The sequence below is a fragment of the Streptomyces carminius genome, from assembly GCF_002794255.1.
Taxonomy (GTDB): Bacteria; Actinomycetota; Actinomycetes; order Streptomycetales; family Streptomycetaceae; genus Streptomyces; species Streptomyces carminius.
The window spans coordinates 168,800-279,392 of the sequence record NZ_PGGW01000008.1; the positions used below are offsets into that span (position 1 = coordinate 168,800).

The 110,593-nt window shown below is 74.2% G+C and carries 112 protein-coding genes and 1 riboswitch (2 of these 113 cut by a window edge); of the genes, 59 read left to right on the plus strand and 53 right to left on the minus strand.

All coding sequences use genetic code 11. The features are described 5' to 3' along the window. A protein-coding gene (locus CUT44_RS01600; RefSeq protein WP_100200264.1) for a MurT ligase domain-containing protein crosses the window boundary here: on the minus strand, window positions 1-989 show its 5' portion. The gene continues 250 nt to the left of window position 1, outside the view; 989 of the gene's 1,239 nt are visible here — the first part of the coding sequence; the start codon lies at window positions 987-989; the stop codon falls past the left edge of the window. A 197-nt stretch (window positions 990-1,186) separates the two neighbouring features. Continuing rightward, window positions 1,187-1,828 (minus strand): TetR family transcriptional regulator, encoded by a 642-nt coding sequence (locus CUT44_RS01605; protein ID WP_100200265.1) that lies wholly within the window; start codon window positions 1,826-1,828, stop codon window positions 1,187-1,189. 153 nt (window positions 1,829-1,981) lie between these two features. On the opposite strand from CUT44_RS01605, the gene CUT44_RS01610 reads away from it, so the two are divergent. From CUT44_RS01610 to CUT44_RS01630, 5 genes are all read left to right on the plus strand, one after another. Next, window positions 1,982-3,241, plus strand: a complete 1,260-nt coding sequence (locus CUT44_RS01610) for an acyl-CoA dehydrogenase family protein (RefSeq protein ID WP_100200266.1) — start codon at window positions 1,982-1,984, stop codon at window positions 3,239-3,241. 510 nt (window positions 3,242-3,751) lie between these two features. Further along, a riboswitch (cyclic di-AMP (ydaO/yuaA leader) is annotated at window positions 3,752-3,904 on the plus strand. Window positions 3,905-3,908: 4 nt separating this feature from the next. Then, window positions 3,909-4,382, plus strand: coding sequence for a C40 family peptidase (locus CUT44_RS01615; RefSeq protein WP_100200384.1), 474 nt, complete (start codon window positions 3,909-3,911; stop codon window positions 4,380-4,382). Window positions 4,383-4,586: 204 nt separating this feature from the next. Next, window positions 4,587-4,970: a hypothetical protein gene (locus CUT44_RS01620; protein ID WP_146252156.1), complete on the plus strand. Its 384-nt coding sequence runs from the start codon at window positions 4,587-4,589 to the stop codon at window positions 4,968-4,970. Window positions 4,971-5,436: 466 nt separating this feature from the next. Then, window positions 5,437-6,870: a S1 family peptidase gene (locus tag CUT44_RS01625; protein WP_100200385.1), complete on the plus strand. Its 1,434-nt coding sequence runs from the start codon at window positions 5,437-5,439 to the stop codon at window positions 6,868-6,870. A 222-nt stretch (window positions 6,871-7,092) separates the two neighbouring features. After that, window positions 7,093-8,508, plus strand: a complete 1,416-nt coding sequence (locus CUT44_RS01630) for an NADP-dependent succinic semialdehyde dehydrogenase (RefSeq protein WP_100200268.1) — start codon at window positions 7,093-7,095, stop codon at window positions 8,506-8,508. 65 nt (window positions 8,509-8,573) lie between these two features. Here the strand turns inward: CUT44_RS01630 and CUT44_RS01635 are convergent, their stop codons facing one another. Continuing rightward, on the minus strand, window positions 8,574-9,059 hold the full coding sequence (locus CUT44_RS01635; RefSeq protein WP_233221086.1) for an ATP-binding protein: 486 nt from the start codon (window positions 9,057-9,059) through the stop codon (window positions 8,574-8,576). Window positions 9,060-9,365: 306 nt separating this feature from the next. Between CUT44_RS01635 and CUT44_RS01640 the strand changes: the two genes are divergently transcribed. Beyond that, window positions 9,366-10,223, plus strand: coding sequence for a helix-turn-helix domain-containing protein (locus tag CUT44_RS01640; RefSeq protein ID WP_100200269.1), 858 nt, complete (start codon window positions 9,366-9,368; stop codon window positions 10,221-10,223). 66 nt (window positions 10,224-10,289) lie between these two features. Here the strand turns inward: CUT44_RS01640 and CUT44_RS01645 are convergent, their stop codons facing one another. After that, the gene (locus tag CUT44_RS01645) at window positions 10,290-11,321 is read right to left on the minus strand and encodes a DNA topoisomerase IB (protein ID WP_100200270.1); all 1,032 of its coding nucleotides are present in this window, start codon (window positions 11,319-11,321) and stop codon (window positions 10,290-10,292) included. 194 nt (window positions 11,322-11,515) lie between these two features. On the opposite strand from CUT44_RS01645, the gene CUT44_RS01650 reads away from it, so the two are divergent. Beyond that, window positions 11,516-12,592 (plus strand): glutamate--cysteine ligase 2, encoded by a 1,077-nt coding sequence (locus tag CUT44_RS01650; RefSeq protein ID WP_100200271.1) that lies wholly within the window; start codon window positions 11,516-11,518, stop codon window positions 12,590-12,592. 40 nt (window positions 12,593-12,632) lie between these two features. On the opposite strand, the gene CUT44_RS33725 is transcribed toward CUT44_RS01650, so the two are convergent. Further along, a complete protein-coding gene (locus tag CUT44_RS33725; protein ID WP_233221087.1) occupies window positions 12,633-13,046 on the minus strand; it encodes a hypothetical protein in 414 nt (137 codons plus the stop codon). Between the two features lie 273 nt (window positions 13,047-13,319). Here CUT44_RS33725 and CUT44_RS01660 point away from each other — a divergent pair, with 273 nt between their 5' ends. The 3 genes from CUT44_RS01660 (at window position 13,320) to CUT44_RS01670 (ending at window position 16,312) form a co-directional block, all read left to right on the plus strand. Beyond that, a complete protein-coding gene (locus CUT44_RS01660; RefSeq protein ID WP_233221091.1) occupies window positions 13,320-13,952 on the plus strand; it encodes a hypothetical protein in 633 nt (210 codons plus the stop codon). Window positions 13,953-14,229: 277 nt separating this feature from the next. Further along, window positions 14,230-15,885, plus strand: a complete 1,656-nt coding sequence (locus CUT44_RS01665; protein WP_100200272.1) for a catalase — start codon at window positions 14,230-14,232, stop codon at window positions 15,883-15,885. 175 nt (window positions 15,886-16,060) lie between these two features. Next, entirely contained in the window at window positions 16,061-16,312 is a 252-nt protein-coding gene (locus CUT44_RS01670; RefSeq protein WP_233221092.1) for a DUF4235 domain-containing protein, read from the plus strand. Window positions 16,313-16,380: 68 nt separating this feature from the next. Here CUT44_RS01670 and CUT44_RS01675 read toward each other — a convergent pair whose 3' ends face one another. Then, a complete protein-coding gene (locus tag CUT44_RS01675; RefSeq protein WP_100200274.1) occupies window positions 16,381-17,052 on the minus strand; it encodes a hypothetical protein in 672 nt (223 codons plus the stop codon). Further along, window positions 17,045-17,680, minus strand: a complete 636-nt coding sequence (locus tag CUT44_RS01680; protein WP_100200275.1) for a TetR/AcrR family transcriptional regulator — start codon at window positions 17,678-17,680, stop codon at window positions 17,045-17,047. The genes CUT44_RS01675 and CUT44_RS01680 overlap by 8 nt, the downstream gene beginning before the upstream one ends. Window positions 17,681-17,909: 229 nt before the next feature. Here CUT44_RS01680 and CUT44_RS01685 point away from each other — a divergent pair, with 229 nt between their 5' ends. Together CUT44_RS01685 and CUT44_RS01690 are read left to right on the plus strand one after the other, a co-directional pair. After that, window positions 17,910-19,025, plus strand: coding sequence for a MalY/PatB family protein (locus tag CUT44_RS01685; protein WP_100200389.1), 1,116 nt, complete (start codon window positions 17,910-17,912; stop codon window positions 19,023-19,025). Between the two features lie 238 nt (window positions 19,026-19,263). Beyond that, a complete protein-coding gene (locus CUT44_RS01690; RefSeq protein ID WP_100200276.1) occupies window positions 19,264-22,485 on the plus strand; it encodes a glycosyl hydrolase 115 family protein in 3,222 nt (1,073 codons plus the stop codon). Window positions 22,486-22,645: 160 nt separating this feature from the next. Here the strand turns inward: CUT44_RS01690 and CUT44_RS01695 are convergent, their stop codons facing one another. Continuing rightward, entirely contained in the window at window positions 22,646-23,575 is a 930-nt protein-coding gene (locus CUT44_RS01695; RefSeq protein ID WP_233221094.1) for a DUF2637 domain-containing protein, read from the minus strand. A 401-nt stretch (window positions 23,576-23,976) separates the two neighbouring features. Between CUT44_RS01695 and CUT44_RS01700 the strand changes: the two genes are divergently transcribed. The 3 genes from CUT44_RS01700 to CUT44_RS01710 all read left to right on the plus strand — a co-directional run bounded on the left by CUT44_RS01700 (window position 23,977) and on the right by CUT44_RS01710 (window position 25,972). Then, complete coding sequence (locus tag CUT44_RS01700) at window positions 23,977-24,858, plus strand: glycoside hydrolase family 19 protein (protein WP_100200277.1); 882 nt, start codon at window positions 23,977-23,979, stop codon at window positions 24,856-24,858. Between the two features lie 137 nt (window positions 24,859-24,995). Beyond that, window positions 24,996-25,388: a site-specific integrase gene (locus CUT44_RS01705; RefSeq protein ID WP_100200278.1), complete on the plus strand. Its 393-nt coding sequence runs from the start codon at window positions 24,996-24,998 to the stop codon at window positions 25,386-25,388. Between the two features lie 83 nt (window positions 25,389-25,471). Further along, a complete protein-coding gene (locus CUT44_RS01710) occupies window positions 25,472-25,972 on the plus strand; it encodes a hypothetical protein (RefSeq protein ID WP_100200279.1) in 501 nt (166 codons plus the stop codon). A 165-nt stretch (window positions 25,973-26,137) separates the two neighbouring features. Here the strand turns inward: CUT44_RS01710 and CUT44_RS01715 are convergent, their stop codons facing one another. Continuing rightward, on the minus strand, window positions 26,138-27,649 hold the full coding sequence (locus CUT44_RS01715) for a DUF1996 domain-containing protein (RefSeq protein ID WP_100200280.1): 1,512 nt from the start codon (window positions 27,647-27,649) through the stop codon (window positions 26,138-26,140). 215 nt (window positions 27,650-27,864) lie between these two features. Between CUT44_RS01715 and CUT44_RS01720 the strand changes: the two genes are divergently transcribed. From CUT44_RS01720 to CUT44_RS01730, 3 genes are all read left to right on the plus strand, one after another. After that, a complete protein-coding gene (locus CUT44_RS01720; protein WP_100200281.1) occupies window positions 27,865-28,170 on the plus strand; it encodes a hypothetical protein in 306 nt (101 codons plus the stop codon). A 105-nt stretch (window positions 28,171-28,275) separates the two neighbouring features. After that, the gene (locus CUT44_RS01725) at window positions 28,276-28,806 is read left to right on the plus strand and encodes a DUF1360 domain-containing protein (protein WP_233221096.1); all 531 of its coding nucleotides are present in this window, start codon (window positions 28,276-28,278) and stop codon (window positions 28,804-28,806) included. 68 nt (window positions 28,807-28,874) lie between these two features. Further along, window positions 28,875-29,357 (plus strand): ATP-binding protein, encoded by a 483-nt coding sequence (locus CUT44_RS01730; RefSeq protein WP_233221098.1) that lies wholly within the window; start codon window positions 28,875-28,877, stop codon window positions 29,355-29,357. Window positions 29,358-29,372: 15 nt separating this feature from the next. On the opposite strand, the gene CUT44_RS01735 is transcribed toward CUT44_RS01730, so the two are convergent. After that, a complete protein-coding gene (locus tag CUT44_RS01735; protein WP_100200282.1) occupies window positions 29,373-30,665 on the minus strand; it encodes a cytochrome P450 in 1,293 nt (430 codons plus the stop codon). Between the two features lie 72 nt (window positions 30,666-30,737). Then, a complete protein-coding gene (locus CUT44_RS01740; RefSeq protein ID WP_100200283.1) occupies window positions 30,738-31,106 on the minus strand; it encodes a hypothetical protein in 369 nt (122 codons plus the stop codon). Window positions 31,107-31,224: 118 nt separating this feature from the next. On the opposite strand from CUT44_RS01740, the gene CUT44_RS01745 reads away from it, so the two are divergent. Both CUT44_RS01745 and CUT44_RS01750 read left to right on the plus strand, forming a co-directional pair. Continuing rightward, window positions 31,225-31,965: an alpha/beta hydrolase gene (locus CUT44_RS01745; RefSeq protein ID WP_107488041.1), complete on the plus strand. Its 741-nt coding sequence runs from the start codon at window positions 31,225-31,227 to the stop codon at window positions 31,963-31,965. A gap of 86 nt (window positions 31,966-32,051) precedes the next feature. Then, window positions 32,052-32,534, plus strand: a complete 483-nt coding sequence (locus CUT44_RS01750; RefSeq protein WP_100200284.1) for a phosphatase domain-containing protein — start codon at window positions 32,052-32,054, stop codon at window positions 32,532-32,534. Window positions 32,535-32,658: 124 nt separating this feature from the next. On the opposite strand, the gene CUT44_RS01755 is transcribed toward CUT44_RS01750, so the two are convergent. Continuing rightward, complete coding sequence (locus tag CUT44_RS01755) at window positions 32,659-33,381, minus strand: DedA family protein (RefSeq protein WP_100200285.1); 723 nt, start codon at window positions 33,379-33,381, stop codon at window positions 32,659-32,661. Window positions 33,382-33,614: 233 nt separating this feature from the next. Here CUT44_RS01755 and CUT44_RS01760 point away from each other — a divergent pair, with 233 nt between their 5' ends. Then, complete coding sequence (locus tag CUT44_RS01760) at window positions 33,615-35,276, plus strand: glycoside hydrolase family 13 protein (RefSeq protein WP_100200286.1); 1,662 nt, start codon at window positions 33,615-33,617, stop codon at window positions 35,274-35,276. A gap of 78 nt (window positions 35,277-35,354) precedes the next feature. Here the strand turns inward: CUT44_RS01760 and CUT44_RS01765 are convergent, their stop codons facing one another. Further along, entirely contained in the window at window positions 35,355-36,158 is an 804-nt protein-coding gene (locus CUT44_RS01765; RefSeq protein ID WP_199185557.1) for a TetR/AcrR family transcriptional regulator, read from the minus strand. An 88-nt stretch (window positions 36,159-36,246) separates the two neighbouring features. Here CUT44_RS01765 and CUT44_RS01770 point away from each other — a divergent pair, with 88 nt between their 5' ends. Both CUT44_RS01770 and CUT44_RS01775 read left to right on the plus strand, forming a co-directional pair. Further along, a complete protein-coding gene (locus CUT44_RS01770; protein ID WP_100200287.1) occupies window positions 36,247-37,233 on the plus strand; it encodes an ATP-binding cassette domain-containing protein in 987 nt (328 codons plus the stop codon). A 61-nt stretch (window positions 37,234-37,294) separates the two neighbouring features. Further along, window positions 37,295-38,020, plus strand: coding sequence for an ABC transporter permease (locus CUT44_RS01775; protein WP_100200395.1), 726 nt, complete (start codon window positions 37,295-37,297; stop codon window positions 38,018-38,020). Window positions 38,021-38,068: 48 nt separating this feature from the next. Here CUT44_RS01775 and CUT44_RS01780 read toward each other — a convergent pair whose 3' ends face one another. Next, the gene (locus CUT44_RS01780) at window positions 38,069-39,448 is read right to left on the minus strand and encodes a hypothetical protein (RefSeq protein ID WP_100200288.1); all 1,380 of its coding nucleotides are present in this window, start codon (window positions 39,446-39,448) and stop codon (window positions 38,069-38,071) included. A gap of 249 nt (window positions 39,449-39,697) precedes the next feature. Here CUT44_RS01780 and CUT44_RS01785 point away from each other — a divergent pair, with 249 nt between their 5' ends. Continuing rightward, window positions 39,698-40,057: a hypothetical protein gene (locus tag CUT44_RS01785; RefSeq protein ID WP_100200289.1), complete on the plus strand. Its 360-nt coding sequence runs from the start codon at window positions 39,698-39,700 to the stop codon at window positions 40,055-40,057. A gap of 21 nt (window positions 40,058-40,078) precedes the next feature. On the opposite strand, the gene CUT44_RS33395 is transcribed toward CUT44_RS01785, so the two are convergent. Beyond that, window positions 40,079-40,249, minus strand: coding sequence for a hypothetical protein (locus CUT44_RS33395; protein WP_199185559.1), 171 nt, complete (start codon window positions 40,247-40,249; stop codon window positions 40,079-40,081). Window positions 40,250-40,575: 326 nt separating this feature from the next. On the opposite strand from CUT44_RS33395, the gene CUT44_RS01790 reads away from it, so the two are divergent. The 3 genes from CUT44_RS01790 (at window position 40,576) to CUT44_RS01800 (ending at window position 42,572) form a co-directional block, all read left to right on the plus strand. Next, on the plus strand, window positions 40,576-41,199 hold the full coding sequence (locus tag CUT44_RS01790; protein WP_100200290.1) for a TIGR03086 family metal-binding protein: 624 nt from the start codon (window positions 40,576-40,578) through the stop codon (window positions 41,197-41,199). Window positions 41,200-41,309: 110 nt separating this feature from the next. Further along, entirely contained in the window at window positions 41,310-41,684 is a 375-nt protein-coding gene (locus tag CUT44_RS01795; protein WP_233221102.1) for a DUF6412 domain-containing protein, read from the plus strand. A gap of 126 nt (window positions 41,685-41,810) precedes the next feature. Next, a complete protein-coding gene (locus CUT44_RS01800; protein WP_100200291.1) occupies window positions 41,811-42,572 on the plus strand; it encodes a YidC/Oxa1 family membrane protein insertase in 762 nt (253 codons plus the stop codon). 147 nt (window positions 42,573-42,719) lie between these two features. Here CUT44_RS01800 and CUT44_RS01805 read toward each other — a convergent pair whose 3' ends face one another. Next, a complete protein-coding gene (locus tag CUT44_RS01805) occupies window positions 42,720-43,550 on the minus strand; it encodes a hydrolase (RefSeq protein ID WP_100200292.1) in 831 nt (276 codons plus the stop codon). Window positions 43,551-43,950: 400 nt separating this feature from the next. On the opposite strand from CUT44_RS01805, the gene CUT44_RS32950 reads away from it, so the two are divergent. After that, complete coding sequence (locus CUT44_RS32950) at window positions 43,951-44,508, plus strand: hypothetical protein (protein ID WP_158239553.1); 558 nt, start codon at window positions 43,951-43,953, stop codon at window positions 44,506-44,508. 113 nt (window positions 44,509-44,621) lie between these two features. Here CUT44_RS32950 and CUT44_RS01815 read toward each other — a convergent pair whose 3' ends face one another. From CUT44_RS01815 to CUT44_RS01840, 6 genes are all read right to left on the minus strand, one after another. Then, complete coding sequence (locus tag CUT44_RS01815) at window positions 44,622-45,113, minus strand: general stress protein (RefSeq protein WP_100200293.1); 492 nt, start codon at window positions 45,111-45,113, stop codon at window positions 44,622-44,624. 169 nt (window positions 45,114-45,282) lie between these two features. Continuing rightward, window positions 45,283-45,897, minus strand: coding sequence for a GTP-binding protein (locus tag CUT44_RS01820; protein WP_100200294.1), 615 nt, complete (start codon window positions 45,895-45,897; stop codon window positions 45,283-45,285). Beyond that, the gene (locus CUT44_RS01825) at window positions 45,878-46,273 is read right to left on the minus strand and encodes a DUF742 domain-containing protein (RefSeq protein WP_100200295.1); all 396 of its coding nucleotides are present in this window, start codon (window positions 46,271-46,273) and stop codon (window positions 45,878-45,880) included. The genes CUT44_RS01820 and CUT44_RS01825 overlap by 20 nt, the downstream gene beginning before the upstream one ends. 1 nt (window position 46,274) lies before the next feature. Beyond that, the gene (locus CUT44_RS01830) at window positions 46,275-46,700 is read right to left on the minus strand and encodes a roadblock/LC7 domain-containing protein (RefSeq protein WP_100200296.1); all 426 of its coding nucleotides are present in this window, start codon (window positions 46,698-46,700) and stop codon (window positions 46,275-46,277) included. After that, window positions 46,697-49,099, minus strand: coding sequence for a sensor histidine kinase (locus tag CUT44_RS01835; protein ID WP_100200297.1), 2,403 nt, complete (start codon window positions 49,097-49,099; stop codon window positions 46,697-46,699). The genes CUT44_RS01830 and CUT44_RS01835 overlap by 4 nt, the downstream gene beginning before the upstream one ends. A gap of 336 nt (window positions 49,100-49,435) precedes the next feature. Next, a complete protein-coding gene (locus tag CUT44_RS01840) occupies window positions 49,436-49,828 on the minus strand; it encodes an RNA-binding S4 domain-containing protein (RefSeq protein ID WP_100200298.1) in 393 nt (130 codons plus the stop codon). A 277-nt stretch (window positions 49,829-50,105) separates the two neighbouring features. On the opposite strand from CUT44_RS01840, the gene CUT44_RS01845 reads away from it, so the two are divergent. After that, window positions 50,106-51,326, plus strand: a complete 1,221-nt coding sequence (locus CUT44_RS01845; protein WP_233221103.1) for a glycoside hydrolase family 6 protein — start codon at window positions 50,106-50,108, stop codon at window positions 51,324-51,326. Window positions 51,327-51,735: 409 nt separating this feature from the next. After that, on the plus strand, window positions 51,736-53,703 hold the full coding sequence (locus CUT44_RS01850; protein WP_100200398.1) for a glycoside hydrolase family 3 protein: 1,968 nt from the start codon (window positions 51,736-51,738) through the stop codon (window positions 53,701-53,703). Window positions 53,704-54,196: 493 nt separating this feature from the next. Here the strand turns inward: CUT44_RS01850 and CUT44_RS01855 are convergent, their stop codons facing one another. Next, entirely contained in the window at window positions 54,197-54,724 is a 528-nt protein-coding gene (locus CUT44_RS01855; protein ID WP_100200299.1) for a hypothetical protein, read from the minus strand. 99 nt (window positions 54,725-54,823) lie between these two features. On the opposite strand from CUT44_RS01855, the gene CUT44_RS01860 reads away from it, so the two are divergent. The 7 genes from CUT44_RS01860 (at window position 54,824) to CUT44_RS01890 (ending at window position 62,269) form a co-directional block, all read left to right on the plus strand. Then, window positions 54,824-55,753, plus strand: a complete 930-nt coding sequence (locus CUT44_RS01860; protein WP_100200300.1) for a pseudouridine synthase — start codon at window positions 54,824-54,826, stop codon at window positions 55,751-55,753. A 99-nt stretch (window positions 55,754-55,852) separates the two neighbouring features. Continuing rightward, window positions 55,853-56,542: an HAD family hydrolase gene (locus CUT44_RS01865; protein ID WP_100200301.1), complete on the plus strand. Its 690-nt coding sequence runs from the start codon at window positions 55,853-55,855 to the stop codon at window positions 56,540-56,542. A 358-nt stretch (window positions 56,543-56,900) separates the two neighbouring features. Beyond that, window positions 56,901-58,163, plus strand: a complete 1,263-nt coding sequence (locus CUT44_RS01870; protein ID WP_233221111.1) for a polyprenyl synthetase family protein — start codon at window positions 56,901-56,903, stop codon at window positions 58,161-58,163. Beyond that, window positions 58,160-59,716 carry a phytoene desaturase family protein gene (gene crtI / locus CUT44_RS01875; protein WP_100200303.1) on the plus strand — a complete coding sequence of 519 codons (1,557 nt, stop codon included), beginning with the start codon at window positions 58,160-58,162 and terminating at the stop codon, window positions 59,714-59,716. The genes CUT44_RS01870 and crtI overlap by 4 nt, the downstream gene beginning before the upstream one ends. After that, window positions 59,713-60,729 carry a phytoene/squalene synthase family protein gene (locus CUT44_RS01880; protein ID WP_100200304.1) on the plus strand — a complete coding sequence of 339 codons (1,017 nt, stop codon included), beginning with the start codon at window positions 59,713-59,715 and terminating at the stop codon, window positions 60,727-60,729. Before crtI ends, CUT44_RS01880 begins: the two co-directional genes overlap by 4 nt. Beyond that, window positions 60,726-61,814: a DUF5914 domain-containing protein gene (locus CUT44_RS01885; protein WP_100200305.1), complete on the plus strand. Its 1,089-nt coding sequence runs from the start codon at window positions 60,726-60,728 to the stop codon at window positions 61,812-61,814. Before CUT44_RS01880 ends, CUT44_RS01885 begins: the two co-directional genes overlap by 4 nt. 179 nt (window positions 61,815-61,993) lie before the next feature. Next, window positions 61,994-62,269 (plus strand): hypothetical protein, encoded by a 276-nt coding sequence (locus CUT44_RS01890; RefSeq protein WP_100200306.1) that lies wholly within the window; start codon window positions 61,994-61,996, stop codon window positions 62,267-62,269. A 284-nt stretch (window positions 62,270-62,553) separates the two neighbouring features. Here the strand turns inward: CUT44_RS01890 and CUT44_RS01895 are convergent, their stop codons facing one another. From CUT44_RS01895 to CUT44_RS01905, 3 genes are all read right to left on the minus strand, one after another. Then, the gene (locus tag CUT44_RS01895) at window positions 62,554-64,158 is read right to left on the minus strand and encodes an NAD(P)/FAD-dependent oxidoreductase (RefSeq protein WP_100200307.1); all 1,605 of its coding nucleotides are present in this window, start codon (window positions 64,156-64,158) and stop codon (window positions 62,554-62,556) included. Window positions 64,159-64,268: 110 nt separating this feature from the next. Further along, on the minus strand, window positions 64,269-65,504 hold the full coding sequence (locus CUT44_RS01900; RefSeq protein WP_233221113.1) for a lycopene cyclase family protein: 1,236 nt from the start codon (window positions 65,502-65,504) through the stop codon (window positions 64,269-64,271). Window positions 65,505-65,578: 74 nt separating this feature from the next. Further along, window positions 65,579-66,238, minus strand: coding sequence for a DUF4232 domain-containing protein (locus tag CUT44_RS01905; protein WP_100200308.1), 660 nt, complete (start codon window positions 66,236-66,238; stop codon window positions 65,579-65,581). A 78-nt stretch (window positions 66,239-66,316) separates the two neighbouring features. On the opposite strand from CUT44_RS01905, the gene CUT44_RS01910 reads away from it, so the two are divergent. Continuing rightward, window positions 66,317-66,955, plus strand: coding sequence for a helix-turn-helix domain-containing protein (locus CUT44_RS01910; protein ID WP_100200309.1), 639 nt, complete (start codon window positions 66,317-66,319; stop codon window positions 66,953-66,955). 68 nt (window positions 66,956-67,023) lie between these two features. Next, window positions 67,024-67,176: a DUF6126 family protein gene (locus tag CUT44_RS32955; protein WP_158239554.1), complete on the plus strand. Its 153-nt coding sequence runs from the start codon at window positions 67,024-67,026 to the stop codon at window positions 67,174-67,176. Between the two features lie 33 nt (window positions 67,177-67,209). On the opposite strand, the gene CUT44_RS01915 is transcribed toward CUT44_RS32955, so the two are convergent. From CUT44_RS01915 to CUT44_RS01935, 5 genes are all read right to left on the minus strand, one after another. Beyond that, window positions 67,210-67,866 carry an acetoacetate decarboxylase family protein gene (locus tag CUT44_RS01915; RefSeq protein ID WP_100200310.1) on the minus strand — a complete coding sequence of 219 codons (657 nt, stop codon included), beginning with the start codon at window positions 67,864-67,866 and terminating at the stop codon, window positions 67,210-67,212. Between the two features lie 291 nt (window positions 67,867-68,157). Then, a complete protein-coding gene (locus CUT44_RS01920; protein WP_100200311.1) occupies window positions 68,158-69,165 on the minus strand; it encodes a cytochrome c oxidase assembly protein in 1,008 nt (335 codons plus the stop codon). Between the two features lie 5 nt (window positions 69,166-69,170). After that, window positions 69,171-69,662 carry a DUF2243 domain-containing protein gene (locus CUT44_RS01925; protein WP_100200312.1) on the minus strand — a complete coding sequence of 164 codons (492 nt, stop codon included), beginning with the start codon at window positions 69,660-69,662 and terminating at the stop codon, window positions 69,171-69,173. Window positions 69,663-69,778: 116 nt separating this feature from the next. Next, window positions 69,779-71,005, minus strand: a complete 1,227-nt coding sequence (locus tag CUT44_RS01930; protein WP_100200313.1) for a PP2C family protein-serine/threonine phosphatase — start codon at window positions 71,003-71,005, stop codon at window positions 69,779-69,781. Between the two features lie 469 nt (window positions 71,006-71,474). Continuing rightward, a complete protein-coding gene (locus tag CUT44_RS01935; protein ID WP_100200314.1) occupies window positions 71,475-72,092 on the minus strand; it encodes a hypothetical protein in 618 nt (205 codons plus the stop codon). A 147-nt stretch (window positions 72,093-72,239) separates the two neighbouring features. Between CUT44_RS01935 and CUT44_RS01940 the strand changes: the two genes are divergently transcribed. After that, complete coding sequence (locus CUT44_RS01940; RefSeq protein WP_100200315.1) at window positions 72,240-72,776, plus strand: GNAT family N-acetyltransferase; 537 nt, start codon at window positions 72,240-72,242, stop codon at window positions 72,774-72,776. Between the two features lie 67 nt (window positions 72,777-72,843). Here the strand turns inward: CUT44_RS01940 and CUT44_RS34445 are convergent, their stop codons facing one another. The 9 genes from CUT44_RS34445 to CUT44_RS01980 all read right to left on the minus strand — a co-directional run bounded on the left by CUT44_RS34445 (window position 72,844) and on the right by CUT44_RS01980 (window position 80,429). Next, entirely contained in the window at window positions 72,844-72,975 is a 132-nt protein-coding gene (locus CUT44_RS34445) for a DUF6893 family small protein (RefSeq protein ID WP_269846158.1), read from the minus strand. Further along, window positions 72,972-73,862, minus strand: coding sequence for a hydrogenase maturation protease (locus CUT44_RS01945; protein ID WP_100200316.1), 891 nt, complete (start codon window positions 73,860-73,862; stop codon window positions 72,972-72,974). The genes CUT44_RS34445 and CUT44_RS01945 overlap by 4 nt, the downstream gene beginning before the upstream one ends. Continuing rightward, window positions 73,859-75,076 (minus strand): hypothetical protein, encoded by a 1,218-nt coding sequence (locus CUT44_RS01950; RefSeq protein ID WP_100200317.1) that lies wholly within the window; start codon window positions 75,074-75,076, stop codon window positions 73,859-73,861. The genes CUT44_RS01945 and CUT44_RS01950 overlap by 4 nt, the downstream gene beginning before the upstream one ends. A gap of 15 nt (window positions 75,077-75,091) precedes the next feature. Beyond that, on the minus strand, window positions 75,092-75,802 hold the full coding sequence (locus tag CUT44_RS01955) for a DUF6084 family protein (RefSeq protein ID WP_199185560.1): 711 nt from the start codon (window positions 75,800-75,802) through the stop codon (window positions 75,092-75,094). A gap of 38 nt (window positions 75,803-75,840) precedes the next feature. After that, the gene (locus CUT44_RS01960; protein ID WP_100200319.1) at window positions 75,841-76,050 is read right to left on the minus strand and encodes a hypothetical protein; all 210 of its coding nucleotides are present in this window, start codon (window positions 76,048-76,050) and stop codon (window positions 75,841-75,843) included. Continuing rightward, the gene (locus CUT44_RS01965) at window positions 76,047-76,823 is read right to left on the minus strand and encodes a DUF5947 family protein (protein ID WP_146252157.1); all 777 of its coding nucleotides are present in this window, start codon (window positions 76,821-76,823) and stop codon (window positions 76,047-76,049) included. The genes CUT44_RS01960 and CUT44_RS01965 overlap by 4 nt, the downstream gene beginning before the upstream one ends. Before the next feature lie 54 nt (window positions 76,824-76,877). Beyond that, window positions 76,878-77,498: a NifU family protein gene (locus tag CUT44_RS01970; RefSeq protein ID WP_100200321.1), complete on the minus strand. Its 621-nt coding sequence runs from the start codon at window positions 77,496-77,498 to the stop codon at window positions 76,878-76,880. Window positions 77,499-77,509: 11 nt separating this feature from the next. Next, window positions 77,510-79,300: a nickel-dependent hydrogenase large subunit gene (locus tag CUT44_RS01975; RefSeq protein ID WP_100200322.1), complete on the minus strand. Its 1,791-nt coding sequence runs from the start codon at window positions 79,298-79,300 to the stop codon at window positions 77,510-77,512. A 76-nt stretch (window positions 79,301-79,376) separates the two neighbouring features. Next, window positions 79,377-80,429, minus strand: coding sequence for an NADH-quinone oxidoreductase subunit B family protein (locus tag CUT44_RS01980; protein WP_100200323.1), 1,053 nt, complete (start codon window positions 80,427-80,429; stop codon window positions 79,377-79,379). Between the two features lie 408 nt (window positions 80,430-80,837). Here CUT44_RS01980 and hypA point away from each other — a divergent pair, with 408 nt between their 5' ends. The 7 genes from hypA to CUT44_RS02015 all read left to right on the plus strand — a co-directional run bounded on the left by hypA (window position 80,838) and on the right by CUT44_RS02015 (window position 88,381). Continuing rightward, window positions 80,838-81,245, plus strand: a complete 408-nt coding sequence (gene hypA / locus CUT44_RS01985; RefSeq protein ID WP_100200324.1) for a hydrogenase maturation nickel metallochaperone HypA — start codon at window positions 80,838-80,840, stop codon at window positions 81,243-81,245. Beyond that, a complete protein-coding gene (hypB, locus tag CUT44_RS01990) occupies window positions 81,245-82,111 on the plus strand; it encodes a hydrogenase nickel incorporation protein HypB (protein ID WP_100200325.1) in 867 nt (288 codons plus the stop codon). Before hypA ends, hypB begins: the two co-directional genes overlap by 1 nt. 101 nt (window positions 82,112-82,212) lie before the next feature. Then, window positions 82,213-84,561, plus strand: coding sequence for a carbamoyltransferase HypF (gene hypF, locus CUT44_RS01995; protein ID WP_233221125.1), 2,349 nt, complete (start codon window positions 82,213-82,215; stop codon window positions 84,559-84,561). A gap of 79 nt (window positions 84,562-84,640) precedes the next feature. Next, window positions 84,641-84,970: a HypC/HybG/HupF family hydrogenase formation chaperone gene (locus CUT44_RS02000; RefSeq protein ID WP_100200327.1), complete on the plus strand. Its 330-nt coding sequence runs from the start codon at window positions 84,641-84,643 to the stop codon at window positions 84,968-84,970. Next, window positions 84,967-86,121, plus strand: coding sequence for a hydrogenase formation protein HypD (gene hypD, locus CUT44_RS02005; protein WP_100200328.1), 1,155 nt, complete (start codon window positions 84,967-84,969; stop codon window positions 86,119-86,121). Before CUT44_RS02000 ends, hypD begins: the two co-directional genes overlap by 4 nt. A 127-nt stretch (window positions 86,122-86,248) precedes the next feature. Further along, window positions 86,249-87,238 (plus strand): hydrogenase expression/formation protein HypE, encoded by a 990-nt coding sequence (gene hypE / locus CUT44_RS02010; protein ID WP_100200400.1) that lies wholly within the window; start codon window positions 86,249-86,251, stop codon window positions 87,236-87,238. Between the two features lie 306 nt (window positions 87,239-87,544). Further along, entirely contained in the window at window positions 87,545-88,381 is an 837-nt protein-coding gene (locus tag CUT44_RS02015; RefSeq protein WP_158239555.1) for an AfsR/SARP family transcriptional regulator, read from the plus strand. A gap of 116 nt (window positions 88,382-88,497) precedes the next feature. Here CUT44_RS02015 and CUT44_RS02020 read toward each other — a convergent pair whose 3' ends face one another. After that, entirely contained in the window at window positions 88,498-89,808 is a 1,311-nt protein-coding gene (locus CUT44_RS02020) for an MFS transporter (RefSeq protein WP_100200330.1), read from the minus strand. 70 nt (window positions 89,809-89,878) lie between these two features. Here CUT44_RS02020 and CUT44_RS02025 point away from each other — a divergent pair, with 70 nt between their 5' ends. Further along, window positions 89,879-90,889, plus strand: coding sequence for a GlxA family transcriptional regulator (locus CUT44_RS02025; protein ID WP_100200331.1), 1,011 nt, complete (start codon window positions 89,879-89,881; stop codon window positions 90,887-90,889). 449 nt (window positions 90,890-91,338) lie between these two features. Further along, entirely contained in the window at window positions 91,339-92,100 is a 762-nt protein-coding gene (locus tag CUT44_RS02030; protein ID WP_100200401.1) for a sigma 54 modulation/S30EA ribosomal C-terminal domain-containing protein, read from the plus strand. A 117-nt stretch (window positions 92,101-92,217) separates the two neighbouring features. Here CUT44_RS02030 and CUT44_RS02035 read toward each other — a convergent pair whose 3' ends face one another. Then, the gene (locus CUT44_RS02035; protein WP_100200332.1) at window positions 92,218-92,850 is read right to left on the minus strand and encodes a DUF4360 domain-containing protein; all 633 of its coding nucleotides are present in this window, start codon (window positions 92,848-92,850) and stop codon (window positions 92,218-92,220) included. Window positions 92,851-93,593: 743 nt separating this feature from the next. Between CUT44_RS02035 and CUT44_RS02040 the strand changes: the two genes are divergently transcribed. Next, the gene (locus tag CUT44_RS02040; RefSeq protein ID WP_100200333.1) at window positions 93,594-94,079 is read left to right on the plus strand and encodes a GNAT family N-acetyltransferase; all 486 of its coding nucleotides are present in this window, start codon (window positions 93,594-93,596) and stop codon (window positions 94,077-94,079) included. Here CUT44_RS02040 and CUT44_RS34795 read toward each other — a convergent pair. Continuing rightward, window positions 94,027-94,545: an RICIN domain-containing protein gene (locus tag CUT44_RS34795; protein WP_408646697.1), complete on the minus strand. Its 519-nt coding sequence runs from the start codon at window positions 94,543-94,545 to the stop codon at window positions 94,027-94,029. The genes CUT44_RS02040 and CUT44_RS34795 overlap by 53 nt on opposite strands. 207 nt (window positions 94,546-94,752) lie before the next feature. Continuing rightward, complete coding sequence (locus tag CUT44_RS02050) at window positions 94,753-97,713, minus strand: AfsR/SARP family transcriptional regulator (protein WP_233221114.1); 2,961 nt, start codon at window positions 97,711-97,713, stop codon at window positions 94,753-94,755. A 182-nt stretch (window positions 97,714-97,895) separates the two neighbouring features. Between CUT44_RS02050 and CUT44_RS02055 the strand changes: the two genes are divergently transcribed. Continuing rightward, a complete protein-coding gene (locus tag CUT44_RS02055; RefSeq protein WP_100200335.1) occupies window positions 97,896-98,465 on the plus strand; it encodes an AMIN-like domain-containing (lipo)protein in 570 nt (189 codons plus the stop codon). A gap of 129 nt (window positions 98,466-98,594) precedes the next feature. Here CUT44_RS02055 and CUT44_RS02060 read toward each other — a convergent pair whose 3' ends face one another. Beyond that, window positions 98,595-99,071 (minus strand): DUF2000 domain-containing protein, encoded by a 477-nt coding sequence (locus tag CUT44_RS02060; RefSeq protein WP_100200336.1) that lies wholly within the window; start codon window positions 99,069-99,071, stop codon window positions 98,595-98,597. Window positions 99,072-99,121: 50 nt separating this feature from the next. Between CUT44_RS02060 and CUT44_RS02065 the strand changes: the two genes are divergently transcribed. Continuing rightward, window positions 99,122-99,967, plus strand: a complete 846-nt coding sequence (locus CUT44_RS02065; protein ID WP_100200337.1) for an AraC family transcriptional regulator — start codon at window positions 99,122-99,124, stop codon at window positions 99,965-99,967. Here the strand turns inward: CUT44_RS02065 and CUT44_RS02070 are convergent. Beyond that, on the minus strand, window positions 99,931-101,376 hold the full coding sequence (locus CUT44_RS02070; RefSeq protein WP_100200338.1) for a WGR domain-containing protein: 1,446 nt from the start codon (window positions 101,374-101,376) through the stop codon (window positions 99,931-99,933). The two genes, CUT44_RS02065 and CUT44_RS02070, sit on opposite strands and share 37 nt — an antisense overlap. Before the next feature lie 197 nt (window positions 101,377-101,573). Between CUT44_RS02070 and CUT44_RS02075 the strand changes: the two genes are divergently transcribed. The 5 genes from CUT44_RS02075 to CUT44_RS02095 all read left to right on the plus strand — a co-directional run bounded on the left by CUT44_RS02075 (window position 101,574) and on the right by CUT44_RS02095 (window position 103,551). Continuing rightward, window positions 101,574-102,005 carry a DUF1622 domain-containing protein gene (locus CUT44_RS02075; RefSeq protein WP_100200339.1) on the plus strand — a complete coding sequence of 144 codons (432 nt, stop codon included), beginning with the start codon at window positions 101,574-101,576 and terminating at the stop codon, window positions 102,003-102,005. Beyond that, window positions 102,002-102,247 carry a DUF1622 domain-containing protein gene (locus CUT44_RS02080; protein WP_100200340.1) on the plus strand — a complete coding sequence of 82 codons (246 nt, stop codon included), beginning with the start codon at window positions 102,002-102,004 and terminating at the stop codon, window positions 102,245-102,247. Before CUT44_RS02075 ends, CUT44_RS02080 begins: the two co-directional genes overlap by 4 nt. A 100-nt stretch (window positions 102,248-102,347) precedes the next feature. Further along, window positions 102,348-102,926 (plus strand): CAP domain-containing protein, encoded by a 579-nt coding sequence (locus CUT44_RS02085; RefSeq protein WP_100200341.1) that lies wholly within the window; start codon window positions 102,348-102,350, stop codon window positions 102,924-102,926. 125 nt (window positions 102,927-103,051) lie between these two features. Beyond that, entirely contained in the window at window positions 103,052-103,228 is a 177-nt protein-coding gene (locus CUT44_RS02090; RefSeq protein WP_100200342.1) for a hypothetical protein, read from the plus strand. A gap of 101 nt (window positions 103,229-103,329) precedes the next feature. Beyond that, complete coding sequence (locus CUT44_RS02095; RefSeq protein WP_100200343.1) at window positions 103,330-103,551, plus strand: DUF3072 domain-containing protein; 222 nt, start codon at window positions 103,330-103,332, stop codon at window positions 103,549-103,551. Between the two features lie 10 nt (window positions 103,552-103,561). Here CUT44_RS02095 and CUT44_RS02100 read toward each other — a convergent pair whose 3' ends face one another. From CUT44_RS02100 to CUT44_RS02120, 5 genes are all read right to left on the minus strand, one after another. Then, window positions 103,562-104,488: an oxygenase MpaB family protein gene (locus CUT44_RS02100; RefSeq protein WP_100200344.1), complete on the minus strand. Its 927-nt coding sequence runs from the start codon at window positions 104,486-104,488 to the stop codon at window positions 103,562-103,564. A gap of 38 nt (window positions 104,489-104,526) precedes the next feature. Then, window positions 104,527-104,979, minus strand: a complete 453-nt coding sequence (locus tag CUT44_RS33400) for an NUDIX domain-containing protein (RefSeq protein WP_233221115.1) — start codon at window positions 104,977-104,979, stop codon at window positions 104,527-104,529. 704 nt (window positions 104,980-105,683) lie between these two features. Next, the gene (locus CUT44_RS02110) at window positions 105,684-106,364 is read right to left on the minus strand and encodes an Lsr2 family DNA-binding protein (RefSeq protein WP_100200345.1); all 681 of its coding nucleotides are present in this window, start codon (window positions 106,362-106,364) and stop codon (window positions 105,684-105,686) included. Between the two features lie 227 nt (window positions 106,365-106,591). Beyond that, on the minus strand, window positions 106,592-107,194 hold the full coding sequence (locus CUT44_RS02115; protein ID WP_100200346.1) for a hypothetical protein: 603 nt from the start codon (window positions 107,192-107,194) through the stop codon (window positions 106,592-106,594). A 455-nt stretch (window positions 107,195-107,649) separates the two neighbouring features. Beyond that, the gene (locus CUT44_RS02120; RefSeq protein ID WP_100200347.1) at window positions 107,650-108,255 is read right to left on the minus strand and encodes a dihydrofolate reductase family protein; all 606 of its coding nucleotides are present in this window, start codon (window positions 108,253-108,255) and stop codon (window positions 107,650-107,652) included. Window positions 108,256-108,683: 428 nt separating this feature from the next. On the opposite strand from CUT44_RS02120, the gene CUT44_RS02125 reads away from it, so the two are divergent. Continuing rightward, window positions 108,684-109,268, plus strand: a complete 585-nt coding sequence (locus tag CUT44_RS02125; protein WP_100200348.1) for a YrhB family protein — start codon at window positions 108,684-108,686, stop codon at window positions 109,266-109,268. Here the strand turns inward: CUT44_RS02125 and CUT44_RS35020 are convergent. Next, window positions 109,250-109,372, minus strand: coding sequence for a DUF3885 domain-containing protein (locus tag CUT44_RS35020; protein ID WP_456300515.1), 123 nt, complete (start codon window positions 109,370-109,372; stop codon window positions 109,250-109,252). The genes CUT44_RS02125 and CUT44_RS35020 overlap by 19 nt on opposite strands. A gap of 226 nt (window positions 109,373-109,598) precedes the next feature. Continuing rightward, entirely contained in the window at window positions 109,599-109,835 is a 237-nt protein-coding gene (locus CUT44_RS33735; protein WP_233221126.1) for a hypothetical protein, read from the minus strand. 310 nt (window positions 109,836-110,145) lie between these two features. On the opposite strand from CUT44_RS33735, the gene CUT44_RS02135 reads away from it, so the two are divergent. Further along, window positions 110,146-110,593 carry the 5' portion of a tetratricopeptide repeat protein gene (locus CUT44_RS02135; RefSeq protein ID WP_199185564.1) on the plus strand. The gene runs 65 nt beyond the window's last position, so 448 of the gene's 513 nt are visible here — the first part of the coding sequence; it begins with the start codon at window positions 110,146-110,148; its stop codon lies beyond the right edge, outside the window.

A 110,593-nucleotide genomic window follows, 5' to 3' on the forward strand; every position in this document is an offset into this window, starting at 1 on the left:
TTGACCGCCAGGATGACGGGCGAGGGCGGGGCGTCGATCAGCGAGAAGGTCTCCAGCCAGCCGGCCGGGTTCTTGGCCAGCAGCAGCCTGATCTGGCGGCCCTGGTAGGAGACCACGTCGTAGCGGCCCGCCACCGCGGTGACCGAGTACATCCGCTCCAGTGCCACCTGGGGCGGTACGCCGAAGGCGGCGGCGACGGCCGCGGAGGTGGTGGCGTTGGCCTTGTTCGCGCGGCCGGGGAGCTGGAGGTGGATCGGCCAGGCCGAGCCGTGCGGATCCAGCACGTGGTCGCCCGACAGCGCCCAGGTCGGGGTGGGACGGCGGAAACCGCACTCCCCGCAGAACCAGTCGTCGCCCGGCCGCTGCATCACACCGCCGCAGGCCGGGCAGGACCAGGCGTCGTCCTTCCACTCCTGGCCGGCGGCCACCCACACCACGTTGGGGGAGGAGGACGCGGCCCACACCACCAGCGGGTCGTCGGCGTTCGCGATGATCACGGCCTTGGACCCGGACAGGCCCTCACGCCACCGTTCGGCCAGCATCCGGGTCTCGGCGGCGCGGTCGAGCTGGTCCCGGGAGAGGTTGAGCAGGGCGATGGCCTTGGGGGTCACGTCGCGGGCGACCGTCGCCAGGTACTTCTCGTCGACCTCGATGACGCCGTAGCGCGCGTCACCGCTGCCGGCGAGCGCCGCTGTGATGCCCGCGGGCATGTTGGCGCCCAGCGCGTTGGAGACGACCGGGCCCGCGGCCCGCAGGGCCTCGGCGATCAGCCGGGTCGTGGTGGTCTTGCCGTTGGTCGCCGACACCAGGACGACGTCCAGGTTCTGTGCCAGTCGGGCCAGCAGGTCGGGATCGAGTCTGAGCGCCACCTTTCCGCCGATCACCGATCCGCTGCCCCGGCCCGCGGCTCGCGACACCGCCGCAGCGGCCTTGCCGGCCGTCACGGCCAACTTGGACCGTGGCGGCAGCGGTTCCGTGTTCCCTGCCATCGTCCTTGTCCCTCCTTGCCCCTGGATCGGGCCTCAGCCTACCGAGGTCCGCTCCCGTCCCCGAATCGTGCCACCCGGGATGATCACCGCAGTGCGGGACATGACGACCGTGCGGCGCGGCGCAGCCGCGGAGGTTCCGCTTCCGCCCGTCCCGTGCGGCGGTTGCCGGGAGGGGCCGGGGAGGCCCGGCCGGAGGGTCAGAAACCGGGGCCGCCCGCCCGGTCGTCCGCCGTGGCCAGGCCGCCCCACAGCAGGTCCGCCAACTGCCGTACCAGCAGGTCGCGGGGGTAGGGCCGCTCGCGCAGCCACCAGTCCCCGGCCGCGTACATCATGCCGACGATGCCGTGGCCCCAGATCCGGGCCCGCTCTCCGTCCCCGGGGCCCAGGTCGACGCGTTCGGCGATCACCGTGGCCAGTTCCTCGCCGAGCCGCCGCAGCAGCGGGGCCGAGTGCCGGCCGACGTCGAAGCCGCGGTCCCCGCCGGGATGCTCGGCGGGGTGCATCAGGAAGCGGTAGACCTGCGGGCGGGCCTCGATGGCGGACAGATACGTGTCCAGGGCGGCCGCCACCCGCTCGCGCCGGTCACGGGGCGCGTCCAGCGCGGCCCGCAGCGCGTCCACCAGGGCGTCGGTGTGCCGGACGGCCAGGGCCCGGTACAGCCCGCCCTTGTCGCCGAAGTGCCGGTACAGGATGGGCTTGGTGATCCCGGCCTCGGCGGCGATGGCGTTCATCGAGGCGCCGGGTCCGTCCCGGAGCACCACGCGCTCGGCGGCCTCCAGCAGTTCCCTGCGGCGGCGTTCCGTGGCGGTGCGCCGGCCCTCCCGCTGTGTGGTCCCCATGCCCTGGTCTCCCCGTCCGCGGCCGCTCACCGTCACCTGAGCGCAACGTAACACCCCTGGAGCGCGGTGGAGCTGTCCGGAACAGGAGCTTGACAGCGGACCAGTGGGTAACATATCTCTGTTACCGCCAGTAACAACGGATGGAGGGCCTCCATGGGGGAGTTCGCGCTCGACCTCGGCGACGACCAGAAGGCGGTACGGGACTGGGTCCACGGCTTCGCGGCCGATGTCATACGCCCCGCCGCCGCGGAGTGGGACGAGCGCGAGGAGACCCCGTGGCCCGTCATCCAGGAGGCGGCCAAGATCGGCCTGTACTCGCTGGACTTCTACGCACAGCAGTACTTCGACCCCACCGGCCTGGGCATCCCGGTGGTCATGGAGGAACTGTTCTGGGGCGACGCGGGCATCGGTCTGTCGATCGTCGGCACCGCGCTGGCCGCCGTCGGCGTCCTCGCCAACGGCACCGAGGAGCAGATCGGCACCTGGATCCCGCAGATGTACGGCGACGAGAACGACGTGAAGGTCGCCGCCTTCTGCTCCTCCGAGCCGGACGCCGGCTCGGACGTCTCCGCGATGCGCACCCGCGCGGTCTACGACGAGGCCGCGGACGAGTGGGTGCTCAACGGCACCAAGACCTGGGTGACCAACGGCGGCATCGCGGGCGTCCATGTCGTCGTCGCCGTCGTCGATCCCGGACTCGGCGCCAAGGGGCACGCCTCCTTCGTCGTGCCGCCGGGCACCCCCGGCCTGTCCCAGGGGCAGAAGTTCAAGAAGCACGGCATCCGCGCCTCCCACACGGCCGAGGTCGTCCTGGACGGCGTCCGCGTCCCGGGCCACTGCCTGCTGGGCGGCAAGGAGAAGCTCGACGAGCGCCTCGCCCGCGCCCGCGAGCGCGCGAAGCGGGGGAAGGCCGGGGTGGGGGCACCCCCGGCCGAAGGCCGGGGGAGCGTGCGGAACGCCGCGATGGCCACCTTCGAGGCCTCCCGCCCGGCCGTGGGCGCCCAGGCCGTCGGCATCGCCCGCGCCGCGTACGAGGTCGCGCTGGATTACGCCAGGACCCGGGTCCAGTTCGGCCGCCCGATCATCGACAACCAGGGCATCGCCTTCCAGCTCGCCGACATGCGCACCCGCATCGACGCCGCCCGGCTGCTCGTGTGGCGGGCCTCGTGGATGGCGGCGGCGGGCAAGCCCTTCGAGGCCGCCGAGGGCTCGATGTCCAAGCTGTTCGCCGGGGAGACGGCCAAGGCCGTCACCGCCCAGGCGATCCAGATCCTCGGCGGCAACGGCTTCACCCGGGAGTACCCGGTGGAGCGGATGCACCGGGACGCCGCCATCTACTCGATCTTCGAGGGCACCAGCGAGATCCAGCGGCTGGTCGTCGCCCGCACCATCTCGGGCGTGCACATCCGCTGAACTCCGCCGGGCCACCACCGCGGGGCGGCCGCGGCGCGCCGTTCCGGGAGCGGGGCCGGGCCGCATGCGGCCCGGCCCCGTCCGCGTGCGCGCCCGGCGGGCGTGGTGCCCCGGAGCCGGGGCATCCGGGTGGCTCCGTCCGACGGGGTGTCATGCCGCCGCCGGGTGACGGTTCCCGCGCGGAACGGTGCCGGATTCACCCGACACGCGGGCAGCCATTCGGGGTGACGGGGCTCACCCGCGCCGGGCCCGCGCGGGATTCCGCGCACCCTTTCCACGCCTCCGGACAAGGTGTCAAAAGCCCCTGATCAAAGGTCGTTTCATGCGGTAACCAACCGGCCGGTGAAGCGGTTCCGCGGCCGGATTGCGCAGGAGTGAAGAAGTTCACAGAAAGCCTTCAGTCTTCGAAATCGCGCCGTTCTTGACGCAGTATCCGTAAGCGTTGCCAAGTCCCCGTCACACGGCGGGGCGGTCCGGGCGGACGCCGAGTCCTGCCGCCACCCGGGCGAGAGACGAACCACAACGGATCGGCAGGAGCGGGAGACCCGAGCAAGGCGGGCCGTGTCCCACGCGGCCCTTGGGGTGAAGCCACTTCGGTGGCCGGGCAACTTCGCCGGCCCGAACCCGACAGGTCATCTTTCGCAGGCGGATGACGAAGGGTCAGTTCATGTCCGCGTACGCACGTATACCGGGACTCGCCTCCCGGGCCGCCGTCACCTCCGCCGTCACCGTGGCGACGCTGGCGGGGGCGGCACTGGTGCCGAACGCCACTCCCGAGGCCGAGGCCGCCACCCCGGCAGGCAAGGCCCTCAAGGTCGCGGCCGCCAAGAAGGGCGCGCCGTACAAGTACGGCGCCGCGGGGCCGAGGCGCTTCGACTGCTCGGGACTCACCCAGTACTCGTACAAGAAGGCGGGCAAGAAACTGCCGCGCACCGCGGCTGCCCAGTACAACCGCAGCAAGAAGGTCTCCGTCAAGTCGCGCAAGAAGGGCGACCTGGTGTTCTTCCACTCCGGCGGCCGTGTCTACCACGTCGGCATCTATGCCGGCAGCGGAAAGATCTGGCATTCCCCGAAGCCGGGGAAGACCGTCCGGAAGGAAAAGATCTGGACCAAGAGCGTGCGGTACGGGCGGGTGAGGTAAACCGGGCCGGCCCCGGTCCGGCCCGCGAGGCCCGGGTGCCTCCGGGAGCCGGGAACGACGGCGCGCCACGGGAGAACCCCGTGGCGCGCCGTCCGGCTTTCCGGCCCGGCCGCGCCCGCGGTGGTGCCGGGTGCGGGGAGGGAGGCCGCGGACGGACGCATCCCGACTGTGACCATCGCCCGCAGCGGGGTACAGGTAGGGACCATGAGCACTGTGCAGAACGAAGAGAGCGCCAGCCTTGTCGAGATCGAGCTGCCCGACTGCACCGCCTCGGACGCCGCGGCGGTCTTCGCCGTGCTGAGGTCGGCGTTCCCGCGGTCGCCCCAGTTGGGGGACGGCCGGGAGCAGGACGGCGGGGGCGGCGGGGAGAAGCGGAAGTTCTGGGTGGGGACGGTCGACGTCAGCACACACGGGGAGGTCGACTGCGCCCTGGAGCTGAAGGAGTCCACCGAGGCGGACATCAGCGGCAGTCCCGACTCGGTCCGGCAGGTCCAGGAGACGTTGTCCGGCTACTACGACGTCACCGCCGAGCCCCGCGTCTCCGGTGATCAGGAGGTGGAGGTAAGGCTGCGGCTCACCCAGCGGTGACCGGGCCCGGGAACGGCGACACCAGGGTGCCCTCCGGCCGCTGACCCGGCCGGAGGGCACCCTGTCCCGTTCCGCCGCCACCCGGCCGTCGCACCGGACGACGGCGGAACAGGGCGGACGACGGCGCCCTGGTGACGCCGGGGCACTGGCCCGGCGTCACCAGGGGTACCCGGCAGCGAACCTCCCAGCGTATCCCTCCCCCCGGCGCCGGATGCCGGAAGTTGTCCGGTCACGAGTGCCCCTGAGCACCGGGACGGACCGGCCCCGTACCTCCTGGCGGCCGGAGCGTGCGGTGTGGGAGCGGCTCCCGCACCGCACCGCCCCGCTCCGGCACGGACACCAGCACGGCGGCCCGGGCGGCCGTGGGTCCGTACGGCATCCCGGGCCGGTGGCTTCCCGCCGGTCCGCCCGCGCAGTGGAGGTCAGTGAGTTGAGTCACCGACGTGTGAAGAAGCGGACCGGCGCGATGGCAGGGGCGGGGGCGGTGGTCGTCGCGGTCGCGGCGATCGTGCTGCCGAACGCCAGCGCGAGCTGGAACGAGCCCGCCGGGGCCGGGCCGCGGACGCTCACCTTCGCGTCGGCCGCGCAGCTCGGTTCGACTCTCGCGGCGGACCTCGGAACGGACGCCGCGGGCTGGTACTTCGACGACGGCGACGACCGGCTGGTGATGAACGTCCTGGACGAGGAGGCGGCCCGGGCGGCCGAGTCACGGGGCGCCCGGGCGGTGATCGTCGAGAACAGCATGGCGGAGCTGAGGGCCGCCACCCGCACCCTGGGCGACACCGCGTCGATCCCCGGCACCGCCTGGTCGATCGACCCCAGGACCAACAAGGTCGTCGTCCTCGCCGACAGAACGGTCACCGGCGAGCGGATGGCGGAGCTGCGACAGGCCACCGGCGCGCTGGACGGCGTGGTGACCGTCAAACGGTCCGCGGGCGAGTTCCGGCCCTTCACCGGGGACCGCGACGGCCTGGGCCGCGACGGCGACGGTGACGGCTTCGGGGACGACGGGTCCCGGGAGAACGGCACCGACGGCGGCGCTGCCGGAAGCGTGACCGGTGGAGACGAGACGGGCGGTGCCACCGGTGGGGGCGGAGGGACCGAGGCGGCCGGCGGAGTGGACGGCGGCGACGCCATCTTCGGCGGTGGATCACGCTGTTCCCTCGGTTTCAACGTCACTCTCGACGGTGCCCCGGCCTTCCTCACCGCGGGCCACTGCGGCAACGCCTCGCGGGCCTGGACCGCCGACGCCCAGGGCGGAGCGCCGCTGGGCACCGTCGTGGCGTCGCGGTTCCCGGTGAGCGACTTCGCACTCGTCGTCTACGACGACCCCGCCGCCCAGGCCTCCGGCACGGTCGACCTCAAGGACGGCACCGTCCAGGAGATCACCCGGGTCGCCGAGGCGAGCGTCGGCATGCGGGTGCGGCGCAGCGGCAGTACGACCGGCCTCAGCGCGGGCACGGTCACCGGTCTGAACGCCACCGTCAACTACGGCAACGGCGACATCGTCAACGGCCTGATCCAGACCGACGTGTGCGCCGAGCCCGGTGACAGCGGCGGCGCGATGTTCTCCGGCGACGCCGCGGTGGGGCTGACCTCCGGCGGCAGCGGTGACTGCACCCGGGGCGGCGAGACCTTCTTCCAGCCGGTCACCACCGCGCTGGAGGCCACCGGAGCCCAGCTCGGTGGCGGTGGCGGTGGCGGTGGCGGTGGCGGTGGCGGTGGCGGCGGTGGCGACGGCGCCGGCGGTGCGGACGGCGGCATCGACGACGGTGCCGGTGGTGCCGACGGTGGTGCCGGTGGTGCCGGTGGTGCCGGTGGTGCCGACGGTGGTGTCGGCGGCGCGGAGGACGGCGGCGCGACCGCCGGAAACGGTTTCCGCGACCCGCGCCGGAACTGACCGCCCGCACCACCGCCACCTCCCCCTCGCGGACCGGCGGAGCCCGGCCGCCCCCTCAGCACGGCACGCCCCGGGAGCACCCGTCCCGTCTCCCACCCCCGGGGCGTGCCGTACGGCGTGCGGACGCCGACTGAGACCGCCGCGGACGGGTACCCGGCCCCGCGTACGTGACCAGCCGGCCGCGGGCCGCGCCGCCTCCGCCGCCCTTCGAGGAGGGACCTCATGCCCATCGCGACGACCAACCCGGCCACCGGGGAGACCCTGCAGACCTTCGACGCCCTGGGACCCGAGGAGATCGAGACGCGACTGGAGCGGGCCGCCGGGGCCTTCGAGGAGTACCGCACCACCGGCTTCGCCGAGCGCGCCGGACTGCTGCGCCGGGCGGCCGACCTGCTGGAGAAGGACCGGGACGACATCGCCCGCACCATGACCACCGAGATGGGCAAGCCGGTCACCGCGGCCCGGGCCGAGGCCGCCAAGTGCGTGAAGGCGATGCGCTGGTACGCCGAGCACGCCGCGGACCTGCTCGCCGACGAGCACCCCTCGCCCGCCGACGTCGAGGACAGCGGCGGCAGTACCGCGTACGTGCGGTACCGCCCGCTGGGCCCGGTCCTGGCGGTGATGCCGTGGAACTTCCCGCTCTGGCAGGTGGTCCGCTTCGCCGCGCCCGCGCTGATGGCGGGCAACACCGGTCTGCTCAAGCACGCCTCCAACGTGCCGCGGACCGCGCTGTACCTGGAGGACCTGTTCCGCCGCGCCGGTTATCCGCAGGGCTGCTTCCAGACCCTGCTGATCGGCTCCGGCGCGGTCGAGGGCGTCCTGCGGGACCCGCGGGTGGCCGCCGCGACGCTCACCGGCAGTGAGCCCGCCGGACGCTCGGTGGCCTCGGTCGCCGGGGACGAGATCAAGAAGACCGTCCTGGAGCTCGGCGGCAGCGACCCGTTCCTCGTCCTGCCCTCGGCGGACGTGGTGGCGGCGGCCGAGACGGCGGTCACCGCGCGGACCCAGAACAACGGCCAGTCCTGCATCGCGGCCAAGCGGTTCATCGTCCACGAGGAGGTGTACGAGGAGTTCACCCGGCTCTTCACGGACGGTATGCGGGCGCTGCGGGTCGGCGACCCGCTGGACGAGTCCACCGACGTCGGACCGCTGGCCAGTGAGCGGGGCAGGGCGGATCTGGAAGAGCTGGTCGAGGACGCCCGCGAGCGCGGCGCGACCGTGCTGTGCGGCGGACGGCGGCCCGCGAAGCACCCGGCCGGCTGGTTCTACGAGCCGACCGTCCTGGCGGACGTCACATCGGAGATGCGCGTGCACCACGAGGAGACCTTCGGGCCGGTGGCGACCCTGTACCGGGTCGCGGACCTGGAGGGGGCGATCGAGGTCGCCAACGACACCTCCTTCGGCCTGAGCTCCAACGTCTGGACCCGCGACGCGGCGGAGCAGGAGCGCTGTGTGCGCGATCTGCGGGCGGGCGGCGTCTACCTCAACGGCATGACCGCCTCGCACCCGGCGATGCCCTTCGGCGGGGTGAAGCGCTCCGGTTACGGCCGGGAGCTGGCGGGCCACGGCATCCGCGAGTTCTGCAACGCCACCACGGTCTGGTACGGCACGCCCCCGGACATGCCCGCCGCCGAGTAGCGCCGCCGGGGCGGCCGCCCGCCCCGGGACGCGGCGTCACCGGCCGGGGCGTACGGCCCCCGCCGTCAGGCCTCGTCCAGCCTCAGCTCCGCCCACACGACGCGTCCCCGGGAACGGACCGCGGGGATGTCGCCCCAGGCGTCGGCGAGGGTGTCGACCAGTTGGAGTCCGCGTCCGTTGGTCGAGTCCGGACCGGCCTGGCGCGGCGCGAGGCCGACCGGGCCGGTGCCCTGGTCGCACACCTCTATGCGCAGCCGCCGCTCGCCCTGCAGGACACGGCAGACGATCCGGTCGCTGGCGGTGTGCAGGACGGCGTTGGCGGCGAACTCGGATATCACCAGCTGTGCCGTGTCGATGACCCCCCGGGGGCAGTGCCAGCGGCCCAGCCACTCCGTGAGCAGGTGCCGTGCCGTCCCCACGGAGGAACGCTGGGCCGGTACCTCGAACTGCGCCTGTTTCCGGGGGCGGGGGCGGGGGACGTGTACGGCCGCCGGGAACATGGGGACCATGGGCGAGGAGTGGGTGTGCGCGGAGTAGGGGAGAGGAGCCATCACGGGCTCGCCTTTCGCGTGCCGGGGGACGCTCGCCGGCCGGCTGCTGCGTCCAGTGCGCCACGGCAGGGGAGGGTGGTGGGTGTGCGGACCGGGCGGGTGGTGGAGGATGGTCCGCGGACCGGGACGGTTCGACGCCGGCGCGACCGCGTCGTGAACTGGATCACCCGGCTACTATGCTCACTGCTGCACGCAAAAGGCAAGAAGAGTTCTGCAAATTGCAAGATTTAACTTGCACCCTGGCCGCGTCGCCGGTGCCATGGCACACTGCTCTGCCGGCAAGGCGTGGGTGGGGAAGGAGAGGCCATGGGCGAGTCCCGGTCGGCGCCGACAGTGGGACAGATCGTCCTTGGTCTGCGACTGCGCGATCTTCGGGAACGGGCCGGCAAGTCGTTCGACGAGGCCGCCGCGGTGCTGAGCGTGACCACGTCCACGGTCCGCCGCATGGAGAAGGCCGAGGTCGGGCTGCGCCCGCTGTACGTCAAGGCACTGCTGGAGAGCTACGGCGTCGGGAAGGAGGAGGCCGACTCCTTCCTCGCGCTGGTGGAGAAGGCCAACCGGCCCGGCTGGTGGCACCGCTTCCGCAGCGTCCTGCCGGACTGGTTCAGCCTCTACGTCAGCCTGGAGAGCGAGGCGAGCCTCATCCGCTCCTACGAGCCCCACTGCGTTCCCGGTCTGCTCCAGACCGAGGACTACGCCCGGGCCCTGCTGCGGACCGGCTTCCCCGCGGCGGACGAGGAGGAGCTCGACCGCCGGGTCGCGCTGCGCATGGGACGGCAGCAGCTCCTGGCCAAGCCCGGCGCGCCGCGGCTGTGGATGGTCCTGGACGAGCAGGTGCTGCGGCGGCCGGTCGGGAACGCCGCGGTCATGCGGGCCCAGATCGACCGGCTGATCGAGGAGAGCGCCAAGCCGAACGTCAGCCTGCAGGTCATGCCCTTCGAGGCCGGCCCGCACCCCGGCATGTTCGGCCCCTTCCAGCTCTTCCGGTTCAGCTACCCGGAGCTGCCGGACGTCGTCTACAGCGAGAGCCTGACCGGCGCCGTCTACATCGACGAGCGCCCCGAGGTCACCACCTATCTGGAGGCCCTCGACCGCATGGTCACCCAGGCCGTTCCGGTGCAGGAGACCGAGCGGGTGCTGCGCGGGCTGCGCGAGAACTTCTGACGAGAGCTTCCGACGAGAGCTTCTGAGGCGCCCGGACCGCCGGGGCCGGTCCGGCCCGGTACCGCCTCAGCCGCGCGGCGGGCGGCCGGTGCGGAGCATCCGCAGCACGGCCTCCTCGACGGCGCCCCGGGTGGCGGGCGCTCCGAAGGCCGCCCGGTCCCCGAGCCGGTCGAGGACGGGGGCGATGGTCACGCCCTCCTCGTACAGCTCGATGACCCGCGGATTGATGTACGAGGCACGGCACACCGCCGGGGTGTTGCCCAGGTACTCGGCCACCTCCCGCACGGCGCGGGTGACCGCGCGGCGGCGCGCGGTCACGTTCCGGTCGGCGTACCGCGAGACGGCCAGGGCGACGGAGGCCAGCACGGTGGCGTGCCAGGTGCGGAAGTCCTTGGCGGTGATGTCCACTCCGCCCTGCTCCTTCAGATAGGCATTGAGCTCCTCGCCCGTCAGCTCGTGCCAGCCGGGCCGCTCCCGGTAGACGAACAGCCGGTCGCCGCCCGCACGGCGGCGCTTCAGGGCGCGTACGGCACGGCAGACCGCCGGGTCGGCCACGGCGCGGACCTGCTCCCTGCCGTGCTTGGCCGGGTAGCTGAAGGTCACCGCGCCGCTGCCGCAACTGGTGTGCTCGCGCAGCAGGGTGGTCAGGCCGTAGGAGTTGTTCAGCTCCGCGTAGCGCTCCCCGCCGATCCGGAAGAAACCCAGGTCCAGCAGGCGCGCGGCGGTGGCGAGCACCCGCTGCCGGGTCAGCCCGCGCTGCTGCAGGTGCTCCTCGACCGCCGCCCGGATACGGGGCAGCGCCTCGGCCACCTCCAGCACGTGGTCGTGCTTGGCCCGCTCCTGCTCGGCCCGGAACCGCGGGTGGTACAGGTACTGGCGGCGGCCCGCGGCGTCGGTGCCCACGGCCTGGAGGTGGCCGTTGGACCTCGGGCAGATCCACACGTCCCGCCAGGCCGGCGGGATGGCCAGGGCCCGGATCCGGGCCAGCTCCGCCGGATCGCGCAGCGGGTTCCCCGCGGCGTCGAGGTAGCGGAAGCCGCGGCCGTGGCGCCTGCGGGTGTGGCCGGGGTCGTCGGGACGGGTGTGGCGCAGACGCAAGTGATCCTCCAGCCTCACCGGTGCGGCGCAGCTCGTGCGGACGCCGCCGGTACGGCGGGCGCCCGCTCCCGTCCCTTCCGCTTCCCCCTTTCGGTACAACCATGACAGTGCTCGGCCGTACCGCGCGGCGGGCGGCGTACTCCGGCCGGGCCGGGGAAACCGCTGGACGGAACACCCCTTGAGGAGGCTGTGGGATGCGAAGTGTGGGGATCGAGGAAGAACTGCTCCTGGTGGACGCGGACAGCGGTGAGCCGCGGGCCGTCTCGGGGGCGGTGCTGGCCTCCGCGGGGGAGGACGAGGAACTGGAGAAGGAACTGCAGCGGGAGCAGGTGGAGACCGGCACCCGTCCCCGTACCCAGATGGTGGACCTCGCGGTCGAGGTGCGCCGGTGGCGCGGGGCGGCGTCCCAGCGGGCCCGGGCGGCCGGTGCCGAGGTCGCGGCGCTGGCCACCTCGCCGGTGGAGGCCCATCCCTCGCTCAGCCCCGACGAGCGCTACCGGCGGATGGCACGGGAGTACGGCCTGACCGTGCAGGAGCAGCTCACCTGCGGCTGCCATGTCCATGTGGGCGTGGAGTCCGACGAGGAGGGGGTGGCGGTCCTGGACCGGATCCGGCCGTGGCTGTACCCGCTGCTGGCGATGAGTGCCAACTCGCCGTTCTGGCAGGGCACCGACAGCGGCTACGCCAGCTACCGCGGCCGGGTGTGGGGCAGGTGGCCGTCGGCGGGACCGGTGGAGGCCTTCGGCTCGGCCGAGCGCTACCACGAGCAGGTGGGCTCGATGATCGGGACCGGGGCGCTGCTGGACGAGGGGATGATCTACTTCGACGCGCGGCTGTCGCGCAACTACCCCACGGTCGAGGTACGGGTCGCCGACGTGTGCCTGGACGTCCACGACACGGTGGTGATCGCCGCGCTCGTGCGCGGCCTGGTGGAGACCGCGGCACGCGCCTGGCGGGCGGGTGAGCCGCCGTCGCCGGTCGGTGTCGGCCTGCTGCGGCTGGCCGCGTGGCGGGCGAGCCGCTCCGGGCTGATCGGCGATCTGGTGCACCCGGTGACCTTCAAGCCCGCGCCCGCCGAGACCGTCGTGGGAGCCCTGGTGGACCATGTCGCCCCGGCCCTGTCGGACAGCGGGGACCTGACCCTGGTCAGGGAGGGAGTGGAGGAGCTGTTCCGCCGGGGCAACGGCGCCGACGTCCAGCGTGCCGTCATGGAGGAGACGGGCGACCTGGGGGCCGTGGTGCAGGAGGCGGTCCGCAGGACCCTGGCCTGAGTGGCCGGGGCGCTCAGTGTCGAGGACGCGGCCGGGGCGCTCAGCGTTCCGCCGCATCCTTGCCCAGCGCCAGCGCCAGCACCCGCTGCTTGAGCCGGCCGATGCACTCGTCGCAGGCGTGGAAGACGGCCGTCCCGTCCTGGTGCTCCACCTCCGCCAGCAGCGTCACCGGTACGCCCTCGCGCCCGCACCACAGCCAGCAGGCGGCGGTGCGGTGGGCGGGAGGAGTCCGGACCTGCTCCTCCAGGCGGCGTATGCAGTCCTCGCAGGCGTACAGCGGGGCGTGGGTGCCCCAGGAGATCACCGGTCCCAGCCAGGTCACCGCCGTGCCGGTGCGCCCGCACCACAGCCAGCAGTCACCGGTGACCCATGCGCACCAGCCGGCCCCGCCGGCCCCCTCCGGCCGCGGGACGCCGTCCCCTTCCGCGTCTTCCGCGTCCGCGTCGGTGAGCACGGGAGCGGCCCTCCTCTCCTGGCCCCGGGGGCGGCGCCCCCCGGTACGGCCCCGCCGGACCGGTCGGGCCCGCGCTGTCCGGCGCGCTGTCCGGCGCGCCCTGTCATGCGTACCCCGGATCGGTCGGCGGGGACAGCGGAACTCCGGTCAGCTTCCCGGGCTGTCGACGCTCTTTACAACAGACCCCGGGAAACGGGAACCGGCCCGGCTCACCTGCGCGTCCACTGGTCGCGGTCGTCAGGGGGACGGCCTTGGACAGGGGGGTACACCACTGTGTTTCGGACATCCAGCGGAGTTCTGCGCCAGACGGCCGTCGTCGCGGTCCTGGCGGTGGCGGCGCTGACCGGTTGCCAGCCGGAGGACGTGCCGGCCGCGCCGGGCTCCTCCGGGCCCGCCGTGCCGGACGCCTCGCGGTCCGCCACGCCGGGCACCCCGGCGCCGGACGGCGAGCGGGCTCTGGTGGACGCCGAGGAGGCGGGCGGACTGCGCAGGCACATGGGAGACGGAGCGGTCACGGACGTGCCGGTCGACCCGGGGGAGATGCGGGACGGCATGCGGCTGGTCGTCAGCCACTTCGCCGACCCGGACGGCGGCGACCCGATCCTCTTCGAGGGGGTCGACAACGTTCCGGAGGACCCCAACAAGCGTCGTGAGCACCTCTTCCGCGGCATGCTGGAGCACATCCAGTGGGACCCCGAGCTGGGGCAGCCCACGGCCGAGCCGGTGGCCGACCCGGGGCCGCTGGGCGGTTCGGTGGAGTGCCTGCTGGCCTCCCTGGCCGAGAGCGGCAACGTGATCTGCGGCTGGGCGGACGAGAGCACCGCCGCGGTCGCGCTGTTCCCGGACAGCGACCTGGCGGAGGCCGGGAAGCTGTTCGTGGCCATGCGCGGCGACCTGGAACGCTGACCCCGCACACCGGGCCCGCGGCACCCCGTCCGGGGTGCCGCGGGCCCGGCGCGTACCCCGGCGTCTCGTCCCGTCCACGGGACCGCACGGTCCCGCTTCCGGTGTGCGTCGCCTCACACGCCCCACCCCGCGCACCGGTCACTCACCCCGTTCCGCAAAAGACCCAAAGACCCTATGGGTCATCCGATGGTACGAATGGGGCGGATCGGGGTAGAGGCAGTCGGGTGCGGCGGACTCGGAACCACATCCGCACCCGATGTTCGAAGGAGACCAGGACGTGACCGAGACAGCGAAGCGGGGAGCCACCACGGGCGACGACCGGCCGGTACTCACCAACCGGCAGGGGCACCCGATCCACGACAACCAGAACCAGCGCACGGTCGGGGCCCGGGGCCCGGCCACGCTGGAGAACTACCACTTCCTGGAGAAGATCAGCCACTTCGACCGGGAGCGCATCCCCGAGCGCGTGGTGCACGCGCGCGGTGTGACGGCCTTCGGCTTCTTCGAGGCGTACGGCTCCTGGGGCGACGAGCCCATCAGCCGCTACACCCGAGCCAAGCTGTTCCAGGAGCAGGGGAAGCGCACCGACGTGGCCGTCCGCTTCTCCACCGTCATCGGCGGCCGGGACTCCTCGGAGGCCGCCCGCGACCCCCGGGGCTTCGCGGTGAAGTTCTACACCGAGGAGGGCAACTGGGACCTGGTCGGCAACAACCTGGGCGTCTTCTTCATCCGGGACGCGATCAAGTTCCCCGACGTCATCCACGCCCTCAAGCCCGATCCGGTGACGTTCGAGCAGCGGCCCGAGCGGATCTTCGACTTCATGTCGCAGACCCCGGAGTCGATGCACATGCTGGTGAACCTCTTCAGCCCGCGCGGCATCCCCGCCGACTACCGGCACATGCAGGGCTTCGGGGTCAACACCTACAAGTGGGAGAACGCCGACGGCCGCACCATGCTGGTCAAGTACCACTGGATGCCCAGGCAGGGCGTGCGCTCCATGACCGAGGAGGACGCCGCCAACGTCCAGGCCGACAGCCTCGGCCACGCCACCAAGGACCTGTACGAGGCCGTGGGCCGGGGCGAGTACCCGGAGTGGGAGCTCCTGGTGCAGATGATGGACGACCACGAGCACCCGGAGCTGGACTTCGATCCGCTGGACGACACCAAGACCTGGCCGGAGCAGGAGTTCCCGCCCAAGCCGGTGGGCCGGATGGTGCTCGACCGGATGCCGGACGACTTCTTCACCGAGAACGAGCAGATCGCCTTCGGTACCGGCGTGCTGGTCGACGGCCTGGACTTTTCCGACGACAAGATGCTGGTCGGCCGCACCTTCTCCTACAGCGACACCCAGCGCTACCGGGTCGGCCCCAACTACCTCCAGCTGCCGGTGAACCAGGCCAAGGCCCCGGTACACACCAACCAGAACGGCGGCCCGATGGCGTACGCGACCGACCCCCGGGGCGAGAACCGGCACGTCAACTACGAGCCGTCCACCCTCGGCGGACTGCGCGAGGCCGAGGGGCCGGGCTACGGCGAGCAGGGACCGGAACTCCGCGGCCGGCTGACCCGCAGCCGCATCCCCCGGACCAACGACTACCTGCAGGCCGGGCAGCGCTACATGCTGATGGAGGACTGGGAGCGCGACGACCTGGTCAGGAACTTCGTCGACCAGTTCGGGCAGTGCCCCGGGCACATCCAGGAGCGGATGGTGTGGCACTGCCTGCTCGCCGAGAACGAGCTGGGGCTGCGGGTCGGCGACGGCCTCGGCATCTCCCCGCAGGACGTGGCGCACCTGGAGCCCCTGCCGGACCAGCGGCTCACCGACGAGGACCGGGAGCGGCTGGCGAACCTGGGCAAGAACCCGCCGCGTGACGTGGCCGGCCTGACGATGACGCACTGCGTCCCCGACGAGCGGCACGTGGTGACCCGCTGAGCCGGCGGCCCCGGCCGCCGGCCCCGCCGGACCCGGCCCGCCACACGGGCGTACCCGCCCGTGTGGCGGGCCGTTCACGGGGAATCCGGCCAGGGGACCGGGGAGGCGGCCCCCCGGACCGTGACAGGAACACCCGGCAGGAGAGGTCCGGTCGATGAAGAGAAAAAAGCAGAAGATGCTGTACAGGCCGGTGGGCCTCGGGCTCGGCATGCTGAGCGGTGCCATCGCGACCACGGCCTTCAAGCAGGCGTGGAAGTTCGTCAGCGACGAGGACGACGCCCCCGACCCCGGTGACGAGGACCGGAAGCTGAGCGAGATCCTGCTGGCCGCCGCGATCCAGGGAGTGATCTTCTCGGTGGTCAGGGCGGCGGTGGACCGCGGCGGTGCCGTGGTGGTCCGCAGGATGACGGGAAGCTGGCCGGGCTGAGCGTCCCGGACCGGCACCACGGGCCGGCGGGCCGGTGGCGGGAGCCCCCGCCACCGGCCCGCCGGCCCTCATTTCTCCCGCCGGCCGGTGCCGGCCAGGGGGGCCTCCGGCACCAGGAGGCAGACGACCAGCTTGAGGAAGAACAGGGGAGTGAACCAGAGCAGCTCCCGCGGTACCGGGAACCACACCAGGTTCACCAGGACGGCCACCAGGTAGCAGGCCATCGCCACCGGCCTGACCAGGGGGAGGGGCGCGGACTCCACGACCACGGCGGCCGCCGCCAGCAGTGCGGTGTTCACCAGTAGCCACTGCCAGTTCCGTCCCGCGCCGCCGGGCAGCAGCAGGAACGCCACGGCGGCCAGATGCACCAGATGGACGGAGAGCAGGATCCGCCGCCGGCGCGGCGCGCCCGCCGACCGGAGGTGGTACCAGCGCTTGGTGGTGTTGCCGGCGAGGGTCAGCACCCCGCCGACCATGTCGAGCGCGACCACGGCCGCCACCGCCGCCTGGAGGAGGGACCAGCGGCCGTACGCGCCGGTGCGCACCGCGAGGACGGCCAGCAGCGCGCAGCACAGCGCCCCGCCGAGCAGTTCCACGAGACGCTCGCCGCGGCTCATGCCCGGGCCCATGAGGCGGTCCACGTGTCCCGCCCAACCCGCCCGTACGGGCGGAACGGCCCAGTCGATCCGCGCGTCGGCGCACTCCGGGGGACCGTCGGCGGCCCCGTCGCCGTCAGCCATCCCGTTCGCTCCCTCCGGCCGTACGTCCGGCCGTACGCGGCCCCCACAGGCCGGCGAGCAGACTCCAGACCTGTTCGGTGTCGTCGGCGTCATCCGCGCGGAAGCCGCCGACCGGGTCCGTGACCCGCCGCAGGGCCCACCGGTCGGCGGTGTGCATGACCGCCATGGTGGCGGACAGCATCAGCCGCCGGTCGACGTCGTCGCGGACGACCCCGAGGGCCCGCCCGTTGTCGAGCACGGTGGCGAACCAGCCCGTCCACTCCTGTCCGGCGGCCCGGGTGACGGCCGCGTCGGCCAGGGCCAGGTCGTCGGGGTGGGCGGCGAGATGGCGCACCAGCCTGCGCGAGCCCGCGCGCAGGCCGGCCCAGAACTCCTCGGCCGTCCCGGCGTCCCGCCACGGGCCCAGGGCGGTGGTCAGCCGGTCCCGCACCCCGTCGAGCACCGCCGCGAGCAGGTCCTGTCTGCCGTCGAAGTACTGGTAGGCAGCGCTCTTGGAGAGTCCGGCGGCGGCGGTGATCGCGTTGTACGAGGCGTTGTCGGGACCGTCCCGGGCGAAGTGGGACCGGGCCGTCTCCAGGATCTCCCGGCGGCGCTCCGGGGGCAGTCGGTGGAAGCGGGGAAGTGGCATGGACCGATGGTACGCACTGCCGGTCGGAAGGGTGGTCCGGACCGGTGGTCCGCACCGGTGCCACCGGCCCGGTGGCAGATACCGGGTTCCGCTTCCCGCCGCGGCGGGAAGCGGTCTCCCAAGGTGATTTCACGGCCGATCCCGGAGGTGTCCCTTGGCGCTCCCGCACTCCCCGTACCCCCCGCGGTCCGGCGCGGCGCCGGGCCCCGACCCGCTGCGCCGGCTGACCATGGCGGAGCTCAGGCGGCGCACCAGCGCGAAGTGGCGTGCCCACCCCGAGGACGTGCTGCCGCTGTGGGTCGCGGAGATGGACGTTCCCCTCGCCGAGCCCGTCGCCCGGGCGCTCACCGAGACCGTCGCCCTCGGTGACACCGGTTATCCGGCGGGCACGGGATACGCCGAGGCGCTGGCCTCCTTCGCGGAGGAGCGCTGGGACTGGCGGATCGGGACGGAGCGCACCGCGCTCGTGCCCGATGTGATGGTGGGGATCGTGGAGGTGCTCAAGCTGGTCACCGGCCCCGGGGACGCGGTGGTCGTCAACCCGCCGGTGTACCCGCCCTTCTACGCGTTCGTCGAGCACCTGGGCCGCCGGATCGTCGAGGCCCCGCTCGGCGCGGACCACCGGCTGGACCTCCGGACGCTCCGCGGCGCCTTCGGGTCGGCCACCGCGGGCGGGCGGCGCGCCGCCTACCTGCTGTGCAGCCCCCACAACCCGACGGGCACCGTCCACACCCGGGCCGAACTGGAGCGGGTGGCCGCCCTGGCGGGGGAGTACCGGATCCGGGTCGTCTCCGACGAGATCCACGCCCCCCTGGTGCTGCCCGGGGCGGAACACACCCCCTATCCGAGTGTGCGCGGCGCCTCGGACTCCTTCGCCGTGCTGTCGGCCTCCAAGGCGTGGAACCTCGCGGGGCTGAAAGCCGCTCTCGTGGTGGCGGGCCCCGGCGCCGCGGAGGACCTGGCCCGGATGCCCGAGGAGGTCTGGCACGGGGCGAGCCATCTGGGCGTCATCGCCCACAGCGCGGCACTGCGCCACGGCGGCGACTGGCTCGACGCGCTGCTGGCCGGGCTGGACGGCAACCGGCGGCTGCTGGCCGGTCTGCTGGCGGAGCACCTGCCCGCGGTGCGGTACCGCCCGGCCCAGGGCACGTATCTCGCCTGGCTGGACTGCCGGGCCCTCGGGCTGGGCGACGATCCGGCGGCGGTGTTCCTGGAGCGCGGCCGGGTGGCCCTCAACTCCGGACCCGACTTCGGTACGGGGGGTGCCGGGCATGTCCGGCTGAACACGGCCACCTCGCCGGAGGTGCTCACCGAGGCCGTACGGCGGATGGCCGCCGCGCTCTGAGGGGCCCGGTGCCGAGGGGACAAGACGGTATCCGGCCGTACCGGCGTACCGGCGAAAACTTTCGGAGCTCCCGACCGCGAGCTCTTCATTCAGCGGGCTGAACTCCTTTCACATACAAGCAACTTACCGGATACAGACTCTTGACCCGAGCATGCCCCGGTGATTCTCTTTCCGGAACCATTCCGGAAAGATCAGTGCGCCATTCCCTCTCCCGTCCATCACTCGCGGAGACTGAGCAATGAGAAGGCCCAACACCGGCTCGCAGGTTCCCCAGGACGCCAGCAGAAGAACGTTCCTGAGTCTGGTCCCGCTGACCGCCGCCGCCACCACCGTGCCCGCCGTCACCGCCTCCACCGCCTCCACCGCCTCCACCGCCCAGGCCGCGACGGCCAGGGGCGGCAGGCACGGCCGGGGCTCCGAGACCTACATCTCCTTCTCCCGCCGGGGCGGGAGCTTCCCCCTCGTCGCGGGAGGCAGGGCCGCGCCGCTGGTGGTCAGCGGCGCCGACCATCCGGGGGTGATCCGGGCGGTCGGCGACCTGCGCAAGGACACCGGACGGGTCACCGGGGTCGAACCCGCCGTCATGACGGACTGGGTGCCGCGGCGGTCCGAGGTCGTGATCATCGGGACCATCGGCCGGAGCCCGCTGATCGACGGGCTGATCGGCAGCGGCAAGCTCGACGTCTCCGGCATCGCGGGGAAGTGGGAGACCACCCTGGAACAGGTGGTGGAGAACCCGCTGCCGGGTGTCCGCCGGGCCTTCGTGATCGCCGGCAGCGACCAGCGCGGCACCATCTTCGGTATCTACGAGACCACCCGGCAGATGGGCGTCTCGCCCTGGCACTTCTGGGACGACGTGCCGCCGCGCCGCCACGACGAGCTGCACGTCCTGCCCGGACGGCACACCCAGGGCACTCCGGCCGTGAAGTACCGCGGCATCTTCATCAACGACGAGAACCCGGCGCTGGGCACCTGGGCGCCCGAGTACTTCGGCCCCGGCCACGCGCCCGGCTTCCCCAACGGCTTCAACAGCGAGTTCTACGCCCAGGCCTTCGAGACCATGCTCCGGCTCAAGGCCAACTACCTGTGGCCGGCCGTGTGGGGCCGGGCCTTCGCCGAGGACGACCCGGAGAACCACCGGACGGCCAAGGAGTACGGCATCGTGATGGGCACCTCGCACGAGGCGCCCATGATGCGCGGCATCGAGGAGTGGAACCGGCACGCCGTCGCCGCCAAGCGCGACGAGGACGGCAACATCACCGAGCCGGGCAGCGACCCGTACGGCGGCACCGGCGAGTGGAGTTTCCGCCGCAACGGCGAGGCCATCAAGAAGTACTGGGCCGACGGCATCCGCCGCATGCTCGAGGAGGACTTCGAGGGCGTCGTCACGCTCGGCATGCGCGGCAACGGCGACGTCAGCCTGCCCGACGGCGACGGCATCGACCTGATGGAGTCCATCCTCGGCAGCCAGCGCGAGATCCTCCGCGAGGTCACCGGGAAGTCCGACATCACCGGCATCCCGCAGGTCCAGACCCTCTACAAGGAGGTCCAGCGGTACTGGGACAAGGGTCTGCGGCCGCCGGAGGACGTCACCGTCGTCTTCTGCGACGACAACTGGGGCAACATGCGCAAGCTGCCCGACCAGTCGCTCCCCAAGCGCGCCGGCGGCTACGGCATGTACTACCACTTCGACTACGTGGGCGTCGGCCGCAACTACAAGTGGGTCGACACCATCAACCTGGTCAGCACCTGGGAGCAGCTCCACCTGACGTACACCTACGGCGTGGACCGCCTGTGGGTGGTCAACGTGGGCGACTTCAAGGCCGAGGAGATGCCCGCGCAGTTCTTCCTCGACTACGCCTGGGACCCCGAGCGCTGGCCCCTGGAGAAGCTGGAGGAGTGGGAGCGGCGGTACGCCGCGCAGAACTTCGGCCCCCGGCACGCCGAGGAGATCGCCGAGGTGCTGCACACCTACGGCTTCCTCCAGGCCCGCCGCAAGCCCGAGCTGCTCAACCGCCGCATCACCCTGGACCCCGCCAAGGACCTCTCCCAGGACGAGGCGGCGGTGGTCTACGACGACGAGGCCAGCCCGTACCACCTCAACCACTACGGGGAGACGGCCCGGGTCACCGAGGAGTGGCGGAAGCTGGCGAAGAAGGCCGAGGCCGTCGGGCGCAGGCTCCCCCGGGCCGACCAGGACGCCTACTACCAGCTGGTGCTCTACCAGGTGAAGGCGACCGCCAACCTCTACGAGCTGCGCGAGGCGGAGTTCACCAACATCCTCTACGCGCAGCAGGGCCGCGCCGCCACCAACGACTACGCCGATCTCACCGACGCCCGCTTCGCCGCGGACCAGGCGATGTCGGACCACTACAACAACATCCTGGCCGGCGGCAAGTGGAAGGGCTTCCAGACCCAGCCGAAGATCGGCTACGGCGATGTGGAGCGCTACGGCCCCGACGCCTCCTGGCAGCAGCCCCAGACCCCCAACCACGTCGCCCTGCCCGACGAGGTCTATCCGGCGGTCCGGCGCATCGAGGTCCCCGGCCGAGCCGAACTGGGCGTGGCGGTCGACGGCTCCGACCAGTGGTGGCCCGAGGCGGAGGGCAAGGCGGTGCTCCCCGCCTTCAGCCCGTACCAGACCCGCCCCGACCAGTACATCGACGTCTTCAACCGCGGCAGCAGGCCGTTCGACTACCGGATCGTCCCGGCCGAGCCGTGGGTGAGGGTGCGCAAGGCCCGCGGCCGGGTGACCAAGGAGGTGCGCGCCACCGTCCACATCGACTGGGAGCGGGCCCCCGGGGGAGTGACCAGGGTGCCGATCACGGTCCACGGACCGGACGGCGCCACCGTGGAGGTCCAGGCCGTCGTCGAGAAGCCCAGGCTCCCGCGCCGCAGGCTGCGGGGCTTCGTGGAGGCGGGCGGCTACCTCTCCATGGAGGCCGCGCACTACTCCCGGGCGGTCGACAGCGGTGGGGTCCGCTGGAAGCGGCTGCCCGGCATCGGGCGGGCGGAGGACGGCGTGGAGCCGTACCCGGTCACCGCGCCCAGCCGCACCCCCGGCGGCCGCGGCCCGCGCCTGGAGTACGAGATGACCCTCACCACGGCCGGCGAGGCCGAGGTCTGGGTGTACCTGGCGCCCCGCAACAACGTCCTGCCGACGGAGGGCCTGCGGTACGCCGTCTCGATCGACGACGACGAGCCCCAGACCGTCGACGTCATCGCGGCCACGGGCGCGGACGACACCTACATGAACAGGCGGTGGGCGAGGAACACCTCGGACAACGTCAACCGCACCTCCACCCGGCACACGATCGCCAGGGCGGGCACCCACACCCTGAAACTGTGGATGGTGGACCCGACCGTCATCGTCCACCGGATCGTGGTGGACACCGGTGGCCTGGAGCCCAGCTACCTGGGACCGCCGGAGAGTCTGCGGGCCGGCCGGCACCGTTGGTGACCGGCCCGCACCGGCCGTACCGCGGGTGACGGACGGCGGGTGACGGATGACGGATCCGGCCGGGACGGGCCACGGCTCGCGTCCCGGCCGGATCCGGTGGTGGGGCGGGCGGCCGTACGCGCCCGTCCGGTGGGGCCGCCCGCGCCCGTCCCGGCGGTTTTCAGCCGCGGGCGTCGCCCCGGTGCGCGGTGTGCCTGCCGACCGGCCCGCGCTGCCGCGGAAGCGGCACGGACCGGCGGGGCAGCGCGTGCCGCGGCTGGGTGAGGGTGATCTGTCCCACGAGCTGGTGGAAGCAGACCAGGGCGGTGACCGGGGGGAGCCCGACGGCGGCGATCCCGGACAGGGTCCGGGGGGCGTGGGCGACGCAGAGGACCACCGCGACGGTGGAGAAGAGCACCACCACGGCCCAGGAGCGCCGGGCCCGGCGCCGCAGGACGGTGGCGCGCAGGACCGACAGCGAGGCGGCCAGCCAGGGCCCGTAGACCAGCAGGGGCCACCACCGGGCGAGCTCGCCGAGCACATGGGGACCGGCCAGTCGCCGCAGGGGGTCGTAGGAGACCAGCCCGCCCAGGACGCTGACCACCGCCACGACGCAGGCCGTCAGTGCCGCGACGGCGAAGCTGAACACGTGCAGCCACGACAGCTCGGGGTGGTGGGTCCGGCGCCGTCGGCGGCGCCGGACGACCGGGGACCGTTCGTCCCGGGGGGTCTCGGCGGGGATGCCGGACGCCTCGCCCTGAGGGACCGTTTCCGCAGCCGCCTCGAAGCGGCGCAGCACCCAGGTGGCCTCGTCCGTCCCGCCGGGTCCGTCGCCGAGTCCACCGTCCGGGGCGGCGGGTGCCGCGTCCCGCGGCCGCCGGCGCCGGGCCCGCGGCGGGGGAGGGGGGTGGAGCCGGCCGGGGTCACGCAGCAGTTGGGCCAGTTCGGCCTCGAAGTCCCAGGCCGGGCCGAGGAGGTCCGCCTCCGGTGGAGCGGGGGTCCCCTGCTCCGGCACCGCGCCGAACCCGGGGTGGGCACCCGCCCACCGGCCGTCGGGGTCCCCGGGCGCGGGTGCGCCGTACGGCTCGAAGTACTGGTCCTGTTCACGCACGGCCGCCCCGTCCGGAGCGGCGGGGCGCGGATGCGGACAACGGATCTGGTGAAGTCACGTCTTCAACAACGAAGGCGGGACCCGGCCGGACGACCGGCATTCGGGTGAACCGTCAAGGCATACGGTCCTACAAGCGATTGCCTTCGTCGTCGGATTCCTCCCTTCCTTCCTCCCTCCGCCTGCCGTCCTGCCCGTCCGGCGCGGCGCCGGGCGGGTGCCGCGGAGGGCCTCCGGAGCGCGGTTTTCTCCCGCGGGTGTCCCCTGTCCCCTGTCCCCGGACCGGGGCCCGGACATGCCCGACTCCGGTCCGTGGCTTGACTGGTACAGACCAAAGCGCTTAGGTGGTCTTGACCAATCCCCCCACGCAAGAAAGGGACGTTCAGGTGATACGACCACGTGTCATGGCCGGCGTCGCCGCGGCCGCGCTCGCGGGCTCCCTGGCGGTCACCCTCCCCGCCGCTACGGCCTCCGCCGCGGAGTGCACCTCGCCCTGGAACTCCTCGGCCGTCTACCGGAACGGTGACACCGTCTCCCACAACGGCCACAACTGGACCGCCCAGTGGTGGACCCAGAACGAGAAGCCGCCCGGGACCTCCGGGGTCTGGAAGGACAAGGGCACCTGCGGCGGCGGCACCTCCCCCGACCCCGCCGACCCCGACCCGTCGGGATTCGTGGTCAGCGAGGCGCAGTTCAACCAGATGTTCCCGAACCGGAACTCCTTCTACACCTACCAGGGCCTGACGGCGGCCCTGAGTGCCTACCCCGCCTTCGCCAACACCGGCAGCGAGACGGTGAAGAAGCGGGAGGCCGCCGCCTTCCTGGCCAACGTCAACCACGAGACCGGCGGACTGGTCCACATCGTGGAGCAGAACACCGCCAACTACCCGCACTACTGCGACGAGGGCCAGCCGTACGGCTGCCCCGCCGGGGAGGCCGCCTACTACGGGCGCGGTCCGGTCCAGCTGAGCTGGAACTTCAACTACAAGGCGGCGGGCGACGCGCTGGGCATCGACCTGCTGAACAACCCCCACCTGGTGGAGCGGGACGCGGCGGTCGCCTGGAAGACGGCCCTGTGGTACTGGAACACCCAGAGCGGTCCGGGCACCATGACCCCGCACGACGCGATGGTCAACGGCCACGGCTTCGGCGAGACCATCCGCAGCATCAACGGCGCCCTGGAGTGCGGCGGGAAGAACCCCGCCCAGGTGCAGAGCCGGGTCGACAAGTACCGGCAGTTCACCCAGCTCCTGGGCACCACTCCCGGTGACAACCTGACCTGCTGACAGGGCAGTTGACGCGGGTACCCGCGCCGCCGCAGCCGCCGTCCGCACGGCGGGCGGCGGCGCGGGGACTTCTGTTCACAGGAAGGATCGTTCCTACCCCTACCCCTGGACGTATCCGGACGGAATACTGCCGGGCCATGACGCTCACAGACGAACACATCACCGCGGAACGGCTGGCGGAGCTGCTCGCCGACGACTCCATCGCCATGGCACACCGGGCGCTGTGGCTGCTGCTGTGGGAGGGGGATCTGCGGATGCTGGACCTGCTCTCCCTGGAGATCCAGGACATCGACCTGGCGGGGCGGCGGGTGACAGGCGTCTGCGGCCGGGAGGTGCCCGAGGGGGAGGGGGACCTCAGCGAGCGGGCGGTGGAGGTGCTGGGCCTGCTGATCGCGGACCGGCCGGCGGGCCCGCTGTTCGCCGTCGACGGCCGGGCCCTGAGCTGGGAGCAGGTGATGCAGACCGCGGACGAGCAGGGACACCCCGTCCACGCGTTCCGGGCGGGCGGCAGACGCCACCGGCGGCGGTGATCGGACCGGCACCGGAATGAGACGGTGACCGGCGCCGTGCGTAACGGGGGATGTCACCTCTCTCCCACCCAGGAAGGCCAACGATGCGCTTCACGGGACGTACCGCGGTCCGGGCCGCCGCTCTCATCGGTTCACTCGTACTCGCCGCGGGCTGCACCGCGTCCGGTGGCGGCACCGCGGACGGTGGAACGAGCAGGGCGGAGCAGAAGCAGAAGACGCCGAAGACCGCCAGGGGCACCCTGGAACAGCTCGCCGCCCGCACCGAGTGCGAGCCGCGGATGCAGACCGACGCCGAGGAATTGCGACAGGGGGTCTGCACGACCGGCGACGGCCGGTACGTGCTCGCCACGTTCGCCACTGCCGGGGGGCAGCAGAGCTGGCTGGCGGAGGCCAAGCCCTACGGCGGCACCTACCTCGTCGGCGAGAAATGGGTCGCGGTGGGCGAGCCCGGCGTACTGGGAAAGCTGCGCGGCCGGCTCGGCGGTGCAGTGGAGTCCGGGGCGTCGCACTCCGGGGACGGTGGGGGCGACGGCGGCGCGCACTCCGGCGGAGACGGTCACGGGGGACACCGGGGGCACGGCTGAGGCCGGCCGCGCAGCGGATCCGGTGCCCGGACCGGCGTGTTCACCGGTCCGGGACGGGGCCGGGGGCGGAGACGGGGACGGGGTCCGGGCCTTCTCCGCCCGGACCCCGTCCCCGGCGGGTTCAGTCGGGCCGGGCCGGATCAGTGGTGTGCGTTCCGGAGCGTCTCACTGGCAGTCACGACCCTCGTTGATGCAGGAGACCACTTCCGCCATGAGGTCGTCGGACATGACGTTGATGAAGTCGCCGTGGTCGGTGTCGGGCTTGTGGAGCTGCTCGGGGAAGGAGTCGACGGCGAACACCTCGCCCCGGGGCAGGTCGTAGGTGACACGCTGCACCATCTGGGGGATGGCCTGGAAGCCCTCGGGGCAGGAACCGTCCTCGGCCGCGAAGGCGACATGGGTGCGGTGGTTGGCGCTGTCGATGTTCTGGCCGTCCCAGCAGCTCTGGAAGCGGAAGGTGCGCACCACCTCGCTGCCCTCGGGGCACAGGGGGTACTTGTCGCGCAGCTGGCGGTCCTCGAAGCCGGTGCAGGACCAGGAGGCGTTGGCGTTGGCGTCGCCGTTGGTGAAGGCCTTGGCGTCACCGGTGATGATGCGCAGGAAGCGGGGCATGGCCACCACGGGCGAGGCGGGGTTGCCGCGGAAGAAGAGGGTGACCGAGGCAGGGGTCTGGATCTTGCCGACATTGCCCTCGGTGCCGCCGCCGGGCGCGTCGGCGTCCTGCTCGGCCTCGCCGTTCTGCACACGCAGCACGGGCCAGAAGTACCCGGAGCGGTCCTCGGGGTTGGCGCAGCTGGTCTCGGCGGCGGCGAGGGACTCGTTGGTGGAGAAGGCGTTGTTGTCCTGGTTGCCGACGTAGTCGTGCATGTGGTGGGCGCCGTTGCTCACGCCGGGGGCGACGATGACGTTGTCGGAGTTGAAGTTGCGGTTCTCGTTGCGGCCGCACTCGGTGGTGAAGGTGCCGCTGGAGCCGTTGCCGAAGTCGGGCTCGGAGAAGTTGGGCCGGACCTTGCGGATGTCGACGAAGTCCTCCGGGGACGGACCGTTCCCGCCCTGCCCAGGGGCGCCGCCCTGGTCGCCGCCCTGGCCGGCGTTCTGGCCCTGGTCGCCGCCCTGGTCCTGGCCGCCGTTGTCCTGCTGCTCGCCGTCCTGGCCGGCGTTCTGGCCTTGGTCGCCGCCCTGGTTCTGGCCGCCGCCCCCGTCCTTGTCGCCGTTGTCCCGCGCCTTGCACGGTGCCAGCCGCTCCAGCCCGCCGGGCCGGTCCCCGAACCGGCCGATCGAGATCTGGATCCGCTCGATCGTCGCGCGCCGCTTGCCCTCCAGCGGGCCGAGGATCGCGTTCTGAAGGAAGCCGGGGTCGTTCGCCACCTGCCTCTTGGAGCGGGCCAGCCGCTGGTAGGCCTCGGCGACCTGGGTGTCCAGCAGCGCCAGGTTGCGGTCCACCTCACGGCGGGACCGGTCGGGCACCTGGCTGAGCTCGTTCACCACTTCCGGGCAGTCGATGGTCGCGACGTTCTGGAAGCGCGGGCCCACCCGCTCCCGTGCACCGTCGTGCTTGGAGCCGGCGCTGGCGTAGACGTTGACGGCGACCAGTCCGCCTCCTCCCAGCAGAAGAGCTGTCGCCGCGGCGATCGCTCTGTTCACCACGGGAGAGCGTTTGTGCGCTTTCTTCTTCATGGGACTCCTCAGCACTCCTCTTGCGTCGTTCCGGCCTATCGGCTTTCCGGATAGGGGGAAGCTCCTGGTACATACGGAGCCCCCCGGAAGGCCGTTCAGGAGTGCTCGGGTTGTGCCAAATAATTCGGCGAACCGCCGGTCGGAGCGGGTGCCCGGGGACGGGGAACCGGTGGCTGCCGCGTGTGGACCCCCGCGTCGGGGGAACCCCCTAGTCCGTGCCAGTACGTAAGCGTTACGCGGTGGCCGCCTCGGGCCAGTGGCGGGACGAGGAGGACAACCTCCGGCTGCCCGCGGGCGAGGTGCACGCCTGGGAGCAGGGCATGAACCAGACCGTGTGCGGGCTGTCCCTCAGCCGCTCCCGGCTCGGGCGCTTCCCCCACGTGGGGTGGACCGACGTCATACCCGAGTCGGGCGGCGCGGCCGACCGCGTCCGGCGTCTGTGCCCGCGGTGCGCCTCGGTGGCGGGCCGGCGGGGCGCCGACGCGCGGCCCCGGTGGCGGCGCGAGAACCCCAGGCCCTGAGCCCCGCCCGCCGCAGGCCGGGCCCCGGACCCGGCCCGCGGCGGGCGGGCGGGCAGCGGCACACCGATGACTTGACCCAGGACGTACCGACAGGAGGAGGAGCCGATGAGCGGTGCCATGGACCAGGCCGCCGAGACCGTGGGCCGGGCCACCGGCGCGGACGAGTACTCCGAGGGAGGGGAGGTCTCGCTCCGCGGACTCGTCACCCTGGCGGGTGTCTACGCGGGCGGGGTCGGGGCGTTCGCCTGGCGGACGCGGGCCTCGGGACGGCAGTTGCCGGAACGGGTGCCGCCCCTGGACCTGCTGCTGATGGGAGTGGCCACCTACCGCAGCTCCCGGCTGCTGACCAAGGACAAGGTCACCAGCTTCCTGCGAGCCCCCTTCACCCGCCGCGCGGGCAGCCTCCACGGCGCCGAGGTCATGGACGAGCCCCGCGGGCACGGGCTGCACAGGTCGGTGGGGGAGTTGCTGGCCTGTCCCTTCTGCGTCGCGATGTGGGTCGCGAGCGGACTGACCATGGGCTATGTCGCCGCCCCGCGCGCCACCCGGCTGGTCGTCTCGTGCCTGAGCACGGTGGCCGTCTCCGACTGGCTGCAGTACGCCTGGAGCCTGACCCAGCAGAAGGCCGAGGACTGACCGGGGACAGGGGCCCGGAAGGACCGGGGAGGAGGTCCGGGACGCACCGGCCGGAGCTGGCCGTCCTGGTGGGGCTCCAGGCCTCGGGGAAGTCCACCTTCCGCGCCCGGCACCTCGCCGCGACCCACGCCGTGGTCAGCAAGGACCTCTTCCCCCGCGCCGCCCGGCACCGGCAGCGGCGGCAGCTGCGCCTGGTGGCCGAGGCGCTGGGGGAGGGCCGCTCGGTGGTCGTGGACAACACCAACCCCTCGCCGGCGGAGTGGGCACCGTTGATCGGGGCGGGGCGCGCGCACGGGGCGCGGGTGGTGGCCTACTGGTTCCCGCCGGACGTGCCGGGCGCCCTGGCCCGCAACGCCGCGCGGCCGGACCGGGAGCGGGTGCCCGGCGTGGGGCTGTACGACACGCTCCGCCGGCTGCGCGAGCCCCGCCGTGCGGACGGGTTCGACGCGGTGTGGGAGGTACGTCTCGACGGACACGGCGGTTTCACCGTCCGGCCGGCCCGCGAAACCCACGAGGGGGCCGGGGGGAGCGGGCCGGCCGCCGCCGGGTGAGGGCGCCCGGGCCCGTCAGCCGGCGGGCGGGCGCACGCCGGCGATGACGAAACCGCTGCGCGGCCGGGCCGGTACGCGCCGCAGCGGAATCGACAGGTCCTGCTCCGGGACCCGGTACTCCAGCCGTGCCAGCCGGACCGACAGCGCCCGCAGCAGCGCGACGGTGATGTCCTCCCCGGGGCAGCGGTGGTTGACCTCCGCACTGCCGCCGCCCTGCGGCACCAGCTCGTCCCGCTCCACCGTCCGGCCGAGGAAGCGCCGGGGGTCGAAGGAGTACGGGTCCTCCCACAGCGCGGCGTCGTGGTTCTGCCCGTACAGGTCGAGCAGGACGAGCGCACCGGCGGGGACCGGCTCGCCGCGCCAGGTCAGGTCCGCCACCGCCCGGCCGCCGATGAAGGGGGCGAAGGGGTAGAAGCGGCGGACCTCATGGGCGAAGGCCTCCGCGTACGGGCCGCCGGAGTTCCCGGCCCCGCCCGTCGGCCCGCCGTCCTGTCCGCTCTCGGCCAGCAGCCGCCCGCGGTTTTCCGGCCAGCGGTGCAGGGCGTGCGCGGCGAAGGCGACGAACCAGCAGACCGCGGTAGTCGGCCGCAGGATGTTGAGGAGCTCCACCGCGGCGGTTCGCGCGTCCAGCTCCGAGCCGTCGACGTCGCGGTGCCGCGCCACCACCGCCACCGCCGAGTCCGCCGGCACCCGGACGGAGCCGTCGCGCACGCCCGCCACCAGAGGGGCCAGCCACTTCTCCCGGCGCCGCCGGGCCGCCCGGGCGCGCCAGTGGCGCGGCCCCGGGGTGGCGAAGCCGTCGACCATGGCCACCAGATCGGCGGCGACCGCGTCCGTCTCCGACCCGCCGAGCGGCACGCCGGTCCATTCGCAGACCGCACGGGCGATCACCCGGCTCGCCTCGTCGAACAGCACCACCCGCGGCTGCCGCGCCCACCGCTCCGCGGCCTCGTCCCAGGCCGCGGTGGTGCGGCCGACCAGCTCGGCCACCCCGTCCGGGTCGGTGAGCAGGGACAGGAACAGGGCCTTGCGCACCCGGTGTGCCTGGCCGTCCAGGGTGTGCACCGCGCCGTGGCCGAACAGGGTGCTCCTGACCGGTTCCGGAACGGCGCCGTGCCGCCGCACATGGTGCTCGTCGTAGACGAACCGCACCGCCTCCGGCCCCCGCAGGGCCACCGCGTGCCGGCCCGTCAGCCGGGTGCGGAGGAAGGGGCCGGAGGTGCGGCGCATGCGGTCGGGCAGCCAGGCGTATCCCCGGGCGAGCAGCGGCAGGGAATGGTCCAGGAAGGGGCGGCGAGGGGAGTCCATGCGGCGCGCGTGCCCGGGGGCGCCGGGAGGGAAACGCGCGGGGACGGGGAGCCGGGCGGCCGCCCCGGGACGCTACCGGCCGCGCTCCTCGTCCTCCCGGTGCGCCCCGCTCGCGGCGCCGTCCTCGTCGACGGTCCCGGCGGGGTCCTCCTCCACCACCGACCTGCCCGGCCGGGCCTGCGCCGGACCGGCGGGCTGCCCGCCGCCGGTGGTGCCGTAGCCGCCGGAGAGGCCCGGCGGCATGTCCGCGTCGGCCTCCTCGCGGCTGATGTGGCGCCTGGCCCGCACGTTGGCGCGGCGTTCGCGGTACGGGTAGTCGAAGGGCCGGGACCGCTCGCGGCGCCGCTCGGCCTCCTGGAACTCCCCGGTCCTCCCCTCCCGCGAGGATCCCTCGTCCTTTTCATCACGGTAGGTACTGTTCTTCTCGTTCTCGTCCGTCATGCGGGGCGGGGTACCCCCGGGCGGCGGAGGGCATGCGCCGCCGTGCCGCGGGTACTCCACCGGCCCGGTGGACGTGCGCACCGGGCACGGAACGGCACCGGAGGAGGGCTGGAGAGGAATGGCCGGGACTGACGGGACACCGGTGCCCGAGAGCACCTATCCCCACACGGCGATCGCGGAGAACGAACCGCACGGCCGGCTCGCCGCCCGGCCGTCCGGCGGTGTCCCCACGGCGGGGGAGCCGGGTACCTACCGGGTGGACGGAGGGGCGCTGCTGCGCGTCCCGCCGTCGGCGGCGGAGGGCCGGGCCCGGCGGTACTGGCTGGCGGTGACCCTGCACGGTGCCGGGGGGACGGCGGAACGGGCGCTGTCCTGGCTGCTTCCGCAGGCCGGCTCCGACTCGCTGCTGCTGCTCGCGCCCCAGGCCGCCGACTCCACCTGGGACGTGATCCGCGGCGGGTACGGGCCGGACGTGTCCCGGCTGGACGCCGCGCTGCGGGACGTCTTCCGGCGCTTCCCGGTGGACCCGGCAGGAGTGGCGGTGGCCGGGTTCTCCGACGGTGCCTCCTACGCGCTCTCACTGGGCCTGGCCAACGGGGACCTGTTCGGGGCGGTGCTCGCCTTCTCGCCCGGCTTCATGGCACCCATGGTCCACCACGGCAACCCCCGGGTCTTCGTCTCCCACGGCCGGGACGACCGCGTCCTGCCGGTCGGCTCCTGCAGCCGCCGGCTGGTGCCCGCGCTGGAGCGCGCCGGCTACGAGGTCACCTACCGGGAGTTCGGCGGTGGTCACGAGGTGCCGCCGGAGCTGGCCACCGCGGCGCTGCGCTGGTGGGTGAACGGTTCGCCGGAGGAGTGAACCCGCCCCTCGGCGGCCCGGGCGCGGGGTGCGACCATGGCGGGGCGCCGCCCGCGGGTTGCGGCCCCGACCCGTGGAGGTGACCGATGACATCCCGCTCCCTGGCGGTGTTCGACCTGGACGGGACACTCGCCGACGTCCGCCACCGGCTGCGCCACATCGACGGCCGTCGGCGCGACTGGGACGCCTTCTTCGCCGCCGCGCCCGGCGATCCGCCGCTGGCCCGGGGAGTGGCCCTGGTGCGCTCCAGCGCGGAGAAGCACGAGGTGGTGTACGTGACCGGGCGCCCCGAGCGGTGCCGCCGCGACACCCTGGAGTGGCTGGCCCGGCACGGCCTGCCGGCCGGGCGGCTGCTGATGCGCGGCGACCGGGACCGCCGCCCGGCCCGGGTCACCAAACCGGAGCTGCTGCGGAGACTGGCCGCGGAGGGCACGGTCGCCCTGGTGGTCGACGACGACCACCAGGTCTGCGACGCCTACGAGGCGGCCGGCTTCCCGGTGGTGCGGGCCGGGTGGATGACGGCGGAGCCCGTACTGGAGGAGGTCCAGGAGCGGGAGGGGCGCACCTGAGGGTCCGCGCGGTGCCGGAGGGACGGGAGCGTACCGCGCACGAGCCGTCCGGGCTGATCGCACACCGGCCGACGCACCCGGCCGGTGTGCGATCAGCCCGGACGGCCCCGGAACCGCGGCGCGGTCACCGGTCGCGCCGCCCGGCGTCCTGCCCGGGCCGCCGCCCCTCCTCCGGTCCGCCCTCCCGGTGCTCCCGCGCCTCAGCCCGTCGCCGCTCCCGGCGGGACCTGGCCAGGCGGATGACGGCGAAGCCCCCGACCGCGAGGACGACGAGCGCTATGACGGCCCTGGAGTACATCCCGGCATAGTCCGAGACGATGTGCCAGTTGTCCCCGAGGGTGTAGCCCAGCAGTACGAAGAGGGTGTTCCACAGCGCGCTGCCGAGCGCGGTGAGGATCAGGAAGGTCCTCATGGGCATACGGGCGACGCCCGCCGGGACCGAGATCAGGCTGCGGAAGACCGGCACCATCCGCCCGAAGAAGACCGCCTTGGTGCCGTGCCGGGCGAACCAGGCCTCCGTCCTCTCGACGTCGGCGGGCTTCAGCAGCGGAACCCGCGAGGCGACCGCCATGATCCGCTCCCTGCCCAGCAGCGCGCCGGCCCAGTAGAGGGCGAGAGCGCCGACCACCGAACCGATGGTGGTCCACAGCAGGGCGGCGAACAGGCTGATGTCGCCGCGGGCGGCGGCGAAGCCGGCCAGCGGCAGGAAGGCCTCGCTCGGCAGGGGAGGGAAGACGTTCTCCAGGGCGATGGCCAGCCCCACCCCGGGGGCGCCGAGCGCCTCCATCAGATCCGTGACCCAGCCGGTGAGCCCGCCGGACGGCTGCGAGGCTGCTGCTTCGATCATCTGTGACCCACCCTGGTGCGAGGGGAACGAACGGTGTGGAACCGGCTACCCGCGGCCTCCGGGGACGAACCGGCCGCCTGCGGGGTGGGCGCGACCGGGAGTTTCGCGCTGTCCGAAAACCGGACGTAAGTGACGTCACGCATTCGTGTCCCGGGGATTTCTTGACCGTGAACGGCGTGGCCGTCTTGAATTCCCTTCCGCCGCACGACAGCAGCACCGCGAGAGGCCCCGTGATGCAGAGCACGTCCCGAGACAGCGCCGAGTGGTGGCGCGAGTCGGTCATATACCAGATCTACGTCCCCAGCTTCGCCGACGCCGACGGGGACGGGATGGGCGACCTGCGGGGGATCACCGGCCGGCTCGGCCACGTGGCCGAGCTGGGCGCGGACGCCGTGTGGCTGACCCCCTTCTACCGCTCTCCCTGGGCCGACGGCGGCTACGACGTGAGCGACTACCGCGACGTCGACCCGCGCCACGGCACCCTGGACGACTTCCGCGAACTGCTGGAGCGGGCACATGCCCTGGGTCTGAAGGTCATCGTCGACATCGTCCCCAACCACTGCTCCAGCGAGCACCCCTGGTTCGCCGAGGCGCTGGCCTCCCCGCCCGGCTCCCCGGCCCGGGACCGCTTCGTGTTCCGGGACGGCCGGGGTCCGGGCGGCGACGAGCCGCCCGCCGACTGGCGGTCCAAGTTCGGCGGCAGCGCCTGGACCCGGGTGCCGGACGGCCAGTGGTACATGCACATCTTCGCCGCCGAGCAGCCCGACCTGAACTGGGAGAACCCCGAGGTCCTCGCCGAGTTCGAGAGCGTCCTGCGGTTCTGGCTGGACCTGGGCGTCGACGGCTTCCGCATCGACGTGGCGCACGGCATGTGCAAAGACCTCACCCCGCCGCTGCGCGACACCCTGGGAGCGGACTCCGCCCCGCTCAACGCCCCGCCCGAGGGGCACGACCACCCCTTCTGGGACCGGGACGAGGTGCACGGCATCCACCGTGCCTGGCGCCGGATCCTGGACGAGTACGACCCGCCCCGCATCGCGGTGGCCGAGGCGGGGGTGAGCGAGTCCAGGCTGCCGCTGTACACCCGGCCCGACGAACTCCACCAGGCGTTCAACTTCCCCTATCTGCGCTGTCCCTGGGACGCCGCGGAGTTCCGCCGGGTGATCGACGCCTCCCTGGACGGCGCCCGTCCGGTCGGCGCGCTGCCCACCTGGGTGCTGTCCAACCACGACGTGGTGCGCCATCTGAGCCGTTACGCCCTGCCCGAGGGCACCGACACGGTCGCCTGGCTGATGGCCGACGGCCGCGAGCCGGCCGCGGACGGGGAACTGGGCCGCCGCCGCGCCCGCGCCGCCGCCCTGCTGACCCTGGCGCTGCCCGGCACCACCTATCTCTACCAGGGGGAGGAGCTGGGCCTGCCGGAGGTGGCCGATCTGCCCCGGGAGGCGCTGCGCGACCCGATGTGGGAGCGGACCGGCCGTGTCCGCAAGGGCCGGGACGGCTGCCGGGTGCCGATGCCCTGGGAGCGCTCGGGCCCGTCGTACGGGTTCGGCCCGGGCGGAAGCTGGCTGCCGCAGCCGGAGAGCTGGGGCGAGCACTCCGCCGAGGCCCAGACCGGCCGGCCCGGCTCCTTCCTGGAGCTGTACCGGGCGGCCCTGAAGGTCCGCCGCTCCTTCACCGGCGACGAGAGCTTCACCTGGCTGCCCGCCCGGGAGGGCGAGCTGGCTTTCCGCAAGGGCGCGCTGGAGTGCCGGGTCAACCTCTCCGGCGCCCCCCTGCCGCTGCCGGCGTCCGCGGGCGAGCCGCTGCTGGCCAGTGGAGAGCTGGGCGGGGGGACCGCCGGGCACCACCTGCCGCCGGACACCGCGGTCTGGCTGGACACCCAGCCGCGCTGACACCGGCCGGGGCAGCCGCACCCGGGCCGCGCCGCGGGCCGCCGGATTCCGGGGTCGCTGAGACGTACGCCGTACGTCTCAGCGACCCCGCGCGCTCCGCGCCGCCACCAGGACCTCGATGCCGTCCAGCAGCCGCGCCAGGCCGAAGGCGAACTCCTCGTCGGGGGCGCCCTCCTCGGTCATGACCCCCGCCCTCAGGACCTCGTTGACCGCCGGGAAGCGCTCCGGGTCGGCGAGCCTGGCCAGCAGCCGGGTGTAGGCGGCCATGGTCTCCTCGACCGTCCTGCCCGAGGCGCGGGCGGCCGAGACGAGGTCCGCCGTCATCGTTGCCTCGCTTCTGACGAAGCCGCTGACCAGCAGGATGGTCTCGATCTTCTCGCCCTCGTCCAGGCCGGTGCCCCGCAGGCAGACCAGGCCCCGCTCCATCCAGGCGAGCGCGCGGGGGGTGGTGGGCGGGGCGGTGATGGGGACGCGGAGCATCCACAGATTGCCGTACAGCACCTCCCGCATCGCCCGGGCCCAGTGCGCCAGGGCGGCCCGCCAGCCCTCCTCCGGCGCGGGGCCCTCCGGCGGCAGCCCGTAGGCCGCGTCCTGCATCAGGACCAGCAGCTCCTCCTTGGAGGACACGTACCGGTACAGGGACATCGTCGAGACACCGAGGGCGGAGGCGATCCGGCCCATGGAGACCGCCGGGAGCCCTTCGGCGTTGGCGAGTCCGACGGCGGTGTCGACGATCCGGCTCACGCTCAGACCCGGCCGGGGGCCCTTGCCGGGGCGTTCGCGCAGCCCCCAGGCGGTTTCGAGACCCGGGGGCAGGCCGGTGTCGCCGTCCTTCGCCATCGTCTTCGCCGCTCCGCTCTCCGCCTTCGGGTTGACCGCCATCCTAGATCTGTGTATGCATTACGCAGTAGCGTGTATGACATACGCAGAAGTGCGCCCCGAAGGGCGGAGACGAGAGGGGGTGGGTCGCATGGCGGAGGAGACGGCGGTCGAGGCGGTCGGGCTGCGGAAGTCGTACGGCCCGGTGACGGTGCTGGACGGGATCGACCTGGAGGTGGCGCGCGGCAGCGTGTTCGCACTGCTCGGTCCCAACGGAGCGGGCAAGACCACGACCGTGCGCATCCTGGCCACACTGGTGCGGCCCGACGCCGGGCGGGTGCGGGTGGCGGGCTTCGACGCGGTGCGGCAACGGCGGGAGGTGCGCCGCCGCATCAGCCTCACCGGGCAGTACGCGGCGCTCGACAAGGAGCAGACCGGAGAGGAGAACCTGGTCATGATGGGCCGGCTGTGCGGTCTGTCGCGCCGCCGGGCCCGCGGGCGGGCCGGGGAACTGCTGGAGCGGTTCGACCTCACCGGTGCGGCCCGCCGCCGGACGGGGACGTACTCCGGCGGCATGCGCCGCCGGCTGGACATCGCCGCGGGCCTCGTCGGCGACCCCGAGGTGGTCTTCCTCGACGAGCCCACGACCGGGCTCGACCCGCGCAGCCGCCAGACGATGTGGGAACTCACCGCCTCCCTGGCCGGAGCCGGGACGACGGTCTTCCTCACCACCCAGTACCTGGAGGAGGCCGACCGGCTCGCCGACCGCATCGCCCTCCTCGACGCCGGGCGGGTGGTCGCCGAGGGCACCGCCGCCGGCCTCAAGCGACGGGTCGCGGACCGGCGCCTGGACCTCACCCTCGCCGGTCCCGCCGCGTACGCGCGCGCTGTGCGGCGGCTCGGCGCAACCGCCGTCCTGCGCGACCCGGACCGCATGGTCGTCGGGGTGCCCACGAACGGCAGCGCGTCCCACATCAGGAGGCTGCTGGACGGAGTCGATCCGGACGGCGACACGGTGGAGCGGTTCACCGTGTACGAGGCGACCCTCGACGACGTCTTCCTGGCCCTCACCGGCCGCCCCGCCGACCGCGCCCGGACCGCCGGGCAGGCCGCCGGAGAGGCGACCGCCCGTGTCTGAGATCTCCGCCGCCCCGGCGGCCCGGGCCGCCGCGCCCGGCGCCCCGGCCCGTGCCGTGACCATGGCCGCCCGCTGCGTACGGCTGTCCGCGCGCAACGTCGACGCGCTGGTCACCTCGCTGCTGCTGCCGGTGATGCTGATGCTGGTGTTCGTCTACCTCTTCGGGGGCGCGATCGAGACCGGAACCCGGTACGTCACATACGTCGTTCCCGGGGTGCTGGTGCTGTGCGCCGGTTACGGGGCGGCCGCGACGGCCGTCAGCGTCAGCGGCGACATGACCGAGGGCGTCGTCGACCGCTTCCGCTCCCTGGATGTCGGCGGGGGCCCCGTCCTGGCCGGGCACGTGGCGGCCAGTGTCGTGCGCAACGCCGTCGCCACCGCCGCGGTGCTCGCCGTCGCCTTCGCCATCGGCTTCCGGCCGGAGGCGGGCGCCGCGGGCCGGCTCGCCGCGGCAGGCGTCCTGGCGGCCTACGTCCTGGCCTTCTCCTGGCTGTCGGCCGCCGTCGGGCTGCTGGCGAGAACCCCCGAGGCCGCGAGCGGCTTCACCTTCCTGGTGCTGTTTCTGCCCTACCCCAGCAGTGCCTTCGTGCCCGTGGAGACCATGCCCGACTGGCTGCACGGCTTCGCCCGGCACCAGCCGGTCACACCCGTCATCGAGGCGCTGCGCGGACTGCTGCTGGACCGGCCGGTGGGCAGCGCCCCCTGGCTGGCGCTGGCCTGGTGCGGCGGAATCCTCGCCGTCTCGGTCGCGGCGTCCGCGGTGCTCTTCCGGCGCCGTACAGCCTGACGGCCCGGCTGACGGCCCGGAGCGGCCGGTCCGCGCGGGGGCGTCGGCTCAGAAGCCGCCGTCCCCGCCGAAACCGCCGCCGCCGAAACCGCCGCCGAAGTCGCCACCGCCGAAACCGCCGCCGAAGTCGCCACCGCCGGAGTAGCCGCCCTCGCCGCCGTAGCCCCAGCCGGGCCCGTAGCCGTAGCCCCAGCCGCCCAGACTGCTGCCCAGTACCGTGCCGAACAGCAGGCCGGGCAGCATCATCGAGCCGTAGGCCCCGTAGTAGCCGCCCATCCATGGTCCGTACGCCGGGCCCGCGTCCCAGTACGGCACCCGTTCACCGGTGGCGGTCGGCACCGTGCGCACCGCCGGGTCCAGACCGTCCTCGATACGGGTGGCGTCGGCCGCGCAGACCGGCACCTCGCGGGGCGAGCCGCCCGGGGGCGTCCACTCCGCGTCCCGTACCGACGGCCCGTGCCGGGGGTCGAAGAAGCACGGCGGCCGCCGCTCGGGCAGCTCCCGGCCCTCCCGCCGGGCGTCCAGGACGGCGAGGGAGAACCGGCCGTCCTCCAGCGCCTCGGTCACCGCCCGCATGTCGTCGGGGCGCCGGGCCGCCCCGGAGGCCTGCTTGGCCTTCTCGTAGGCGTCCAGCGCGTGTTCGTAGTCGGTGAGCATCTCCGGTGTGACACCGGGGGCGGAGGGGGAGAAGTCCAGCCGGTCCAGCCGCTCGCCGTAGGCGGTGATGTCCTCCTCGACCGCGGCCCGCACCTGCTCCAGCTCGGCCCGCTCCTCCTGTTCCTGCCGCTTGCGCGAGCGCCGTGTCAGGAACAGGCCGCCCAGCGCGAACACCGCCAGCACGACCAGGAAGCCCACCAGTACGCCGCCGCCACCGCCGGACCCGCCACCGGCCGGATCACGGTCGCGGTAACCGCCGGCCCCGCCGTCCCGCGCGGCCGACTGCACATCGGTGACGAAGCCGCTGAGGATGCGGTAGGGGTCGTCGGCGTGCTCCCGGAGGTTGCGCTGCGCGAGCGAGCTCGCCGTGGAGCCCCGCAGGACCGCGGAGTCGGACGCCGCGCCGAACCGCGAGCCCAGGGCGACCGCGTACACGCCGGGGCGGCCCACCTCGGAGCGCAGCCGGTCGAAGACGGCGTCGCCGTCGTAGGAGGCGTCGTCGGGCAGCACGGCGACATAGACCGGCACGTCGCCGGCCCGGATCTGCCCGGCGAGCCGGTCGGCCTCGGCGGCGGAGAGCTTGTCCGAGGCGGCGGGATCGACGTAGACCGGTGTCTCCCGGAGCGCCGCGGCCACTTCCTCGATGTCCGTGGCCGCCCGGGCACCGCCCGCGGGGCCCAGCAGGGCGACGGCCACGGCGAGAACGGCGGCCCAGACCAGACTCGCCCGCCGTCCCGGAAACACGAAGGAGAAGGGGCGGTTTGTCCTCATACCGCTCGGCTACCCAGCCCTCGTACCGCCACCCGGGGAAAGCACCCCTGTTCGATGGGAATTTCCGGAAGGCGGGGAACATCCGGATCCGGCCCGATGTTGGAGAGGATGCGGGCGCCATCCCCCGGCGTGCCGCATCCGTACCGGTTCCGGCCGCGGTTCTCCCCCCTCCCGGCCGGGCCGGTACGACCCCGCGGCCGCTCGCCCTCATGCCCCGGGGGTTCCCCGCACGCTCCACGGAGGCCGCCGTTGTCCTCGATCGGAACCGCCCGGCACTTCCAGCCCAGAGGCACCCCGGGTGACGTCTGCCGTGACCACAACCGCGCCGCGCTGGCCACCGTGGTGGCGGCCGAGGCGCGTCGCAAGGGGTACGGGCCGGAGCTGAGCGACGAGCAGATCGACGAGTGCGCCGCACTCGCGGGGCGCAAGCCCCCCTCGGAGAAGTCCCGCGCGGCGATCCGCGCCGCCCTGCGGCCGCCGCTCAGCGCCGCCGACACGCCGGAGGAGGTGGCGGCGGCCGTCTTCGGCGCGCTCCCCTCCCACCCGGTGCGGGTGGTGGGGCGGGACGGCCGGGAGTACTTCCTGGTCCCGCTCCCGGCCACCGGCTGACTCCCCGTGCCGCGGCACGGTTCACTCGGGCCGCGGCTGCCGGGCGCCCGGCTCTCTCCAGTCCAGGACCTCCCGGGTCTCACGCTGTATTCGCTCGGCCACTTCCCGGGTTTCGGCGAGCACGTCGCCGAGCTCCTCGACCAGGCTTCCGTAGATCGGCGGGTGGTCGGCTCGGGTGGCGGTGGTCGTCACAGGACTTTCCCTCTCTGCGCTGCCGGCATCGCCGGCACTTGTGCCTCTTGTGATTCCTGTGTCACGCCGGGCGCCGTGCGGCGGCCGGCCGCGTAGCGTACCGGTGCTGTCACGCGGTGACACATGGCGTCCCCTCTTCGGGGTGCGAAGAAGGGACGAACGGCGGGCGGCTACCCGGTGCGGTGGCGATCATGCCAGTCGATCGCAAATCTGTTCGCGCCTCTTCCGGCGGCGGCGATGAGTTCCGGCCGCCGGGCCGGTCCTCACGGTGTACGCGTCCCCGGGTGTGCGGAGCCGCATGCCCGCGTCAGGAGGAGGAACCAGAGATGACCGCTCCGGCACCGGCATTCCGGCCGCCCGACCTGGAACCGGTGGCCCGCCGGATGATGCGCGCCGTGGCGGGCGTCCCCGGCGACCGGCTCACCGCGCCCACCCCGTGCGAGGGGATGACCGTGGGCGACCTGCTGCACCACGTCCACGGCCTGTCGGTGGCCTTCCGGGACGCCGCGCGCAAGGACCTCGGCGCCGCCACCGGGACCGACCCCGCCGTCCGGCGGCCCTCCGCCGCGCTGTTGCCCGCCGACTGGCGCGAGGACATCCCGCGCCGGCTGCACGAACTCGTCACGGCGTGGCGCGACCCCGGCGCCTGGGAGGGCGTCACTCAGGCGGGCGGTGTCACGCTGCCGGCCGAGGTCGCGGGCCGGGTCGCCCTGAACGAACTCCTCCTCCACGGCTGGGACCTCGCCCGCGCCACCGGCCAGGAGTACCGCTGCGACGAGGCGAGCCTGCGGGTCTCCGCCGGACTGCTGGAGCAGTCGGCGGACGGGACCGGACGGGAGGGGATCTTCGGCCCCGTGGTCGGGGTGCCGCCCGGCGCCCCGCTCCTGGACCGGGTCGTCGGCCTCGGCGGGCGCCGTCCCGACTGGTCGCCGGCCGCGCTCCGGGAGTAGTCCTGGAAGCGGCGGAGGGAACCGGTCCCGGCCGGGACCGGTTGGGCTAACATCGTCCGCAGCCGCTCCCGCGCCCGCGGGCCAGGCGGCGCGGACGCGGGGAGGTGCGGATGCCGTACGGCGGTTCGACCGGCCGTGAGCCCTCCCTCCGTCGGTGGCGGCCGGGCACGGGCCCGCGCTCGCCGCTCCTGCTGGTTCCCCCGGCAGTACTGACCCTGCTGGCGCTCCTGACCGGTCTGCAACCGGGGCAGGGCGGCCTGGCGACCACCGCGGTGGCACTCGCCGCGACCGCCGCCGCGGGTACCGCCCTCGCCGTGGCCGCCCTCCTGGCCGCACGTCTGGCCCGGCCCGCGCCGCCGGCCCGGATCCGGACCGCGCTGCGCGACCGGGAACGCCGTACCGCCTTCCTGCCGCAGCGCGATCCCGACGCCGCGGGCCGGCCCCGGCCCCGGGCTCCCGGCCGTCCCCTCCCGACGGCCGGGTAGCCGCGGCTCTCCTCTCCCGGATCTCCGGACGCCCCGGAGCACCCCGGCCGGGGGCCGTGTCCGCACGGCTCGTCACGCCGAAAAAGCTCCGTCCGGCACGACGAGACCCCGGGAGGGATCCCCTTCATGCGCACTGTCGCCCAGCTTTTCGCGCTGCTCACCGGCGCACTCGAACCACTCTTCGCCACCTCGGCGACCGCCGTCGCGATCGTCGTGGCCACCATGTGCGTACGCACCCTGCTGCACCCCCTGGCACGGGCGGGGGTGCGGGGCGAGAAGGCCCGGGCCCGGCTCGCCCCGGAGACGGCCGGGCTGCGGAAGCGGCATGCCGGGGATCCGGAACGACTCCGGCGGGCCCTGCTGGAACTGCACGTCAGGGAGGGGGTCTCGCCGCTGGCCGGGATCGCCCCGACGCTGCTCCAGCTACCGGTCTTCTTCGTGATGTACCGGCTGTTCACGGCTCCGCGGGTGGGCGGTGAGCCCAACGGACTGCTGGCGGACCGGCTGGGCCCCGCCCCGCTGGGCGGCCGCTGGACCGACGCGCTCGCCGACGGCGGGGTGCTCGGCGCGCCGGGACTGGTGTACCTCGCGCTGTTCGGGGTGCTCGCCGCGGTGGCGCTGTGGTCGTACCGAAGGGCGCGCGCGGCGGTCGACCCGGCACTCGAACAGACGGTGCCGGGGGCGGCGGGGCTGGTGAAGGTGCTGCCGCTGCTGTCCTTCGGGACGCTGGTCACCGCCGCGCTCGTACCGCTGGCCGCCGGGCTCTACCTGGCCACGACCACGGTGTGGACGGCGGTGGAACGGGCGCTGCTGCACCGCGGTCCCACGGCGGCGGCGCGGACCGGCGCGGCGGGAAGGGCGCGGAGGAGCGGGCCGAACAGGAGCTGAACGGAGCGGCGTCCTGTCGCCTTCTCAGCCTTCCCGGGGCCCCGGCGCCCCGGCGCACGGCCGGTGACGGCCGTGCGCCGGGGCTTCTCACCGTGGGGGCGGGAGTGGGGGAGGGCGCAGGGGAGTGGGGCGCGGTGCACGCCCCGGTCAGCAGCCGATGCGGGAGCTGCCGACGGCGACGTCGTCGAACCACAGGGTGTCGGTGTCCCCGCCGTAGCTCTCCCAGCCCACCCGCAGATCGGTGAGGGAGGGGCGCCAGCCGGGCTTGCGCAGCCACTGGCCGTCGATGTCGTGGGTGGGGGTGCCGTCGACGGCCAGGCCCGGCACGGCCTCGCCGTCCACCCAGGTCTCCAGGTGCCCGGTGGAACCGTCGATCCGGAACTCCACGCAGGTCCAGGTGTTGACAGGCAGGGGGCGGCTCATCGCCACGCCGTTGGGGCTCTGCTCGGGCAGGGTGGCGTCGTCGGACTCGCGGTTCCACTGTAGGGCGCTGTTCTGGCCGCCCATGCGCAGGTCCTTGTTCTCGCCCGCGTCGTGCATGGCCGCGAACGTGACGTGGGCGGCGGGCAGCGGGGTGGTGTGCCGCACCTGGAAGCGGGCCCAGAAGGTGCCGGAGGTGTCCACGTCGTCCAGCGGGGTCCCGACGAAGATGTGGTTGCAGTAGCCGCCCCCGCCGTTGATCCGCAGTGACTTGCCGCCGCTGTGGGCCACCGAGGAGTCCACGCTCGCGGTGCCGGTGCCGGAGCAGTTGGGGGCGCCGGCGGTCCAGCGGCCCGAGGGCTGGGAGCCGGTCTGGGACTCGAAGTCGTCGCAGAAGCCGTCGGTCCCGGCGGTCGCGCAGCCTGCCGCGGCGGGGGCATCGGCGCTCTCGGCGGCGGCGGGGGAACCGGCCGGGGAGAACAGCGCCAGGGTCAGCGCGGCGGCGGCCGGGGCGGCCAGTAAGCCGCGGCGGGAAAGGAGCCGTGCGGTGGGGGGCATGTCGATCTCCTTGGGAAGTGCCGGACGGGCGGGGTCCGTGGCGGCGCGGTGCGCCCGCCCACGGGCGCGGACGGTTCCGGCGGTGCCGTGGTGTGGGGGAAGCCGTGCGGCGGGTGCCTTCCGGGCCCGGTCGTGTCCGGTCGCGGTGGCCGCCGGGCCCGGTCGTACCAGGGCCCGGGGAACCGGTCCCGCTCTCGGCCGAGCGGCGTGGGAGCGCTCCCACGCAGAACTGTAACGGCCGTGGGAGCACTTGGAAACCCCGCCTCACGGCCCGGCCACCGGGCACACGGCCAGGCGGATGAACGGGCGGGGCCGCCGCTGCGTACCCCTTCGCGTGCCCTGCGGCGCTCGCGGCGGGGCACGGGCCGTTCCGTCTGCCGCCCACCGTGAGGACATGCCGATGACAGAGCGAAGCAGCCTTCCCCTGCGGGCCCTTCCGTCCGGGAGGGCCGAACTCCACGTGGTGCTCGACCTGGACTGGGCGGACATCGCCGCCCTCGGCGCGGAGGCCGGACGGCTGGCCGACCGGCTCCAGCGTGCCGTCACTCTGGATGAAGCCGTCAGTCACCGGCTGAGCACCGGGTCCGGTACCCGGGCCACCGTTCCGGTCGTGCCCCCCGGCCCTGGTCCGGCCGCGGTCCCCGCGGTAGAGCGGGACCGCTCGAGAAGCGCCGCCCCGGCGTCCGCCGGTTCTCCGGGAGCCGAGGCCGGCCGTCACGCGGCCGGGCGGGACGGCGGCTCCGCGGCCTCCGCCCCGGTCTCCGCCGTCACCCCGATGTCCGGGGCCGCGGCCGGACGGGACCGGGCCGCCTCCCCTGCCGGGCAGCACCCCGCGGAGGAGCGGCGGACGGTGGAGCGCGTCTCCCTGGCCGCGTCACCCGGGAGTGCCGGGCATTCCGGGGCCGCCGACACCGCCGCCGTCCCCGGGGCCTACCGGGCCACCGGGACCGCCGGCTGACCGGCGGCCCGTACCGTCCGGCTCCCGGTGGCGCGCCGGGGAACGTCCGGAGCCGGGACTTTGAACCGGCGCGGGGCGTGGTGCCCCCGCCCGTGAGGAGGGGTGAGGACGTCTCAGGCGGTTCCGGTCAGCCCCTCGCGCTGGAGGATGGTGCGGGCCTGATCGGCGTGTCCGCCGCGCACGATGACGTCGTAGCGGGCGGCGGCCAGGGACCGGGTCGAGGAGAAGTCACGGCGTCCGCCGGTCGCCGCGTGACCGACGAAACCGAAGGCCGCGCCCCACAGCGCGCCGATGAGCAGACCACCGAGGATCAGTCCCAGCCAGGCGGGACCGGGGGTGAACAATCCCACCAGCAGACCGATGAAGAGGCCGAACCAGGCACCGCTGGCGGCGCCGAGCCCAGCCGCGCGGCCCTTGGTCATCCGGCCGGTGACATGCTCGACCAGGCGCAGGTCCGACCCGACGATGTCGATGTGCTCCACGGGGAACTTCTCGTCGGAGAGCCGGTCGACCGCGGCCTGGGCCTCCTCGTAGGCGGAGTAGCTGGCCACCGTGTTCCAGGCATCGCTGACCGGATCCGGGGGGTTCGGGTCGATGTGCGCCATCGTCGCACTCTCCTTCCGTTCGGTGCGCGCTACTGGCCGCCTGCCCGGAGGGTGCCGCTTTATGGCTGGAGAGTCCGGGACGGCGCACGCTCCGGCCGGCCGGGATCCGGGCGGGGGCCACCCCGGCCACCGGTACGGCGAGGCCGACCGGTGGCCGGGGCGGGCGAGGTCAGCCCGCCGGTGTGCCCACGGGCGCCGGCCGGGACAACAGCAGATCGACCAGCGCGAGCAGCAGATCGCGGCCGACATCCTGGCGCCGTACGTCCCCCATCAGCAGCGGGACGCCGGGATCCAGGTCGAGGGCCTCACGGACCTCCTCCGCGGTGCGGTCGCAGTGGCCGTGGAAGCAGTTGACCCCCACCACGAAGGGGATGCCCCGGCTCTCGAAGAAGTCGATGGAGGCGAAGCTGACGTCCAGCCGTCTGGTGTCGACCAGTACGACCGCGCCCAGCGCACCGTTCACCAGGTCGTTCCACATGAACCAGAAGCGCTCCTGGCCCGGTGTGCCGAACAGGTAGACCACCAGTTCGGGGTGGATGGTGATCCGGCCGAAGTCGAGCGCCACCGTCGTGGTGCTCTTGTCCGTCAGTCCCTCGATGTCGTCGACGCCGACACTCGCCTGTGTCAGGTACTCCTCGGTGCGCAGCGGAGACACCTCGCTGACCGCTCCGACCAGGGTCGTCTTGCCCACCCCGAAGCCGCCGGCGATCAGGATCTTGACGGCCGAGGGGGTGGCTGGGCCGTCCCCCCGCCCGGCCGGGTGATCAGAGTTTCCGGAGTCCATCCCTCACCGCCTGCAGAAGAGTCACGTTCAGTCCACCGTTTTCCCGGGCCACCAGCGGTGGCCGGACCGTCACCCTGCCGAGCGACACCAGGTCGTCGATCAGGATCTTCGTCACCGACACGGGCAGGTCGAGCGCCGCGGCGATCTCCGCGACGGCGGCCGACCCGCGGCACTGCTCCACAATGGCCTGGTGCTCCGGCTCCAGCCCTCTGACCGGTGGCTGGTCGCCCTGGAGCTCGACGGTGGTCACCACTGTGATCAGACCGAGGTCACCACGTTCCGGAACAGTCCTGCCACGGGTGATGGCATAAGGCCGGACCAGGGAGTCGTCGGCCTCCTCGTATCCCGGGTCGTCGTCCGTCCAGTGGCCACCCACATCAGCCTCCGTCCGTGACCGTGCCGTCGGTACGGGCCTCGGTGCCCAGCTTCTGGCCGACCTGCTGGACGAGGGTGTGCATGGCGACCGCCATCACCTCGGCGTCGACGTCCTGGGACGCCACGACGGCCAGATGGGTCCCCTTGCCGGCAGCGGTGATGAAGAGCCACAGGTCTGCCAGCTCCACGATGACCTGACGCACCGGCCCGCCGCGGAAGAGTTCGTCCACTCCCCGGGCGAGGCTCTGCTGCCCGGTGGCCACGGCGGCGAGTCGTTCGGCGTCGGTGCGATCGATGGTGCGGGACTGGCTGACGACCAGCCCGTCGTCGGACAGGACGATGGCGTGCCTGGTGCCCGCCACCTGATCGACCAGTCCGTCCAGCAGCCAGTCCAGGTCCTGGTCGGTGGCGGTGGTTCGCTGTGTCATCGTGGGTCTTCCGTCGCGTTCTGGTTACGGCCCGGCGTACTGCCGCCGGTCGGGGGGTGGCCGTCTGGGGAGGACTGTCGGTGTGCGGCGCGGGACTGCCGCTGGAAGGCGCCGATGGCGGCGCCGGAGCGGGCGGGTTGCGGATGCGGTCCGGTTTCCTCCTGGGGGGTGCTGCCGGAAGGCTGCTCCGGCTCCCTGAGTTCGGCGGCGAGACTGGCCCGGCGGACCCGCTTGGGCAGTGGGTGCGCCGCGGCGTCGGGAGAGGGATCCCCGGAGGACCGGGGCCGCGTGCCGGGCCGTGCTTCGTCCCGCGGGGCGGGGACGGAGATTACCGTGCCCATCGCCTGACCGCGCGAGCGGGCCGGCAGTTCGGCGGGTGTCTCCCGGACCGGGTCCGGGACCCCCCGCAGCGGTGTCTGCCCGGTCTCCTCACTTCCCGCCCCGTCCGGACCCGGTCCGTCCGCGATCAGTTCGGCGGGTATGAGCACGATCGCCCGGGTGCCGCCGAAGACCGACGGACGCAGCTCCACGTCCACTCCCAGACCGTGGGCGAGCCGTGCGACCACGTACAGACCGAGCCGGACGTCGTCGACCCGGGACATGATGTCCATCCTGGGCGGCTCGGCCATCAGCCGGTTGATCCGCTCGTACTCCTCGGGCTCCATGCCCAGACCGCGGTCCTCGATCTCCACGGCGAGGCCCCGTCCCACCAGTCCGGCCCGTACCTCCACGGGAGTGGGGGGCTTGGAGAAGGTGGTGGCGTTCTCCATCAGCTCGGCCAGGATGTGGACGGTCGGCCCCACGGCGCGTTCGGACAGCCAGGGCTGCCCCTCGACCTCGATGTGGATGCGGCGGTAGTCCCGTACCTCTCCCAGCGCGGCACGCAGGATGTTCAGCGCCCGCACCGGTCTGCGCCAGCGCCGCTGGGGCTGACCGCCGCCGAGGATGACCAGGTTCTCCTCGTAGCGGCGCAGCCGGGCCGTGAGGTGGTCGAGGTCGAACAGCCCCTCCAGCACCTCGGGGTCCTCGTGCCGGCGTTCCATCTCGTCGAGCTTCTTGAGCTGCAGACCGATGAGCAGCTGGGTGCGGCGGGCGATGCGCTGCAGGAGCCGCTCGAAGCCGCGGTGCTGTTCCGTCTCCCGCACGGCGGTCTCGATGGCGCTGCGGCGGGCGGTGTTGAGGGCCTGGCCGAGCCGGCCGAGGTCGTCGTCACCGTGGCTGACCTCGGAGACCTCGGCGTCGACGTCGATGTTCTCGCCCCGGCGCAGTCGCTCCACGATGCCGGGCAGCTTCTGCTCCAGCTCCAGCGCCTCGTCGCGCAGCGCCAGGACGCGCCGCCGCAGCAGGCTGGTGAGCCAGAGGCTGAGCAGGACGACGACCACCACCGCGCCCAGACCGACGGCGCTCGTGGTGACCAGCCGGTTCAGCAGCGACTCCATGGAGGCGTCGCCCGCCGCCCAGACGAACTCGACCCGTATGCCGGACAGCCTGCCGAGCTGTTCGTGCACCTGGGCGGACGCCTGCTGCCAGCGAGCGGCCCCGCCGTCCTCCAGGACGGTGGAGGCACTGCTGCCGGAGGAACGCAGCAGGGCGTCCTGCATGCCGGCGACGGCCTGCCAGGCATCGCCGTCGACCATCTTCCGGTAAGCCGCGGCCTCGCTGTCGCGGAGGTGGGGCTCGTACCCCTGCTCGACCAGGTACCGCTGGACGCTGACCAGTTCCACGAACTGGTCGTACTCGGCGGGGCCGAACTCGTCCGGGTCTCTGGCCAGCAGGGCGTCCTGGCGGGAGAGCATCTCCTGGGCCCTGGAAAGGTTGTTCAGGGGCCCGCTGAGGACGGTCAGCTCCAGGTCCTCCGTCTGGCCGAGGGACTCGAAGAACCGGAGGCCGGCGGCGGTCAGCCCGTTGAAGCGCTCGTAGACCTGCTGCTGGGTGGCGTCCCCGCCGTCCATGGCCGCGCGGATCTCGCCGAGTTCGCCCAGTTTCCCGCGGATCTCCGTCAGTCCGTCCCGCGTCTGCGGATAGGTGTCGGAGATCTCGATGTCGGAGAGGGACTCGAAGGTGCGCACGGCCCGGTCGGTGCGCTTGCGCTGCTTCTCCAGGGCGGGGCGGCCGGCGCCGGGGTCGTTCAGTGCGAAGGCGCTGATCCCCCGCTCCATCTGCAGGGCGAGGAGGACGTCCGTGGCCGGGTACGCGGCGCGGTTGGCGATGGTGTGCTGGGTGTCCCGGTTCTGCCAGGTGGTCCCGAGCTGCACGGTGCTGACCGTCCACAGGGCGGCCAGTGCCACGCTGGGGACGACGGCCAGGATGAGCAGGGCTGTCCGGAGTGATTCCAGGCGGGACGAGCCCTTCTTCGTCCTTCGCCTCTGCCGTCCCGGCACGGTGACGCGCGGTGCCATGTCTCCCCAGCGGTGGTTGTGGTGATGGGCCGCCGCTGGTGAGGGCGGCGTCGAACGGGGCGATGGTAGCCGTATGGCCGTTCAGAGGGAAACAAGTGTGGACAACTCACCGAGAACGGCGGGCAGAAGCATTTCCCCTGGTGGTGGCGGTGCGCCGGGCTGAGGTGCCGGACGGACCGCTCCGGTGCCGTGCCGGCTTCGGGCTCGTACCGGTGTTTCTTCCGGCGCTCCCCGATGGACGCCCGGTGGGCTCTGCGCGAGCCGGCCCGCGCAGAGCCCACCGGGCGTCCGCTTCCGGTCCCTCAAGACCCGGAATCGCTGTGGTGTTCTCGCCCGCTAATCCCGGTCGGCGGTCCCGCGGCCGCGCAGCCGCTCCAGATCGCGCCGCTCCCGTTTGGTGGGCCGTCCGGCGCCCCGTTCGCGCCGGGCCGCGGGAGCGGTGTACTCGGGCGGTGGCGGCGGCGGGCTGTTGTCGACGAAGCACTCCGCCGCGACGGGCGCGCCGACGCGCTTGCGTACCAGGCGCTTGACGACCACGATCCGCTCATGTCCCGAGTGGCGCAGGCGTACCTCGTCACCGGAGCGCACCGGGGCGGCGGGTTTGGCGCGCTCCCCGTTGATCCGGACATGGCCGGCGCGGCAGGCGGCGGCGGCGGCCGATCGTGTCTTGGTGAGCCGGACGGACCAGATCCAGCTGTCGATCCGTACGCTCCCCTCGGCTGGGGTCATGTCCCCGACTCTAGAGGAGGAGTGCCGCGCGGTGCGGCCGCCGGCCGCCGACGGCTGCGCGGGCATATGCGGAAACCGGCACTGTTGTTCGCCTCCGCAACGGGCCGGCGGTCGGGCGCCGGGTGCCGGGAGCCGTGCCGAAGAAAACCGGGACGGGGGGTCTTGACGCGCGGTCCGGACGGGTAGAAGGTCTGGCAGCGGATATGGGAGCGCTCCCACGAGGGGGACCGACTCGGGGAGTGCTCCGCCGGACCGCTCACGTCAGGAGCCGAAACACGTGCACAGACGGAGAAACAGGCGGGAGAACGGGCGGGGGAGCGCCGCCGTCGCCACCGCCGCGCTGGTGTTGCTCGCGGGGACCACGGGAACGGCCGGCGCCGCGGCCGGCTCGCCGGAGGCGGGGAAGGACGACCGGAGGCCGAGCGGGACACGCCTGTACACACCGCCCGCCAACCCGGACGCGTACGACCAGATCCGGGAGCTGGTGAGGGCCGGGAAGCACAAGGACGCCCTCGCCGTCGCACGGATGGTGCGGACTCCGCAGTCCGTGTGGTTCAACGGCCGGGGCGACGACAGCCTCATCCGCGGCGAGGTCCGCGAGGTCGTGCGGGACGCGGCGCGCAAGCGGGCACTGCCGGTGCTGACCCTCTACAACGTCCCCGGCCGGGACTGCTCGCAGTACTCGGCGGGCGGGGCCGCCGACACCGCCGAGTACCAGGCGTGGATCGACGAGGTCGCCAAGGGCATCGGCAAGAAGAAGGCGCTGGTGATCCTGGAGCCCGACTCCCTGGCCCTGCTGCCCTCCGACTGCGGACAGGACGACGAGGAGGGAACCCTGACCGCCGCCCGCTACGCTGAGGTCGGCTACGCCGTCGACACCCTCACCGCCCTGCCCGGTACCACCGTCTACCTCGACGCCGGCCACAGCGGCTGGCACAGCGTCAACTCCATCGTGCCGCGACTGATCGAGGCGGGGGTCGAGAAGACCCGGGGCTTCTACCTCAACGCCTCCAACTACCGGTCCGACGAGGAGTTGGCCCGCTACGGCGAACTGGTCTCCGGCTGTCTGGAGTACGCCGCAGGCGGCGGTGACCCGGCCGACTGTCCGAACCAGTGGTGGGACCAGGAGGACGCACAGGCCTGGCTGGACGAGAACGTCACCCCTGACCCGGCCGACCAGCCCCACTTCGTCACCGACACCAGCCGCAACGGCCAGGGCCCCTGGACCCCGGACACCGACCAGTACCCCGACCCCCAGGAATGGTGCAACCCGCCGGACCGCGGTCTGGGCAAGCGGCCGACCACCGCCACCGGTGATCCGCTGAACGACGCCCACCTGTGGATCAAGATCCCCGGTGAGTCGGACGGCGAGTGCCTGCGCGGCACGGAAGGACCGGAGGACCCCGCGCGCGGCATGATCGACCCGCCCGCCGGCCAGTGGTTCCCGCAGCAGGTCCTGGAACTGGTGCGCAACGCGGAGCCGCCGCTGCGCCCCTGACCGCCGACCGCCCGTCCGGCCGGCTCGACCGCGCCTGGAGTCCCGGACGGGAACCCCGGTTCGGTGGCGCGATGAGGGCGCGCCACCGAACCGGTCACCCGTCCGGCCCCGGTGTCTCCTCCGCCGGGGCCGGACGGCCCGTACCAGCCCCCGCCGAAGAAGTCACGAGAACCGAAGAGCCACCCGAGACCAGTTCACCGCCGCCGAGGAACTGTCCGGACCGGCCCGGTGGCCGTCGGCCGGACCGGTGAGACACCGGACCGTGTGTTTCCGCCCCCACCGGAAGGACGACGCCGTGACGAGATGGACGACGAGAGGGGCCGGCGGACCAGCCGGCGAACCGGCCGCCGGACGGACCGCGCTGCGCGGCAGGTTACGGAGGTTCACCGCGGGAGCCGCCGTGACCCTCATGGCCGCGTGCACGCTGAACAGCGCACCCGCGGTGGCCTCGGCCGACGCGCCACCGGTCTACGAGGACCCGGCCCTGCCGGTGGACGACCGCGTCGAGGACCTGCTGGCCAGGATGACGCTCGACGACAAGATCGGGCAGATGACCCAGGTCGACCGCGGCGCGCTGGAGGACCAGTCGGACCTGGCGGCCTACCGCATCGGCTCGGTCCTCTCCGGGGGCGGCTCCGCCCCCACCCCCAACACCCCCCAGGCCTGGGCGGAGATGTACGACTCGTTCCAGCGGGCCGCGCTCTCCACCCCGCTGGGCATCCCCCTGATCTACGGCGTGGACGCCGTCCACGGCCACAACAACGTGCGGGGTGCCACGGTCTTCCCCCACAACATCGGCCTCGGCGCCACCCGCGACCCCGAACTGGTGGAGCGGATCGGCCGCGCCACCGCCGAGGAGGTCGCCGGCACCGGTATCGACTGGACCTTCGCGCCCTGCCTGTGCGTGGCCCGCGACGACCGCTGGGGACGCACCTACGAGTCCTACGGCGAGAAGCCCGAACTGCCCGGCGCGATGACCACGCTGATCGACGGCCTCCAGGGCCCCTCCCTGGACGCGCCCGGCTCGATCCTGGCCACCGCCAAGCACTACCTCGGCGACGGCGGCACCACCGGCGGCGTCGACCAGGGGAACACCGAGCTGAGCGAAGCGGAACTGCGCGAGATCCACCTCCCGCCGTTCCGGGCGGCGGTGGAACGCGGGGTGGGTTCGGTGATGGTCTCCTACAGCAGCTGGAACGGCGTGCGGATGCACGGGCACCGCCATCTGATCACCGACGTCCTCAAGGGCGAGCTGGGCTTCACCGGCTTCGTCGTCTCGGACTGGGCGGGCGTCGACCAACTCGACGGCCGGGAGGGCTTCACCGCCGCCGAGGTGCGGGACGCGGTGAACGCCGGCATCGACATGGTCATGGTGCCGTACGACTACCGCAGGTTCACCGAGCTGCTGCGCGGCGAGGTGCGGGCCGGGCGGATCCCGATGGAACGCGTCGACGACGCCAACCGCCGCATCCTGGCGAAGAAGTTCGAACTGGGCCTCTTCGAGAACCCCTACACCGACCGCTCCTACACCGCCACCATCGGCTCCGACGCCCACCGCCGGCTCGCCCGCGAGGCGGTGCGCAAGTCCCAGGTGCTGCTGAAGAACTCCGGCGGCGTCCTGCCGCTGGACAAGTCGGCCAAGGTCTTCGTGGCGGGCAAGAACGCCGACGACATCGGCCACCAGAGCGGTGGCTGGACCATCACCTGGCAGGGCGGAAGCGGGGACATCACCCCGGGGACCACCGTTGTGGAGGGCATGCGGTCACTGGCCTCCGACCCGTCGCGGGTGACCTACGACCGGTACGGCGACGGCGTCGACGGCTCCTACGACGTGGCGGTGGCCGTCGTCGGCGAGACCCCGTACGCGGAGATGGAGGGCGACCGGCGCGGCTCGATGGGCCTGGACCGGGAGGACCTGGCCACCCTGGAGAGGCTGCGGGCCTCCGGGGTGCCGGTCGTGGTCGTGCTCGTCTCCGGCCGTCCGCTGGACATCGCGGAGCGGCTCGACGGCTGGGACGCGCTGCTGGCGGCCTGGCTGCCCGGCACCGAGGGCGCCGGGGTGGCCGATGTGCTCTACGGCGACCACGCGCCGACGGGGAAACTGCCGATGACCTGGATGCGCTCCGTGAGCCAGCAGCCCGTCAACGACGGCGACGGCAAGACTCCGCTGTTCCCCTTCGGCCACGGGCTCACCTACTCCGCCGACCACCGGACCGCGGACCGGCGGACCGGGAGCTTCCGGGCCGAGGTGACGGTGCACGGCAACGTCCCCGCCCCCTCGGAGGGCCGGCGGGCGGCGCCGGTCCCGGCGGACGGGCCGGAGACCGGCAGCGTCCGGTCCGGAACACCGCGCCCATCCGCTCCGGCGGCCCGGTGACCGTGCCGGGCACCGGCCGGAACGCGCGGCCGGACCCCGGCGGACCGGCGGCGTCCGGTTTCACGGCCACCGGCTCCCCGGCCGTCCCCTCCACCCCCCGCACCGGTTCCTGACGCGGACCGGCACGCACCCCGGTGACCGGGGTGCGGCGGTCCCCCCGCCCGCCGCACCCCGCCCGGCCCGCGGGTTTCCGCCCCCTCGGCCCGGGTACCGGAGGGCAGGTCAGCCCGTCCGGGACCGGCCGAGGGACGCGCGGGACGGCCGGTACGGAGGCGGACGGCGGCACAGCGGTGCGGCCACCACGATCGCGCGGCCCGGCACTCCGACCCGCGGGGGCGCCGGGCCGTATCCGCACAGGACGGTGAACGTGTTCGTCTTCTTCTCCAACCGGTCCGGCTGCCTCGGCTCGCTCCTGATCAGCCTGGCCGGCACGGCTCTGCTGTTGCTGGTGCTCTACAGCTGCCGGGGCGCCTGACGCCGGGACCGGCGCGGTTCAACGGTCCGTCGCGGACGGCAGCGGTTCCCCGCACCGCTCGCAGCGGACGGCGCCCGCCGTCTCGTTCATGCGGCCGCAGGCCGGGCAGACCCGGTCCAGCATGCACGGCGGCTCACCGCCGTCCGCCGCGGCCACCGCGTCCGCCGCGGGAGAGGGCGGGCGGGCGCCGACGGTCATGCCCGGCCGCCGCCGGTGAACGGTCAGGTAGACCAGCCCGTCGGGCCCCGCCCGCAGCGACCGCCGCGAGGTGCGCGGCAGCCACACCAGCCGCTGGGGCGCGAGCGCCTGCCGTCCGCCCGCGCCGTCCTCGAGCTCCCCGCCGCCGCCGACCACCAGCAGCAGTACGTCCAGATCGTTCTCGGCGTGCTCGCCGACGGCCGCCCCCGGCGGCAGCCGCACCAGATTGGCGTCGAGCTGCCGGCCGGACTCGGCCAGCCGCCACAGGGCGCCGCCGCGCTCCGCGGGCGCCCGGTCGGCGCGGTCGCCGAGATCGGCCAGAACACGGGGTGTCTCCTGCTCGGACACGGCACCTCCTGGGGACGGGCGGTCCGATCCTATGCCCGGTCCGTACCGCCGGGCCCGTCCCGTTCCGTACCGCCTTCCCGCGTAGGCTTGGGCACCGCGATGAGACGCAGACGCACGGCACCGCCCGCCCCGCTGCCCCAGCGGCACGGCATAGACCCGGTCCGCCTCCGGCTGCCCGGGACCGGTGACTGGGCGACGGTCCGCGACCACCTGGTCGACCGGCTGCCCGCGGTGCCGCCGGAACGGATCGACGCCATGCTGTCCGGCGGCGCGGTGTGGGGCGCCGGCGGGCCGCTCGCCCCGGGAGCCCCGTACACGCCGGGGGCGTACGTGTGGTTCCACCGGGAGCTGCCGGACGAGGTGCCGGTGCCGTACGAGGTGGAGGTGCTGTACCGCGACGACGTCCTGGTCGTGGCGGACAAACCGCACTTCCTGGCCACCACCCCGCGCGGCCGGCATGTCACCGAGACCGCCCTGGCCCGGCTCCGCCGCGATCTGGCACTGCCCGAACTCAGCCCGGCGCACCGGCTGGACCGGCTCACCGCGGGCCTGGTGCTGTTCACCGTCCGCCCCGCACACCGCGCCGCCTACCAGAACCTCTTCCGGGACCGGCGGGTGCACAAGGAGTACGAGGCCGTCGCACCGTACGACCCGGCCCTGGAACTGCCCCGCACGGTGCGCAACCGCATCGTCAAGGAGCGCGGGGTCATCGCCGCGTACGAGGTGCCGGGGGAGCCCAACAGCGTCAGCCGGATCGAGCTGGCCGGGCGCCGCGGCGGACTCGGCCGCTACCGGCTGCTGCCCCGCACCGGCCGCACCCACCAGCTGCGGCTGCACATGAGCGGTCTGGGCGTCCCCATCCTGGGCGACCCGGTCTACCCCCGCCCCGTCGAGCGCGCCCCGGACGACTTCGGCAGCCCGTTGCAGCTGCTGGCCAAGGTCCTGGAGTTCACCGATCCCGTCACCGGCCGCCCCCGGCGGTTCACCAGCCGCCGCGCCCTGTCCGCCTGGAGCGGCCCGGACGGGTGAGGCGCGTCCATGACCGCGGCCCGTCCGGGTACCCGGGCACCTGGAGAACCCGGAGAAGCCGGGTGCGACGGACGGCACGGGCCGGCGGAAGGACAGCACATGAGCGGCGGCGGAACGGGACGGGCGGTGCTCTTCGACGTGGACGGCACCCTGGTGGACACCACCTATCTGCACACCGTGGCCTGGTGGGAGGCGCTGAGGCAGGCGGGCCGCCGGGTGCCGATGTCCCTGATCCACCGGACCATCGGCATGGGCAGCGACCAGCTCCTCGACCGGCTGCTGGGCGAGGACCACGATCCGGCGGAGGCCGGGGCCGTCACCGCCGCCCACCGGACCCTGTACGCCGAGTACTGGCCGCGGCTGGCCCCGCTGGAGGGAGCCGCCGAGCTGCTGCGGGCCTGCGCGGAGCGGGGCTGGACGGTCGTACTGGCCAGCTCTGCGCACGGCGACGAGCTGGCGGTGATGCGGCGGGCGGTGGGCGCGGACGACGTGGTCGCCGGCGCGACCAGCTCCGACGACGTCGAGGCCAGCAAACCGGCACCCGACCTGGTGGTCTCCGCACTCGACCGGGCCGGTGTCGCCCCCGACCGGGCGGTGTTCGTGGGCGACACCGTGTGGGACGTGGCCGCCTGCGAGCGGGCGGGCGTGCCCTGTCTGGGCGTGCTCTCCGGCGGGCTGACCCGGCAGGAGTTGCTGGACGCGGGCGCCGTGGAGGTCTACGAGAACCCGGCGGACCTGCTGGCCCGCCTCGACGACAGCCTGCTGGGCCGCTCGCCGGGCACGGCGTGAGCCCTGGCAGGGCCGTCCACGGCGACCGTCCACGGCGGCCGGGGCCCGCGCCGACGGCGCACCCGGCCCGTGGCGCGGGTCTGCGTCGATCGGGTGGAGACGAGCCGTGAGCCACCGCCGTACACCCCCGCCTGCCAGGGGCGCGGAAGGCCGGCGGCCACAATTCCGGCAGAGGGTCCGCAACGGTTCCACCGGGGTTTCCGGCCACCGAGCGGGGGCACCCGCCCACAACCGTCACAGCGCCCAACGCCCCTGATGGTGACGAGGAAAGGGCCATGATGCTCGCCAGCAGTACCCCGTCCGCGGCCGTGTCCGTACGGCCTGCCACCGCCGGCCCCCGCACCGGGCGGTCCGCGGCGTGAGAAACCCGACTGCCATGATCAGCCCGGGTGCCCCCGGCGGCGCCCACGACGGACAGCCGGAGCCGGCCCGGCCACCCGTACCGCCGGCATCCGCGCCGGCACGGGAAGCACGCGGGGCGGCCGCCTCCGGTACCGACGAGGTCCGCCCCCGGGTGGAGAAGGCCCTGCGCGACTACGTGGCCGAGCGGTGTGCCGAGGCCGAGGACATCGACGGCACCTTCGGTGCCCAGCTGGCCGCCGGGATCTCGCGGTTCGCGCTGCGCGGCGGCAAGCGGACACGGGCCGGCTTCCTGTGGTGGGGCTGGCGGGCCGCCGGCGGCGCCCCGCACGGCACCGGCGCGCCCGCCGTCCTGCGGACCGCCGCGGCCCTGGAACTGCTGCAGACCTGCGCCCTGGTCCACGACGACCTGATGGACGACTCGGCCCTGCGCCGGGGCCGCCCGGCCCTCCACGTCGACTTCGCCCGCCGCCACCGGCAGGACGGCATGGTGGGCCGCCCCGAGACGTACGGGACCTCGGTGGCCGTCCTCGCCGGGGATCTCGCGCTGGCCTGGGCCGACGACCTGTTCACCGAGTCCCTGCCGGACGACGCGGCGCTCCGGCGCGAGGCCCAGCGGGCCTGGCGGGCGATGCGGACCGAGACCGTGGCCGGGCAGTTCCTGGACCTGCACAACCAGGCGGCCGGCCGGCCCTCGGCGTCCGCCGCGCTGCGGGTCGCCTACCTCAAGAGCGCCCTCTACACCGTCGAGCGGCCCCTGCAGCTGGGTGCGGTCCTGGGCGGGGCCGGTCCCGGGCTCGTCGGCGCGCTGCGCTCCGCGGGCCGGGACGCGGGGCTGGCCTTCCAGTTGCGGGACGACCTGCTGGGCGTCTTCGGCGATCCCCGGAGCACCGGCAAGCCCGCGGGGGACGACGTGCGTGAGGGCAAGACCACCTATCTGGTGGCGCTCGCCCTGGAGCGGGCCGAGGCGCTCGGCGACACGTCGGCCCTGGCGGTGCTGCGCGGCAGCCTGGGCGACCGCACGCTGACCCCGAAGCGGCTGGAACGTTTCCGCGGGGTGCTGGCCGGGCTGGGGGTGCGAGCCGCGGTGGAGGAGCGGATCGAACGGCTCGGCGAACTCGCCGAGCGCAGGCTGTACGGCGTCTGCGAGGACCCGGTCGTCGCGGACCGGCTGGCCGCCATGGTCCGCGCCGTGGCCGGAATGGACGGTGCGCACGGTGTCCGGGTTGCCGCCGGACCGGAGACGGAGGCGCGGCGGTGAGACGCGTCCAGGGACGTACCGATCACGTGGTGGTCGTCGGCGCCGGGCTGTCCGGGCTGGCGGCCGCCCTGCACCTCCTCGGCGCCGGACGCCGGGTGACGGTCCTCGAACGCGACCCGGGGCCCGGCGGCCGGGCCGGGCGGCTGGAGCACGGCGGCTACCGCATCGACACCGGGCCGACCGTGCTGACCATGCCGCACCTGCTCGACGAGGCGCTGGCCGCGGTGGGCGAGTCGGTGGAGAAGCGGCTGGAGCTGCTCCCCCTGCACCCGGCCTACCGGGCCCGCTTCGCCGACGGCTCCGCGCTGGACGTCCACACCGGCGCCGAGGCCATGGCCGAGGAGGTGCGCCGTTTCGCCGGACCCGCCGAGGCGGCCGGCTACCTGCGGCTGCGCCGCTGGCTGGAGCGCCTGTACCGGGCCCAGATGGGGCGCTTCATCGACAGCAACATCGACCACCCCCTGCAACTGCTCCACCCGGACCTCGCCCGGCTCGCCGCCCTGGGCGGCTTCGGACGGCTGGAGGGGCAGGTGGGACGGTTCCTGGCCGACGAGCGGCTGCGCCGGGTCTTCACCTTCCAGTCGCTGTACGCCGGGGTGGCGCCCGCCAGGGCGCTGGCCGCCTACGCGGTCATCGCCTACATGGACACCGTCGCCGGGGTCTGGTTCCCCCGCGGCGGCATGCACGCCGTGCCCGCCGCACTGGCCGGCGCCGCCCGCGACGCGGGCGCCGAACTGCGGTACGGGTGCGAGGTGACACGCCTGGAACAGCGGACCGGACGGGTGGTGGCCGTCCACACCGGCGACGGCGACCGCGTCCCCTGCGACGCGGTCGTCCTCACCCCCGACCTGCCCGTCGCCTACCGGCTGCTGGGCCGCGCCCCCCGCCGCCCACTGGCCCTGCGGCACTCGCCCTCGGCGGTGGTGCTGCACGCCGGGGTCCGCCGCACCCGGAACGAACTGGCCCACCACAACCTCTTCTTCGGTGCCGCCTGGCGGCGCACCTTCACCGAGCTCACCTGTACCGGAAGCCTGATGAGTGATCCTTCCCTGCTGGTCACCCGCCCCACGGCCACCGACCCCGCGCTGGCCCCGCCGGGGCGCGAACTGCTCTACGTCCTGGCGCCCTGCCCCAACACCGACACCGGACCGCTGCCCTGGGACGAGTTGGCGCCCCGCTACCGGGACACCCTGGTGGCCGAGCTGGAGAGCCGGGGCCTGACCGGGCTGGACGCGGACATCGAGACGGAGCACCTGGTCACCCCGGTGGACTGGGCCGCGCAGGGGCACGCCGCGGGCACCCCCTTCTCCGCCGCCCACACCTTCTGGCAGACCGGGCCGTTCCGCCCGGGGAACCTGGTGCGCGGCGTGGACAACGCCGTCCTGGCCGGCTGCGGCACCACTCCCGGCGTGGGCGTGCCGACCGTGCTGATCTCCGGGAAGCTGGCCGCCCGGCGCGTCACCGGCCCGCCACCGGCGGCCGGCGCGCCGCGCCGCGCCGGCCGCCGTACCGCCCACCTCCCCGCTGCCGCCGGGGAGGTGGGACAGCCGTGACCGCCCGGGAACTGGACGCCGCGGGCGTCACCGATCCGCGGCTGCGTCACGCCTACACCGTCTGCCGCCGGCTCAACGCCCGGCACGGCAGGACGTACTTCCTGGCCACCCGGCTGCTGCCGGTCGAGCGGCGTCCGGCCGTGCACGCCCTGTACGGCTTCGCCCGCTGGGCGGACGACATCGTCGACGACCTCGGCACCGGCCGCACCCCCGCCGAGCGCGCCGGGGAACTGGACGCGCTGGAGAAGGAGCTGCGCGCCGGACCGAGCGCGGACAGCACCGTCCCCGTGCTGCGCGCGCTGGCCCACACCGCCGCCGCCTACCGCATCGATCCCGGACTGTTCGCCGATTTCATGGCCTCCATGCGGATGGACCTGGACATCTCGGACTACCCCACCTACCGGGACCTGTACGCCTACATGCACGGCTCGGCCGCAGTCATCGGCCTGCAGATGGTGCCCGTGCTGGGCACGGTGGTCCCGCGCGGGGAGGCCGAGCCGCACGCGGCGGCCCTGGGGGTGGCCTTCCAGCTCACCAACTTCCTGCGCGACGTCGGCGAGGACCTGGACCGCGGCCGGGTCTACCTCCCGGGCGAGGTCCTCACCGCCCACGGGGTGGACCGCGAACTGCTGCGCCGGTGCCGCGACACCGGACGCGGCCACCCCCGGGTGCGCGCGGCACTGCGCGAGGTCGCCGCGCACACCCGGTCGGTGTACCGCGAGGCCCGCCCCGGCATCGCCATGCTCGACCCCGTCGCCCGGCCCTGCATCCGTACGGCGTTCACCCTCTACGGCGGCATCCTGGAGCGGATCGAGGACGCCGGCTACGACGTGCTGCACCGCCGGGTCGCCGTGCCCGGCCGCCGCCGGGCCGCCGTCGCCCTGGACGGACTGGCCCGGCTCGCCGCCGCCCGGGCGCGGCACCGCGCCGTACCCGCCGGGCGGCCGGCCGAGGACCCGGAACCCGCCGGCCGCCCGGCCCGCACCGTCTTCCGCAGGAGGGCCCTGCCATGACCCGCGAACCACTCCGCCGAAGCGGCGGCCCGTCCCGCCCCGCTCGCTTTCCCGTCCGCCGTCCCCTCCGCCTCCCCACCCTGCCGCGCCGCGGGCTGCCGCTGCGGCCGGCCGCCCCGGTGGACTGGGCCACACAGCGGCCCACCTGGCGCGACGCCTCACCGGCCGTCATCGCGGCCGCCCTGAAACGGGCCACCGCCCGGCCCTCGGGGAACTGGTACGTGCTGGGACCGTCCGAGCGGATACGGCCCGGCCGCGCCCACGGACGCACCGTCGCGGGCACGGAGGTGGTCGCCTGGCGCGACGAGGCCGGCCGGCTGACCGCGGGACCCGGCGCCTGCCCCCACCTGGGCGCGCCGCTGAAGGACAGCCCCGTGCACTGCGGCCGACTGGTCTGCCACTGGCACGGGCTGGCCCTGGACGGCCGCGGCGGCGCCGGCTGGGAACCGTACCCGGTCCACGACGACGGCGTCCTGGCCTGGGTCCGGCTGGACGCGGCCGGCGGCGAGGAGCCGCTGGAGCGCCCGGTGGTACCCGAACGGCCCGCCCGGGACGCCTCGCTGTGCGCGGTCACCGAGGCCGAGGGCGTCTGCGAACCGGAGGACGTCGTCGCCAACCGCCTCGACCCCTGGCACGGCGCCTGGTTCCACCCCTACTCCTTCACCGGTCTGACGGTGCTCCAGGCACCCGGGACCGGCCCGGAACCCTCCGACCCGGCCGAGGACCGCTTCACCGTCCAGGTCACCTTCCGGGTGGCCTCGCGCGGCGCGGTCCCGGTGCGGGCGGTCTTCACCGCCCCCGAGCCGCGCACCGTGGTGATGCGCATCACCGAGGGGGAGGGGGTGTCGTCGGTGGTGGAGACGCACGCCACCCCGCTGGGCGAGGACGAGCGGGGCCGGCCCCGTACCGTCGTCACCGAGGCGGTGCTCGCCACCTCCGACCGCCCCGGCTTCGCCCTGGCCCGGGCGGCGGCCCCGCTGCTGCGCCCGCTGGTGCGGCGCACCGCGGCCCGGTTGTGGCGCGACGACCTCGCCTACGCCGAACGGCGGTGGCAACTGCGCAGCACGGGCCGTTTTCCCGGCTGAGCCTTCCGGGAGCCGGCATCCGCCCTCCGGCCGGAACCGTTCATTCGAAACAGTGAAAGACCGGGCAGCGCGCACGTGCTGCCCGGCTCCCGGGTTCCCCCCTGATGGGATGTCCGCCATCGGAACGACACCGCGCCGCCGCGCACGGCGCGGCACGCACACCCATGGAGGGACCCGTCGTGAAAACCAGGAAGATCTTCCCCTTGCTCGTCGCCGTGGCCGCCGTGGCGGCCGTGTCCGCGGGAACGGCGGGCGCCGCCCCGCTCCCCGTCGGACAGCCGGTCCCGGCCCCGCAGCGGAATGACGACGCGCAGCGGTACCGGCTCCTCGTCCAGTGCAGCGACGGCCGCCAGTACGGGGGCGAGAGCACGGCCCCGCCCGGGGACCTGAGCGGAGTCCAGGAGCACTGCCCCTCCGGGACGACCGCGACCGGCTGGAGCTGGCAGACCGACTGAGACCCCCGCGGGGCGGCCGGTGCCGCGACCGGAAGGGGCTGCCGGGAAGCGCGCGGCGCCCGGTGCGGTGCGTCGCAGGGCGGAGGACCGCCCGCGTACCGGGCGCACTCGGGCGACTCCGGCGACGCGGCCGGGGCACCTCCCGGCGGCAGCCGGGGGAGTGGTGTGCCCGGGGCGCCTCCGGGCCGCCGGGCCCGGGGGCGCCGCGAGCCGGTTGACCCTCCCGGCCGCAGCGCGCCCCGGGGCCTGGCCGACGGCGGCCCCGGCCTCGCGGGGCAGTACACCTAGTCCCGGGTCCGGCCCCGGTCACCCAGCGCCGCCAGCGCCCGCAGCGGTGCCGAACGCCCGGCGTTGGGCACCGTCCACAGCGTTTGCCCCCGCACCCCCCAGCGCTCCAGCAGCGCGTTCGCCGCCAGGAAGCCGGTGGTGGCCGCCCGCTCCATCAGCGCCACCGGCAGATCCACCCGGACGCAGTCCCCGGCGAGCACCACACCCGGGTCGGGGGTGCGCACCGGGGGGCGGTCGGCGAAGGACCCCACCGCGAACAGCGGGCAGTCCGCCCGCCACTCGTGCACCGCGTCCACCACCCGCGCCGGGCGGGTCTCCGGCCAGAGCCGGTGCAGTTCGGCGAGCAGCGCCTCCTGCACGGCGGCGCGGTCGGCGCCGGGCGGGACGGCGTACGCGTGCAGCTCCACCACCGAACCGCCGGTGCGCCGCGCCCAGCGGGCCGCCTCGCCCTCCCAGCGCTCCAGCACGCTGACGTTGTCCAGCGGACCGTAGCCGCTGGTGCCCAGGAAACCGGGGCGCTCGGGGCGGACGGGGCGGTCCAGCCACAGCCGGGTCACCAGGAAGGGCGGGGCGGTGCGCAGCCGGGCGACACGGTCGCGCCAGGCGGGATCGCCCAGACGAGGGGAGCCGGCCACCACCTGCCGCAGTCCGGCGGTGTCCAGGGCCAGGACCACCGCGTCGTACCGCTGCGGCGCGCCGCCCCCGGCGACCACCTCGTAACCGCCCGACGAGGTGGGGGAGACCGTCTCCACGGCCGTGTCCGTACGCGTCTCGGCGCCGTGGCCGCGCAGGTACTTCGCCAGCGGCTCCCACAGGGCGGTGGGGAAGGGCTCGTTGGCCACGTCGAAGAGCAGTCCCTCGCCGGAGCCCAGGAAGTAGATGTGGAACATCAGCGCCAGCTCGGCGGCCGACAGCTCCCCGGGATCGGCGAAGAAGCTGCGGGAGAAGACCTGGAAGGCCAGATGCCGGGCGCCGGCGGGGAAGCGGACGCGGTCCAGGAAGTCGGCGGCGCTGATCCCGTCGAGCCGCTCGAACACCTGCGGCACCCGTACGTCCAGCAGCGGCAGGGCCGCCACCGGGTCCATGCGCAGCAGCCCCGGCAGTGTGAACGTGGGGCTGAGGGCGGCGAAGCCGAGCGCGTTCCACGGCGGGGTGCGGGGCACCCGGGCGAAGCCGTCCCGGGCGCCGCCGCTGTGGACCAGGGGGTAGTCGGGCAGCCCGGAGAGCATCCCCAGCGAGCCGTCCACCCGGCGCAGCAGCCCGCGCAGGTTGTAGTACTGGCGGAAGAAGGCATGGAAGCCGCGGCTCATCGTCACCGCCGAGCCGTCCGCCAGCGTCACCGGCCAGCCGGCCAGCCGTCCGCCCAGTTGCGGCTCCCGCTCCAGGACGGTGACCCGCGCCCCGCGTTCGGCCAGCGCGGTGGCCGCCGCCAGCCCGGCGATGCCGCCGCCCGCGACGGCGACCCGCGGCGGCTCCCCGGCCACCGCCGGGCGTCCCGGCGCCGGGTGGAGGACGGCCGCGTGGCGGTCGCGCCCGCGCCGGGCGACCGGGCGGCCGGGTACGGCGGCCGGCCGTCGGTGGTGCGGTGGGAGCAGCGGCATGGGGGGAACACTCCTGTCGGACGAGGACGGCGGGGAACGGCGGGGAACACGGGAGCGGGGAACGGAGCGGCACCCGGGAGCGGCGCCGGGACGGCGGGGGAGAGGACGGCTCAGGACACGGCGGCGCGCCGCGGCAGTACGGGCAGTTCCACCGCCGAGCGCAGCATGGGCAGCACCGGAGTGCTCAGCCCGATGGCGAACTCCTCCCACCACCGGGAGCGGCCGTCGAGGAACCGCAGCAGCCGGTCGGGGGGGTTGCGCAGGAAAAGGTCGCTGAAGAACCGCGCCCCCGCCACCCGGCCGGTGTCCACGGCCCGCAGCATGACCGCGTCCATCGCCCGGTGGCGGGCGGCGTGCGCGGCGGGCGGCACCGGGACGCGCCCGCGGCGCCAGGCGTCGGCGATGGCGTCGCTCTGCCGCTGGACGGCGGCGAAGGTGTAGCCGGTGGCGGGCCGGGTGGCGCCGCCGGCCGTTCCGATGCGGAAGACACAGCGCCCGGCGCGGCGCGGGAAGACGGCGTCCGTCATGGGGATGACGCCCTGCTCGGTGCCGGTGACCGTCATTCCCCCCAGGCCCAGCACCCGGCCGGTGTAGTCCCGCAGCGCCCGCTCGTAGCCCTCCGGCGACAGCGGGGTGCGGGAGAACTCGGTGTACTCCACCAGCGCCTCCCGCCGTCCCAGCGGCAGGACGTAGCCGAAGGACAGTCCGTGGGCGGGCTGCGGGGTGCGGAAGTCCATCAGTTCCACGGCCGACGGGTCGAACGCGTCGGCGGAACAGCGCACGAACCAGCCGCGGAAGTGCTGGAGCAGCGTGCTGCGCGCGGGCGGGAGCCGCCGGGGCGGGCGGGAGTCGAACACCCAGCGGGCCCGCACCCGCACCGGGGCCCCCGCGGTGTCGGTGCCGTGGACGACGGCGCCGCCCGCCGGATCGTCCCGCACCCGGTCGACCACCGCGGTCAGCCGCCGTACCCGGGGCAGGGGCGCCAGCCGGGTATCCACCAGGGCGGCGAAGTCGGTGGAGCGGAGCATCTTGTAGCGCGCGGCGCCCAGGTGGGCCTCGGCGGTACGGCCGTCCGGACCGCGCACCCGCAGCCGGTCCCAGCCGGCCCGTACCGCCTCGTCGTACGGGCCCTCGCCGGTCTCCCAGAAGCACCAGGTGCGGGCCGGGGCGCGCACCGGCCCCTCGGGCGCCTCGACGAGGACGACGGTGGGCGCGGTGCCGTCCGGGCCGGGGGTGTAGGCCAGCCGGTGCACCAGGGACAGCCCGGCGGCGCCGGCGCCCACCACGGCGATGTCCGCGGGGGTGTCCGCGGGGGTGTCCGCGCCGGGATCTTCCAGATCGCTCACTCCGGCCGTCTTCCACGCCGTGCCCCCTCGTACACCGTTCGTGTCCGGCAGAACCCCTCGCGGCGGGGGCGGCCCTACCGCGGCACCGGTGCCCAGGGGCTCACGGCGAGCCTGCCGGTGTTGCCGAGGTCGAGGTGGGCGGGTACGGTCCGCGGCTCCCGGTCACCGAGCGGGTCGATCTCCACGGCGCTGCCGGTGGCGGCGGGCACCGTGGGGTCCGTGACGGTGTTGCGCCACACCAGGCGGGCCACCGCCGACTCGCCGGGGTCCAGGGGCACCGGTGCGGGGGCGTCGTCGAGCCCGCCGATGAGGGCGATCTCGGACACCTTGTGGAGGATCTCCACCTCCAGCGGCTCCCCGTCCCCGTCCAGCACCCGCACACCGGGACGGCCGCGGATGGTGCGGGAGGTCTCGCCGCAGTTCACCAGCCGGACGCCCAGCACCCGCAGCCCCATGGCCGCCTCCGCCTCCTCCGCCTGGACGCGCAGGCCCGAGGCCGGGCAGGAGGACGCGGAGGGGGAGGGCCGGGGGGAGGGGGACAAGCCGTACTGCACGTGCCCCTCGGGAAACGAGGAGGCGAGCCGGTCCGGGCGGGGGAAGGCCGAGGGGTGCGGGGAGGAGGCCGACGGGGCGGGCTGGGTGCCGCAGGCGGCCAGCAGGCCGATCACCGGGAGCAGCAGGGCCGGGCGGAGGGCCGGCCGACGCGCCCCGGACGCGGCTGTGGTGGTGTTCATCCGATCATCGTTCCATGGCTTCTTGCCCAAGAGGCAAAGAAATTGCCCGCCAGGCAGGTTTCTGGCTCAATCACCTCTGTGAACTCCTCATCCGAGGGCCCTGCCGAGGCGGCGGCCGGCACCCCGCCCGACGGTCTGCCGCCACGGATCGCCGCCCGGCTGCGCGAGCTGCGCCGGCGGGGCGGCCTGACCCTGGAGACCGCCGCCCGGCGCGCGGACCTGTCACCCGCCCACCTGTCCCGCCTGGAGACGGGCCGCCGCCAGCCCTCGCTGCCGTCGCTGCTCGCGCTCGCCCGGATCTACGGTACGACCGTGTCGGACCTGCTCGGCGAGACGGTGGCCGAACGGGACCCGGTGGTACGGGCCGGCCGTGCGGAGACGGTCACCGCGGACGGCTGGATCTACCGCCCGGCCGGAGGATCGGGCCGGGCGATGCAGGCACTGCGGGTCCACGTCCCCCACCGGCCGCGGCACGATCCGGTCCGGGTGCACCCCGGCGAGGAGTGGATCCACGTGCTCGGCGGCCGGCTGCGGCTGGTGCTGGAGGAGAACGAGCACCTCCTGTGGCCGGGGGACTCGGCGCACTTCGACTCGCTCACCCCGCACCGCATCGCGGCGGCGACCGCCGACGGCGCGGACCTGCTGTTCGTGCACACGTTGCTGCGCAGCACCGTCGCCGAACTGTGCGTCGGCGCGGCGGGGCCGCGTATCACCTGAAGGCTGCGGCCCCGGTTCCCCGTTTCCCGTTCCCGCCGGCTCCGGCCGGTCCGAAAGGCGGCATCACCATGTCCGAACAGCACCCCCGCCCCGCGGCGCCGATGAACGAGGAGCGGAAGTTCCCCCGCGGGCTCGTCGTCCGGCTCTTCGTCTACCTGATCGCCGGCCACCTGGTCGCGGCCTTCCTCTACCTGCTGTTCGAGCTGGGCGGCGGGCGGTGACGGCAGGCCCCGGACCGCGCACCGGCCCGGGGCTCAGCGGCGCATCGGCCCGGGAACGGTCATCCGGAAGGGGTCCACGGCCACCGCGAGCCGGGTGGTGGTGCGCTCCAGGGCAGGGAGCCGCTCCGGCCACGAGGTGACCGTCAGCGTCCCGGGGCGGAGGGTCCCCCGCAGCCGGCCGGGGACGAACAGCCGCCGCCCGGGCGAACCGGAGAAGCCCGGAAGGGGAAGCGGCACACCCGGCAGGCCCGGCCGCCCGGCCCCGAGGACCAACTCGGCCAGCGGACCGTCCCGGTCGGCGACGCGCACCGCCGTCCGCCCACCGGTGTCCGTCCAGACGAACTCGGCGAGTTCCTTGGGGAGTCCCCAGATGTCCCGCCCGCCGCGCACCGAGACGGCGTCGTCGACCCAGATACGGTCGACCAGCAGCCCGGCACGGCGGCCGCGGCGGACCAGCGGGCCGATGGCCAGCTCGTCGTAGCGCAAGGTGCCCTCCCGGTACCGGACCAGCCCGACGGCCAGCAGGGAGGGGGAGACCAGCGGGCGCAGATCCCCGGGGACGGGCAGTGGGCGGCGGAGCGGCAGGAGGCCGGCCCACAGTTTCCCCCGGAACCTCCAGGGTGCGGGCGGACAGGACGCACGGGTCCCCTCGGGGTCCTCCGGCACGCTGTCCGGAACGGGACCGGGCATGTTCCGTGACTCCTTCCGTGCCGGGCCCCGCCGGGGAGGGCGGGGAAGGGCGGCACCGGCGGTGTGCCCGTCGGCCGAACGACCGTACCCGTCCGTCCGGCACGGCCCCGGCGCGGCACCGCCCGGTGCCGCGCCGGGGCCGTGCCGGACGGACGGCGGCCGCCTCGCACGGGCTCCGGTGCTCCGGGGTGTCCGCCGGTCGGCGGGCGCCCCTCCGCACGGACCCGCCGGGCGGCGCGTCCTCCTCCCCTGAGCCCGGCTTCCTCTTCCAGAGGAACCGGAGTCAGTGGTTCACGGCTCCTCTGGGGGCGGGTCGGGCCGGGGGAGCCGACGGCCGACCGGTTCGGGGACGGACGTGCCGGCCGCCGGCTGTGTCAGCGCCACTGCTCCGCTGACCGCTGTGTGACTCCCTCGCGGGCTGTGTCCTCCGCTTACCCACCGACCGGGTGAACACGCATCCGGAGCACCACCGGGGACCGGGTGCCGCGCGGGAGCGGAACCCCGGACGGCCCGCCGGCCCCGGGCGAGGGCCCGGCCGGTGGCGGCGTACCACTGGACGGCCAGGACCGCGGCCAGGGCCACCTCGACCAAGTCGCCGCCGTAATACATCAGTTGGGCGCCGGTACGCAGATCGGCGCCCGCGAGGCCGGTACCGGGCGGGGGAGCGGCGTACAGGGACTTGGCCAGTACGGCGTGCGCGGCCCCGGCCCCCAGCAGCGCCGCACCGCGCCAGGGCAGACCCCAGCGGCGGCGCACCGGGTCGAGACGGCAGACGGCGAAGGTGAACAGCACACCCGCGGCGAGGACATGCAGGTGCAGCACGGCCGCCAGGAGCGGCCGGCCGTGTGCGGCGGCCCACAGCGGGGTGCGGTACAGCAGCCACAGCCCGCCCACGTCCACGGCCGCGGCCAGCGGCGGGAAGAGCAGCCACCCGGCGGGCCGGGAGTGCGCCGCGGCCAGCAGGGCACGCCGGAGAGGTCCCGGGCCCAGCACCCGCAGGACGAGGGTGAGCGGCCGGGCGAGCACCAGCAGCAGCGGAGCGGCCATGCCGGTGACCAGATGCCCGGCCATGTGCGCGGTGAACGGCCCGCCGGGCGGGTCGAGGACGGCGGCCGCGGCCAGGGCCGTGCCGCCCGCCGCGAAGCACAGGTCCCGCGAGGGTGGCCAGACATCACCGCGGCGGCGCAGCCGTAGGGCCGCGAGCAGGTAGCCGGCGACCACCGCCGCCGCGACCGCCGCGGCGAGCACGGCTGCGGGGGAGGGGCCCGAGCCGGCGGGGTGGAGGTGTTCCGGCGCCACCGGCGTCACCCGGCCTTCGCACGCCGCCGGCCGCGGCCCGCGCGCACGGCCAGGGCGGCGCCCGCGCCCAGCAGCACCAGACCCGCCGCGTTCCAGGCCAGGTCGTAGGGGAGCAGGTCGACGCCGTAACGGACCTGGTGCAGCCGCAGCAGCTTGTGGTCGACGATCCCGTCGAACAGCTGGAAACCGCCCAGCCCCAGGAGCAGCCCGGCCCGGGCGTGGGGGACGGACAGGGCGCGGCGGCGGCGCAGGTCCGCGTAGAGCACGAACCCGGCCACCAGACCCAGCAACTCGGCGGTGTGCAGCAGGCCGTCGGAGAGCAGTCCGACGGCGGGGGTGGCGCGGTCGTAGAAGTGGTGCCAGTTCAGCAGCTGGTGGAAGACGATCTCGTCGACCGCCGCCATGACCGCCGCGCCGATCAGCGCGCAGACGGCCAGCGACCGGCGCGGCCGGCGGCGGGCGTCCGGTGTGGGGGATGGCTGGGATGGCTGGGCCATGGTCTGTGCTGCCCTTCCGGGAGGGTGGGCGTACCGCGTCCGGTACGCCTACCCCGCCGTCCGCCGTGTCACGGCGGACGTCCCCCGGGGGCGCCGGGGGCGGGATCCTGCCGTCGTCAGCCGTGCAGGCCGGCCCGCTCCGCCGCCGGGGCGAAGTCCTCGGCGGAGGGGCCGAGCCACTGGCAGAGCAGGACGGTGGCGTCGTCCTGGAGCCGGCCGCCGTGGTGGTCGAGCACGGAGTGGACCAGCCGGCGCAGGGTCTCGGGGACGGGCAGACCGTCGGAGTGGTGGCGGACGATGAAGTCGACGAAGCGGCTCAGACCGAACTCGCGGTCACCGGGGCTGCGGGCCTCGGTGATGCCGTCGGTGTAGAACACGACGCGGTCGCCCGGTTCCAGCTGCTCCCGGCAGAGGGTGGTCCGCAGGCCCAGACCGGTGCCCAGCGGATGGGCGGGCGGGCAGCGCAGCAGGGTGCTCCAGCGTCCGCCGCGAATGACGACAGGGGGGTGGTGGCCGCGGTTGATCCAGGTGAACTCGCCGGTGCGGGTGTCCAGTTCCGCCAGGATGCCGGTGACATAGCGGCTGTGGCCGAACTGCTCGACCAGGGTCCGTTCGACCGCCTCGCCGGTCTCGGCCAGATCGGCGCCCTGCCGGCGGTGGTTGCGGCAGGCGGCCACGGCGAGGTTGACGGTGAGGCCGGCGGCGGTGTCGTGTCCCATGGCGTCGAACACCGCGAGATGCGCCACGGGCCCGGCGGTGGCGTAGTCGAAGGCGTCGCCGCTGACCTCGTAGGCGGGCTCCAGCGCGGCGCCGATCACCACCCGGCCGTCCGCGTAGGTCAGCGGGGGCATCAACTGCCACTGCATCTCGGCGGCGACCCCCATCGGCCGGGTGCGGACCAGACGGGCGTGGGTGTCGTTGTGGCCGCTCTTGCCGGCCAGGAGCAGCGCCGTCAGGGTGGCCAGCTGCTTCATGTCGTCGTGGGTGCGCTGGTCGTCGCCGGCGGTGGCGACGTGCATGGCGCCCAGCCGCTCGGTGCCGTCCACCAGGGGGACCCACCACCGGTACCCTTCGGGACCGGCTCCGGCGGCGGGCAGGGGCTGCCCGTGCTGGAAGGCCCGTCCGGGCACGGTGCCCTCGATCCTCAGCTCCGCCTCGCCGTCCGCCGCACCCGCCCCGGCCTCCTGCCCGCCCGGGGGCAGCAGGCGCAGTACGTACTGCTGCAGATCGGCCAGGTAGATCCGGATGTCGGTGAATCCCACGGGGGCCGCGTGCTCGGCCACGGCGTCCGGCACCAGCTCCAGGGGCAGCAGGTGACTGGCGGACAACAGGCCGGCGAGCATCTGCCGACTGCGGAGAGCACGTTCCGGCACGGTGGCTCCTTCCTGCTCCTGCTCTCCGGCGGCCGTCCGTGCGTCCGGACCCCCGTTCCGGGCATCATGACAGGTCGCGTGGTCCTGCCGGCGGCCGGCAGGACGGGGGAATCCGCCGGCCGCCGACGAGGAGGCGACCGGGGGCCTGTCATACGACTCCACCTGTCGGCACCCCGGGCGCACCCCCCGCCTACCCGGCACGGCGGGGCGCAAGCCTGCGGCGGCGACCGTTCCGGAACTCATCGGTCCGCTCCCGCCCTCCCCGTACCCGAAGGCGTACCCGGAGGCCGCCGGCCCGCCCGCCCCGGACCCTGCTGCGGCGGAACGCCCCTGCCGGCCGGGGCGCAGGCGGCCGTCTGCGCCCCGTGGAGCTCGTGCGCTCCTCGGCCTTGGCGTCCGGGGCCGGCGGTCACGCGCGGCAGGCCGTCACAGCCCTGGGCTACGGGGCAGCCGGGGGCGGGGCCGAGGACGAGGGGCAGGTCGCGGCCTGGGGGACGTCGTCACCGTGCCGGGTGAGGGAGCACAGCGTGGTGAAGCTGATCTTCCAGGTCCCCTCCTGGCGGACGGCGGTCCCCGTGGCGCCGGTGGCGACCGGGCTGCCCTCCCGGATGAGGGTGTAGCCGACCCTGGCGCGTTCGGGGGAGGTGAAGACCGTCCGGTCCACCCGTACGCGGAGCAGTTCGGCCCGCTCGTCACGGGTGAACCCCTCGATCATCAGCCGGTACAGCTCGCCGTCCTCGACCAGGGCGGCCCTGTCGTCGACCGACGTGGCGGTGAAGAACCCCTCCCAGTTCTCCCGGATCTCCTGGGCGGCCCCGGCCGGGTCCTCCGGTGCGGTGGCGGTCGCCGAAGGAGAGGGGGAGGCGGAAGGCGAGGAGGAAGGGGACGGAACGCCGCCCGGCGGATCGCCGGCGGGACGGGACGGGGCGGTCGCGGAGGAGCTGGGGCTCGGGGCGGGGGAGGGCTCCTCCCCGCCCCCACCACCGCAGGCCGCGGCGGCCAGCAGCGCCGTGAGCGCTGCGAGGACTGCTGTGCGCTGCCGGACGACGCTGGCCATGACCTCACCTCGGACGGATAGGGCGGTGTCCGTTGACTACCCGTGGTCGGGGAGCGCATGCCGGGCGTACGCGGGGCAACGGCACCCCGGCCGGCGGCACGGGGTTTCCGGTTGCCGTCGGCCCGCCCCGTACGGCAGCCTGCCCGGATGACCGAGATCCGGACTCTGACGGCGGACGACTGGCGGACCTGGCGCGAACTGCGGCTGGCGGCGCTCGCGGAGGCGCCCGGCGCGTTCGGATCCCGGCTCGCGGACTGGCAGGGCCCCGGCGACCGGGAGGAGCGCTGGCGCGCCCGGCTGGACCTCCCCGGCGCGTGCCACTTCCTCGCCCTGCTCGACGGCCGGCCCGCCGGGATGGCCGGCGGTGTCCCCGTTCCGGAGCCGGCCGGGGAGGGCGGTACGGCGGAGCTGATCTCGATGTGGGTCGCCCCCGCCGCCCGGGGCCGCGGAACGGGGGACGAACTGGTGCGGGCGGTGGTGCGGTGGGCCGCGGCGGCCGGGAACCGGGCGGTGCGACTGTCGGTCTTCTCCGGCAACACGCACGCGGCGGCCCTCTACCGCCGCCACGGCTTCGTGCCCACCGGGCCGGCCGGCGACCCGCTGCCCGACGGCCGCCGGGAGCACGTCATGGTCAGGACGCTGTCCACCGTCCGGCGGGAGAGCGCCGGTGCGCGGGGCGGGTGACCCGCGGTGTCCGGCCGACGCCGGCCGGACACCGGTCCGGCCCCGCCGGGGGCGCCCGCCGCTTCCGTCACATCGACCGGATCTTCGCGTACCGCCACAGCGCCGGTGCCTCTGCCACCAGTACCGCGACGGCGGCGGCGCCCAGGGCGCCCACGATCAGGCGCACCACGGCCGCGGGAATGCGGATGCCGTTTCTCACGGGGACTTCACCTCCTTCCCGGCGAGGGCCTCTGCGGTGACCGGCTCTCCGGCGGCCAGCCTCACCACCAGGGACTCCACCAGTACGACGGCCGCCGTGACGGCCCTCCGCACGGGCTCGCTGAGACCGACGGCCACATCCGGCTCGTCGCCGCGCATCCGCACCAGCGGCTCGCAGCCGACGACCAGGACCCGGGGGAGCGGCGCGCCGCCGTCGGCCGCCAGCCGCCGGGCCAGGGCCAGTACGCCGACCGGGTCCATGGCATGCGCCGCGGGCATGCCCGGGGACTCCTCCTCCCGGGGGATCTCCGCCTCGATGACCGACAGGGTGCCCGGCGCCCGCCCGCGGGGGACCGCGTCGACCAGCAGGGCGGTGCCGTACCCCTCCAACAGCCGGTAGGCCAGGTCCATGCCGCGGATGCCGAAGTCCGCGACCTGGACGCCCGCGGGCAGCGGGTGCCCGCGCAGCGCGGTGGCGACCTCCGGCCCGAACCCGTCGTCGGCGAGGAAGACGTTGCCGATCCCGGCCACCAGGATCCGGGCGCGGGCCGCCCCCGGCGCCGCGGGCGGCCCGGCCGGTTCCAGCTCCTCGGCGGAGAAGAAGAAGCGGTGGCCGATCTGGCTGCTCGCCCCCAGATCGCGCCCCGGATCGCCCACCAGGACGACCGCGACGTGGCTGCGGCCCTCGAAGTCCTCCTCGACGGCGACGATCTCGGCGGTGCGGCCGGTGAGTGCCAGGTCGAGGATGTCGGCGCCGGGGGACGGCCGCAGCCGCACCCGGTCGCCCCGGCCCAGCCGTACTCCGCCGATCACCGCCGTCCGGGCGGTGCCGGCGCCCGTGGTCCCCGGCTCCGCGGTCCCGGGGTCCGGGTGCGGCCGGCCGCTCATGCGTCCTCCCGGACGGGACGGAACTCGCGGATGGTGCCGTGCAGCGCGAGCAGCTCCTCGGGGCCGAGCCCGGCGCAGCGGTCCAGGATCTCCCGGGCCCGGGGGTCGCAGGCCCGGGCCTCCCGCTGCTCCTCCTCCGTCAGGCTCATCACGCCGAGGATCAGCAGCCGGTCGATCTCCGTGCCGTCGAACAGGTCGCCGGGGCTCTCCGGGGCGACCTCGGGGAAGTCGTAGAGGGTGACGGGGGAGGAGAGCACGGTGCGGGCGGACGACCCGCCGCCGTCCGCCTCCTCGCCCGCCTCCGGGGGAGCGCCGCCGTCGCCGCCGGCGGTCTCGTCGTCCACGAGCACCGGCCAGGTGCCCTGGTTCCCGCAGGCGCCGGCCGCCTCCCGCAGCCGCCGGGGCGGATCGACGAGCGAGACGAAGTACCCGGTGTCGCTGTGCAGCACCGTGTGGGTGGAGACGAAGGCGTACGAGCAGGCCTCCTCCCGGGCACCGCGGGCGTCCGCGTCGGGGACCGGGCACGGGGTGGTGTTCACGATGTCCACGGTCAGCCGGTACACACCGGCCGCACCGGCCGCACCGGCCTCGTCGGGGTCGTCGGCCCCGGCCGCCGCGGCGGGCTCATCGGCCCGGACGGGTTCGGCGGTGATCTCCACGGTGCCGCGCAGCGCCCGCCAGCGGCGCACCACGGCACCCGCGGGACGGCCCGCGCCGTCCCGCAGCGGCTCGCGGTCGGTGCCCGCCGGCACATCGACGGCGGCCCGCACCGGCCCGGGGAGGGCGGCCGCCAGAACCAGGGGGACGGACACCTCGCGCTCGGTCGCCTCCTGCCAGGCGAGGTGGCGCTCGCCGTCCACCGTCAGCTCGTCCACGGCCTCGGGGCCGTCGGGCCCCGCACGTTCCAGGCCGCGGTCCACGACGTGCAGGAACCGCACGCGGACCGACACCCGTGTCCGTCCGGCGGGGCGGCCGGAGGTGTCGAGCAGCACCTGGGTGCGCATCCGGTACGGCTCGCCCAGCGCGGTGGCACAGGTTTGCGGGAAGACCCCGCCGAAGGTCCAGCGTTTGGTGTTCTTCAGCGCGGACCTGCGGTACGGCCAGAGCAGATAACCCTCGTAGAGGCAGGTGCGCACGATTTTCTCGGCCTTCCCGGCGGGCGCGCCCCAGGGGGGTGCCGCGTCCGGGGGCGCTGCCGGTGTCACGTCGTTCATGGTGCTCCGGTGGTCTCAAGGAGTTCTGGAAGTGCCGGAAGGCCCAGGGCTCGCCGGGACGGTGCCGTCCGCCCGGTCGAGCAGGGCGGCGACGGTCTCGTCCCAGGTGCCCAGCACCCGCCGGATCCGGTGGGTGTCGAGCCGGTCGTAGGTCTCCCGGGACAGCCGCAGCCAGGGGCTGCCGCCGAAGTAGCGGTCCAGCAGGCCGTGCCACAGCCCGGCGGGCAGCCGGTAGGCGGCACCCTCGGCCCAGGAGATCTGGGCCGTGCCCAGCCGGCCGTCGGCGGCTTGGAAGAAGACCGTGCCGCCGAAGAGGAAGTCCAGCGGCACCTCCCCGTCCCGTACGGCGAGCAGGTACTTGGTGACGGCCAGTTCGGTGTCGCAGGTGCACGGAAGGGTCAGTTCGGCCACGGTGGTGTCCTCGAACGGGGGCACCACCGTCGTGATCCGGGTCCAGACCAGAGGGCGCAGGGTGGTGCCCCACTGTTCCGGCAGGCCGAACAGCTCGGTCAGGGACCGCTGTTCCCGTTCGCCGTGGCGGCGGCGGGCCACGTCGATCCGGACGGTGGTCGCCAGGCTGACCGAACGGACGGGGCCGCCGCCGGTCCGGGTGATCCGCAGTCCGAACCGCAGGGTGGGCACCGCGGCGAACCGCTCCGGCTCCGCGCCGGTGATCTCGAAGGACAGGGACGGGATGGCGTGCCGGGCGGCCGGGCCGCCCGGCACGGCTCCCGGTGCGCCGGCCGGGGTGCTGCCGGGGCCGGTCACGGCGGGGACAGATTCGGCATCTCGGGCAGGATCGGGTCGCGGCGGCCGGGGTCGATGCCGGTCGACCGGCGGGCCGTGGAGCGGTCGTCGGGCAGATGGCCCGGGGACTTCTCGTAGGAGCCCAACTCGTTGCCCTGCCTGACGCCCCTCACATGGGCCGCCCTGTCGGGCCGCACATCGGGTTTGCCCACGGTGATACCGCTCATGACGCCTCCTTACGGGTCGCTGATCGGGATGCGGTCGGATGCGGCGGGGGAGAAGGACCGGCGGCACGGCCGGCGGGGAGGGAGCGGAAGAAGTCCCCGATGTGCCGCCACACCTCGGGCCCGCCGTTCAGGCCCCTCCAGTGGGCGCGCACCACGGCCGTCAGGCGGTAGCAGTCGTCCAGCGGGACGATCCAGTGCTCCCGGACTCCTTCGGTCCGGTCGACCAGCAGGGCCTCGACGTCGTCGGCCGGTGCCGCGGAGTCCGGGGCGCACGCCGCCAGCCCGCTCTCCACCTCGTGCCAGTGGTGCGGGTCCACGGTGGCGCGCAGCAGCCCCATCGGGCTCGGGTAACCGGCCCGGACCTCGCCGGACTCCCCGGCGCGGGTGAAGAACGCCAGGCCGACGGGGACGCCGAGCCCGGCCCACAGCGCGTCGTCGAGCACCTCTCCGGTCAGCCGGACCCTGCGCAGCGGCAGCAGCCGGTAGTGTGCCCCGCCCGCCTCCCGGCGGTCGAACAGCAGGGCGCAGGCGCGGCAGGCGCAGGAGACGGCGTCCGCGCGGATGTCCAGCAGATGGCGGTGCTCCGACGGCAGGGGCTGGGAGCACAGGTCGCACCGCTCCCCGCCGGGGCCTCCGGGGCCGCCGCCGGGGTTGCCCGGGCCGCTGGGGCTCTCCCGTGTCCCGCTCCGTCCGGCCCGGTGGGCCGGACGGAGCGCCAGCCGGCGGAGCCGGGGCGCGGGGAAGGGCCCGACGGGCGGGGTGGGGGGAGGCACGGAGGCCGGGGTGGGGGGAGGCACGGAGGCCGGAACCGTCTCCGCCACGGCCGCTCACCCGCCCCGCTCGGCGGTGAGCGCGGGTTTGCGGAAGAGGCTGTCCACCGGGATGAGCGCGGCGGGTGCCGTCACGGGAACGGTCTCGACGTCCGGGTGTCCGATCTCGGGCGCGGCGGCGGACACCGCCTCCCGCACGGCCCGCTCCAGCGCCGGTGCCGAGGACGAACAGCCGCGCCCGCCGGCCCGCAGCCGGATCCGTGCCGTCGTGCCGGAGACCTCCAGCAGTTCCGCCTCGCTCCCGTCGAAGGCCGGCCGGCGGCGCAGCGCCTCCAGCGCCCGGCGGACCCGGGTCTCCGGCGGATCCGGGTGCAGGTCGTGCACCAGCAGCAGGTGGCCGACGAGTTCGTCGGCCGCGAGCCGGTGCGCCGGCCCGGTTCCGCCGTCCCCCGCACCGTCGCCTCGGTCCGCGTCACCGGCGTCACCGGAGTCGCCGGAGGCGCACCGGCCGAGGTGGTCCATGATCCGGGCGAGGCACTCGCCGTAGATGTCCACCAGTGTCTCGACCGTCTCGACGGCCCGGGCCGCCGCGGCGCTGTCCGGCAGGGCCTCCAGCCCGGCCAGCAGTTCCTCGGCCCGTGCCACCCGTGCGCGGGCGTACTCGTCGTCCCAGGTCATGGCGGCCGCCCCTACGCGAGTGCGCCGAGGGTCGGCGAGTGGCTCTGGAACAGGGTGCGGCCGCGGCCCAGGTACATGTGCACCCCGCACGGCAGGCACGGGTCGAAGCTGCGCACGGTGCGCATGATGTCGATGCCCTTGAAGTCCTCCGGCCCGTTCTCCTCGAAGATCGGGCAGCCCTGGACGGCGTCCTCGTACGGCCCCGGGGTGCCGTAGAAGTCCCGGGGACTGGCGTTCCAGGGGGTCGGCGGGTACGGGTGGTAGTTGGCGATCTTTTTGTCGCGGATCACCAGGTGGTGGGAGAGCACCCCGCGCACGGCCTCGTGGAAGCCCACGCCGATGCCCTCGTCGGGCACCTCGAAGTCCTCGAAGGTCTTGGTGCGTCCGGCCCGTACCTCCTCCAGCGCCTTGTCCACGAAGTGCAGGGCCATGGCGGCGGCGTAGGCGACGAAGTACATCCGGGCCCGGTTGCGCTCGATGGTGTTGGGGAAGGGCGGGGGCGTCCACTCCAGCCGCGTCTCGGGCATGCCGGGGGTCTTCGGCAGGTCGATCTCGACGCTGTGCCCGGTGGAGCGGACATAGGGGGTGCGCACCTTGCCGGCCAGCGCGGTGGCCCACAGCCGGGCGATCGGGCCGCCCCCGGTGTCCAGGGCGAGGAAGTCGTTCGTACGCCTGTCGTACCAGCGGGGACTCATCACCCAGCTGTACTTGCCGCCCTCCGTCAGCTCGCGCTTCTGCGGGGCCGGGAGGGTGGTCTGGTTCCACGGGTGGCGGGGGTCGACGGGGTTGCCGAGGGGGTCCTTGGCGACGTACGTCTCCTCGCCGATCCAGTCCTCGTAGTACGAGCTGCCCAGCAGGATCCGCATGCCCAGGTTGATGTCGACCAGGTCGGTGGTGACCAGCTCGTTGTCGACGACGATGCCGGGGGTGACGAACATGGCGTTGCCCCACTCGTTCATCGTCCGGTAGTCGTAGTCGACCACCTCGGGATCCTGGAAGGCTCCCCAGCAGCCCAGCAGGGTGCGGCGGCGGCCGACCTCCTCGTAGCCGGGCAGTGCCTCGTAGAAGAAGTCGAAGACGTCGTCGTTGAGGGCGACGGCCCGCTTGACGAAGTCCAGGCAGCGCGTCAGGCGCACCAGGTAGTCGGTGAAGACCTGTGGTGTGGCCACCGTGCCGACGCCGCCGGGGTAGAGCGTGGAGGGGTGGACGTGGCGGCCCTCCATCAGGCAGCACATCTCACGGGTGAGCCGGCTCATGGTGAGGGCTTCCTTGTAGGTGGAGCCCTCGAAGGGGTTGTAGGAGCGCATGATGTCGGCGATCGTCCGCTGGCCGTGCACGTCGCCGCGCGGCGCCGGGGTCCGCTCGGCGCGTTCCAGCACTGCGGGGTTGGTCTCCTTGACCATGCGCTCGCAGTAGTCGACGAAGACCATGTTGTCCTGGAAGATCGTGTGGTCGAACATGTACTCGGCCGCTTCGCCCAGATTGATGATCCAGTCCGCGAGCGGCGGCGGCTTCACCCCGTAGGCCATGTTCTGGGCGTAGATCGAGCAGACGGCGTGGTTGTCCCCGCAGATGCCGCAGATGCGGCTGGTGATGAAGTGCGAGTCGCGGGGGTCCTTGCCCTTCATGAAGACGCTGTAGCCGCGGAAGAGCGAGGAGGTGCTCCGGCACTCGACGACCTCCCGGTTGGGAAAGTCGATCTTCGTGTAGATGCCCAGGTTGCCGATGATCCTGGTGATGGGATCGAACGCCACCTCGGTGAGGGTGCGCTGTTCGGCCGGGACGGTCTGGCTCGTCGTCACGGGGCGGTCCTCTCGGGCGTCTTCGGGGGCTTCGGCGTCCCGGGGAAGGCCGGGGCCATCGTCTTGGCGGGCATCGTCAGTGGCCGGTCCGGCGCGGCTGGTAGCCGGAGGTCAGCTCGGCGCGGTTGTGGCGCCACTTGGGCTCCTTGTTCGCGGTCCGGTTGGTGATGGCGCGCAGCGACCGCACCAGCGGCCCGTAGGCGTTGCTCAGGAACGCGGACGACACGCTGCCGCCGGGGGGCTCGTCCATGAAGGGCATGAACTTGTCGGGGAAGCCGGGCATGGTGCAGGCGATGCAGATGCCGCCGACGTTGGGGCAGCCGCCGATGCCGTCCATCCAGCCCCGCTTGGGGACGTTGCAGTTCACCACCGGGCCCCAGCAGCCGATCTTCACCTGGCATTTGGGGGAGTTGTAGTCCAGCGCGAAGTCGCCCTGCTCGTAGTACGCGGCCCGGTCGCAGCCCTCGTGGACGGTCTTGCCGAACAGCCAGGTCGGCCGCAGCTGGTCGTCCAGCGGGATGGGCGGTGCGTGGCCCGCCGCCTGGTGGAGCACCCACAGCAGGGTCTCCATGAAGTTGTCGGGCTGTACGGGGCAGCCGGGGATGTTGACGATCGGCAGCCCGCCGGCGGAGCGGAAGTCCCAGCCCAGGTAGTCGGCCAGGCCCATGCAGCCGGTGGGGTTGCCCGCCATGGCGTGGATGCCGCCGTAGGTGGCGCAGGTGCCGATCGCCATCACCGCGTAGGCCTTGTGCGCCAGCCGGTCGATCCACTGGTTGAGGGTGATGGGCTCGCCGGTGTCGGGGTCGTTGCCCAGCGAGGTCCAGTAGCCGTCCCCGTTGATGTTCTCGTTGGGCACGGAGCCCTCGATGACGAGGACGAACGGGCCCAGCTCGTCGTCGGCGGCCCGGTGGAAGGCGCGGGTGAAGCCCTCGCCGGTCTCGTAGGCCAGCACCTTGTTGTGCAGGTGCACCTTCGGGATGCCCGGGATGGCGCCGAGGACGACGTCCTCCAGGCTCGGCAGCGTCGCGGCGGTGACCGCGACGGTGTCGCCGTCGCAGCTCATGCCCTCCGAGATCCACAGGACGTGGACCTCCTCGACGCCGCTGGGGGCCGGTGCGTCGGTACTCATGGCGTCTTCCTCCCTGGAGCCTTCGGGACGGGCGGGGACGGGCCCGGTCCGGGGACGGCGTGGGCGAGGGCCCGAGAGCCCCCGGCAGCCGACCGCCTCAGAAGTCTGGCATTGCACGCAAACAACTACAATTCGGACGCGCGGGAGTGGGAGGGCGTCAGCCGGATGCCCCGGCCGGGGCGGGCCGGGGAGACCGGTACCCGTCGCCCCGCCGGGAAGGACGAACCGCACGAGACCCACCGGGCAGTGCTCCGCGTACCGGGCCCCGCTCCGGGTGCGGCGCCCGGCGGGTGGTCGCGGGGGAGCGGGCGCATCGGTCCCGGTGGCGTGGGCCGGACGGGCGAACTCGGTGCCACGCCGTGGCGGCGCCCCCGGCGGACCCGCCGCGGCTGGCTAGCGTGACGCCCCATGCACGAGCTGTCGATCGCCGCCGCCGTCGCCGAGAGCGCCCGGGACGCCGCCCGCCGCCACGGTGCCGCCTCGGTGGAGTCGGTGCGGGTAAGGGTCGGTGAACTGTCCGGGGTGGTTCCCGACGCCCTGCGTTTCTCCTTCGAGGTGGTCACCGAGGACACCGTGCTGGCCGGCGCCGCACTCGTCGTCGAGGACGTGCCCGCCCGGGCCCGCTGCGGGGACTGCGCCGGGCAGTTCGCCCCGGGTACACCACCGCGGCTGTGGTGCCCCCGATGCCGGGGCGCGGCGGTGGAGCTGGTGGCCGGACGGGAACTGGAGATCGTCGATGTGACCCTCCCGGGAGGCGACGGCTGTGCCGGGAACCACCCGGCGCGGCGGGACGCACAGCAGAGGGAGAGCGCGTGATGTGCCGGACCGTCGACCTGAAGCAGGCCGTACTGGCGAAGAACGACCGGCTGGCGGACACGCTGCGCGCGTGGCTGTCCGGCCGCGGGACCGCCGCCGTCAACCTGCTGTCCAGCCCGGGCAGCGGCAAGACCGCCCTGTTGGAGCTCCTGCTGGCGCGGGCCGCCGGGCGCGGTGTGCCGGTCGCCGCGCTCACCGCCGACCTCGCCACCGAGAACGACGCCCGGCGGCTGGCCAGGTCCGGGGCACCGGTGAAGCAGGTACTGACCGGCGGACTGTGCCATCTGGAGGCCGAGCAGCTGCGCGGGCACCTGGCGGACTGGCTGCCGGACGGCACCCGGGTGCTGTTCGTGGAGAACGTCGGCAACCTGGTCTGCCCCGCCGCCTACGACCTGGGCGAGACCCTGCGGGTGGCGCTGATGTCGGTCACCGAGGGCGAGGACAAACCGCTCAAGTACCCGACGGCCTTCGGCCTGGCGAACCTGGTCGTCCTCACCAAGACGGACCTCGCCCGGGCCGCGGGCTTCGACGCGGAGGCGTTCGCCGGGAACGTCCGGCAGGTCAACCCGGGCGTGGCGGTACTGCCCACCTGCGCCCGCACCGGCCGGGGCGCGGACGAGCTCCTGGAGCGAATCCTGGCCGTGTGCGAGGGCGAGCCGCCGCACCGGCCGCCGCTGGCGGCCCGGCATCTGGACGAACACCGGCACGACCACGGGTCCGGCCACGCGCACCCGTACGGCCACGACCACGGGGCCGGCCACGACCACGACCACGGGCACCGGCACGGCCACGCACCCGAGCCGGCCGTCCCGCACTCCGGGACCGGTACCGGTCCCGGTCCCGGTACCGGAGCACCCGTCCGGTGACGGCCCCGCAGGAGAGCGGCGCGGGCGCCACCGGGACGGCCACCGCCGCCCACCGTGACCCGGCGGTCCCCGGCCCCGGCACGGTCCGTCGCCGGGTCACGGTGGGCGGCACCGTCCAGGGCGTGGGGTTCCGCCCCTACGTCCACGCCCTGGCCCGCGAACTGGGCCTGACCGGGCACGTGGCCAACACCGCCGGCGGCGTCGTCGCCGAGGTGGAGGGCGGCGCCGACGCGGTGGAGGCGTTCTGCCGACGCGTCGCGGAGCGGCCCCCGCCCCTGGCCGTGGTCTCCTCGGTGACCTGTGAGACCGTGCCCCCACTGGGCGTCGCGCGGCCGGAGGCGGAGTTCACCATCCGGCCCTCGCGGTACGGCGAGGGCCGCACCCGGATTCCGCCCGACACCGCCACCTGCGCGGACTGCCTGCGCGAGCTGGCCGACCCGGCCGACCGCCGCCACCGCCACCCGTTCATCACCTGCACCCACTGCGGCCCGCGGTTCACCATCGCCACCGCGCTGCCCTACGACCGGGCGGCCACCACCATGGCCGCCTTCCTCCTCTGCCCGGCCTGCGCCCGCGAGTACGCCGACCCCGCCGACCGCCGCTTCCACGCCCAGCCCGTCGCCTGCCACGACTGCGGCCCCCGGCTGCGGCTGACCCCCGCCGGCAGCGCCTCCGGCCCGCCCGGCGCCCCGGGCGGGCCCGCCGCCGAGGGCGCGGCGGCGCTCGCGGCCGCCCGTCTGCTGCTGGCCGACGGCGCGGTCGTTGCCGTCAAGGGCCTCGGCGGCTACCACCTGGCCTGCGACGCCACGAACCCCGCTGCCGTCGCCGCCCTGCGCGAGCGCAAGGCACGCGGGACGAAACCCTTCGCGGTGATGTGCCCCGATCCCGGCGCCGCCGCCCGCCTCGCCCACCTCGGGGCGGCCGAGCGCCGCGTCTTGGCCGGCCGCCACCGCCCCATCGTGCTGCTGCGCCGCCGCACCGACGGCGGGCCGGACCCACTGGCCCCCGGCGTCTGCGACGGCAGCCCCGACGTGGGGGTGCTGCTGCCCTACACCCCGCTGCACCGGCTGCTCCTCGGCCTGCCCGGGGACGCCCCCGGACCGGCGGTGCTGGTGATGACCAGCGGCAACCGCTCCGGTGAGCCCATCGTGACCAGCGACCGCGAGGCGCTGGACCGGCTGGCCGGCATCGCCGACGCCTGGCTGTGGCACGACCGGCCCATCGCGTCCCCCTGCGACGACTCCGTGGTGCGCGTCCGCCCGGACGGCGGCGAGGTCGTGCTCCGCCGCTCCCGCGGGTACGTCCCCGACCCGATCGAACTGCCCGTGCCCCTGCTGCCCGCGCTGGCGGCCGGCGGCGACCTGAAGAACGCGCTGTGCCTGGGCGAGGGCCGAACCGCCTGGTTCGCCCCGCACCTCGGGGACCTGGACGGCCCGGCCGCCCTGCGCGCCCTGGACGGCGCCGAGCGGCGGATGCGGGTCCTGACCGGGGTCGACCCGAAGGTGCTGGCCGCCGACCGCCACCCCGGCTACCGGTCCACACGCTGGGCCCGCGCCCGCGCCCGCGCCGTCGGCGGGCCACCGCCGCGCCTGGTCCAGCACCACCACGCCCACATCGCCTCCGTCATGGCCGAGAACGGGCTGGACGGCAGTGCCCCCGTCATCGGCGTCGCCTTCGACGGCACCGGCCACGGCGACGACGGCGCCGTCTGGGGCGGCGAGGTGCTGCTCGCCGACTACGCCCGCCACCGCCGGCTGGCGCACCTGGCGTACGTACCGCTGCCCGGCGGCGACGCCGGGGTCGCCAACCCCTGCCGGATGGCGCTGTCCCAGCTGCGCTCCGCCGGCCTGCCCTGGGACGCGGACCTGCCGTGCACGGCCGCCTGCCCGCCCGAGGAGCGCCGGGTGCTCGCCCGGCAACTGGAGCGCGGCCTGGCCTGCGTACCGACCTCCAGCATGGGACGGCTGTTCGACGCCATGGCCTCCCTGGCGGGCCTGTGCCACCGGGCCGGCCACGAGGCGCAGGCCGCCGTCGCCCTGGAGGCGGCCGCCGCCCGGGCCTGGGCGGACGGCGGTCCCGGCTACTCCTTCGCGCTGCGCCCCGCACCCGGCGGCGACGGGTTCCCGGCGCTGCTCGACCCGGCCCCCGTCCTGCGCGCCGCCGTCGCCGACCTGCGCTCCGGCACTCCGCCCCCGGTGATCGCCGCCCGCTTCCACCGGGCCGTGGCGGAAGCGGTGGAGGCGGCCTGCCGGCTGGCGCGCCGGCGGACCGGTACGACCGTCGCCGCCCTGACCGGCGGGGTGTTCGCCAACGCGCTGCTGGACCAGGAGTGCGAACGGCGGCTGCGCGCGGCCGGGTTCACGGTGCTGCGGCACCACCGGGTACCGCCCGGGGACGGCGGACTGGCCCTCGGGCAGCTCCTGGTGGCGGCCCGCGCCGGTGCCCCGTGACCCGGCGGGCACCGGATCGCCGGGGACCACCCGGCGGCGGAACCGACCCCACCCCCACGACGACGGACGGAGAACACGTATGTGCCTGGCGGTGCCCGGCAGGGTGACCGGGATCGAGGAACGGGACGGCACGCGCATGGCGCGGGTCGACTTCGGCGGAGTGGAGAAGGACGTGTGCCTGGCCTATCTGCCCGAGGTGGAGACGGGCGAGTACGTGATCGTCCACGTGGGCTTCGCGCTCCAGCGGCTGGACGAGGAGTCGGCCCGGGCCTCGCTGGAACTGTTCGAACAACTCGGGCTCCTGGAGGAGGAGTTCGGCGACGCCTGGGAGCGCGCGGCGGCCGAGGCCGGGGCGGCGGGCCGCCCGGAGCCCGCCCCCGCACCGGCGGTACAGGAGGGCAACCGGTGAAGTACATCGACGAGTTCAACGACCCCGCGCTGGCACGGCGGCTCCTGGAGGACATCCACGCCACCGTCACCCGGCCCTGGACCATGATGGAGGTCTGCGGCGGCCAGACCCACTCGATCATCCGCCACGGCATCGACCAGCTGCTTCCCGGGGCCGTCGAGCTCATCCACGGCCCCGGCTGCCCGGTCTGCGTGACCCCCCTGGAGATGATCGACAAGGCGCTGGAGATCGCCTCCCGCCCCGGGGTGGTCTTCTGCTCCTTCGGCGACATGCTCCGGGTGCCCGGCAGCGAACGCGACCTGTTCCGCGTCAAGGGCGCCGGGGGCGACGTACGGGTGGTCTACTCGCCGCTGGACGCCCTGGACATCGCCCGGCGGCACCCGGAGAAGGAGGTGGTCTTCTTCGGCGTCGGCTTCGAGACCACCGCGCCCGCCAACGCGATGGCCGTCCACGAGGCGCGGCGGCACGGCATCCGCAACTTCAGCGTGCTCATCTCGCATGTGCGCGTGCCGCCCGCCATCGAGGCGATCATGAAAGCGCCGCACTGCCGGGTCCAGGCCTTCCTGGCCGCCGGCCACGTGTGCAGTGTGATGGGCACCGCCGAGTACCCCGGTCTGGCCGAGCGCCACAAGGTCCCCGTGGTGGTCACCGGCTTCGAACCGCTGGACATCCTGGAGGGCGTACGCCGCGCCGTCCACCAGCTCGAACGCGGGGAGCACCGGGTGGAGAACGCCTACCCCCGCGCGGTGCGGGAGGCGGGCAACCCCGCCGCCCGGCGGATGCTCCAGGAGGTCTTCGAGGTCACCGACCGGGCCTGGCGCGGCATCGGGGTGATCCCCGGCAGCGGCTGGCGGCTGTCCAGGGCGTTCCGTGAGTACGACGCCGAACACCGTTTCTCCGTCACGGAGCTGACAGCCCGGGAGTCCGAGGTCTGCCGCAGCGGCGAGGTGCTCCAGGGGCTGATCAAACCCAACGAGTGCGCCGCCTTCGGCACCACCTGCACCCCGCGCAACCCGCTGGGCGCCACCATGGTCTCCAGCGAGGGCGCCTGCGCCGCCTACCACCTCTACCGGCGCCTGGACCGTCCGGCGGGAACGACCGGCGGAACGACGGCCGGGAGCACGGAACGGGAGGCGACCTCCGTTGGCTGACGGCACCGACCCCTACACCGACCCGTACACCGGCCCCTGCGCGCCGGCGTCGGCCGGCGACCCCGCGCCGGCGGACCCGGCGAACTGGTCCTGCCCCGCCCCGCTGCGCGACCACCCGGTGGTCGTCATGGGACACGGCGGGGGAGGGGCGCTCTCCGCCGAACTGGTGGAACACCTCCTCGTCCCCGCCTACGGCAACGAGACGCTTGCCGCGCTCGGCGACTGCGCCCAGGTGACACTGGGCGGCGCCCGGCTGGCGATGTCCACCGACTCCTACGTGGTGCGGCCGATGTTCTTCCCCGGCGGGAGCATCGGCGACCTGGCGGTCAACGGCACGGTCAACGACCTGGCCATGAGCGGCGCGCGGGCCGCCTTCCTGTCGTGCGCGCTCATCGTCGAGGAGGGCACCGACATGACGGTCCTGCGCCGGGTGGCGCAGGCGATCGGCACCGCCGCGGCGGCCGCGGACGTCGCGGTCGTCACCGGTGACACCAAGGTGGTCGACACCGGCCACGGTGACGGCGTCTACGTCAACACCGCCGGGATCGGACTGGTCCCCGAGGGCGTCGACATCCGCCCGCAGCGCGCCGCACCCGGCGACGCGGTGATCGTCAGCGGACCTCTCGGGCTGCACGGGGTGGCCGTCATGAGCGTCCGCGAGGGCCTGGAATTCGGGGTGGAGATCTGCAGTGACACCGCGCCCCTGGGCGGCCTGGTACAGGCGATGCTGGCGGTCACCCCGGACATCCACGCACTGCGCGACCCCACCCGCGGCGGGCTGGGCGCCGTGCTGAACGAGATCGCCGCGGCCTCCGGCACCGGCATCGTCCTGGCCGAACGCGACCTGCCCGTGCCCGAGGCGGTGGCGAACGCCTGCGGGTTCCTCGGTCTGGACCCGTTGTACGTGGCCAACGAAGGACTGCTGGTGGCCTTTGTCCCCCGGGAGCACGCCGACGCCGTCCTCGCCGCGATGCGTGCCCACCCGCACGGCGCCGGCGCCACCCTGATCGGGGAGTGCGTGGCGGACCACCCGGGGATGGTGGTGGCCCGTACCGGACTGGGCGGTACCCGGGTGGTGGACCTGCCGCTGGGCGAGCAGCTGCCCCGCATCTGCTGAGTCCCGCCCGGCACCCCACCGGCCCGGCCGGGCCGCGCGGCCGCCCCTGAAGGCGCCGACCGGGCCGACCGGGCCGGAAACAGGCACTCCCGCGCCCCGAACGGGTACGTTCCGGCAGGTGTCCGGACACGTTCGCCGGTCCCGCGGAGGAGCCGGCGGGCAAGCGGTATGTTCCCGGGCGGGTACCTGTCCCGGGCACCACCGGCGGCACAGCGGGGCGAGGACCCACCGGGCCCGCGGGACGCCGTCCGCGGCCCGGCCGCTCCCGCACACCGACGACCCGCTCCCCCGCCGACGAGGTGCCTGTTGAGAATCGAGATCCTGGGCCGGCCGAAGATCATCGCGGACGACGGCGCGGTCCTGCCGGTGACGGGGACGAAACCGGCACTGCTGGTGACGCTGCTGGCGTTATGGGAGGGCAGGCCGGTCGGAGTCCCCCTGATCGGGGAGTTCCTGTGGGGAGACGGTGCACCGGCCTCCGGCGCGGCCAACATCCAGACCTACGTGTGGCGGATCCGCCGGATCCTGCGGACGGCCACCCCCGGCGGAGACGCCCGGCTGGCGTACGGGCCGGGCGCCTACCGTCTCGGTCTGGCCCCCGAGGAGTGCGACTTCCCGGAGATGATGGATCTCCGGGCCGCCGCCGCCGAGGCACTGCGCGAGGAGGACCTGGTGAGAGCCCTCGAACTGTTCCGCGCGGCCCTGCGGCTCTGGCGGGGGGATCCCCTCCCGGCGGCGGGCACGTCCTCCTCCCTGACGCTGCTCGGCGAGTCACGGCGGATGGCGGAGGTACGTCTCACCCTCCACGAGGGGCGGCTCGCGACGGCCCTGGCCCTGGGCAGGCACCAGGGCGCCGCCGCGGAGCTGCGCGGGCTGCTCACCCGGTACCCGTTGCGGGAGCGCCTGCAGCTGCTGCTGATGTGCGCGCTGTGTCTGGAGGGCGATCCCGGCGCCGCCCTCCGGGCCTACCGCGACATGAGCCTGCGGCTCCGCACCGAACGGGGGGCCGGCCCCGGAGAGGGGCTGCGCCGCGCGCACCGGTCGATCCTGGCGGGCGGGAGCGTCTGCCCGCGCGAGACCCTCCGGGCCGTCGCCCCGCCGCGACCGGCCCCCGGGCCGCGGCCACTGCCGACGGGCCGGTGACCACCCGGCACCGGGGCGCCGGGGCGGCGGCCGGGAACAGGAGGCAGGGCGACAGGGGCCGGTACGGTCCCGCCGCTCACCCGCTCACCCGCTCACCCGCTCACCCGCTCACCCGCTCACCCGCTCACCCGCTCACCCGGGGCTCCGGCCGCCGGACCGGGCCGGCCGATCGCCGCCGCCAGCAGGGCCGCCACCGCGCACAGCAGGGCGGAGCCGAACCAGACGAGGTCGTAGGAGCCGAGGGAGTCCCGCAGCAGGCCGCCGGCGAAGGCCATCAGCCCGGCGCCCACCTGGTGGAAGGCGAGTGTCCAGCCGAACACGATCGCGCCGCTTCGCTCCCCGTAGACCTCCCGGACGGCCGAGAGCGCGATCGTCGGCGGCACGGTGGCCACGTCGAGCAGCCCGAAGAAGACGACGAAGGCAATCAGGGGCCAGTGGGCCTCCGGCCCGAGCAGGTAGGGCAGGCACACCAGCGAGAGCGCGCGCATCCCGTAGTAGCACGAGAGCAGCAGCCGGGGATCGTGGCGGTCGGTGAGCCAGCCGGACAGGACCGTGCCCGCCACGTTGAAGACGCCGATGAGCGAGAGCAGCCCGGCCGCGACCGTGGTCGGCATGCCGTGGTCGTGCGCCGCGGGCACGAAACCGGTCCACATGACGCCGTTGGTCGACGCGCCGCAGATGGCGAAAGTGCCCGCTAGCAGCCAGAACGTACGGGTCCGGGCCGCCGCGCGCAGCACCGCCACCGTACGCCGGGCGGCGCCCGGGACCGGAGCCGGCCGGGGGACGGACCCGCCGCTCCCGTAGGGCCGCAGGCCGAGGTCGGCCGGATGGTCGCGCAGCAGCAGCCACGCGAGCGGGACGAGGGCCAGGGCGGCCAGCGCCACCGTCACCGTGACCGGACGCCACTGGTACCGGTCGACGCCCCAGGACAGCAGCGGCAGGAAGGCGAACTGCCCGAAGACGCCCGCCCCCGTCAGGACACCGGTGACCAGGCCGCGCCGCGCGCCGAACCAGCGCTGGACCACGACCGCCGCGAAGCCCATCGCGACGGAACCGCAGCCCAGACCGACCAGGAACCCCCAGTAGAGCGTCAACTGCCAGGGCTGGGTCATGACCGCCGTCAGCGCCGCGCCGGCGCCGACGGCGACAAGGGCGCCCGCGGCCACCCGGCGGAGCCCCAACCGGTCCATCAGGGCCGTGGCGAAGGGCGCGACCAGCCCGCTGACGGCCATGTTCACCCACACGGCGAAACCGATCGAGCCGCGCGACCAGCCGAGGTCCCGGTGCAGCGGGGTGACCAGCAGACCGGGCATGGTGCCGAAGGCGCCCGCGGCCATGACGGTCAGCGCGGCCGCGGCGGCGATCCACCAGGCCCGGTGCACCCGCCCGCCGCGGGTGGCGGACGGAGTCGTGATCGTCTGTGTCATGTGCCCATGCTGTTCGGCCGCTCCCGCGCCGACGAGTGGCCGGATGGACGACATGTGAAAGGATCTGGCCATGGACGTCTTCACGGAATCCGGGCGGCACCGGGTGGCGGTCCTGGTCCGCCACGGTCTGCTGCCGATGGAACTGGGCCTGGTCCACCAGCTGTTCGGCGCGGCCGCCGGAGCCGACGGCACACCGTTGTACCAGGTCGTCACCTGCGCGCTCGGACCAGGAGAGGTCCGCACCACCGCGGACTTCTCCGTGTACGTCGCGTACGGTCCGGACGCCCTGGCGGAGGCCGACACGGTACTTGTCCCGGCCGCGCACGGAGCGGAGGGGGACGAGGACGGGCAGGTGGGGGAGGGGCGGCTGCCGGGCCCGCTCGCCGACGCCCTCGCGCGCGTCCGGCCGGGCACCCGGATCGCCTCGGTCTGCACCGGTGCCTTCGTGCTCGCGGCCGCCGGGCTGCTCGACGGCCGCCGGGCCACCACCCACTGGAAGTCGGCCGAACGCTTCCGGCGGGTGTATCCGGCGGTCCGGCTCGACCCGGACGTCCTCTACACCGACGAGGGCGAGGTGCTCACCTCCGCCGGGGAGGCGGCCGGGATCGACCTGTGCCTGCACATGATCCGCCGCGACCACGGCGCGGCCGTCGCCAACGCGGTGGCCCGCGCCACGGTCGTACCGCCGCACCGCGACGGGGGACAGGCCCAGTACATCCCGCGGCCCGTGCCCGAGCCGCGGCGGTCCTCCACCGGCGCCGCCCGCGCCTGGGCGCTGGAGAACCTCGACCGCCCCGTCACACTGGAGGAGCTGGCCGCCCGGGAGTCCACGAGCGTGCGGAGCTTCACCCGCCGCTTCCGGGAGGAGACGGGCGTCACCGCCGGGCAGTGGCTCGCCCAGCAGCGCATCGTGCGCGCCCGCCAACTGCTGGAGGAGACCGACCTGTCCGTCGACCGGATCGCCGTCGAGGCGGGCTTCGGCACGGCGGTCTCGCTCCGCCGGCACATGCAGCAGGCGCTCGGTGTGACACCCACCGCCTACCGCGCCACCTTCCGCGGTCCGGCGGCGGGCCCGTCCTGAGGCGGGCGCCCCCGGCTCACCGGCCGCGAACAGGTGCAGGGGGGCGCGGGCATCGTCCGTGCCCGCTGCCGCGGTGCCGTGTCCGGACACCGGCAGGTCCGTAGGGGTGTGCCGCGCGCAGTGCGGTGAACGTGGTCGGCGGGAGGGCGGCCCGCCCTCCCGCCGACCCGGCGTCACCGTGCCCCGCGGCAGACCGCGGGCAGCGGGCGCCCCGGTGCCGGGGACGAGCCGGTGGGGCGCCGGGTGGGCCGGGGCGGTGCCGGGGCAGGCGGCCGGTATCCGTTCCGGAGGGGGAGCACCGCCGTCCCCTCCGCAGGCACCGGGCGGTGACCGGGGCCGTCCGGTACGCGCGGCGGGGACGGACGGTACCGGGCGGCGGGACCTTCGGCTCTCCTGCGATCGATCACCCGGCGGCGAAGCTGGTGGTGCCACAACGGCAGGAGGAGACCATGAACCGATCGCAGACGCGTCCCGTCCCCCCGGTCCGGGTGGAGACCCGCGGTGACATGCCCGGCGGCACGGAGGAGTACGCCCGCACCAAGGTGCTGGCGGCCCTGGGCAAGCTCAGGGAGCCGGTTCTGGACACCCGGGTGAAGCTGAGCCTGGCCTCGGGCACCTCCGTCCGGCAGCCGGCGGTCGCCCAGGTGAACGTGGACGTCAACGGGCACCTGGTGCGGGCCCAGGTCGCCGCGGACACGATGCCCGAGGCGATCGACCTGCTGCGGGACCGGCTGGCCGGCCGGCTGGCCCGGGTGTGCGACCACGGCCGGCCGCACCGCGGCCGGGTGCCGTACGATCTGCCGCGTCCGGTGACCGGCCGCCGGATCGTGCGTCACCGGTCCTTCGGCCTTCCCGGCCGGACACCGGCGGAGGCCGTGGAGGAACTGGAGGCCCTGGAGTACGACTTCCACCTGTTCACCGACGCCGTCTCGGGCGTCGACAGCGTGGTCTACCGGACCGGCGCCGGCGGCTACCGGCTGGCGCGGGCCCACGGGGGACTGCCGGTGCCGCTGCCGGCCGACCACCCGTCGGGCGTGGCGCTGGAGGTCAGCGGGATCCCGGCACCCCGTATGGGAGTGGAGGAGGCGGCCTGGCGACTGGAGGCGACCGGACTGCCGTTCGTGTTCTTCGTCGACATCGCCACCGGGCGCGGCAATCTGCTCCACCACCGCCACGACGGCGACTACGGGCTGATCACCCCGGCGGCCTGAGGACGGAGCCGCCCGCCCGGCCGGACCCGAGGGTCCGGCCGGGCGGGCGGCGGTGGTGCGCCCGCGGCTGTCCGCCCGGCGCTCCGTTGCCCGCGCGAGTGCGTCATCCGGCGGGGGTCAGCACTGCTTCCAGACGATGTCGAAGGAACTGCCCGCGGTGCTCGTCGAGCGCATCGCCATGAAGCTGACCGCGTCCCTCGACGAGGACCCGCTGTACACCCGCAGTTCGGTGTTGATGTTGAGGTTCCGCCGCTGGCCGCACGGCGCCCAGACGAGCTCGTCGCTCCCCAGCGAGTCCGTGCTGCTCCAGGAGCTGCGGTACGGACCGTCGAACTCCTGGGAGGTGGTCACGGTCCCGGCGCTGCCCTGGATGTAGTAGGTCGTCTGCTGGAGGGCGCTGGCCCCCGACTGCAGATAGGCGTAACCGCGGTTCTGCACGCCGGAGATGGCGTAGGTGTAGCCCGCGGGGACCGCGATCTCCAGGCTGATCTGGCAGTTCTTGCGGAACTCGGTGGGCGTGGCGACCGGGCCCACCTGGACGAGGTAGTCGTCGTAGGTCACGGTGAAGGAGTCCCGGCCCGAGACCGTGACTCCGGCCGTCCCGGCCGGGCATCCCGAGCCGTTGACGGTCGCGACCTCGATCGCCGCGCCCGCGGGCGGCGCCGTGGTCTCGGCGGGGGCGGCCTGGGGGGACAGCAGCGAGGCGGATAACGCCGCGACGGTTCCGCCGGCGGCAAGAACACCGAGCATGGGGTCTCCAATCGGTCGTACGGGTGTGGCGGAGGACCCCGCGCCGTACCGGGGACGCGCTCGGACACGGTGTGCCGGCTCTTCCCGACTCCGCTGGACCACGGCCTTCCCGGAGCCCGGCCGTACGCCGGCTCGCTCGCGGAGAGCACATCCGGAACCGCGTCGCCTCGGGGGAAGGACGCCGTTCCGCGAAGGTGCGGCTGGCGGGGTGGTGATGCGACTCTGCGTGAAGGCTTTTGCGCTCTGAGGTGCGGGCGGCCTTCGGACCCTTGCTGTGGGAGCGCTCCCAGTGTAGGGACGGGTGCCCCGCCCCGACAGGCGTAAACCGGCCTCCCCGGCCCGGGCGGTGACCAGGAGAGAAGGTGCGCGGGGAAGGAGTGGAACGCAGGCGGCGGGTGCTCCATCACCTGTGTCGCGGAGGCGGGCTTCCGGGTGCGGCCGACGTCCCGTGTGTCGGGCACATGCGCGGTGGCTTGAAATGGACGGCGGCCCTCCGCGGCCTCTCCATGGCCGGGTAAGGGGTGTCCGGCCGGACGGTCGCCGGAGGGGTGGCCGGGCCGCCCCGGAAGGAACGATTCCGGCCGCCTACCGCCTACCGCCCGCCGGGGGAGAGCCTGCCGGGAGGCCGGTCTCCAGCGCCGCGACGACGGCGTCGGCACGGTGGTCGCCGCCCGTCCGGTCCGCCGTACCGCCTTCGGCGGTACGGCGGACCCCGGGGCCCGGGCCCATGCCACGATGGCGGCATGACCGACATCCTCACCGGCATCGACATCCGGCCCGCGCGGGCCGGTGAACTGGCCGCCGTCGCCGAGTTGCGCCGGCGGTGGGCGATGGAGAACGGCAGGGAGCCCGCCGGTACCCGCGAGGAGTTCGTGCGTCACTTCACCGACTGGGCACGGCGCAACGCCGCCTCCCACCGCTGCCTGGTCGCGGTCCGCGGCGAGGCGGTGCTCGGCATGGCCTGGCTGGCGCTCGTCCCCCGGGTGCCCACCCCGCACGCGCCGGAGCGGTTCTCGGGCGACGTGCAGAGCGTGTACGTGGTGCCCGGGGAACGGGACGCCGGGCTGGGCGGCCTGCTCGTCGACGCCGTCGTGGACCTCGCCCGCGGGCTCGGGGCCGAACGCGTCACGGTCCACTCCAGCGTCCGGGCCGTCCCGGTCTACACCCGCCACGGCTTCACCGGCTCCCCCCGCCTGCTGCAGACCGAGGCCACGCGGACGCGCCGCTGACCCCGCCGTCCCGGCCGGCTCCGTCACGGAGCCGGACCGGACGGCGGGACCGGACGGTCGCACCGTCCCGGCCGGGTGTCGGGCCGGCCGCGGCCCAGGCGGCCCTGCGCCACTGCTGGTTGACGCCGCCGGTGCAGTCGTACTGGACGACCTCGGCGCCCTCCTTCGGCGACTGGTCCCGCACGTCGGCGCACTTGCCGCTGTGCCGGGCGGCCAGCGTCTCGTAGGGACCCCCGGCCGCCCTGGACGGGCAGCACGAACGTGGTCTGGGAGCCGTAGGCGGTGGAGTCGCCGATGTCGCGCATGCCGCTCCAGCCGCCGGAGAGGGAGGTGGCGTACTTCTGCTGGTTGGGGCGCCAGCCGGTCGCGCCGGAGGTGAGCATGAAGTACACGCCGTCGCACTTGAACAGTGCCGGGGCCTCCCGGTGGCCGCCGGGCCAGGGGTTCTCCTTCCGGCTTCGGACACCGCGGCTCCCGCCGTGCCGGGCGCGGCCGTGTGGGGGAGCCGGGCCGGAACGGGGCGGTGGGGTCGGGGCCTTTCGGACCGCCCGGGGAGCCGGGGCGTGCGCGCACCAGCGTAGCCGGGAGCGCCGCGCGCGGGACCTCTCCCGGCCCGCGCGAGGCCGCCGCCACCGGCCCGCGGTACGTCCGCCGGCCGGGGCGGCTCTCCCGTTCACCGGCCCGTCCCGTCCGCCGTCGGCGCCCCGCCCGCCTCCGTTCCCGCCGCCCCGGTACTCTCCGGTTCTTCCGGGCCGAGCCGGTGCAGGCGCTCCCGGACCTCCTCGGTGTCGGGGTGGTCGAACTCCACCAGGATGTCCAGGGCCCGCCGCCAGGCCGAACGGGCCGCCGGTCGGTCTCCCGCCGCGTGCCGGGTGTCCCCGATGTGGACGAGGGTGTCGGCCTGCAGATAGCGGTCGCCCAGGTCGAGGTAGAGGCGCAGTGCCCGGTCGAAGCAGCCGAGGGCCTCCTGGTACCTCCCCAGGTGGTGCAGTGCGTAGCCGAGGCTGTCCTGCGCGGCGGCCTCCCCGTTGCGGTCGCCCGTCTCCCGGTGCAGTGCGACCGCACGCGCGCACTGCTCCAGCGCCTCCCGGTGCTCGCCGAGCAGGATGTGGGTCCAGCCGACCTCGTTGAGGACGCTGGCCCGGCCGCTGCGGTAACCGGCCGCGCGGTACAGCCCGAGTGCCTGCCGGTAGTGCTCCAGCGCGTCCTGGTGGCGCTTGTCGCGGTTGGCCGCGAAGGCCAGCAGACGGTGTGTCCGGGCCTGTCCGAGGGGCTCGCCGAGCGCGCCGAACGCCTCCAGCGCTCCGTGCAGGTGCCGGGCGGCCTCCTCCTCCCGCTCCAGCCGCATGCAGGCGAAGCCCAGCGCGCGCTCGGCGTACGCCGCCCCGAGCCGGTCCCCGGCGCCGCGGGCGGCGTCCAGCGCGGCCTGCTGGACGGTGTGCTGGGCGTGCCAGTGACCCAGCCGGTCCAGGAACAGGTCGAGGGTGAAGGCGAGCTGCCAGGACTGTGCGGGGAAACCGGTGGCGGCGGCCCGGGAGACGGCGGTGACCAGCACCTGCCGCTCGGCCTCCAGCCAGGCCATGGCCCGGCGCCGGTCGCCGAACACCTCGGGCACGGCCCCGGTCACCGCCCCGGGCAGCTCGATCGTGTCGCGCTGCGGATGGAACAGCGTCAGCACGCCGTACGCGGTGTGCAGACAGTGGTCGAACATCCGGCGCAGCGCCGCCCGCCGCTCGGCCTCGCCGTCGGTCTCGTCCAGTAGCTCGGCGGCGTAGACGCGCAGCAGGTCGTGGCAGGTGTAGCGGCCCGGTGCACGCTGGACCAGCAGATGGGCACCGGTCAGCGCCGCCAGCGGCACCCGGACCCGGCGCGGTTCGAGTCCCGCCAGGGCGGCCGCCGCGGAGACGGAGATCTCCGGGCCGGGATGCAGCGCCAGCAGCCGGAAGAGCCGGGCCGCTTCGGGCGGCAGCGCGCGGTAGGACCAGGAGAAGACCGTCCGGGCGTCGGCGGCCGCCTCGCCGCCGGCGAACGCGTCCAGACCGCCGGGGCCCTCCCGCAGCTCCTCGGCGATGGCGCGCAGCCCGAAGTGCGGATGGGTGGCGGCCCGGGCGGCCACGACGGCCAGCGCCAGCGGCAGCCGCGCGCACCGCCGGACGATCTCCCGCACCGCCTCCGGTTCGGCCGCCGTCCGCTCCCGCCCGATCCGGCGGGCCAGGAGCTGCTCGGCCTCCTCGTCGGAGAGCAGGTCCAGGGGCACCGGATGCGCGCCCTCGGCCGCGACCAGCCCCGCCAGCTGGTCCCGGCTGGTGACGATGACCAGGCAGCCGGCCGTACCCGGCAGCAGGGGCCGGACCTGCCGGGAGTCCCGGGCGTTGTCCAGGACGATCAGCACCCTGCGGTCGGCCAGCATGCTGCGGTAGAGCGCGGTCTGCGCGGCGGCGTCGGCGGGGAGGCGCTGCGGCGGGACCCCGAGGGCGACGAGGAACGCGCGGACGGCCTCGGCGGGATCCAGCGCGGCGCCGCCGGGATCGAAGCCCCGGAGGTTGATGTAGAGCTGCCCGTCGGGGAAGCGGTCCGCGATCCGGTGGGCGAAGTGCACGGCCAGTGTCGTCTTGCCGATTCCGGCCATCCCGCCGATGGCGCTGATGACCACGGTGGACGGCTCCCGGCCCGCCGGGAGCAGCGCGTGGACCCGGGCCAGCTCGGCCTCCCGGCCCGCGAACGTGGTGAGCGCGGCGGGCAGCTGGCAGGGGCGCGCCGCGCCGGCCGTCCCGGCGCGGCCGTCCGGGGCCGGCCCGCGGCCGGCCGGCCGGGCCGTACCGCCGGTGTGCCCGGCCTCCGGACCGACGGCCGCGGACCCGGCCGGGGCGGACCCGGCCGGTGCCCGGGAGGCGGCCAGCAGCCCGGCGTACGTACGGCGCAGCGCGGGACCCGGCTCGGCGCCGAGTTCGGCGGCCAGGGCGCGCCGGAGGTCCTGGTAGCTCTCCAGCGCCTCCGCCCGCCGTCCGCAGCGGTACAGGGCCAGGATCAGCAGTTCCCACAGCCCCTCCCGCAGCGGATGGTCGGCGCACAGTGCCCGCAGCCGGGCCACCAGCTCGTGGTGGCGGCCCAGTTCCAGATCCACCCCGAGCGAGGTCTCCAGCACCGTCAGGCGCCGCTCGTCGAGCCGGGCGCGCTCGGTGTGGGCCAGCGGTCCGGGCACTCCCGCCAGCGGGGTGCCCGGCCAGGACTCCAGGGCCTCGCGCAGCAGCTCCCCGGCCCCGGCCGGATCGCCTTCGGAACGCAGTCGCCGGGCGTGTGCCACCCGCTGCTCGAACACCTCCAGGTCCACGGCGGAGGGCGGGACGTCCAGCACGTAACCGGCGGGGGTGGAGACCAGCAGTGCCGGGGGCCGACCGGCGGGCCGGCGCGGCTCCAGTGCCGTGCGCAACCGGGACAGGTAGGCCCGCAGGGTCGCGGCCGCGCCCGGCGGCGGACGGTGGCCCCACAGCGCCTCCGCCAGTCTCCCGGCGGTGACCGGGCGTCCCCGCCGCAGCAGCAGCGCGGCCAGCACCGCCCGCTGCTGGGGCGGGCCGAGTCCGAGCTCCGTACCGCCGCGCCACGCCCGCACCGGCCCCAGAAGACGAAACGTCACTTCATCGGTGCTGTGTGCCTCCACGCGCCGGACCCTAGCGGCTCCCGGCGCCCTCCGCCGGGGCTCCTTTTGCGCCATGTCGCCCCGAAGCTGTCCGATTACCGTTGTTCCGGGCAACCATGACGCCCTGTCAGGTGTCCCACCGTATACAGCCGTACACGGACGATCACGGGGGGTAGGACATGCGACTGCTGAGAACGGCGGCCGCGGTGCTCGCGCTGGCGGGCACCGCGGTGACGGGGACGGCCGGGACGGCCTGGGCCGCGGACGGCCGGACGGGAGCGTCCGCCGCGGTCTGCTCGACCGGGTGGGGCAGCGGCCTGAAGTCGGCCGGCCACTCGCAGGCCGAGCCGCTGAAGAACATCAGGACCGGTGCGCACGAGTGCTACGACCGCATGGTCTTCGACGTCACCGGCACGACGGAGGAGCTCGGCTACCACGTCGGCTACGTCGACGTCTTCCACCAGGACGGCTCCGGCAAGCCGATCCCGGTCAAGGGCGGTGCCATCCTGCAGATCCATGTGACCGCGCCCAGCTACGACCCGGAGACGGGCGAGGCCGTCTACGCCGCGAGGGCCGGACAGCCGCTCCCGGGGGTGGACCTCACCGGGTACCGGACCTTCCGGGACACCAGGTTCGGGGCCAGCTTCGAGGGGCAGACCCAGGTGGGTCTGGGCGTACGCGCCAGACTGCCGTTCCGGGTGTTCCAGACCGGTGACCGCCTGGTCGTGGACGTCGCACACACCTGGTGACGTCCCACGGCCCGCACGGGATCTCCGGCTGAGCACCCGCTCCGCCCGGCGGACGCGCCCCGCCCACCGCACCGCCGTGCGGTGGGCGGGGCGCGTCCGCCGCTCCGCCCCGGTCAGGAACGTCCCCGGTCAGGGATGCATCCGGGCGCCCTTGAGGACCTTGTCGACGGCGTTGCGCGGCCCGTACACCGCGAGTCCCACCAGATCGAGCAGGCCCGCCGGGACCGCCCGCACCGCCGCCCGGTTGTCGTCGTCGTTGCCGGTGGAGAACAGGTCCGAGGTGAAGACGGACAGCGGCAGACGGCGGCCGAGGGCACGGGTGTGCGCGGACCCCAGGACCTCCTTCGTGCCCTCGAAGACGAGCACGGGCTGCCGGAACATCGGCAGATAGGCGGTGCCGTCGGCGTCGGCGTACGGCTCGCCCACCACCTCGGGGTACCCCGTGCCGAGTCCGCTGACCAGGAACGCGGTCACGTTGAGGCGCTGCCATACGGCGAGGTCTTCGCGGAGGAGTACGGCGATCTTGGTGTCGAAGCGGACGGCGGGCGGGGCCGGGGTGCCGTCCCCGGTGTCCGTGCCGCCGGTCCTCCCGTGCTGAGTTTCCATGGCCCGCAGCCTCCCGCGCACGGCGCGGCGCGGTCTTGTACGTTCCTTGCATGGCCGAGATCCATGCCTGGCGTCCGTCCGTGGCGGGCGTCGCGGAGGTCTTCCACGCGCGCTTCACCGACCACGCCTACCCGATGCACGTGCACGGCACCTGGACCCTGCTGATCGTGGACGACGGAGTGGTCCGCTACGACCTGGACCGGCACGAGCACGGCGCCCCCGGCGACATCGTCACCCTGCTCCCGCCGCACGTCCCCCACAACGGGACGGCCGCCACCGCGCACGGCTTCCGCAAGCGCGTCGTCTACCTGGACGGGGACCGGCTCGACGAGCGTCTGATCGGTACGGCGGTGGACCGGCCCGAACTGCGCGACCCGCTGCTGCGGCGCCGTGTGCACGGCCTGCATACCGCGCTGACGCTGCCCGGTGAGGAACTGGAGGCGGAGAGCAGGCTGGTGCTGATCTGCGAGCGGCTGGAGGGCCACCTGCGCCGGACGGCCGGCGCGGTGCCGGACCGGCGGGACGCGGGGCTCGCCCACCGGCTGCGCGACCTGCTGGACGCCAGGGTCACGGCGGGCCTGACCCTGGCCGAGGCGGCGCGGCTGCTCCACGCCCACCCCTCGCACCTGGTGCGGGCCTTCGGCCGGGAGTACGGCATGCCGCCGCACCGGTACCTGACCACGCGCCGGGTGGACCTGGCACGCGGGCTGCTGCTGGCCGGTCTGCCGGTGCCGGAGGCGGCGGTGGCCGCCGGGTTCTGCGACCAGTCGCACCTGACCCGCCACTTCCGGCGGGTGGTCGGGGTCGGCCCCGGGCGGTACGCGCGCCGCGGCCGCCCGGAGCCCGCCGGCGGCCCGGCTCAGAGCAGGCGCCTGATGTCGCCACGGGCCCGGTAGAAGTCGCCGCGGGCGGCCACATGGACCTCGGAGACGACGTACCGGGCGCCGGGAACGCGGATGTCCTTGGGGAACTGGACGCGCCAGGCGGGGTCGTAGCCGGGGGAGACGACCCGCACCCGGGTGCGGGGGCCCTCCTGGACGCACTCCACGACCACACCGTCCACCGGTGCGCCGGCGGAGACGTGGACCGTCTCCACCTCCTGCGAGGGCGTGACGCGTTCCCACCCGGTGGCCTTGACGTCGGCGGTGCGGGGCAACTGCCCGCCCTCGGCCCGGCGGACCGCGCTCTCGGAGGCGTCGACGCAGGCCAGTGAGCCGTCGGTGGTGACGAGGTAGAGACGCTCGTCGCGGTACTGCATGGAGTAGGCCGAACCGCACCCGGTGCCCAGCTTCCACAGCCGGGTGCCGTCGGCGGTGAAGCAGTACACGGAGGAGTGGTTGTCGCCGGCGAAGACGTACCGGCCGTCGGGCGAGGCGGCGCAGGAGAACACCGCGGCGTCGCAGCGGTAGCGGGCCCGCACCGCGCCGTCGTCCTTGGCCAGCCGGTAGACCTGGCCCCGACCGGTGCCGGCGAAGACCTCGTCGGCCTCCTGCCAGCCGAACAGCACCGGCCCCTGGGTGGGAACCGACCACAGGGGCGCGCCGTCGCGGGCCGCGTACCGGGCCACGCCGCGGGAGTCGCCGTGGAAGACCCCGTCCTCGTCGCAGCGGACCATCCAGGCGTGGGTGCCGGTGCCCGAGCGGCGCCACTGGAAGTCGTCCTCGTGGTCGACGGTGGTGACACCGCCCTGGGCGTCGGAGACGCCCAGGAGCCCGTCGTGGATGTCCAGCCAGTAGATGTCGACGTCGGCGGCTATCTCGTAGGCCACGTGCGGGACCTTGCCGCCCAGGTCGTAGACGCGGCCGTCGTCGCAGCCGGCGTAGATCCAGAAGTCGTCGGCGACGATGCACTTGACGCCGTCGGGAAGGCCGAAACGGCTGGTGACCTCGCCGTCGTGGGTGAGGGTGAACACGTCCCCGTCCTGGTTGCCGACCCAGGCGTGGTCGTCGTCGACGAAGACGCCGAAGGCCGGTGCCCCGGAACGGAACCGCCACAGCACCGGCGCCTGCCGGGCCGTGGAACGGCTGCTGGCGATCTCGCGCCGGGTGACCGGGCGGCGCCCGCGCACCCCGCGCACCGCCGGGGCGTAGCCCTTCCGGACCTTCTCGCCGACCTTGCGGGCGGCCACCGCCGCGGCCTTCTCGGCGCTGGCGTAACCGGTGGTGCGGGTCTGGCCCTGCTCGCCGATCCGGCCGAAGGAGATGGTCACCTCGGTGCCGTGGTGCCGCACCTCGTAGAACTTGTGCGCGCCCGCGCCCTCCTCGGACAGCTCCAGATAGGTGGTCGACTCGGTGGCAACGGACATGACGGGCCTTTCTCCGGGCGCGAGCAGGGAAGGGTGTTGGGTGTGACCGGCTGCCGTGCGGCCGGTCCGGCGATGTGAGGAACATAGGCGCGGGCACTGACAGCCCGGCCCCGGCAGCGGGTGATCCGGCCTCCCGTTCTTCTTGGAATCCCGGACGATCACCGTGCCGACCGGACCGATCCGGGTACGCGCGGCTCATGAACGCATCATGGGAAGTGCTGCCCGAGTCCACCCTCCGGGAAGCCGTCGACCTGCTGGTGAGACTGGTGGAGGCGGCCGGTGCGGTGATCATCTTCGTGGGCGCGGTCTGGGCGTTCGGACGTTTCCTGCTGGCGGGGGTGCGCGGCGGCGGCGGGGTGGAGCGTCAGTTCACCAGGATCCGGCTCTCCCTGGGCCGGTTCCTGGTACTGGGCCTGGAGTTCCAGCTCGCCGGGGACGTGCTGCGCACGGCGATCGCGCCGAGCTTCACCGAGATCGGACAGCTCGCCGCGATCGCCGCGATCCGTACCGCCCTGAACTTCTTCCTCGGCCGTGAGATCGCCAGCGAGCGTGCCGAGATCGAGCGGGACGGCCGCGGGGAGAAGGGAAAGGAAGGGGCCGGCGGCTCCCGCGCCGCGGTGCCGTCATGACCACCGCGACGCACTGGGCCGCCCTGGCGGTCACGGCCTTCGGCCTGGTGTCGGCCGCGGTGGTCCTCGTGGCGGCCCGGCGGCTCATGCCCGCACTGGCCGTCCTGCTGGACTTCCTGATCGCGGCGGGACTGCTGCGGCTGGCCGGCGACCCGGCCTGGGACACCGTCGCCGCGGCCGCGGCCGTGGTCGCCGTCCGCAAGCTGGTCACCGCGGGCCTGCGCCTGTCCCCGCCGCGCTGAACGGGCGGGCACGCGCTGCCCGTCCGGCCCCGCTCTCCGCCGGCCGCCCCGTGAGCGACAATGGTGCGCGCGTTCGGGCCGGAACGGGAAGCGGGTTCTCATGGCGGGGCACCGGTACCACTGGGCGGGAAGCGGGGAGAACGGACGGAACGGGCAGGGCGAGGAGGACGAGGAGGGATGGGATCCGCAGTGGTCCGGGGACGGCGGGTCCCGGCTGCGGTTCACCGGCACCGGCACCGGCACCGTCCCGGCCGCGGCGCCGGACCCCGCGCGGCCGCTGGTGAGAACCCGCCGGGAAGCCCTCGAGGACGACGTGGTGACCCTGGTCAACCAGGAACGCGCCGAGCGCGGTCTGGTACGGCTGCGCACCGAGGAGCGGCTGCGGCTGTCCTCCCGCGCGCACAGCCGGGACATGGCGGAGCGGGCCTTCTTCAGCCACCTCACCCCCGAGGGCGTGGCCCCCGACGAGCGCATGTCGGCGGCCGGCTACCCGTATCCCGCCGCCGAGAACATCGCCGTGCTCGACCCGAACGCCATGGCGGTGGTGGTGGCCTGGATGAACAGCCCCGGGCACCGGGTGAACATCCTCAACCCGCTGTTCCGCGCGATCGGCGTGGGCGTGTTCCTGGCCCCGGGCGCACCGGTGGCCTGGTGGACACAGAACTTCGGATACCGGTGAGACGGGACGGGACCGCCTCCGCCCGGGCCCCGCGGCACCCCGGCGGCACGGGAAGCGGGTGTCCGCCGGTGGACACGGGGCAGACGGTGTTCACACCGAGTCATCACTCGAACAGGGGAGAGTCCATGCTGGGCATCGTGGCGGCCGTGCTGTTCTTCATCGCGTTCCTGATCAACGCGGCGGAGCTCTCGACGAACGACGTGTTCTCGTCCACCAACCTCATGCTCCTGGGACTGGGTCTGCTGGCCCTGCACGTGGCAGGGGTCGGAGGCGGCTGGACCGCCCGCAGCCGCAGGCGCTGACGAACGGAGCGGCCGGCGCCGGACGGGTGCCTCCCCGTGCCCGGGCAGGGGCCGCGCGGCCGGGAGGTGACAGTGGCGGAGACGGGGGTACCCGGCCGGACATGACGGAACAGAATCCGGACAAGGACGTCGACGACTGGGTCACGGGAGAGGAACCGGCGACCGGCCCGCAACTGAGCTATCTGCGGACACTCGCCCGGGAGGCGGGGGAGGATGTCCCCGAGGACCTGACGAAGGCCCGGGCGTCGCAGATGATCGACCGCCTCCAGGGAAAGTCTCCCAGGACGGCCGGCCGGGAGGACGGCGGAGACCAGGCCTCCTGACCTCCGCCCGTCACCGGCCCGGCCGCTCCGCACCGCCGGCGGACGGCCGCGGCGGTGGTGCCGGTGGTGCCGGTGGTGCCATGGCCCAGCGGATCGTCCTGGTCAGGGTCCGGCCCGCCGGGCGTACGGCGGCCTCCTCCACGAAGGGGAGGTACGGCAGCCGCAGCGGGCCGCGGGCCCAGCGGGGGAGCAGGGTCACGGCACCGGCGGCGAGCACGGCGTACGGCGGGCGCGCGGCCCAGGGCAGCGGAGGCCGCAGGAGCAGGAACCGGGCGGCGTCCCGGGCCTGCGCCGTGGCCCGCAGCTCGGGACGGTAGCTCTCCAGCCGGGCGGCGAGCCCGGCCTGGTCGGTGGGCGGATCCGGGACCCCGAGCGCGGCGGCCACCCGGGCGGCGTCCGCGACGTACCCGTCGTAGGCGGCCTCCTCCAGCGGCCGGGCACCGTAGCGCCGGTGGGCCCGCAGGAAGCTGTCGACCTCGGCCGCGTGCACCCAGCCGAGCAGCCGTGGATCGCAGGCCGCGTACTCCTGGCCGTCCGGAGTGCGGCCGCGCACCCGCCGGTGCGCCGCCCTGACCCGTGCCACCGCCCGGTGGGCGTCCTCGGCGGTGCCGAAGGTCGTCACCGCCAGGAAGGTGCTGGTGCGCTGGAGCCGGCCCCAGGGATCGCCCCGGTATCCCGAGTGGGCCGCGACCGCGGCCATGGCCAGTGGGTGCAGGGACTGCAGCAGCAGCGCCCGCAGGCCTCCCGCGAACATGGCGGCGTCACCGTGCACCGTCCGGATCGGCCGGCCGGGTCCGAACCACCGGGAACCGGGCGACTCGTGGATACGGATCCGGTTCGCCGGCCCCTCCGGTCCCGCCACCCGGGCGAACAGCTCCGCGCCCAGCCGGTGCCGCACCGCCTCCAGACCGGGGATCCCCGGTATGCCGGTCGCCATGCCCGCCACTGTACGCCGCGCGGCCGGTCCGGCCGGAATCAGCCCGGCCGGCGCGTGATCAGAGGCCGATGGGACTCCTGCAGTCCCCCGGGGAGGTCGTCGGGCGGGAACCACCTCGCCTCCAGGATCTCCCGGGGGTCGATCCGGAGGGTGCCGCCGACGAGTTCGGCCTCGTAGGCCGCCTCCATCCGCAGCCGGTACCCGCTTCTGAGACGGACGAGTTCGCCGACGCGGACCTCGAGCCCGGTCTCCTCGCGCACCTCGCGCACGACCGTGTCCTGGAAGGTCTCGCCCCTGGCGGCGTACCCCGTCGGGAGACCCCACGGACGGTCCCGGTGCCACAGGCGGTGTCTGAGGAGGAGCACCCTGCCCTCCGCGTCCCGCACGACGCCGGTGACACCGGCCATGAACTTGGCGTGCGCGAGCCACTGGAGGCGCCACTGCAGCGGCCCGCCCAGGAGATGCCACAGCCGGGCGGCCAGTTCTGTCACGCTGTGTTCCTCCGGACATGGGGAGCGGACCCGGCACCGGTACGCCGGTCGGCCGGTACCGGGAACCGCGGCGGTCCGTTCGACGGCTGTCCCGCCGAGGCTACCCGCACCCGGAGCGGGGGAGTCGGCCGGGCGTTCCGGGCCCGTACACCGCTGTTCCTTCATGCCCGGGGCGCGGGCGGTGCTCCAGGCGTCCAGGGTCCAGGGGCAGACGCCGTCGAACCGCGGAAGGCGCCGTGCGGCTCGGCCGTGGACCCGTCCGGACTGAGGGAGAGCCAGGCGGCACCCGCGGCGTGCACGGTGCGCAGCCGCTCCCCGGTGAGGGCGGGAATGCCGGAGGGGGAGACGGCGGCGTGGACGCCGGTCCCTTGCCGTGGACGACTGGCGTGGTCGGGGCGCTGGAACGGGTCTCCGCCGGTGATGACGGACAGCGAGGTGGGCTTGCCCGAAGGCGGCCATCTGCCGTATGAGGTCCTGCGCCGCGGCGTTGTCCGGCTCCCGCGGGTCGCGGTCGGGTACGGCCTCGGCACGGCAGTGCCGGAAGGCCGGCGGACAGGCCCGGGTGGGCTCCCGGATGACGATGAACGGCCGCCGGCCGGCGTCGTGCCGCTGTCGGCGGGCCGCGCGGACCGCGGCGTTCACCGGCGTGTTCCTCCCCGTGCCCCGGAGCCGTGCCCGGCCCTTCGGGAGGTGCCGGTCAGAGATCAGGCGGGGTGGGCTTCTTCCCAGGCCCGGATGATCGGTGCGGGGATGCGTCCGCGGTCGGGCAGGTCGTAGCCGTTGGCGCGGGCCCATGCGCGGACGGCCCGGGAGTCGATGTACCTCCCACGGCTGGGGGGTGACACCGGTACGGGGCTGGTGGGGATGGGGGACGGGGTGAAGGAGGGGCCCGCGTCGAGGAGGCCGACGGGGAAGGCGGGGACCTGTACCCGCCTGCTGAGGGTAGCGGTGAGGAACTCGGTGAGGGTGCCGTCGAAGGTGTACCAGGTGTGGCCGCGGGCCTCGTTGACGGTGATACGCCAGGTGTCGGGGGCGGTCTGGGGGGTGGTGACCCAGAACAGGTGGTTGCCGTTGTCGGTCACCCCGATGGCGAACAAGGTCTCGGGGTTGTGGGGGACGGGGAATGTGTCCTGGTCGCGGCCCTGGGCGAGCTGGGCACGCAGGGTGGTCGGCATGGGTCCGGTGAGGTCGGCCCACGGGGTGGGTGCGTGGGGGTGGTGGAGGTGGAGGAAGTCGCAGAACGCGCCGGGTCCGTAGGCGGCGGCCAGGTGTTTGTAGTCGTCGGGCAGGCGCATGCCCAGGGTGGTCTCCACGGTCGGCCAGTCCACGGCTGGGACGTCGGCGGGTGGGGGGCAGAGCCGGGTCAGGTCGTCGAGGCCGGTCATGATCGCTCCGGGATTGGTGGAGGCTCTGGTGTGCTCCGAGGCTGGTGGTCCTGGCAGTCGGTTCGTGTTCGGCGGGCGGGATGTCGCCGAACACGGTGTGCGGGCGGCCGTCTGTCCGGGTCCCGGCGGGATGTCCACCGCGCCCCGCAGTCGGTGCGCGAGGCCGGGTCCACCAGTTGGAAGACGGGCCGGAGCTCCCGCGCCCGGTCCTTGAGGTGGCCGGTGCCTCAGATGAACATCGGGTTGCGGTGCACGGGCGTGTCCGGGTCGGTGGACCACACCAGGCGCAGCTCCAGGTTGTCCTCACCGACCAGCTCGCGCAGCAGGTCGGCCGCCCAGCCGTGCCAGTAGGTCCCGTGGGGAAAGGCGGGGATCCGGAAGGCGGGCAGGTGGAAGGGGAGGGTCTCGGGGTGGAAGACGGCCCTTTCGATGAGTCCGGTGGGTTCGGCCGGTGGGGAGGACTTCTCCTGGTCGAGGCAGTCGACCACGCGCAGCGGCACGTACAGCTCGTAGGCGCCTTCCGGTGTTCCGGGCAGGTTCAGGGGGAGGAAACGGCCGCCGGTGGTGAAGCGGTCCCGGACGCGGTCGGCGACGCGTCGGCTCAGCACCGGGGCCTCGACGCTGCTGGAGGGGTAGTCGATCTCTTCCCATCCCGGTGGGCCCTGCCAGTCGGCCTCGACGCGCTCGGGGAAGTCGGCGGGGTCGCCTCCCAGCTGCCAGCGGATCAGTTGTGCGCTGTCGACGATGACGGTGCGCAGACCGTCCCGGAAGGGAGGCAGGATGCGGTACACGGCCAGTGGTGTGGTGCGCGTGTCGGTTTCCTGGGTCATGGTCAATGAATCCTGCCGGGTTCCCAACGTCCGGTCCGCCGCGCCGTGAGAAGAGCGTGACGTTCGCCCCTCTCACGGCGCGGTCGTTGTTCCTGGGTGTGGTGGCGGTTCCGGGATCACTGGAACCGCCACCGTCGCGTCCGCGGTGTTCAGACTCGATCCACCGCGCGATAGTCGGCCTGTGGACGGAGAAAGAGAAAGAGGTTCCTGCTGACCTGCGATGCCGGGAGGTCCTGCGTTTCCAGCACGCACGATCGGCAAGGCACCTCTGAAGTGGAAGTCTCCCACAGGCCCGCGGGGCTGTTCGCCGCATTCGACGACCCCGACCTGATCGCGCATGCCGGGCTGGTCCCCACGTGAACCGCCCCGGCCAGGTCCAGCGACTCAAGCAGCGGGTGGAACGCGGCCGTCTCGTTCGGCCTGGCGGCCGTCCAGGCCGCCAGGCCGGGGCGGCGTTACGCGGGGACGCCGAGCGGCGGGTGCTCGAGCACGCGGGGCTTGTACTCGACCAGCTGGATGCGGCCGTCGAAGGTGCGGTGCTCGGTCATCTCGAGGGCGACGTCCGGATAGCCGTCGTAGATGCGTTCCTCGCCCGTGGCCCCGGTGATCACCGGGAACATCACGACCCGGAAGCGGTCGACGAGGCCGGCTCGTAGCAGGGACCGGCACAGGCTGAGGCTGCCGATCGTGCTGAGGAGCCCCGAGCCACTGGACTTCATGGCGCGGACCGCCTCGACGGCGTCGTCGCGGACGAGCGTGGAGTTGGCCCACGTCAGTGGCTCCTCGAGCGAGGAGGAGAACACCACCTTGGACGCTTGCGTGAGCTCGTCGACGGACGCCTCTTCCTCAGGCCTGAACTCGTCTTGGCCATCGGGGACCTCGCCTGCGGCGAAGCCCGACATCAGGCGGTAGGTGTTCGCTCCCATCAGGTAGGTGGCCTCGGGCTGCTCGCCGAGCCATGCGAGGTACTCCGGGCCCTCCAGGCCCCAGAACCCGGGCCACCCCTCTCCCGATGCGTGGCCGTCGAGGGAGGTGATGAAGTCGACGAGAAGCTCCGACATGGCGGTGTCCTTTCCTGGGGTGTCACGAGCTTGGACCGGCCGGGAGCCACGAACTCATCGGCCGCGCTGTGGAGTGACGAGAAGACCCATGACGCCGCAGCCGGTCAGGCCGGCGGAGCGGCACCGCTTCGGAGGGTCTGGAGCCCTGCGTGATTGCGCTGTGCACGCAGTCGGGCAATGATCTCCACGCGACGGGGAACGGCGGTTCGAGTTCTGTCAAAGCCCTCTCAGCCCCACCTGCGAACGGCCTCGGCGGGCTACGCGATCCCGGAACCTGAAGCCGCCCTGTGCGCAGCGGTACTGGCGTGGAGCACGTGTTCCGTGGCTGTCGTACTCCTGGGCAAGGGGATCCGTCAGACCTCTCGTACGTGACCCCGGGCCGTGCGAACGCGCTGGCCGAGAGAGGGTCCGTACGGAATGCTGTATGCGTGATCGAGCGAGAGGCCGCCGTTCGGGCTGTCGAGGAACAGCTGGAGCGCGACTATCAGCAGTGGCGGGCTGCGGGTGTGGACGCGATGCGGATGGCTGTGGTCGACGTCGAGGAGCACGAGCTGGTGTGGGTCGTCTCCTGGACCTCCGAGGAGTTCGTACGCACTCGGGACCCGGAGTTCATGCTGGCCGGCAACGGACCGTACCTGATCGACCGTGTCGACGGCGGACTGCACCAGATCGGCGTCGTCTCTGCGATGACCGGGGAGTGGGAGGCCGACTATCGAGCCCGGATACGTGGGCTGCCGGTACGCACCGCAGTGGACGACCTGCACGATGCGCTGTGCGGTGTCGCCGCTGCGCGCGGACGCATGCACGCTGTGCGGGCGCTGCGCCAGAAGCTTCCGGTGCTCTCGCCTGCGGAGGCCATCGAATACGTGAGCGCGTTGCTGGACGGTGATGTACCCGCGCGTCTTGTGGCCGTCGCCGCCAGAGAGCTCGTGGAGCCTCTCAACCCGGTACTTGCGGTGAAGACGATTCTGAGCGGAGCGGAGATCCGAGCCGGTCAGAGACCCGGGGGATGACGGGAGAGCCAGTCGGCATGCCGATCGCGCATCCGGTCCCGTTCCCCCGACGTGGTGAGGAAGACGTCGGTGCCACCGTCGTAGGGGTGGTGGCTGCGCTGCATCCGGGCGTCGGTGACGAGGCTCCCGCCACCTTGTCGTCGGCGATGTCTCGGAGCGACTCGTCGAGGCAGCCACGCCGCCGGGGTCGGCCGGCGGCGAAGAAGTGGCAGTACGTGCGGAACTCGGGGGCAGGGCCGTCGCTCCACCAGCCAGCAGGCTCTGCCAGTGCCCCGTGGCGGGTTGCAATGACGGAACCTCGGCTTCGGTCATCCGGAGCGGAGTGACCACCTACACGTCCGCACCAGCGGGCAGCTCATCGAGGACGGCGTCGTAACGCTCCGGGACGACGGTGTACGCGCTCTCTTGGCTGTCGCTTCGCCGGCTGTTGATGTGGCCGGGCGGTCTGGGGGAGTCGAGGGACCGGCCGACCACTTGGCGCGAGTAGGTGTCCAGGACGGCCGCGCAGTACACCTCTCCCTCCCGGGTGGGGTGCTCGGTGATGTCGGGGTACGGGCCAATGTGCACAGCCGGGTGCGGCTGAAGGCGCACAGCGTCTTGCAGGGGAGGCGGTGACCTGTAAGCGGTGCCGGCGCCACCGGGTCCTCCCGGCTGACGGACTTGCGGGCACGGGAAACCGGGGCACCGCCCGTCATGATCGGTAGCTGACAGTGGCCCACCCTCGACGAAGCAGGTATCCGCATCCGCCGAGGAGCGTGGCCCGTCAAGTGCGGCCGCCAACGCTGCCGGCGCCGGGCCGGCAAACAGGGGGCCGCCTGCGGACGAGACTGCGCTACGGTGAGCCGGTCTTCGGACCCGTACGCATGGGGGCGCAGCAGTGACGACCGACGTGACGCCCGAACTGGCCGAGGCGATCCAGCGCGGCCACGACCAGCGCGACCGGGCGGACATGGCGCCGACGATCGCCTACTTCCAGGCGCTGCTCGCCGAACACCCCGGTCACCCGGTCCTCACCTACGAGGTGGGTGGCGCCTACGACACCGCGGGCCAGGAGGAAACCGCCCGCGGCTACTACGAGCGGGCGCTCGCCCTCGGCCTCGACGGTGACGTCCTGCGGCGGTGCCTGTGCCAGTACGCCAGCACCCTGAGGTGGCTGGGCGAGTTGGACGAGTCGTTGGCGGTGCTCGACCGGGCCCGCAGGGAGTTTCCCGGCTCGGACTCCGTACGCGTCTTCCGCGCCCTGACACTCAACGACGCCCAGCGGCCGGACGAGGCGGTGGCCGAGTTGCTCACCGTCGTCACCGGGCACGCCGAGGTCACCGACC

Excerpts from the sequence above, each read along its gene's own strand:
- CUT44_RS02090 (WP_100200342.1), top strand. The coding sequence starts at position 103,052 with ATGCTGGGCATCGTGGCGGCCGTGCTGTTCTTCATCGCGTTCCTGATC.
- CUT44_RS01650 (WP_100200271.1), top strand. The coding sequence starts at position 11,516 with ATGCGAAGTGTGGGGATCGAGGAAGAACTGCTCCTGGTGGACGCGGAC.
- CUT44_RS01980 (WP_100200323.1), bottom strand. The coding sequence starts at position 80,429 with ATGAGTACCGACGCACCGGCCCCCAGCGGCGTCGAGGAGGTCCACGTC.
- CUT44_RS01610 (WP_100200266.1), top strand. The coding sequence starts at position 1,982 with ATGGGGGAGTTCGCGCTCGACCTCGGCGACGACCAGAAGGCGGTACGG.
- CUT44_RS01935 (WP_100200314.1), bottom strand. The coding sequence starts at position 72,092 with ATGGCCAGCGTCGTCCGGCAGCGCACAGCAGTCCTCGCAGCGCTCACG.
- CUT44_RS01940 (WP_100200315.1), top strand. The coding sequence starts at position 72,240 with ATGACCGAGATCCGGACTCTGACGGCGGACGACTGGCGGACCTGGCGC.
- CUT44_RS01865 (WP_100200301.1), top strand. The coding sequence starts at position 55,853 with ATGAGCGGCGGCGGAACGGGACGGGCGGTGCTCTTCGACGTGGACGGC.
- CUT44_RS01630 (WP_100200268.1), top strand. The coding sequence starts at position 7,093 with ATGCCCATCGCGACGACCAACCCGGCCACCGGGGAGACCCTGCAGACC.
- CUT44_RS01750 (WP_100200284.1), top strand. The coding sequence starts at position 32,052 with ATGACATCCCGCTCCCTGGCGGTGTTCGACCTGGACGGGACACTCGCC.
- hypA (WP_100200324.1), top strand. The coding sequence starts at position 80,838 with ATGCACGAGCTGTCGATCGCCGCCGCCGTCGCCGAGAGCGCCCGGGAC.
- CUT44_RS02115 (WP_100200346.1), bottom strand. The coding sequence starts at position 107,194 with ATGACCCAGGAAACCGACACGCGCACCACACCACTGGCCGTGTACCGC.
- CUT44_RS02030 (WP_100200401.1), top strand. The coding sequence starts at position 91,339 with ATGAACCGATCGCAGACGCGTCCCGTCCCCCCGGTCCGGGTGGAGACC.
- CUT44_RS02070 (WP_100200338.1), bottom strand. The coding sequence starts at position 101,376 with ATGTCCGTTGCCACCGAGTCGACCACCTATCTGGAGCTGTCCGAGGAG.
- CUT44_RS01765 (WP_199185557.1), bottom strand. The coding sequence starts at position 36,158 with ATGGCGGTCAACCCGAAGGCGGAGAGCGGAGCGGCGAAGACGATGGCG.
- CUT44_RS02120 (WP_100200347.1), bottom strand. The coding sequence starts at position 108,255 with ATGTCGGAGCTTCTCGTCGACTTCATCACCTCCCTCGACGGCCACGCA.
- CUT44_RS01690 (WP_100200276.1), top strand. The coding sequence starts at position 19,264 with ATGAGAAGGCCCAACACCGGCTCGCAGGTTCCCCAGGACGCCAGCAGA.
- CUT44_RS01670 (WP_233221092.1), top strand. The coding sequence starts at position 16,061 with ATGCTGTACAGGCCGGTGGGCCTCGGGCTCGGCATGCTGAGCGGTGCC.
- CUT44_RS02025 (WP_100200331.1), top strand. The coding sequence starts at position 89,879 with ATGGACGTCTTCACGGAATCCGGGCGGCACCGGGTGGCGGTCCTGGTC.
- CUT44_RS01795 (WP_233221102.1), top strand. The coding sequence starts at position 41,310 with ATGCCGTACGGCGGTTCGACCGGCCGTGAGCCCTCCCTCCGTCGGTGG.
- CUT44_RS01970 (WP_100200321.1), bottom strand. The coding sequence starts at position 77,498 with ATGACCTGGGACGACGAGTACGCCCGCGCACGGGTGGCACGGGCCGAG.
- CUT44_RS01895 (WP_100200307.1), bottom strand. The coding sequence starts at position 64,158 with ATGCCGCTGCTCCCACCGCACCACCGACGGCCGGCCGCCGTACCCGGC.
- CUT44_RS01740 (WP_100200283.1), bottom strand. The coding sequence starts at position 31,106 with ATGACGGACGAGAACGAGAAGAACAGTACCTACCGTGATGAAAAGGAC.
- CUT44_RS02080 (WP_100200340.1), top strand. The coding sequence starts at position 102,002 with ATGACCACCGCGACGCACTGGGCCGCCCTGGCGGTCACGGCCTTCGGC.
- CUT44_RS01780 (WP_100200288.1), bottom strand. The coding sequence starts at position 39,448 with ATGAGGACAAACCGCCCCTTCTCCTTCGTGTTTCCGGGACGGCGGGCG.
- CUT44_RS01675 (WP_100200274.1), bottom strand. The coding sequence starts at position 17,052 with ATGGCTGACGGCGACGGGGCCGCCGACGGTCCCCCGGAGTGCGCCGAC.
- hypE (WP_100200400.1), top strand. The coding sequence starts at position 86,249 with ATGGGACACGGCGGGGGAGGGGCGCTCTCCGCCGAACTGGTGGAACAC.
- CUT44_RS01735 (WP_100200282.1), bottom strand. The coding sequence starts at position 30,665 with ATGGACTCCCCTCGCCGCCCCTTCCTGGACCATTCCCTGCCGCTGCTC.
- CUT44_RS01905 (WP_100200308.1), bottom strand. The coding sequence starts at position 66,238 with ATGAACACCACCACAGCCGCGTCCGGGGCGCGTCGGCCGGCCCTCCGC.
- CUT44_RS01710 (WP_100200279.1), top strand. The coding sequence starts at position 25,472 with ATGCGCTTCACGGGACGTACCGCGGTCCGGGCCGCCGCTCTCATCGGT.
- CUT44_RS01700 (WP_100200277.1), top strand. The coding sequence starts at position 23,977 with ATGGCCGGCGTCGCCGCGGCCGCGCTCGCGGGCTCCCTGGCGGTCACC.
- CUT44_RS01715 (WP_100200280.1), bottom strand. The coding sequence starts at position 27,649 with ATGAAGAAGAAAGCGCACAAACGCTCTCCCGTGGTGAACAGAGCGATC.
- CUT44_RS01605 (WP_100200265.1), bottom strand. The coding sequence starts at position 1,828 with ATGGGGACCACACAGCGGGAGGGCCGGCGCACCGCCACGGAACGCCGC.
- CUT44_RS01640 (WP_100200269.1), top strand. The coding sequence starts at position 9,366 with ATGGGCGAGTCCCGGTCGGCGCCGACAGTGGGACAGATCGTCCTTGGT.
- CUT44_RS01835 (WP_100200297.1), bottom strand. The coding sequence starts at position 49,099 with ATGGCACCGCGCGTCACCGTGCCGGGACGGCAGAGGCGAAGGACGAAG.
- CUT44_RS32955 (WP_158239554.1), top strand. The coding sequence starts at position 67,024 with ATGTCCGAACAGCACCCCCGCCCCGCGGCGCCGATGAACGAGGAGCGG.
- CUT44_RS02040 (WP_100200333.1), top strand. The coding sequence starts at position 93,594 with ATGACCGACATCCTCACCGGCATCGACATCCGGCCCGCGCGGGCCGGT.
- CUT44_RS01925 (WP_100200312.1), bottom strand. The coding sequence starts at position 69,662 with ATGGCCCAGCCATCCCAGCCATCCCCCACACCGGACGCCCGCCGCCGG.
- CUT44_RS02095 (WP_100200343.1), top strand. The coding sequence starts at position 103,330 with ATGACGGAACAGAATCCGGACAAGGACGTCGACGACTGGGTCACGGGA.
- CUT44_RS01815 (WP_100200293.1), bottom strand. The coding sequence starts at position 45,113 with ATGGCGCACATCGACCCGAACCCCCCGGATCCGGTCAGCGATGCCTGG.
- CUT44_RS01680 (WP_100200275.1), bottom strand. The coding sequence starts at position 17,680 with ATGCCACTTCCCCGCTTCCACCGACTGCCCCCGGAGCGCCGCCGGGAG.
- CUT44_RS02055 (WP_100200335.1), top strand. The coding sequence starts at position 97,896 with ATGCGACTGCTGAGAACGGCGGCCGCGGTGCTCGCGCTGGCGGGCACC.
- CUT44_RS01930 (WP_100200313.1), bottom strand. The coding sequence starts at position 71,005 with ATGCTCGCCGGCCTGTTGTCCGCCAGTCACCTGCTGCCCCTGGAGCTG.
- CUT44_RS01705 (WP_100200278.1), top strand. The coding sequence starts at position 24,996 with ATGACGCTCACAGACGAACACATCACCGCGGAACGGCTGGCGGAGCTG.
- CUT44_RS01840 (WP_100200298.1), bottom strand. The coding sequence starts at position 49,828 with ATGACCCCAGCCGAGGGGAGCGTACGGATCGACAGCTGGATCTGGTCC.
- CUT44_RS01625 (WP_100200385.1), top strand. The coding sequence starts at position 5,437 with ATGGCAGGGGCGGGGGCGGTGGTCGTCGCGGTCGCGGCGATCGTGCTG.
- CUT44_RS02110 (WP_100200345.1), bottom strand. The coding sequence starts at position 106,364 with ATGACCGGCCTCGACGACCTGACCCGGCTCTGCCCCCCACCCGCCGAC.
- CUT44_RS01760 (WP_100200286.1), top strand. The coding sequence starts at position 33,615 with ATGCAGAGCACGTCCCGAGACAGCGCCGAGTGGTGGCGCGAGTCGGTC.
- CUT44_RS01800 (WP_100200291.1), top strand. The coding sequence starts at position 41,811 with ATGCGCACTGTCGCCCAGCTTTTCGCGCTGCTCACCGGCGCACTCGAA.
- CUT44_RS01830 (WP_100200296.1), bottom strand. The coding sequence starts at position 46,700 with ATGACACAGCGAACCACCGCCACCGACCAGGACCTGGACTGGCTGCTG.
- CUT44_RS02035 (WP_100200332.1), bottom strand. The coding sequence starts at position 92,850 with ATGCTCGGTGTTCTTGCCGCCGGCGGAACCGTCGCGGCGTTATCCGCC.
- hypB (WP_100200325.1), top strand. The coding sequence starts at position 81,245 with ATGTGCCGGACCGTCGACCTGAAGCAGGCCGTACTGGCGAAGAACGAC.
- CUT44_RS02075 (WP_100200339.1), top strand. The coding sequence starts at position 101,574 with ATGAACGCATCATGGGAAGTGCTGCCCGAGTCCACCCTCCGGGAAGCC.
- CUT44_RS01620 (WP_146252156.1), top strand. The coding sequence starts at position 4,587 with ATGAGCACTGTGCAGAACGAAGAGAGCGCCAGCCTTGTCGAGATCGAG.
- CUT44_RS35020 (WP_456300515.1), bottom strand. The coding sequence starts at position 109,372 with ATGCAGCGCAGCCACCACCCCTACGACGGTGGCACCGACGTCTTCCTC.
- CUT44_RS02085 (WP_100200341.1), top strand. The coding sequence starts at position 102,348 with ATGGCGGGGCACCGGTACCACTGGGCGGGAAGCGGGGAGAACGGACGG.
- CUT44_RS01615 (WP_100200384.1), top strand. The coding sequence starts at position 3,909 with ATGTCCGCGTACGCACGTATACCGGGACTCGCCTCCCGGGCCGCCGTC.
- CUT44_RS01960 (WP_100200319.1), bottom strand. The coding sequence starts at position 76,050 with ATGAGCGGTATCACCGTGGGCAAACCCGATGTGCGGCCCGACAGGGCG.
- CUT44_RS01790 (WP_100200290.1), top strand. The coding sequence starts at position 40,576 with ATGACCGCTCCGGCACCGGCATTCCGGCCGCCCGACCTGGAACCGGTG.
- CUT44_RS01775 (WP_100200395.1), top strand. The coding sequence starts at position 37,295 with ATGGCCGCCCGCTGCGTACGGCTGTCCGCGCGCAACGTCGACGCGCTG.
- CUT44_RS01685 (WP_100200389.1), top strand. The coding sequence starts at position 17,910 with ATGGCGGAGCTCAGGCGGCGCACCAGCGCGAAGTGGCGTGCCCACCCC.
- CUT44_RS02020 (WP_100200330.1), bottom strand. The coding sequence starts at position 89,808 with ATGACACAGACGATCACGACTCCGTCCGCCACCCGCGGCGGGCGGGTG.
- CUT44_RS01945 (WP_100200316.1), bottom strand. The coding sequence starts at position 73,862 with ATGAGCGGCCGGCCGCACCCGGACCCCGGGACCGCGGAGCCGGGGACC.
- CUT44_RS01770 (WP_100200287.1), top strand. The coding sequence starts at position 36,247 with ATGGCGGAGGAGACGGCGGTCGAGGCGGTCGGGCTGCGGAAGTCGTAC.
- CUT44_RS02000 (WP_100200327.1), top strand. The coding sequence starts at position 84,641 with ATGTGCCTGGCGGTGCCCGGCAGGGTGACCGGGATCGAGGAACGGGAC.
- CUT44_RS01820 (WP_100200294.1), bottom strand. The coding sequence starts at position 45,897 with ATGGACTCCGGAAACTCTGATCACCCGGCCGGGCGGGGGGACGGCCCA.
- CUT44_RS01725 (WP_233221096.1), top strand. The coding sequence starts at position 28,276 with ATGAGCGGTGCCATGGACCAGGCCGCCGAGACCGTGGGCCGGGCCACC.
- CUT44_RS01885 (WP_100200305.1), top strand. The coding sequence starts at position 60,726 with ATGACCCGCGAACCACTCCGCCGAAGCGGCGGCCCGTCCCGCCCCGCT.
- CUT44_RS02065 (WP_100200337.1), top strand. The coding sequence starts at position 99,122 with ATGGCCGAGATCCATGCCTGGCGTCCGTCCGTGGCGGGCGTCGCGGAG.
- CUT44_RS01635 (WP_233221086.1), bottom strand. The coding sequence starts at position 9,059 with ATGGCTCCTCTCCCCTACTCCGCGCACACCCACTCCTCGCCCATGGTC.
- CUT44_RS01915 (WP_100200310.1), bottom strand. The coding sequence starts at position 67,866 with ATGCCCGGTCCCGTTCCGGACAGCGTGCCGGAGGACCCCGAGGGGACC.
- CUT44_RS01950 (WP_100200317.1), bottom strand. The coding sequence starts at position 75,076 with ATGAACGACGTGACACCGGCAGCGCCCCCGGACGCGGCACCCCCCTGG.
- CUT44_RS01805 (WP_100200292.1), bottom strand. The coding sequence starts at position 43,550 with ATGCCCCCCACCGCACGGCTCCTTTCCCGCCGCGGCTTACTGGCCGCC.
- CUT44_RS01755 (WP_100200285.1), bottom strand. The coding sequence starts at position 33,381 with ATGATCGAAGCAGCAGCCTCGCAGCCGTCCGGCGGGCTCACCGGCTGG.
- CUT44_RS02060 (WP_100200336.1), bottom strand. The coding sequence starts at position 99,071 with ATGGAAACTCAGCACGGGAGGACCGGCGGCACGGACACCGGGGACGGC.
- CUT44_RS02100 (WP_100200344.1), bottom strand. The coding sequence starts at position 104,488 with ATGGCGACCGGCATACCGGGGATCCCCGGTCTGGAGGCGGTGCGGCAC.
- CUT44_RS01745 (WP_107488041.1), top strand. The coding sequence starts at position 31,225 with ATGGCCGGGACTGACGGGACACCGGTGCCCGAGAGCACCTATCCCCAC.
- CUT44_RS32950 (WP_158239553.1), top strand. The coding sequence starts at position 43,951 with ATGACAGAGCGAAGCAGCCTTCCCCTGCGGGCCCTTCCGTCCGGGAGG.
- CUT44_RS01850 (WP_100200398.1), top strand. The coding sequence starts at position 51,736 with ATGGCCGCGTGCACGCTGAACAGCGCACCCGCGGTGGCCTCGGCCGAC.
- CUT44_RS01860 (WP_100200300.1), top strand. The coding sequence starts at position 54,824 with ATGAGACGCAGACGCACGGCACCGCCCGCCCCGCTGCCCCAGCGGCAC.